The sequence below is a fragment of the Rhodanobacter sp. Root480 genome, assembly GCF_001426645.1.
Taxonomy (GTDB): Bacteria; Pseudomonadota; Gammaproteobacteria; order Xanthomonadales; family Rhodanobacteraceae; genus Rhodanobacter; species Rhodanobacter ginsenosidimutans.
Genome location: NZ_LMEX01000004.1, coordinates 285,864 through 398,866 on the forward strand (window position 1 = coordinate 285,864; position 113,003 = coordinate 398,866).

The window sequence follows — 113,003 nt, forward strand, 5'->3', positions numbered from 1 at the left end:
TGCCGGTAATGGTGATGTTGACGCCCTTGATCTCGATCTCGCCCGAGCTTTTCATCACGATGCTGGACGAACCGGTGACCAGCTCGATCTCGCTGCCCGCGTCCAGCTTGAACTTCTGCCCGATGGTGGTGGTGCCGTTCTGCTTCACGTCCAGCGTGTCGTTGTTGCCCACCGTATGCTTGCGGTCGTTGTCGACCTTCTCCGTCTGGTCGTGCTTTACCGTGAGCGTCTGGTCGTTCTTGATGGTGATGGTTTCGTCGTTGTCGATCGCCACCACGTGGTCGTTCTCCACCTCCTCGTGCATGTCCTTCTGCGCGTGGATGAAGAAGTCCTCGCTACCCTTCTTGTCCTCGAAGCGCAGCTCGTTGGCATCGGCCGCCACGCCGTTGAGGCTGCGGCTCTTGATGCCGCTCTGGGTCTTGTTGTCCGGCAGCGTGTACGGCGGCATGTTGTCGTTGTTGTAGACACTGCCGATGATCAGCGGCCGATCCGGATCGCCCTCGAGAAAACTCACCACCACTTCCTGGCCCACGCGCGGAATGTTCACCGCGCCCCAGGTCTTGCCTGCCCACGGCGACGCCACCCGCACCGGGCAGGAGCTTTGCGCCTTGTCCTTGTCCGGCTTGTTCCAGTGGAACGTCACCTGCACGCGGCCGTACTTGTCGACGGCGATGTCCTCGTCGGTTTCGCTGCCGGTGACGACGGCCGTCTGCAGGCCCACGATGCGCGGCCTTGGTGTGGTCTGAGGGCTGCGGAAGGGTTGGCTGCTGGCGATGGCCTCGAAGCTGCAGCGGAACGGTTCCACCGCGGCGCCATCGTCCGCGGACACGTAGTCGGGGTGTTCCAGCTTTATTTCGGTGGAGGTCAACAGGTATTCGCGATTCAGCTCCGCGCGCGGAAAGTCCTGCATCTCGAACAGCGCGCCGATGCTCATGCCGCAGGCATCGGTGGCGCCCTTTGCCACCGCATGCGGCACGTTCATCGCCTCGGCCCGCATCTGCGCATAGTGCTGGCCCTGGTCGGCCAGGATGTGGCTGCCGGGGTAGTCGAAGACGTCCAGCCCGGAGAGATTGTGATGGTCACCGCTGACCGTGCCGGTGCCCAACAGGGAGGTCTTGGGGTTCAACGGGTCGTAATCGGTGAGCTGGAATTTCAGCGAGTTCACCGTATGCCGCGAGCTCCATGCCGTGATCGAGGCCGGCGCGAACGGCCCCCGCTGTTCCACCGGGCAGTACGGGATTTTTTCGAAACCGGAAGTGCGCTGGTGCGCGCCCAGCGCATCGGCCAGCACCATAGTGTGCGTGCCGGCGGCATGCGTGAAGTAGTAGTAGATGCCTTCCTGCTCCATCAATCGGCTGATGAAGCTGAAGTCGTCCTCGCGGTATTGCACGCAATAGTCGCGCTTGGCGTAATTGCCGCTGAGGCTCTTCTTGATGTCCGCGTAGCCGATCTCGCCCAGCACGGCGCTGATGATCTCGGGCACGCTCATCTTGCTGTAGATGCGGCAGTCGATCTTGCGCGTCAGCAACCAGGGTTTGGGCACCAGGGTGGCGCTGTAGATGGCGTAGCGCACGTCATCGATGGTCTCGAAGCCGGTTTGGCCCGCCTCGCAGACGATGCCGTTGAAATGGCGCGCATAGCCGTCTTCGGCTTTCAGCGTCACCGTCATCGGCGTACCCAGCAGCTTGCGCAGATCCACCTTTTCGTCGCGGCTGATCATCTCCACGCGATAACGGAACAGCTGCCCGAGCTGCTCGGTGGCCGCCATGCGCTTGAACAGCAGCTTGTCGCCGAGATCAGTGGAAAGGGTAATCGCGTGTGCCATGTGTCGCGTCTCCGGGGAAATCTGTGCGCGCCGAACAACGTACGGTGCAGTGGGTCGTCACCGATGCCGATGCGGGAATCCGCATCAGCGCATGTCATTCCCCCCTCGCCGTGCCAGCACCACCCAGCCCGATACGATCTTGCCGTGCTCCTTGCGCAACATGTCCATGCCGATCGTGATGTGCTCGAAGCCCGCGGCCTCGACGACCGCCTGTGTGTGATCGCGTGTGTGCTGGTACCGCCCGCTGGATGACAACTCGTAACGATCCCCCTCGCCCTCCAGCACTTCCAGCGTGAACGTCAGCCAGCCACCGGGCCGCAAGGCGCCGTGAGCCGCTTCCAGCACCGGGGCCAGGTCACCGAAATAGATCAGCGTATCGGCCGAGATCACCACGTCGTAAGCAGCGGGATGCGCCTGCAGATAAGCGGTGAGTTCCGCCACCACCAGCTCATCGTAGCCACCACGGGCGCGCGCTTTTTCGATCATGCCGCCGGAAAGGTCCACGCCAACCAGCGTGCGTGCGCGTGCGCGCAGCAACGGCGCGCACAGGCCCGTACCGCAGCCGGCGTCGAGCACGTCGAGGCTGCCATCGGCCGCGGGCAATACGCTACCCAGGGCGTCGGCCAGCACCTCGGGAGCGCGGTAGTCGAGGTTCTTCAGCAATTGCTCGTCAAAGCTGTCGGCAAAGCCGTCGAACACGTTGCGCACGTAGGCCTCGTCCGCACGCGGCGGGATATCGGCACCGCCCGTGGACGCCAGCATGTGGCGCGGTATCGGGTTGTTCGGCTCGCGCTGAAGCCAGTCGCGGTAGACCTCCCTGGCCTCGTCGTGGCGTCCCAGCGTGTACAGCGAAACACCCAGTCCTTCCAGCGCGCGCACGTTGCGCGCGTCCAGCCGGTACGCCTCGCGGAAACATTCGATCGACTGCTCGATATGTTCCACGTTCTGGGCGAAATTACGCAGGAACAAACCCATCATGTACTGACCGTGGGCGAACGTTGGAGCCTCGCGCAGCAGTTGGGTATACGTCTCGAATGCTTCGTCGGGCCGCTCCTGCACCTCCAGCACGAAGGCCAGGTTGCTGAGCGCGTTGTAATGCGAGGGGCCGCACTCCAGCGCGCGCCGGTAGCAGACTTCGGCCTCGGCCAGGCGACCGCACTCCTTGTGGATGTTGCCCAGGTTGTTGTGCGCATCGGGGTGCTTCGGCGTGATCTTCAGCGCGGTCTGGATCAGCCTGACGGCCTCATCGCTGCGGTCGCGCTGGTGCATCAGCACGCCCAGGTAATGCAGCGCATCAGGTTGCGCCGCGCGCAGCTCGAGCACCTCACCGTACAAACGCTCGGCGGTGTCCAGATCACGCGCCTGGTGTGCCTGCATCGCGCGCTCCAGCACCACTGCATACGCCGGCTGTACCGGCGCCGGCGCACGCCAGCTCACGTTCGCGTTTGCGTTCTTCGCTACCACGCCTTTTCCCCTTGCCATCAGCCTATCAACACCTTCATGCAACCCAACACGATCACGCCGCCGTGCGCCGTGCTGTCACCCATGCGCGCGGCGGGCTTGCCGCCGACCAGAACCTTCGCCGAACCCTTGATGATCGAATCCGGCGGCCCGACGCAGGTCACCACGTCGCCCATGCACGCCGCCGGCAAGCCACCGATGAGTACCGTCGGCGCACCCGGCGCCATGATCGGGCCACCCACGTGAGGCACCGGCCCGGTGGTCATCGGGCAAGTGTGCATGTCGGTGAGGCGGGCGGCAGGTTGCATGGAGTCCTCGCGGAGCTAATGGATTCAAAGATGGAAAATCAATCGCACGCTCAACCGTTCATGCGAAACAGTTCGTTTTCCTTGGCCAGGGTCGGCGCCTTGAACTGATGGGTGCCCTTGATCAAAACGATCGAGTACGCGATATGGCCGGTGCGCTTGTTTCCGTCCGGAAAGCCCTGCACGTGCACGATGCTGGTCATGTAGAACATCGCGATGCTTTCCCACTGGGCGTCCCCGAAGGCAGGCCACGTATTGTCGCCGCATCCGGAGGTCAAACCGAGAATGTGATCCAGCAACACGCTTCCACCGATGGTCGACGGGTACTTGGCCCCCCCCATCAGGTTGATCCGGTAGGGCGCTGCGTCGGGCATGATGCGCTTGTAGATCTTGCGCAGCGGCTGCGTCGTGCGGCCAAGCGCCATGCCCATGGGACCCGGGTGCCCGCCAGTCACGGGGATATATTTCGACAGCAAGTCCCGGGTCGATGCGAGCCCGGCGGTGTAGTTGCCGCAGATCCAGTTCGCCGCCTGATCGATAGCCAGGGCACGCCCGGCCAAGCCGCCGCCTGACGGATTCTTGTAATAGTCGCCCACTGCGCGGAGATTGGCGTTGAGTACCGTCCCCAACGCGCCGCTATTGCACTGCGGCACCAGCGAATCGACGTATTGCTTACGGTTCGTGAAGTTCTCGCGCTCGGTCTTCATGAACATTGCCGTGTCGCTAGCCTTCAACGTGTCGATCTTGAAGTTCTGCGTCCACTTGTCGTAAACCGTCTCCAGGAAACGTTTGGCATTCTCGCGACCGATCAGTCGCTCAAGCTGACCGAACTCCCGGCGACTGTCGACGTGCGCTTGGATTCCACGTCGCCACGTGACTTTCTTGCTCGTAAATATGCTCACACAACCCCCAAGCTTTCAAGTTGAAGTAGATGAAGGTAACGGTAAAGTAACGATGGTAATTAACTGCAAACCGGAATAGGCGACAGAGCGCCCGAGGCCCGTTCGCGGGAACCGATTCCGACCTTCCTCTTCGCCTATCAGATGAAACTCATCCATTTTTCCAAATTGGCCCAGCCATTTTCCCCAGGCTCAAAATGAAAGTGCACCCTAACCCTGTGTTGTTTGTTCTCCATGCCTCACTAAAGATTCTGATCAATGCCAGCAAAGTGGTTGACTCCAACATTCTTTTTTTTCGTTTGATCACTTAAATATTTCAATCCATTGACAAACTGTGTTCCGTTAAGTCGGTTCTTGAAAAAGGCACTTCGAAGCGCCGCTAGCGCGGCAAGGCGAATGGGTTCCTTCTGTTTTGGAAGCCAATCCATTAGGCCCTCGACCATTGCATGATGATCATGCCCCGCTGCAATCTTGAAATCCTCAACACCTGGCGACAAATTTGGTCGTTCATTTAGGTTAACCATCGCAGCCTTAAACAAAGGACTGTTTGTCTTCTCGTGGATGCCATAAACCGCTATCCGCGAGGGAAAGCAATCATCCTTAACCGTGCTATCCACCACCCATTTCTGCAACTCTGGCAGCGATCCAGACGGATCAATTCCACGAAGAGCTAAGAGAGCGCAAATGGACCTAAAACGTATCGATTCCCCTATCGTCATGGCGAAGTAAGCAAATGCTAACTTGGCATTTTCCTTCTGACGCTCCGAACGCGCACCTTCTGCAGTTTGCAAGTAAGTTTTCAAAGAATTCACATGCGTCGAACAATCTCCCAACGAAAACATCTTCGTTTTACTATCAATCGATATGCCAAGCGCTCCGTAACCCGACTCGAAATCCGTTTCTCCAGCAATGCTTGAGCCACAGGCACTAAATTCCTTAGCCTGTCTCATGCAAACCGTCCACTTTTCCGCCTCGGCCATCCTGGCCCCCAATACGTATAAAGTGTCACCCATTAAAATAATATCGATCTCTGATTTTCCGTTCTCATCAAACACTGCAACTGAAACCCTAGACATACCATGATTGCAACGATCCTTAAGTACGAATCCACGACCGTTCCAGCGAGCAAGCCTAATGCGAGCATTAACAATGCTTTTGCAATACGACCCAGGTGTTTGATAGTTGATGAGAATTCCGAAGTCGATCATGTAACCTCCATATTCCGACTAACACTTACACCTGATGCATTCCGAAAAAAACAGGAAAAAAACAGGGGTCAGAGCGCACTTTCCAAGATCGGACCGAATGCGTCCGTTTCGCGACCAGCCCAGAATCACCCAAACCCATACGAAAATTCCCCACCCGTCACCCCCACCTGCACCTTCGCGATCTCCTCCCCCTCAATCATCTTGGTGAGGAACGCCCGCGAAATATCCGGCAGCATCGAGTTGGTCAGAATGGCGTCGATCATGCGTCCGCCTGATTCGGTTTCGGTGCAGCGCTCGACCACCAGCTTCACCACATCTTCGCTGTAATCGAACGGGATCTTGTAGCGGGCTTCGACGCGCTTCTTGATGCGGTTGATCTGCAGTTTGACGATCTTGCCCAGCATTTCCGGGCTGAGCGGGTAGTACGGGATCGTCACCAGGCGGCCCAGCAGCGCCGGCGGGAAGATTTTCAGCAGCGGTTCGCGCAGCGCCTTGGCCATGCCTTCGTGATCGGGCATCAGCTCAGGGTCCTTGCACAGGCCGGCGATCATGTCGGTGCCAGCGTTGGTGGTCAGCAGGATCAGGGTGTTCTTGAAGTCGATCGAGCGGCCTTCGCCGTCTTCCATCACGCCCTTGTCGAACACCTGGAAGAAGATTTCGTGCACGTCGGGATGGGCTTTTTCCACCTCGTCCAGCAGCACCACGGAGTATGGCTTGCGGCGCACGGCTTCGGTGAGCACGCCGCCCTCGCCGTAACCGATGTAGCCGGGGGGCGCACCCTTCAATGTCGAGACGGTATGCGCTTCCTGGAACTCGCTCATGTTGATGGTGATGATGTTCTGCTCACCGCCGTACAGCGCCTCGGCCAGTGCCAGCGCGGTCTCGGTCTTGCCGACGCCGGAGGTGCCGGCGAGCATGAATACGCCGATCGGCTTGTTCGGATCGACCAGGCCGGCGCGCGAGGTCTGGATGCGCTTGGCGATCATCTCCATCGCGTGATCCTGGCCGATGACACGCTGACCCATCAGGCCGGCCAGGTTCATCACGGTTTCCAGCTCGCTCTTGACCATGCGGCCGACCGGGATACCGGTCCAGTCCGACACCACCGAGCCGACCGCCTGATAGTCGACGGAGGCGAGGATCAGCGGGGTTTCGCCCTGCAACTCGGCCAAGCGGGTTTGCAGGCCTTTCAGCTCTTCCAGCGCCGCCGCGCGCTCGGCACCGTCCAGCGCGGCCTCGCTGGCCGGTGGCGCGCCCTTGGCTTCCGCCTCCTGGTTGGCCGACTCCTCAAGCGCGCTGCCCGTGCCTTCCACCGGCGCGTTGGAGCCGCGCAGCTTCGAGCGGATATCGAGGACTTTTTCGACCAGTTCCTTTTCCGCGACCCAGTTCGCCTCCAGTGTTTCCAACCGCGCTTTCTGGGTGGCCAGTTTCTCGTTGGCGGCTTCTTCGCGCGTCGTGACGTTGACACCCACGTTCTTTTCGCGGGCGATGATGGCCAACTCGGTTTCCAGCGCCTGGATGCGTTTGCGCGTATCGTCCACTTCGGCGGGTACCGCATGCTGGCTGATCGCCACGCGGGCGCAGGCGGTGTCGAGCAGGCTGACCGACTTGTCCGGCAACTGGCGCGCGGGGATGTAGCGGTGCGACAGCTTGACGGCGGCTTCCAGCGCCTCGTCGAGAATCTGCACCTTGTGGTGCTTCTCCATCACGCTGGCGACGCCGCGCATCATCAGGATCGCCTTTTCCTCGCTGGGCTCGTCGATCTGCACGGTCTGGAAGCGGCGGGTCAGCGCCGGGTCCTTCTCGATGTGTTTCTTGTACTCGGCCCAGGTGGTGGCGCCGATCGTGCGCAGGTTGCCGCGGGCAAGCGCGGGCTTGAGCAGGTTCGCCGCGTCGCCCGTGCCGGCGGCGCCACCGGCACCCACCAGGGTGTGCGCCTCGTCGATGAACAGGATGATCGGCTTGGTCGAGGACTGAACCTCCTCGATGACCTGCTTGAGGCGGTTTTCGAACTCGCCCTTCATGCTGGCGCCGGCTTGCAACAGACCGACATCGAGTGCACGCAACTGCACGTCTTTCAGCGGCGGCGGCACATCGCCGATGGCGATGCGCATGGCGAAACCTTCGATCACCGCTGTCTTGCCGACGCCGGCTTCGCCGACCAGCATCGGGTTGTTCTGGCGGCGGCGCATCAGGATATCGACAAGCTGGCGGATCTCGTCGTCGCGGCCGACGATCGGATCCATCTTGCCTTCGCGCGCCTGTTCGGTGAGATCGATGGTGAACTGCTTCAGCGCCTCCTGCTTGCCCATCTGCGCCGGCCCCATCGCGCCGCTGGCTTCGCCGGGAACAGCGCCGCCGATGTGGAAGCCGTCGCTGGCGCTCTGGCCATCCTCGGGCGAGCCGGCGACCACTTCGGCGAATTTCTCCACCAGCGCCTCGGGCTTGATCTTGTCGAACTCGGCCGAAATGGCCACCAGCGCATTGCGCAGGTGACGCGTACGCACCACGCCCACGAGGAGATAACCGGTGCGCACCTGGGCCTCACCGAACATCAGCGTGGCGAACACCCAGCCGCGCTCGACGGCCTCCTCCACGTTGCTGGAGAGGTCGGAGATCGATGAGGAGCCGCGCGGCAACCGGTCCAGCGCGTCGGTGACATCGCGCGCCAGGTTGGACGGGTTGAGGTTGAACTGCTTGATGATGCGATGCAGGTCCGAGTCCTGCAGCTGCAGGATCTGATGGATCCAGTGCACCAGCTCGACATAGGGATTGCCGCGCAGCTTGCAGAACACGGTGGCGCTTTCGATGCCCCGGTACGCCAGCTTGTTGAGCTTGCCGAACAGTGCGCTGCGACTGATTTCCGCCATGATTTTTCTATCCCTTCGGTTGAATGGTCATCTGGATTCGCGGCTGATGAACGCTGTCGCGAACCTGTTGTGATCGAGTGGCGCTGGCGCGCCGCATTACCCCGCCGGCCTGAGCACCACCTGGTCGGCGTCGCCGTCGTGCTGGCGCCTGCCCATCCACGTGGTCAGCCCCAGCCGACCGGCCTGCCCCAGGCGCGTCACCGGCACCTCATCCCGGTTCAGCACCAACTGCACATCCCACGCTTTCTCCTCGCCGATGTAGGTCTTGACCGCCGCCAGCAGTTGCCGCAGCGCTTCCCCGCCCGGCAGGAAGTTGTTGAACTGCGCGCGGTTCAACGGCCCAAGCTGCAGCCGAAAGCGCTGCTGCGCACCCCACACGTACTCGCCCATCACTGCGGTCAGGCCGAGCCCCGCCACCTCGCTGGAATGACCCAGCCGCAGGTGTGCCGTCGGCGGCAGCCGCATCCATTCGGCCATGAACTCCACGATGCGCACGGGGATGCGGAAGAACTGTTCCAGCAACGTACTCAGGCCCTCGGCGTTGCGCGTTTGTGCCAGCAGGCGCCCGGCAAAGAAGCGCTTGTACTGGTCGGGCATCGCATCGCGGCCCTCAAGGCCGGGCGTCGACAAGCCCACCAGCGCACCCGTGTACAAACGGAAGCGATCCTCCTGCGGGCGATCGAACTGCACCGTGGGCTGTGCATCAGCCCAGACCCGATAGAACAGGCTGGTCATGCGGTGGTGGAAGATGTTGGCGAACGCGATGAAGGTGGAATCCTTCTCGTTGTGCTGGCGATCGATCGCGTACTCGGTCAGGTGCAGCGGCAGTGGCGCATTGGGGCCGAACAGGCCGAAGAACAGCCCATGCATGCGCGCCGGCGCCCCCGCGCCACCCGGCTCGAAACGATCGATGGTGCGCGGTGCGAACGCCAGGGACGGCGTGTGGCACAGGCGCACCATGTCCTCCGCCGGCTTGGTCGATTCGCCCACACGCGGCTGCTCGGGAAACGCGCACTCCAGCCGACGGATGGCCTCGAAAAATTCGAAGTCCTCCGGTCGGTCGCGCAGCGCGTTCTGCAGCGCTACAGCGTCTGTCGTTTGCCGAGCCGCACGGACCATCGGGCCACCTCGTTGCGTTCAAGGGTGCGTAGCACGGTTTCGGTAAACGAGTTCACCGAAACGTAGCGCGCGAAAAAATGCTGCATGACCGAGCCCAGCAGGAAGGCCCCGGTGCCTTCGAAGGCGCCGTCGTCACAGGTGAGCGTGATCTCCAGGCCGCGGCCGAAGGTGATCGGGCCGGGCACGGGAATGCGCCGCACGATCGACTGCGAGCTGACCGCCTTGATGCCTTCGACCTGGCGTCGGGCGCTGGAGTCGAACTCGTCGCAGTAGAGCGTCAGCATCTCGCGCAGCGCGGCGGCGCCATCCTCGTGGCCGTCGCCCAGCAGCGAGACGTAGTTGAGTTGCAGGTGGCTCAGCAGCCGCCACGCGGTTTCGCCCACCGCCACCGACGCGCGCGGCTTGGTCGGGCCGGCCACGCAGCGGATGGATTCCACCGGCGCACCCACGTCCAGGGTGAAATCGGTATGCGATTTGCCCACCGGCATCTGCAACGGCAGGTCGCGGTTGGTACACAGAAGCTGCATGCCGATCTGGCGCAACTGGGTGGAGTACGGCGCATCGGCCGCGTCCACCAGCGAAACGAACATCTCGTTGCCCACGTAACTGGAGCGCGCGCCGTGCAGTTTCTGTCGCGACGACAGCAAACGCGGCTCGCGACGCACGGTGTAGAACGCCGCGTTGCCGCTGTGCCAGGTGCGCTCGTCGCAACCGTAGAACGGCTGGAAGCGCTGCTCGGGCTCCTGCCGGTCGCCGAAGCCTTCGACCTGGCTGACGCTGTGGATTTCGAAATCCATCGGCCGCGTGCGGTCGGCCAGCACGTGATATTCGGTCTTGCCCTGCTGCAGGTGGATGCGGTCGGCGCGGCGCGGGAACAGGTTGATGGCCGGCGTGCAGAACAGGCGGAAGTTGCCTACGTCCACGGCGTTGTGCAGACGGCTGACGCTGCGGTCGAACAACACCACGATCTCGAACTCGCTGCTGTTCGAGCGCGCCAGCACCTTGCGCAAGCCGGTGAACACGGCAAACAGGAAGCGCTCCGGGCAAGCAAAATATTCCTGCAACAGGCGATAGCCGCTGAAAGACCGGCCGCTGTAGGGAATCAACGCCTCGCTGTCATCGAAGCCCTTGCTGTGGATGCTGCCGGCGTCGAGATGCTCTTCGATCGGACCGCTGGCGCCCTGCGTGCGCACCACCACGCCCACTGCGTTGGCGAGAAGTTGTTCGTACAGCCGTTTGGGCAGTTCGTCGGCGCCGGCGATGAACAGCGGCAGCTCATCCAGCGTCAGCATGTTGGCCTGCGCGCCGGCCGTCACCTGGAATTTCAGTCGCAGACCGGCGCGCACGGTCTTGCTGGAGGGAATGACCACGCCAGCGGCTGCAATGGCGGCGGGTGTTTCGAAATACTTCGCTTCGATGATTTGCAGCGGCCACAAGGTGACATCGTGCGCCGTGCGGTATTCGCAGGCGGTGCGGTCGTCGCGCCCGATCAGGCTGCGCAGGGCGGTGTCGCGCGCCACGGCATGGCCGGTCACCAGCGCCGTGTCCTTCAGGTCCGCCTGCATCTGCACCACGGTCATCGACGGCACCGGCGACAGATAGTGCGGGTAGATCATCTCCATCAGGTGCTGGGTGAACACCGGTTGCTGCGCATCGAGTTTCAACTGCACGCGCGCGGCCAGAAACGCGAAGCCTTCCAGCAGCCGCTCCACGTACGGGTCGGCGCATTCGAAGCCTTCCATGCCCAGCCGGCCGGCGATCTTCGGATACTCGCGCGCGAACTCGCCGCCCATTTCACGGACGTGCTGCAATTCCCGGTTGTAATAACGCAGCAGGCGCGGGTCCATGACGGTCAACCAAAACTTTCAGAGACGTTGAACTTGCCTGTTTCCAGGTCCACTTCGGTTTTCAGGTACAGGTTCAGCGGGATCGGCTGCGCCCACATCTCCGATTCGATGTTGAACACCAGCGACTGGTGATCCATGCGCGCACGGTCGGCCTGCACCGTCACGCGCAGCGTGCTGCTGGTGAGACGGGGCTCGAAGGCCACAATGGCGTCCTTGATCTGCCGCTGCAGCGCGCTGCCGTCGACGCCGGCCAGCACCATGCCGGTCAGGTCCGGAACGCCGAAATTCAGCACCGAGCGGGCCACCTCGGGATACAGCTCCAGGTCGACGTCGTTACCCATGTGCACGCAGTTGAGCAACCAGGAAATGTCGCGCGTGACGCAGTCGCGCAGGCGGGTAGCCGAGATCACCCTTTTCTCGCGGCTCTCCTCGGACTTGCCGGGTTCGTCGTCGGTCAGACGGTCGAGCAGCGAGGGCTGCAATCGTTCCTGGGTAGTGAGTTCGGCCATGGCTCGTGCGCCCTGGTCAAACGCTGTCGAAGGAAATGGTGCGAATGTCCAGCAAGGGGTATTCGCCGGCATCGGTGGCGAACATGCGCTGCCCGGAGCCCACGTAGAAGTCGTCGGCCGGGCTCAGCCAGTCCGTCTTGCGCGCCAGCACCACGTCGCTGTCGGCGGAGCGCTCCGAATCGGGATAGCGGCAAGGGATAAAGCCCACGGCCTGGCCACCGTTGGTCCAAGTGATCTGCACCGGTGCCCACACCTTGTCGCGCAAATCGGTGGGTGATTCGAATTTCAGCATCTGCAAACGCGCAAACGGCACCCATGCGTAACTGCCGTTGACGACGATTTCCAGGCACGGGCCAAACCGCGGATCGGCATCGGCGATCCATTCGAACGGTGTGTCATCGATGCGGCCGGTTACGGCCGGCGCCTGCTCGAACGCCTGCTCGCGCAACGGTGCCGCCTGGTGATGCTTGCCCTGGGCATCCAGCTTGAACGCCTGCAGCAGCAACGCCACCCATTGTTCCGGTTCGCCGATCAACGAGGGCGAACGCTCGCCTTCCACGACCTGCGCACGCATCAGCTCGCCCTGCAGTGCCTGGGTGTAGGCGTTGACCATCAACGTGTTGCCGGGATCGAGCTCGCCGCTGACGTTCAACTGGTTCTGCGCCCGCTCCCACTGGCCCATCAAGGCAAGCAACTGGAACAGGAACACGCGTGACTTGGCATCCGCAGGCTTGCCGCGCACCTGCGCCGTCAATTGCTGCAATGCCTCGTTTACCCGGCCGGCTTGCAGCAGGTTCTGGGGATCTGCATCCACGATCAATCACCACTGGGTAAGGAGAACGAAGTCGGGACAAACGCCCTGCTGACCCGAAACCGGGCCAGCAGGGCGGTGCATCAGGCCGCAGCGACCTTCTGCATGTCGTAGGTGAAGTCCTTGGTACCGCCATCCTTGGAGCCGTCATCCTTCTGCGGCTGGAACATGAACTTGAACTTGCCGAAGTGCAGCGTGATGTTCTCGGTCAGCTTGTCTTCGCCGCCGCTGCCACCGGTGCTCAACGACGTGATCAGCACGCCCTCGCTGAGCTCCAGGGTGAGGAAGTCGGTCTGTTCGCCGGTGGCATTGGTGACGTACAGCCAGGCCTGCTCGACGCGGCCGCCGGTGCAGACGGCGTTCAACAGCGCGTTGGAACTGCCGTCCACGTACTTGGTGAGCGAAATGTCCTGGATGTTGGCCTTGCCACCGCCACCGCCACCACCCTGGTGCAAGTTGCCGGAGTTGGAGGCACCCCACGACCACGCCAGCACCGGGATCTCGTCCTTGTGCTTGGCGTGGGTGGACGTGCCCTTGACCTCGACTTTGCCCTTGCCGAACTTGATGTGCATGTCAAATGCCATGAAACCTCTCCTCTGTTTCCTGATTGATAAAGGAATACCGTCCGACCGAGACCTGCGCTCGACGCGATCGATGCTCCTGTCGCGGGTACATCATTGAAACGCTGCCCGTTGCCGAGGTATCAGGCCTTGGCAGCGGAGGGCAGGCGCGAAACCAGCCGCAGCGACACGGTCAGGCCTTCCAGCTGGTAATGCGGCTTGAGGTAGAACTTCGAGGTGTAGTACCCCGGAGCGCCCTCCACTTCCTCCACCACCACCTCGGCCGCCGACAACGGCTTGCGCGCCTTGGTCTCTTCGCTGGAGTTGGCCGGGTCGCCGTCGACGTAGTTGGTGACCCAGTTGGTCAGCCAGCTCTGCATCTGCTCGCGGCTGCTGAACGAGCCGATCTTGTCGCGCACGATGCACTTCAGGTAATGCGCGAAGCGGCAGCAGGCGAACATGTACGGCAGACGCGCGCCCAGCGCCGCGTTGGCGGTCGCGTCCGGATCGTCGTACTCCTCGGGCTTGTTCAGCGACTGCGCGCTGATGAAAGCCGCCATGTCGGAGTTCTTGCGATGCACCAGCGGCATCAGGCCCATCTTGTCCAGCTCGGCCGAGCGGCGATCGGTGATCGCGATCTCGGTGGGGCACTTCATGTCCACGCCGCCGTCGTCGGTGGGGAACGTATGCGCCGGCAGGCCTTCCACCGCGCCGCCGGACTCGATGCCGCGGATACGCGAGCACCAGCCATAGGCCTTGAACGAGCGGTTGATGTTGACCGCCATCGAGTACGCCGCGTTCTGCCAGGTGTACTTGGAGGAATCGGCACCGGCGGTGTTTTCCTCGAAGTTGAATTCCTCGACCGGGTTGGTGGCCGCGCCGTACGGTAGGCGCGACAGCGTGCGCGGCATGGCCAGGGCCAGGTACTTGGAATCATCCGATTCGCGCAGCGAACGCCAGGCGGCGTAATCGGGCGTGGAGAACACCTTGGCCAGGTCGCGCGGATTGGACAGTTCGTTCCAGCTGTCCATGCCCATCAGCGACGAGTTGGCTGCCGCGATGAACGGCGCATGCGCCGCCGCCGCCACCTGGGCGATGCCGCTCAGCAATTCCACGTCGGGCGGGCTGTGGTCGAAGTAGTAGTCGCCGACCAGGCAGCCGTACGGCTCGCCGCCGAGCTGGCCGTATTCCTCTTCGTACATCTTCTTGAAGATCGGGCTCTGGTCCCACGCGGTGCCCTTGTAGCGCTTCAGCGTCTTGCCCAGCTCCTTCTTGGAGATGTTCATCACGCGGATCTTGAGCTGCTGGTCGGTCTCGGTGTTGTTGACCAGGTGATGCAGGCCACGCCACGCGCTTTCCAGCTTCTGGAAATCGGCGTGGTGCATGATCTCGTTGATCTGCTCGCTGAGCTTGCGGTCGATCTCGGCGATGTAGGCATTGATGGTCTGGGTGACGTCGTCGGAAACGATGTCGGCCTTGCCCAGCACCTGCTCGGCCAGCGTGCGCACGGCGGATTCGACTTCCTCCTTGGCGCGCTCGCTCTTGGGTTTGAATTCCTTGCTCAGCAGCGCGGCGAAGTCGCCCGCTTCGAGGGTTTCGGTGGCGCCGCCCTGTTCGGCCTGTGTTTCGGTTGCCATGTGTTTACTCTCCGTCCGTGTCAGCGGGCTTGGCCGCCGATACCAGCGATTGCAGCAGTGCGGGGTCGTTGATGGCCTGGGCGATCAGCTTCTCCGCGCCGGCCTTGCCGTCCATGTAGGTGCTGAGGTTGGCGAGCTGGGTGCGCGCCTCCAGCAGCTTGGCCACGGGGGCGACCTTGCGGGCCACGGCGGCGGGGGAGAAGTCGTCCATGCTCTCGAACGTGATGTCCACGTTGAGGTTGCCTTCGCCGGTCAAGGTGTTGGGCACGGCAAAGGACACGCGCGGCTTCATCGACTGCAGGCGGTTGTCGAAATTGTCGACGTCGATCTCCAGCGCCTTGCGCTCCTCGATCGACGGCAGCTCGCTGTTGTTGACGCCGGACAGGTCCGACATCACGCCCATCACGAACGGCACCTGGACCTTTTTCTGCGCGCCGTAAACCTCGACGTCGTACTCGATCTGCACGCGCGGCGCCCGATTTCTGGCGATGAATTTCTGACTACTCTGCTTGGCCATGCTTTTTGTCTCCTCGGAGGAAGGGCAACTTGTTCACTGGGCGCAACGTGGCCGGCCCGTCGGGCGCATGAGCTCGCAGCGGTGCCATGCAACCGCCGCGATGCCCTCGAAAAACCAGCACTTGATACCCCTTTTTCAGATGCGTTCACGTCATGCCCGCCCCGCGGGCTGCGCACGAAGACGCGCACAGCGATGGAACGTGCCGCGGAAGCGATTTCAGACAGAAATGTCGCTCCACCTGTTACTGCGTGGTCGCGTCGTGAACTTGCTCAAGGCGCCGAAGTCGATGTTTATCTTTCGTTCATAAACGAAAGACGGCCGCAAAAAAATGTCCGCGTGGGCGCACGCGGTCGACATGCAGACGGGTTGGATCAGGCGTGGCGGCGGAAATAAAGCCAGGCGGCCAGCGCCAGCACCATGGCGGGCAACAGGTTGGCCGGCAAGGCGGGCACGCCGTAAACCGTGCCGAAGTTGACCAGCGCCTGTTGCAGGAAATACCAGCCGATGGCCAGCAACATCCCCACGAACATGCGCTTGCCCAGGCCGCCGGAACGCAGCGTGCCGAACGCGAACGGCATCGCGCACAACACCAGCACCAGCACGTTGAGCGGGTACAGGGCACGGCCCCAGAACGCCACGGCGTAACTGCCGGGGCTTTCGCCGTTGCGCTCCTTGTAGGCCATGTTGCTGAGCAGATCCCGCATCGACAGGTACTGCGGCTGGATCATGTTCTGCGCCAGCACCTGCGGGTCCAGGCTCGACTGCCACGACTGGGTGTCGCTCTTGCGCGTATGCACGCCCTGCGCATCCAGCACGCTGCTGCGCACGTCGTGCAGCATCCACTGGCTGCCTTCGTGCTCGGCCGTGCGCGCCCAGTCGAAGCGGCTGAGCTGGCCGTCGTCGGTCATGGTGAACACGCGTACGTCCGCCAGTTGCACGGTGCCCCGTGCGCTCAGCATGGCGGCCTTGGCGTTGATGATGTTGTTGCCGTCGCGCGCCCACAGGCCGCTGTTGGTGGCCATGCCGAGGTTGCCGGCCTTCAGCCGCAGCTGCATCGCCTGCGCCTGCTGGTCACCCCACGGCGCGGCCGTCTCGCCCAGCACCACCACGCCGACGATCAGCACCCCGATCACCCCGGCGGCCGATGCGGCGATGCGCAAGCGCGACATGCCCGCCGCCCGCAACGCGGTCAGTTCACCCGTCGACGCCAGCCCACCGAGACCCAGCAGCCCGCCGATCAGGGCGGCGTTGCCGAACATCTCGTAGGCGCGGCGGGGAAAGGTCACCAGCACGTAGACGATGGCGTTGTTGAGCGTGTAGCCGTTCTTGCCCACGTTGTGCAGCTGGCGCACCAGCTGGGTCATGGCGTCGAAACCGGTCAACACCAGCCACACCATCAGCAGCGAGCCGAGCACGCTCATGCCCACCAGCCGGTCGACCCGCTTGATCGTGAACGTGCTCATGCGTTCCCCGCTGCGGGCCGCGAGGTGGCGATTTTCCGTGGACTGTATTGCTTCCACAGCAACCATGCGGCGAACAGCACCACCAGCAGATGCAGCCCCCACAGCGGCGCCTGGTTGTGCCAGTGACCCTTGCCGATCTGCGCGCGGCCCATGGCCAGCAACAGGTAGTACAGGTAGAAGATGATCACCGCCAGCAGCAACCGGCCGTAACGTGGTTCGCGCGGATTCTGCCGCGACAGCGGTACCGCCAGCAGCAACAGCACCAGGGTCAGCGCCGGCGCGTTGGAGCGCCAGGCGAATTCGGCACGCGCGTCGGGGGCGTCGGTGCCGGCCAGCGTCCAGCTGTCCAGCGCGTGCACGGGGTCGTCGCCCTCATCGCCCTGCACGTCCGAAAGCGCAGTGTCGTTGCGCGCGTAGTGCATGCTGCGCCAGTCATCCGTGCCCAGCGGGATGTCGTATTGCCAGCCCTTCTCGAAAGCGATGAAGCGATTGCCGCCATCGCTTTCCTGGTAGAGCTGGCCGCTGGCCGCGCTGACCAGCTTGATGTGCGGCTGGCCGTCGCTGTCGCGCTGGGTGGCCACGAACGTGCGTCCCAGCTGGCTGCCGTCGCGGTTCAGGCTCTCGACGAAAATGATGCCGCCCTTGCCCGGCAGATCGGTGAAGCGGCCCGCGTCCAGCCCCACCGCGATCACCGAACGGTTGGCCGCGGCCACCATCATGTCGCTGGTACGCACCGCCCACGGCCCCAGCCACAACGACACCACGGCGGTGATCAATACCAGCACGCCACTCAGCAGCAGCACGGGCTTCAACAAGCCGCTCGCGCCCATGCCTGACGACGCCAGCACGTGCATCTCGCTTTCGCGGTACATCCGGCCCAGGCCCATCAGCACGCCGATGAAGCTGGCCAGCGGCAGCATGTTGGTGAGGCCGTCGAGCGTGCGCAGCCCCAGCACCTGGAACATCACGCTGGCGGGAAAGCTGCCGCCGGCCACTTGCTGCAGCACGCGGGCGAACGCGCTGCCGGCCACGATCACCAGCAGCACCACCACGGTGGCGGCCACGGTTTGCGCCAATTCACGCAGGAAATAGCGGTCGAGGATGCTCAGCATGCGATAAACTAACCCGCTCTCCAGCCGTGCCCAGACCGGCCGGCAAACCGCGAGTTTAGCCTGTCCGGCCCGCGCCGGGCCCACACAGGAATCTTCCGATGACATTGCAGTTCAGCCTGGGCGCCGCCGCGCCCGAAACCGTCGACAGCACCTGCATAGTGGTCGGTGTGTACGAACACGGCGTGCTCAGCAACGCGGCAGCGCAGGTCGATGCCGCTACGGCAGGCGCCATCAAGAGCCAGCTGGAAAGTGGCGACATCAGCGGCAAGGCCGGCAATTGCGTGACGCTTTTCGCGCCGGCGGGCATCACCGCAAAACGCGTCCTGGTGGTCGGCCTGGGTGCACAGAAATCGTTCGACGGCGCGCGCTTCCGCAAGGCCTGCATGGACGCGGCACGTGCGCTGGCGAAGTTGCCGGTGACTGAAGCGGTGTCGTATCTCACCGAGGTGGACGTGCCCGGCCGCGACAGCGCCTGGCGTGTACGCATCGCCGCGTTGGCGGCCGATTACGCCGCCTATCGCTACACCGCCACGTTCAAGCCGCGTGACAAGAACCCGCTGCCGAAGCTGGCCACGCTCACCTTCGCCGCCGGCGACGATGCCCAGCGCGGATTGGAGCAGGCGCGCGCCATCGCTGAAGGCGTGCGCTTCGCCCGCGACCTGGCCAACCTGCCGCCGAACATCTGCAACCCCATCCATATCGCCGAACAGGCGCAGGCCTTCGCCAACGGGCAGGCGCAGGTCAGCTGCACCGTGCTCGATGAAGTCGAGATGGAGAAGCTGGGCTTTGGCTCGCTGCTGGCGGTGGCACGCGGCTCGGTCAACAAGCCGCGATTGATTGCGCTGGAATACAAGGGCGGCAGCGACGGCGACAAGCCCTACGCGCTGGTCGGCAAGGGCGTCACCTTCGACTCCGGCGGCATCAGCCTGAAACCCGGCGCCGGCATGGAGGAAATGAAGTTCGACATGGGCGGCGCCGCCGGCGTGCTGGGCGCGTTCGTGGCCGCGGTGAAGATGGGCCTGAAGCTCAACCTGGTCTGCGTGGTGCCCAGCGTGGAGAACATGCCCGGCGGCGACAGCTATCGTCCCAGCGACGTGCTGACCAGCCTGTCCGGCCTCACCATCGAAGTGCTCAACACCGACGCCGAGGGCCGGCTGATCCTGTGCGACGCGCTGACCTGGACGGCACAGCAATTCAAGCCGCAAGCCATGGTCGACGCAGCCACGCTCACCGGCGCCTGCGTGGTGGCGCTGGGCAAACATGCCAGCGGCCTGATGAGCAAGCACGACGACCTGGCCGCCGAACTGCTGGCCGCCGGCGAGGAAACCCTCGACCGCGCCTGGCGGCTGCCGCTGTGGGATGACTACCAGAGCCAGCTCGACTCGGGCTTCGCCGATGTCGCCAACATCGGCGGCAAGAGCGCCGGCGCCGTCACCGCCGGCTGCTTCCTGTCGCGCTTCACCGAAGGCCAGCGCTGGGCCCATCTGGACATCGCCGGCACCGCCTGGGATGAAGGCCGCAAGGGTCTGGCCACAGGCCGGCCGGTAGCGTTGCTGGCGCAGTGGCTGTTGGATCGGGAATAGGAAATCGGGGATGGAGAAGCCGGCGGTGTCATCGCGCCGGCTTTGCTCCTACCATCCCCTATTCTCCATTCCCCATTCCCTGCTCACCATGCGCGCTGATTTCTACCTGATCGACAAACCCCGCTTCCGCGAGCAACCGTTGTTACTGGTGTGCGAGCTGACCAAGAAGGCGTTTGCCGCGCAGCAGCCGCTGCTGATCCTGACCCGCGATTTCGCCCAGGCCGAGGCGGTCGACGAATTGCTGTGGTCGTTCGACGAGGACAGTTTCATCCCGCACCAGCTGGCCGGCGACGAGGATGACGCGACGACCGCGGTGCTGATCGTGCCGCTGGGTCTGGAAACCGCCGACCGGCCGCTGGTGCTGAACCTGCGTGACGCCTGCGCGCCCGGCAACTACCAGCGCGTGCTGGAGGTGGTGCCCGCCGACCCGTCCGCACGCGAAGGTTCGCGCACGCGCTGGAAGGAATACCAGCGGCGCGGTTTCGAGGTACGCAAGTTCGACATGTAAGCGTCATGCCCTGTGGCAGCGACTTCAGTCGCGATGCTCTTGCTTTGGGGCCCCGGACAAAGGCATCGCGACTGAAGTCGCTCCCACACACCATCCCTCCCGGCGCCGACCGACCGATCCATCAGCCGGGCTCGATTTCCACGTCGACCTTCGCGAAATTGGCCAGTGCATCGGCCAGTTGTTCGCCACTGACCGGCTTGCGCAAGAAGCCGTCCATGCCTGCGGCGCGAGCCAGCGCTTCGTCCCCGCTGCCCGAGCGCGCGGTAACCGCCACGATCGGCACACGCTGACCGGCCGGCTCGCGTTGCCGGATCAGCCGCGCGATCTGGAAACCGTCCACGCCGGGCAGGTCCAGATCCAGCAGCACCACGTCGAACTGCGCATGCGGCAGTTCGGCCAGTGCCGCCAGGCCGTTGGCCACGTGACAGACGTCGTGGCCCTGCTGTTCCAGCAGCCCACGCAGCACGGCAGCGACAATGGCGTCGTCTTCGACCATCAGTATCCGGCGCGCCTGGCCACTGCGGTGGCTGGCAACCGTCGACGGCGCCAGCGGCGGCGGTTCGGGCAGCGGCAGGCGCACGCGGAAGATGCTGCCGTGCGCCACCCGTGATTCCAGCTCGATGCTGCCGCCCATCATGTCGGCCAGTTCGCGGCAGATGGCCAGGCCCAGCCCGCTGCCGGCGCGCCGCTGCGGCCCTGCTTCCTGTTCGAACCGTTCGAACAGGCGCGCCTGGCTGGCTTCGGGGATGCCGGGGCCGGTATCGCTGATGCTGAAAAGCAGGCCATCGGCCGAGCGCTGCGCCCGCACCGTCACGCTGCCGCGCTGGGTGAACTTCAACGCGTTGTTGGCCAGGTTGAGCAGGATCTGCTTGACCCGCACCGCGTCGCCGACCACCCGTTCGGGCAGGTCGTCATCCACCTGCAGCACGAAGCGCAGGCCCTTGGCCTGTGCCAGCCCCTGCTCCAGTTGCGCCACGTCGGTGACCAGCTGGCGCGGGTCGAACGGCGCCAGCTCCAGCTCCAGTCGGCCGGCCTCGATGCGGGCCAGGTCCAGCGCATCATTGAGCAGCTTCAGCAACATGCCGCCGGAGCGCTGCATGGCTTGTGCGTAATCGTGCTGTTGCGCATTGAGAGGCGTACTCAGCAGCAACTCCGCCATGCCCATCACGCCGGTCATCGGCGTGCGTATCTCGTGGCTGAGCGTGGCCAGGAACTGCGTCTTGGCGGCGCTGGCCTGCTCGGCCAGTTCGCGTTGCTGCTCGATGAGCTGCAGGCGGTAGCGCTGCGCCATGCGGTTGCGCCACCCGCGCAAGACCAGGCCACCCACCAGTGCCAGCACCGCCACGTAGATGGCCCATGCCCACCAGCGCGCCCACGGTGGCGCCTGCACGTGGATGCGCAACGGCGTGGCCAGGTGTCCCCATACGCCGCCCGGGCCGGCCGCCATCACCTCGAGCTTGTAATCGCCCGCCGGCAGGCCGGCAAAATCGCGCTCGCCGCGATGGTCCACGTCCACCCAGCTGGTGTCGAAGCCGGTCAGCTTGAAGCGGTAGCGGTTGGCCTCCGGGTTGACGTAGGAGGCCACGCGCACTTCCACGCGCAGATCGCGGTCGCGCCAGTGCAACGGCACCACGGAACCATCGCGTGGCAGCGCGTGGATGGCGCCATCACGCTGCACGTTGAGGCTGGCCAGGGTCACCTGCGGCGGCGAGCCGGCGGGCACCGCCGCGGGGAAAAGCGCCGGCTGGAATGCCACCACGCCACCGCTGTTGGCGGCAAACATCATCCCGTTGGCTGCGACCGCCACGGCGCCGCTGTTGAACTCCACATTCGACAAACCCTGCGCCGGGCCAAACGACCTCAGCTGGCGGCTGTCCTTGCCCATCCGCCACAAACCGGGATTGGCAAACATCCACAGATTCCCGCTCCGGTCGATGCGCAGGTCGGTCAGCACCGACGCGAACGGCTGCGCGCTGATGTCGACACTGTCGTCGCGCCGGGCCTTGCCGTCGGCGTAGCGGTAATGGTCGAGGCTGTGGCGCGTCACCAGCCAGAAGCCGCCGGCATCGCGCGCAAACGTGAGGATTTCATGCCTGGGCACGCCGTCAACCAGCACCATCTGCCGTGACGCCGGATCCCAGCGCCGCAGCCCGTCGGCGCTGGCGTACCAAGGCCCATCGGCGTAGCAGCCGATCTGGTCGACGGCCACCGAATCCTCGGTGGGGTCCTCCATCGGTATTTTCGATATGGCGCGACTGTCGGCGTCGATGGCGAAGACGCCGCCGCCCCAGGCCGCCACGTAGATGCGGCCGTCGGTGGCGGCGCAAAGCATCACCGGCCGCATGATGCCGGCCTTGTGGATATCGATGGGCGACAGCTTGCCGTGATCGAACAGATGCAGTTCGCCCGGGCTGGCGATCCACAGGCGCCCGCGCAAATCCTCGGCCAGCCACACGATCTGCCCGCGCACGCCGCGCACCACGTGCTGGACCTTGCCGGTGGTGGCGTCCAGCTTGTCGACCCAGCCGTTTTCGCCACCCACCCACAACTGGCCGTCGCGCGCCAGCAGGATCGCCGAGGCGGCGATGTTGGACAGGCTGGTCGGGTCGTCCGGCACGTGGGTGAAACGGGCGAAGCCGTTCCAGTCCGGCGGCAGGTAGGCGACGCTCGATTGCTCGAAGGTGATCCACAGGCCGCCTTCATGATCCAGCGCGGTCTGCCAGATCTTGCTGCCCGGCAGCCCGCCCGGCAGCAGCGGCTGGCTGGCGATGGCCTGCAGTTTGCCCTCGCCCGTATCCAGCAGCAGGCCATCCATGGTGCCGATCCACAGCCGGCCCTGTGCATCGCGCGTGCTGCTGGGAATGCGCCGCGCGGCCAGCGCCTTGTTCGCCACGGGGCGCGCCACGCCGTCGCTGCCAATGATCAGCAACCCGCCGGTCATCGACACCCGAACCTCGCCGTGGCCGCCTTCGATATGCCAGGCCATGCCGACGTCGCCCTCGAATGATCGATCGATCGGCACCCGGCTGATGGTGCCGTCGCCATGACGCAGGAACAGGCCGCGCCTGGCGCCTATCCACAGCCGTCCATCCGCATCGGCCAGCAACGCGCGGGTTTCGCCGAACGCCGCGGCGTGTTCGCCCGCCGCGTCCAGCGCGAGATGGTCGAAGCCGTTGCCGTCGGCGCGCAGGCGGTCCAGGCCATGGTCGGTGGCTACCCACAGCGTGCCGTCGCTGGTTTCGGCGATGCTCCACACCTCGTTGCCGGAGAGGCTGTCCGGCTTCGCGTCGTCATGCTCCCAATGGCGAAAGCGGCCACTGCGCTGATCGTAGGAAATCAGCCCGGTGGAAATGCCGCCGGCCCAGATACGGTTCTCGCAATCCACGAACAAGGCGTAGGTGGTATTGGCCGGCAGCGAGCCGGGGTCGGCGTCCGAGTGCCGAAACGTCTTGAAGCTGACGCCGTCGAAACGCACCAGCCCGGCCGACGAGCCAAACCACATGAATCCGTTGCGATCCTGCGCCACCGAATACACCGGCCCGCTGGGCAGGCCATCGGCCACGCCATAGCGACGGAATTGCGGCGTGGGCAGGGGGCCGACAACCGATGCACCGGCGACGGGCGCGGTAGTGGCGGACGCCGACGCGGCGTACGCCATGTTCACGGCAAGCACCAGCAAGGCGGCCGCACGCACTGCGTGTCGCAGGAACATTGCCAACATGGATGTCCTCCCCGGCGCCCATCATGCCAAAAGCGGCCACATGCGGCGAGCGCCGACGCGTCCGGCGTGCGGCCTGACACCGTGCCGCGGCCCCGGCGCTCCGTTACCGGGGCGCATGCACACTAGAATGCCGGCATGCCCCGACGCTTCCGACTTCTGCTCACTGCACTGGCCCTGGCGGCGCTGCTGTGGCTGCTGTTTGCCGCTGCCGAGCGCGCGCTGGCCTTGGCGCAGCGTTTTCTGGCCTTGCCGACGGCGCTGCAATGGACGTTGGGCGGCACGCTGACGATCTTCGCCGTGGCTGGCCTGTCGGTGCTGTGGTGGCTGCTGCGGCCGCGACGCAAGCGCCGACCGGTGGCGGCACCCGATCGCGGCAGCCTGGAGCAACGGATCGACCAATTGCGCAGCCGCGGCGCGGACACCGGCGCGCTGGGCAGCGAGCTGGCCGAACTCGACCGCCGCCGCGCCAGCGAGCGCGTCTACGTGGCGCTGTTCGGCGAAATCTCCACCGGCAAATCCAGCCTGATCCGCGCGCTGGCGCCGCAGGCGATCGCCGCCAGCAACGTGCGCGGCGGCACCACGCGCGAGGTGCGCCACCACGACGGCCAGTTGCCCGACGGACGCACCCTGGTGCTGGCCGATGTGCCCGGCAGCCGCGAAGCCGGCGGCGAGGCGCACGAAACCCTGGCCCGCGAGGAGGCACTGCGGGCGCACGCGGTGATCTACCTGTGCACCGGCGACCTCAACCGCCAGCAGGCCGATGAACTGCGCTGGCTGGCCGACTTCGGCAAGCCGCTGCTGCTGGTGCTGAACAAGGCGGACCAATGGGACGCGACCGAGCGCGAGCAGTTGCTGGCCCACCTGGGCCAGTTGTCGCGTGGCATCGCCAGCGCGGTGCTGGCGATCAGCGCCGGCGGCAGCGAGCGCTTCCAGCGCACGCTGGCCGATGGCCGCACCGAAACCGTCGAACGCCAGCGCCAACCGGCGATCGAACCGTTGCTGGGCGCCCTGGCCCGACTCACCGCCCGCGGCGCCAAAGGCCTGGAAAACCGGCGCGAGAACGCCGTGCTGGCGGGCCTGCATCAACGCACCGGCGCGCTGGAAACGCAAAGCCGCGCCGAGGAGGCCGAGCGCATCGTGCGCAAATACGCCCGCCGCGCCGTAGTCGGCGCGCTGGCCGCGGTGGCGCCGGGCAGCGACCTGGTGATCCAGGGTGTGCTCGCCACCGGCCTCACTCGCGCCCTGGCCCAGTTGCATGAGGTGCCGGTCAGCGATGTGCAGATCGAGGATTTCGTGCGCCAGGCCCGGCTCACCCTGCGCACCGGCAGCTCGATCGTGCTGGCCGTGGCTGGCAATGCGCTGAAGGCATTTCCCGGCCTGGGCACGCTGGGCGGCGGCATCTTGCACGCCTTCGCCTACGCGCTGATTTTCGACGCGATGGGCCGCGCGCTGTCCGCCTCGCTGGCCGAACGCAACACCCTCGACCAGGACGATGCCGGCGCCCGCCTGAAAGCCCTGCTCACCGACGCCGACGGCCCGCGCCTGCGCCAGCTGGCCGCGCTCACCCTCGACGCCGTGCGCGAGCGCGACGCACCACCACCCGCCAAGAACCTGTAGGAGCGACTTCAGTCGCGATGCTTCTGTTTTTTGACCCCCCAGAGCAGAAGCATCGCGGCTGAAGCCGCTCCCACAGGGGGGAACACACCGTTCGTCGATCTGCTACTGGCAGCTTCACTACCCGTCAGCCAGACTTCGGCCATCCATTTCCGCCTGCAGGACATCGCATGACACTGCGCAGCACTACCGATCGATGGGGCGCGATCGCCAAGGCCTTCCACTGGACGATCGCGCTGGCGATCCTGGGCAATGGCGTATTCGGCCTGCTGATGGATCTCTCCCATTCACCGATGCAGAAGATCAACTGGCTGGCGCTGCACAAATCCATCGGCCTCACCGTGCTGGCGCTGGCGTTGCTGCGCCTGTTGTGGCGGTGGTTCGATGGTCGGCCACCTGAGGAGCCGGCACCGCGCTGGCAACAATGGTCAGCGCGGGCGGTGCACGCTTTTTTGTACGCATTGATCGTGGCGATACCGCTCAGCGGCTGGTGGTTCAATTCGGTCACCGGCAAGCCGCTGCAATGGTTCAAGCAGTTCAACCTGCCCGCGCTGGTGCCGAAGGACGACACGCTGCGCCACTTCGCCCACGGTGTGCACGAGTACCTGTTCTGGTTTCTGCTGCTGGTGCTGGTGGCGCATGTGGGCGCCGCGTTGAAACACCACGTGTTCGACAACGACAATGTGTTGCGCAGGATGCTGCCGTTCGGCCGCCCGCGCCCGCTTCCGGATACCGAAGGAGACCGCCGATGAAACGCCCCGTCCTGTCATCTGTCGCCCTGCTGCTGGCGCTGGCCTTTCCCGGCCTTGCCGCCGCCACCGATTACACCGTGCAACCGGCCGCAAGCAAGCTGGGTTTCAGCGGCAGCTTCCAGGGCGAAACCTTCAACGGCAATTTCGACACGTGGACCGCGGCCATACGCTACGACCCTGCCGACCTGGCCCATGCCGCGTTCGACGTCACGGTGACCCTGGCCAGCGTGAAAACCGGCGACAGCGATCGCGACAGCGCCCTGCCCGGCAGCGATTTCTTCGACGTGGCGAAATTCCCCACCGCCCACTTCGTCACCACGGGTTTCCGCCGCAACGGCGCGCAGGTCATCGCCGACGGCAAACTCACGCTGCGCGGCGTCACCAAGCCGGTAAGCCTCGACGTGACGTTCCAGCCGGCCGCCCAAGGCGCCACGCTGGATGTGGATGGCGTGGTGCATCGGCTCGACTTCGGCGTGGGCGGCGGCGAGTACGCCGATACGTCGGTGATCGGTGCCGACGTGAAGGTCACCGCGCATCTGCAACTGACCGCGAAATAACGGCGCGCGGCATTGGCTATCGACAGCTTGTGGCAGCGCCTGCGCGGACTCGTCCGACCAACGCCGCGCGATCCTGAAACAGCGCCGCAAGCCCGCACGTCCAGCGGGTCGTCGCGCGTGGCCGACAGCCTGCGCAGCCTGCTGGACGACCCCACCATCCCCGCTGCGGTACGCAGCGAACTGGCGGCGGATTTCGCTCGCATCGAAAGCATGCTGGCGAAACTGGAGCGCGGCGAATTGCACATCGCCGTGTTCGGCCGCGTGTCGGCGGGCAAGTCGGCGCTGGGCAATGCCTTGCTCGGTCACCAGGCGTTTCCCGTGGGCGTACTGCACGGCACCACTACCGAGGCCGGCCAGGCGCTGCTGGACGAGGCGCAACACGACGGCCTGGTGTTGATCGACACGCCGGGCATCAACGAACTCGATGGCGAAGCGCGCGAGCGGCTGGCTTTCGACGTGGCCGAGATCGCCGACCTGGTGGTGTTCGTCTGCGATGGCGACCTCACCCGGCAGGAACTGGACGCCCTGAAAACCCTCGCCGCCACCCAGCGCCCGCTGCTGCTGGCGTTGAACAAGGCCGATCGCTACGGCGCCGATGAACTGGCCGACCTGCTGGATCATCTGCGCCAGCGCGTGGCCGGCCTGGTACGCCCCGACGACGTGCTGGCCGCGGCCGCGTTACCCGCGGCGCAACGCGTGGTCGACGTCGACGCGCAGGGCAAGGAAACCGTCCACCAACGCGCTCCTGCCCCGGACGTGGCGGCGTTGCGCGAGCGCCTGCTGGCGATCGCCGCGCGTGAGGGCAAGACGCTGTCGGCCATCAACGCCGGCCTGTATGCGGGCCGGCTCACTGACCAGGTCAGCGCCCGCATCGCACAGACGCGGCAGCAAGTCGCCACCCGACTGATCCGCCATTACTGCCTGGCCAAGGGCGTGGCGGTGGCGTTGAACCCGATTCCCGTGGCCGACCTGCTGGCCGCTGCGGGGCTGGATGCGGCGATGGTGGTGCAGCTGTCGCGCATCTACGGCCTGCCGCTGACGCGTGCCGAATCCGGCCGGCTGGTGGCGGTGATCTCGGCGCAGCTGGCCGCCTTGATGGGCGCCATCTGGGGCATGCAACTGGTGGCTTCCGCGCTCAAGGGCATGAGCGCCGGCTTGTCAGTGCTGGTGACGGCCGCGGCGCAGGGCGCGCTGGGCTGGTATGCCACGGTGCTGATCGGCCGCGCCGCCGAACGCTACCTGGTCGGCGGCAAATCCTGGGGCGACGCCGGCGCCAAGCGCGCCGTCGCCGACATCGTGGCCAGCCTGGATCGCGACTCGATCCTGCGCGAGGCGCGCGGGGAAATCCTGAAGCGGCTGAAGTCGCAACGGGGATAACGCGCCCACCTGTAGGAGCGGCTTCAGCCGCGACCACGCACCGCTGCACTTCCCGTCGCGGCTGAAGCCGCTCCTACAGAACCCCCAGCGCCTTGGCCAGGCGCTTCGCCGACACCGGTTCGGCCGTCTTCAGTTCCTGGGCGAACAGCGACACGCGCCACTCCTCGATCAGCCAGCGCAGTTCCGCCAGCGCCTGCGCATCGACGCCGGCGGCGCGGTGTTGCAGGTAGGCGCGCCAGTACGGCATCACCTGCAGCATGCGTTGCTGATCCTTGGCCGGGTCCTGGCGCAGCCGTTCGGCGCGCAACCGCATGCCTTTCAGGTAGCGCGGGTAGTGGGCCAGCCGTTCCAGCGACAGCTCGCGCAGGCATCCAGGCGTGAGCAGCGCATCGAACTGCTCGTGCAGGTCGTCGTAGCTGGCGCGGGCAAAGCCCATCAGCGGAGGCTGCAGCCAGGGCTTCAGATCGGCTTGCGCCTCGATGATCGGCTCGGCCAGTTTCAGGCGATCCACCGCGGCGCCGAACAGTTCGCGCGACAACTGCGTGCGCAGTTTTTCGAAATCGCCGGCGGTGCGCGCATCCAGTGCGTGACGCGACAGCAGGTCGGTGAAGCCGCCTTCCACCAGATCCTCGCGCAGGCTGTCGATGCTGCCCAGCGGCGCGTACTTCAGCGACAGCGGGTTGGCGATCGGCAAGCGGCGGCGCGCCTGCTTCGCCTCACTGGCCAGCGCGTTGCGCAGCAAGCGCACCACGCCTTGCCGGTGGGCTGCGCGCGCCTCGTCGCTGCGCTCGAACACGCGCAGCGCCACGGTCTCACCCAAGTCCACCAGGGCCGGGAACGCGGCCAGGCCACCCTCGGAGCGCACCTGCGCGGGGATCTCCTCGAAATCCCAGCTGGCCACGTCCTCACGAGTCAGCTCGATGTCGGTCTTGCGCGAGAACGCCTCCCGCGCCTGGCCTTCCCAGCGACCGCGCAGCTCGGCCAGGTCACGGCCGCTGGCCATGGTCTTGCCCGGTTTAGCAGCATCGCCCTCGTGCAGGCGATAGCGCATCAGGAAATGCGCAGGCAACTCGACCGCGTCGAAAGCCGCCGCGTCGATGTCGACGCCGGTGGTGCGTTTCAGGAAACCGGCCAGCACCTTCGCCAGCGATGCGTCGCGCGGCGCTTCGGCCTCGACAAAGGCGCGGGCGAAATCCGGCGCGGGCACGAAATTGCGGCGCAGGGTTTTCGGCAGGCCGCGGATCAGCTCGGCCACTTTTTCGCTGAGCAGGCCCGGCACCAGCCACTCGCAACGCGCGGCGGGCAGCGCGTTCAACATCGCCAGCGGCAGGTGCAGGGTAACGCCATCGGCCTCGTCGCCGGGCACGAAGCGGTATTCGAGTTTGTAGCGTTGCGGTGGGATGTCCAACCACGCGGGAAACGCCTTCGCATCCAGCCCCGCGCCGCCGGCCATCACATCATCCAGCGACCAGCGCAGCGCCGCCTGCTCGGCGGGACGCGCCTTGCGGTACCACGCATCCAGCGCGCGGCTGCTGGCGATGTCCTCGGGCAGCTTGCCTTCGAAGAAGGCCACCAGATCATCTTCATGGCGGATCAAGCCTTCGCGTCGCTGCTTTGCCTCAATGCCCAACGCCTCTTCCAGCACGCGTTGGTTGGCCCGCACGAAATCCGATTTGCTGTCGATGTCGCCACGCACCAGCGCCTCGCGCAGGAAGATCGCGTGGGCCAGCGCCGGGTCCTGCCGCTGGAACGTCACCGGCCGCTTCTCCACCAGCACCAGCCCGAACAGGCTCACCTGTTCGTACGCCACCACGCAGCCGCGCTTTTTCGACCAGTGCGCCTCACGGCAACTGGTGCGCAGCAGGTGCGCGGCCTGCTGTTCGATCCACAGCGGTTCGACCCGCGCATTGCTCATGCCCCATACGCGCCCGCCCACGTCCAGGATCTGCGCGCTGAAGATCCAGTTCGGCGGCGTCTTGGACAGCGCCGAGCCGGGGAAGACGTGGAACTTGCGCTCGCGGGTGCTCTGGTAGATGCCCTTCTCGTCCTTGCGACCGACCTGGGTGGGCAGGCCGGCGAGCAGCGAGCGGTGGATGGATTCAAAAAGACGCGCAGCGTCTTTTTCATCAGCAACCTGCTCTTCGCGTTCGCCTCCTCTCCCCTCTGGGGAGAGGATTGAGGAGAGGGGTCGGGGCTTGCGTGGCGCTTCATGGGGGACGTGCTTCTTCTTTCCACTATCTCGCGGAACCGGCCCCTTGCCCGGCGGGATCGCGGAGGAAAGGTGCCAGCCCAACTCGGCCACCACCAGCAACAACTGCCGATGCAACTCACGCCATTCGCGCATGCGTATGAAGCTGAGGAAATGCCGCGAGCACCAGTCGCGCAGTTTCGACTGGGTCAGTTCCTCGTGGGCATCGTGATAGGCGCGCCACAGGTTCAGCACGCCGATGAAATCGGACTTGGGGTCGGCGAACAGCGCATGCGCGGTATCGGCCTGCTGGCGGGCGTCGGCGGGGCGTTCGCGCGGGTCCTGGACGCTGAGGAAGGAGACGATGGTCAGCAGTTCGCGCAGGCTGTGCAGCTTCTCGCCTTCCACCAGCATGCGCGCCAGTTGCACGTCGATCGGCAACCGCGCCAGGGTGTGGCCGATGGCGGTGAGCTTGCGCGCGTCGTCGATCGCGGCGATCTCCGCCAGGCGACGATAGCCGTCGGCCACCACGCGGGGATCGGGGGCGTCGAGGAAGGGGAACTGCTCCACGTCGCCTAGCTTCAGCGCCAGCATGCGCAGGATCACGTTGGCCAGCGATGAGCGCAGCAGTTCCGGATCGGTGAACGCTGCGCGGCCGGCGAAATCCACCTCGTCGTACAGCCGGTAGCAGATGCCCGGCCCCACGCGGCCGCAGCGGCCCTTGCGCTGGTCGGCGGCGGCCCGGGAAACCGGCTCCACGTGCAGCCGTTCGAGCTGGCTGCGCTGGCTGTAGCGCTTCACCCGTGCGGTGCCGGTGTCGATCACGTAGCGGATGCGCGGCACGGTGAGCGAGGTTTCGGCCACGTTGGTGGCCAGCACCACGCGACGTTTGGTGCCGGGCCTGAACACGCGATCCTGGTCGCCGGCGGAAAGCCGTGCGTACAGCGGCATGATTTCCGTTTCGCGGTATTGGCGACGCGACAGCAGCTGGTGCGCGTCGCGGATCTCGCGTTCGCCGGGCAGGAAGACCAGCACGTCGCCGCGCGGGTCGTCGTGGGTGATTTCGTCCAGCACGGCGGCGATGTGCTCGGCGCTGCCTTGCTGCAACGAGGTCTTCTGTATGAGCGGCTTCAGCCGCGACCCGGATTCCCTCTCGCCGCCTGTCGCGACTGAAGTCGCTCCTACAGGGTCCACCGGGCGCCAGCGGGTTTCGACCGGGTACGCGCGCCCTTCCACTTCCACCACCGGTGCGCCATCGAAATGCGCAGCAAAGCGCGCGGTGTCGATGGTGGCCGAGGTGACGATGATCTTCAGTTGCGGCCGCTTTGCCGCCAGCTGTTTCAGGTAGCCCAGCAGGAAATCGATGTTGAGGCTGCGTTCGTGCGCCTCGTCGATGATCAGCGTGTCGTACGCGGAGAGCCACGGATCGCCCTGGGTTTCGGCCAGCAGGATGCCATCGGTCATGAACTTGATCAGGCTGCGTTCGGACACCTGGTCGTTGAAGCGCACCTGGAAACCCACGATGTCGCCTACCGGCGTGCCCAGCTCCTCGGCCACGCGGCGTGCCACTGAACGGGCGGCTAGCCGGCGCGGCTGGGTGCAACCGATCATGCCCGCCTCGCCGCGGCCGGCGGCCAGGCACAGCTTGGGCAGCTGGGTGGTTTTTCCTGAGCCGGTCTCGCCGGCGATCACCACCACCTGGTGCTCGCGGATCAGCTTGACGATGTCGTCGCCGCGGGCGCTGATGGGCAGCGATTCATCCAGCCGGATCGCCGGCTTGGCGGCGACGCGGGCGCGGCGTTTTGCCGCCGAGCGCTCGATATCCGCGCGCAACGCCGCCACCTTGTGTTCATCGGGCTTGCGCGACAGCGTGCGCCAGCGACCCAGCAGGCGGCCGAAGTCGCGGCTGGCCACGGTATCCAGCTGCCGGCGCAGCTTGCGCAGGCCGGGATCGGCGGCGGATTCGGGAGTGGGCGGGTCGGAGGCATTCATCGAACCGCGCATGATAACTGCTGGCGACGGCCTGATAGTCGAAAGCTATCGGCGGCATATAAAGGTTTCATTTCACCAACAACGATCGTCCCGCTACTGTGGGTCCATCGCATCGATCACCAAGAAGGAGCAACACATGGCCATTTCCATCGGTATCGCCAAAAAGGATCGCGAAGCAGTCGCCAAGAACCTGTCCAAGCTGTTGGCCGACACGTATTCGCTCTACCTGAAAACCCACAGCTTCCACTGGAACGTCACCGGGCCGCAGTTCAACAGCCTGCACGCGATGTTCGAGACGCAGTACAACGAATTGTGGCTGGCCGCCGACGAGGTGGCCGAGCGCATCCGCACGCTGGACGTGTTCGCGCCCGGTTCCTACAGCCAGTTCGGCAAGCTCACCTCGATCAAGGAAGAGCCCGGCGTGCCGGAATGGAAGGAGATGGTCGGCCAGTTGGTGGAAGGCCACGAGATCGCCGCTGCCACTGCCCGCGAGACGATCAAGGTCGCCGACAAGGCGGGCGACGAAGGCACCGCCGACATGGTCACCGGCCGCCTGAAGGAGCACGAGAAAACCGCGTGGATGCTGCGCTCGCTGCTGCGTTGAGCTTTACGCGCTTCCACAACAAAAACCCGGCATCGTGCCGGGTTTTTGTTTTTCTAAAGCTGCCGTGTCACGCAACAATCGGGCGTGTTCACCTTGATCGGCACCACCGCTGGTTTGGCCGCGCTGCCGGCGCTGGCCGGCACCGCATGCTGCTCGCTGGTCGGCGGCAACACGTAGCGCTGGTTGAAGTAGGCCCAGCTCGGCCACAACGCGTGCGCCAGCGCCAGCTTGTCCAGCGTCGGGTCGAGCGGCACCGGGGTAAGCGTTTCGGCGCCCACGTCGTAGTGGAATTGCTTCGCGCCCTGGTGCGGCTGCAGCACCACCAGCTGGTCGTATTTCAGGTAACCGTAGTTGTCGCCGTACTGCATGATCGCCCGGTCCGGATAACGCCGGGTGAGGTCGGCGCCCAGCATCGGGTGCACGCTGCTGATGCCGATCAGCGACAGAAGCGTGGGCGCCAGGTCGATCTGGCTGACGATGTGCTCGTCGCGCTGCACCGGCACGCCCGCGCCCAGGATCAGCGCGGGAATGTGGAAATGCCGCACCGGCACCAGGCTGGCGCCGAACACGCGGGCGTCGTGGTCGGCCACGATCAGGAACACGGTGTGATCCCAGTACGGCGATTTCTTCGCCCGCTCGAAGAACTGCCCGATCGCCCAGTCGGCATAACGCACGGTGTTCTGCACGCTGGCCGCAGGCTCCGTGGCCTTGATGCGGCCGGCCGGATATTCCCACGGCGTGTGGTTGGAGACGCTGAAGGCCAGGGTGAAGTTGGGTTTGTCGCCGTCCTGCATCAAGCGGTGATGCAGCTCGTTGAACATGTCCTCGTCGGACGCGCCCCACGACCCCGTGAAACCGGGCTTGATCTCGAACTTCGGCTGGTCGATCACCTCGTCGAAACCGTTGCCCAGGAAGAACGACTTCATGTTGTCGAAATGCGCCTCGCCGCCGTAGATGAAGCGCGAGTGGTAGCCGAATTCGCCCAGCAGGCCGGCGATGGTGAAGAAACCGCGCTGGCTGCGTGGCAGCTTCAGCACCGCCTCGGCCGGCGTCGGCAGGAAGCCCGTGTTGACCGCTTCCAGCCCGCGCACCGAGCGCGTGCCGGTGGCGTAGGTACGCGCCAGCAACCAGCCCTGCTTCGACAGCGCATCGAACTGCGGCGACAGCTGCTGCCCGCCCAGCGTGCCGATGAACTGCGCGCCCAGGCTCTCCTCCATGATGATCACCAGGTTGAAAGGCTTGGCCGGTTTCGCGCTGGCCTGCTGGCGATGCATGCTGGGATATTTCGGGTCGAGCATGGGGCCGCTGAAACCCGCCGCCTCGCGCACGATGTGCTGCATCTCGGGCTCGGGCATCTTGCCGTAGACGGCTGCGGCGGAGCGCTCGTTGCTCATGCCGCGGATCGCGTTGGCCACGTTGTAGAGGGAGTTCAGCGGCAGCGTGTTGACCATGCTGTCGTCGCTGAAGGCCACCATCGACGCGTTGAGCGGGCGATGCTCCAGCGTGCCGCGCGCCACCAGCAACAGCACGGCAAACGCCACGGCCGTCACCACCGGCCGCCACCAGAGTTTCATGCGCGCATCGACCGGCTGCGTGCGCAGCCAGCGGAAGCCCCACCAACCCAGCAGCCCCAGCACGACCAGTCCGCAAAACAGCACGCCCTTGTAGCCGTGCCACAACATCGCCGACACCTCGTGCGGGCTGTTGAGGTATTCGATGTAGAGCCGGTTCGGGCGGGTGTCGTATTCCAGGATGAACTGCGGCGTGGACACTTCCAGCAGCACGAACAGCAGCCACCACACGCGATACCACCACGCGGTGATGCGCGTGGGCCAGGCCAGATGGCCCAGCCATGGCGACAACAGGATGGGAAACGCGCAAACCATCGCCAGGAAACTCAGGTCGATGCGCCAGCCGCCGAACAGGATCGGCCACAGCCCACCCGCCGGCTGCACCCGCGACCAGAGCCACACCGACAGACCGAGCCGACTGAGCGTCAGCAGAACCATGGTGGCCGCAAAAAAGCGCCAGGAAAGCCGTCGCATACGAAGTCTCCGGTGAAGCCGTGCAGTTTAGCGCAGCGCTACGAATGCGCCGCGGGATGCGATCGTTGCGGCGCTGCCGCACAATGACCGCCTAGTCGAACAGGGATGCCACGCATGCTTCAACTCAGCCAGGCCACGCCGATCGCCACCGGCAAGCACCGGCAGGTGTACCAGCACCCGGAACAACCGGGGCAACTGGTGAAGGTGATCCGCGCCGACCTGATCGAAAACGCCGCGGCGACGGCCCGGTGGCCGCGCACCGGCCCGTATCGCGGCTACGTGCGCGAGTTCAAGGAATACCTGGCCTCGCGCCACGCCGACCCGGGCCCGACCCCGCTGGCGGCGGTCATCGGCCTGGCCGACACCGACCTTGGCGTGGGGCTGTTGGTGGAAAAGATCCTCGGCGCCGATGGCGCGCTGGCACCCACGCTGGCAACCTGGCTGGGCCGCGACGGCTTCACCGACGCGATGCGGCAGGCGCTGGACGACCTGCTCGCCGCACTGCTGCGGCACAACGTGATCGCCACCGACCTGCACGCGTTCAACATGGTTTACGGCAGCAACGACGGCACCGCGCCGCGGCTGATGATGATCGATGGCTTCGGCGAGAAAAACATCATCCCGCACCGCTCCATGAGCCGCCGCCACAACGCCACCGTCAACCGCCGGAAATTCGAGCGGCTGGTGCGCCGTTGCCAGGCCGGCGTGACCTGAACGCCACCGGCGTTGCGCGAGGCGCTGCCGACTCATTGCGGCGCCATCGAACAACCCGGCTTCACCGCCGCCGCGTCGAACAGCCACCAGGCATTGCGGTTGGCCACGCCCAGCCGAACCACCCGCGCCGGATCCACGCAGGGGCCGAGCGCCTCGCTGTTGACCAGGATCCAGCGCCGCTGCGGCGCCTGCGCCTGCCATGCCAGCGCATCGTGCATCTGCGCCGCCGGGGGCCGCGAGAAGCCGAATTCCACCGGTGGCCGTCGCGCCTGCAGCAGCAGCTCCTCGCGCCACTGCACCAGCGCCAGCTCACCGTCGGGGCCGATCCGCTCATCCGCGCTGCGCATCAGCGAGCGCACCGACTGGTTGTCATTGAGCAGCGGGTACGTGCTGACCGGCCAGGCCACCCATGCCGCGCCCAACCCCACCAGCAGCGCCAACACGCCACGGCGGGGGCGGAACCACGCCGCCGCCAGCACAAACAGCACGCCCACGCCGATCGCGCACCACCACAGCGTGGCGCCACCATCGGGCAGTTCGTAGCCGGCGGCGATACGCTGCGCGGCACGCGGGTGAGCCGATAACGCCCAGGCACCTGCGGCCAGGAAAACCACGCCCATCAGCACGCCCAGCGCAAACGCGGCCCGCGAAAACCAGCGCTTGACCAGCAAACCATCCACGAACGGCGCCATCGCCAGCACCACCATCGGCAACGCGGGCAATAGATAGATCTCGCGCTTGCCCGAGGGGATGCTGAAAAACAGCAAGGCCAGCAACCACCACGCCAACGGCAGCAATACGCGTGCCTCGCGGCCGCGCAACGCGTCGCGCCACGCCGGCAACAGCAGCGGGATCAGCAGGCAAACCGGAAACCAGTCGCGCGCCATCACCAGGAGGAAGAACCAGGCCGGCTCCGCATGCGCCCATGAATTGGCGTAACGCTGGGCGGTCTGGCGAAACAGCAGATCCTGCACGTAGGCGATATATTCGGGGGTATTGAAGCCGTAGGCCGCCACCAGCATCGGCACCAGCCACAAGCCGATCGGCAGCAGGAACGCCAGCGCACCCGCGGCCCAGCGCCAGCCATCGCCACGGGTTTGCGTCACCCCCGGCCAGTGCCGCAGCCGCGCAAACAGATACGGCAGCAGCATCAGCAGAACCAGCACGCCGACACCCTTGGTGATCACGCCCAGCCCCGCCGCGAAGCAGCCCAGCCAATACGCGCGCCAGTCCGGGCCGCGCAGGCAGTGCACCAGCAGGCCGGCATTGCCAATGGTTACCCAGAACAGCAGCAGCGGGTCGATCTGCGCGTGCTTGATCACATCCACAAACTGGATCGCCGCCAGTAGCAGCACCGCCGCCAGCAAACCGATGCGCGCATTCCACAGCCGCCGCCCTGTGCGATAGACCACCAGCAGGCTGCCCAGCCCGGCCAGCAGCGAGGGCAACAGGAAGGCACCGCGCCAGCCGCCGGTGAGCCAGAAGGTGATCGCCTCGCACCACATCAACAGCGGCGGCTTGTCCGAATACAGCTCGATCCCGCGATGCGGGAACAGCCACTGCCCGGATGTCAGCATCTGGTGCGCGACCAGCGCGAAGCGCGGCTCATCCGGCGGCCACGGGTCGCGCAGCCCGATGCCCGCGGCCAGCACCACCAGCGCCACCGCCATGAACCACCAGAACATGCGCCGGGCACGCGTATCGTCGTCGATCGTTGTCATTCTTCAGTCCGTTGTCTGCGCCGGGACTCTAGCAAAAAGCCGGCGCGTACCTGGCCGGGACGTCCAGGCGTGGGAAGCAGCAGTGTGCAACGGCGACGTTAGGATCGGCTTAGGCCGCCACCGGCGGTGCGGCAGGCTTTCCAATCCCGCCCGCACGCGCAACCATAGGCATCCTCCTCCCGAGACGTGCCCCCATGAGTGTTTCCGACGACGACTACGATGCGGACGACGCGTTCGACGACATCGAGGATGCCTCCGTGGAAACGCTGGTGTGGCAGCTGCTGCAGCTGATCAACCCGGGCGACGAGGACACCGCGTTGCAGCAGTTCGACGATTACCGCGAGACAGTGGCGTCGATGGCCGAGGACAGCTACGAGCCGGTCCACATGGTCGCCCACGTGATCGACTGGCGCTCCGGCTTCCACATCGACGTCGGCGATTCGCGGGCGCTGGTGCAGGTGATCGACGAGTTGTGCGCCCGCTGGAACCTGTCGATCGACTGGAACGGCGACCCGGCCGATGACGACTTCTTCGAGGACATGGATGGCGCCTCGCTGCTGGGCACCGCCTACGACTGCCTTGCCGAACATGGCTACACGCTGTGGGCGTGGGAGGCCGACAACGACAGCCACGCCGGCTGGATCACGCTGACCCGCGACGCGGAGCCGATGCGCGAACTGGCCACCGCGCTGGGCATCAACCTGCGCCTGGGCAGCGAAGTCAGCTGACCCGATCGGCGGCGTCCGCAGGCGGTGCGCGATCGATCGCGCGCCGCTGGTAAAGCCGCCGATCCGCCTCGCCCAGCCCGTCGGACAGCGACACGCCGTGGCCGAAACTGGCCGCGCCCAGGGTGAATCCGATCGGTGCGGAGGCACGGTCCGCTTCGAGCTCGCGCGCCACCCGCGCGGTTGCCTCGTCATCCGCGCCGCGCAGCAACAGCAGGAATTCATCGCCGCCCAGCCGTACCACCGGGTCGTCGCGCCGGGCATGGCGAAACAGGAACCGGGCCATCGCCACCAGCACCTCGTCGCCGCGCTGATGCCCGTACTGGTCATTGACCTGCTTGAAGTGATCCAGGTCGATGGTGATGCAGCCCCACGCCTCGGACGCGAACGCAGCGGACAGGTTGTCCAGGTGACGGCGGTTGAAGCACTTGGTGAGCGGGTCGCGGGTGGCCTCGTCCCACAGCCGCAACTCCTGCTGGTAGCGCTCGGTGATGTCCAGTGCATGCCCCAGCACATAGGGCTCGTCGCTCTGGTCGTCCAGCACGCTCTGGTATTGCCACACGCGCCGGCCGCCGTCCTTGGCAACCAGTTCCAGCATGCCTGCGTGGCGATCCTTGGTCATCAACTGCAACAGGTAGCTGTGGAAGGCGGCATGCCTTTCGACGGGGATGAAATCGGTCAACGGCCGCCCCAGCAGTTCGCCCACGGAATAGCCCAGCGACGCCGCCGCGGCGGGGTTCACCGACAGCAGCACGCCTTCGTAGTCGTGCGTGCAGATCAGGCCCAGGCTGAACTCGAACAGCTTGCGGAAGCGGCGGTCGCTGGCTTCCAGCGCCGCCACGACACGCCGACGGATGGAAATGTCCTGGACCACGCCCACCAGCCGCGCGGGTGCCGGCTGCATCTGTGCAAAACCGATGGTACGCACCCATATATTGCGGCCCTTGGCGGTAAGCATGGGCAACTCCATGTCCCAGCTTCCATGTGACCCGATCATGGCCGCCTTTACGGCCAATTCGATCTTTGGCCGGGCTTCTGGCGTGTAATAGTTGAACGCCTCGATCAAGGTCGGGCGATGGCCCGGCGGCATGTCGTGGACGGCGCAGGTTTCATCGGACCAATGGATCTGTTTCGTGTCCAGATCAAGCGACCACCGCCCCGATCCCATCAGCTTGTCGGTGCGGGCGACCAGTACGGCCGCCGCTTTCGCCGCCTCCAGGCGCGAAACGGCGTCCTCGCGTTGGCGTTGTTGCGCGGCCTGCTGCTGCAGCGTCCGCATGCGCAACTCCAGCGCCTCGGTCACCGCCGCGGCCAGCGCTGCCAGTATCCGACGCTGCCCGTCATCCAACTTGCGCGGCGTGCGATCAAGAATGCACAGCGCACCGACACGAACACCGTCGTGCAGCGTCAATGGCATCCCCGCATAAAAACGGATACCCGGATACCCCGTCACCAGCGGGTTCTCGGCCCAGCGCGGATCGCTGCTGGCATCAGTGACTTCCATGAGCTCGGGACCGAGGATGGTCTGCGCACAGAACGCCACGTCACGCGGCGTCTCGCGCGTGCCGGCGAAACCGATGTTGGCCTTGAACCACTGGCGCTCATTGTCGATCAGGGTGATCAGCGCGATCGGTGCGCCAGTCGCAATGGCGGTGCTGCGGGCCAGCGCGTCGAACAGCGGATCGGCCTCGGTATCCAGTGCCGACAAGGCCACAAGCCGCTCCGCGCGATCGTCTTCTGCCGCAGGTTGGGGAGCGTCGGTCATGCACGGATCCTTGGAAACTGCCCAGCTCACCATGCCACATCGTGGCCTTACGGAGCGTGACCGGTGCGTCAACCCGTGCCGGTGTTTCGCGTCTCGACACGACCACCCGGGTGAAAACGGGTTCACCCGGCTCGTGATGCAGTCAGCCACGAACCGGAGCCCCGGCCAACAATGGAATAATGGCGCTCCCCCGTACCCGCTTCGACCATGCACGACACGCCCTACTTCCTGCCCTGCCACGCCATCGCCCATGCGCGGTCACCGTATACGCAGCGCATCGACGCGCCCCACCAGTCCACCGTAGTGGCGGGCACGGCCACGGCGGTGGCGGCCGAGGCGGTGATCGAATTCGTCGAGGGTTTTCCGGCAGCCGCGTTTCGCGACCTGGCCGGGTTCGAGCGCATCTGGCTGGTGTTTGCCTTCCATCGCAGCGAGGGCTGGAAGGCCGAAGTGAAACCACCGCGCGGCGGTGGCAAGCGCAGCGTGCTGGCCACCCGTTCACCGCACCGGCCCAACGCGATCGGGCTATCGGCCGTGGAATTGGTAGCGGTGGAAGAAACGCGGCTGCGCGTGCGCGGCATGGATCTGCTCGACGGCACGCCGATCCTCGACATCAAACCTTACGTGCCCTACGCCGACGCCTTCCCCACGGCGCGCGCGGGATGGATCGACGCCATCGACGCGGCCCAGGGCCGGCAATCCGCGCCCGGACCGCGGCGTCCGCGCAAGACGCCGCCGCCCGCCTCGTAGCTCGCGCCGCCGCGGGTTACGGTTGGTAAGCGCTCATCGACGCGGGCCGCGCCGAAATAGCGGTGCCCCAACGTTTGTCGGGCTGTGCCTGCATGCTGAAATGCAACTCGCCGCCGGCAACAATCTCCGCATGACGCAGGAACGTGCGCGTCAGCGGTTTGCCGTTGAGCGTCACTGCGCCCACGTAGGGGTGGGCATCATCCAGCGGCGAGGCGCTGACCGTGAACGTGCGGCCGTTGCCGACATGCAGGCTGGCACGCGCCACGAAGGGACGGCCAATCGCGTATTCATCGCTACCAGGCGTCACCGGATAAAAGCCCAGCGCGGTGAACACGTACCAGGCCGACATCTGGCCCAGGTCGTCGTTGCCGCTGAGGCCGTCGGGCCGCGCCGCGTACTGGCTGTCCATGATCTGCTTCAGCCGCGCCTGCGTCTTCCACGCTGCGCCGGCGTAATCGTAGAGATAGGCGATGTGGTGGCTGGGCTCGTTGCCGTGGGCGTACCAGCCGATCAGGCCGGTGATGTCCTCCACGTGCTTGAAATGCGCGGGGTCGACCTTGGCGTCGAACAGGGCATCGAGCTTGGCCACGAATTTTTCATCGCCGCCCATCGCACCGATCAGGCCGGCCACGTCCTGCGGCACGTACCACGAGTATTGCCAGGCATTGCCCTCGGTGAAATCGCTGCCGTAGCCCGCCGCGGTGGGATCGAACGGCTCGCGGAACGTGCCGTCGGCGAGCCGGGCGCGCATGAAGCCGGTCTGCGGGTCCCACGCGTTCTTCCAGTTGCCGGCGCGCTTTTCGAAGGTGGCGGCGATGTCGGTCTTGCCCATCGCCTTCGCCATCTGCGCCAGCGACCAGTCGTCGTAGGCGTATTCCAGCGTCTTCGAGGCGCCTTCGGGCTCCTTGTCGATCGGTACGTAGCCCAGCTTCATGTAATCGGCCAGGTCGCCGTAGGGGCCGTAGCTGGCGCTGGCCACCATCGCGTCCAACGCCCTGGCCGCATCGAAGCCACGCACGCCCTTGATGTAGGCGTCGGCGATCACCGGCACCGCGTGGTAACCGATCATGCACCACGTCTCCAGCCCCTGGTACGCCCACACCGGCAGGATGCCGAACGGGCTGGCCTCGCGCGCAGCGATCAACGAGCGGATGAAATCGGTGCTGCGCGCGGGATGCAGCAGCACCATCAACGGCTGCTGCGCGCGATATACGTCCCACAGCGACCAGGTGGAATAGAACTCGAAATCCCTGGCGCGGTGCACCGCGTGATCCGGTCCGCGGTAATCGCCATTGACGTCCATGCTCAGCGTCGGCGACAGCATCGCGTGGTACAGCGCGGTGTAGAACTGCGTTCTGGCGGTCTTCGGCGCATCGATGTCGACCACCGCCAATGCCTTGGCCCAGGCGGCTTTCGCCTCCGCGCGGCGGGCGTCGAAATCCCAACCGGCGCCATCCTTGTCCAGATTGGCGACCGCGTTGGCTTCGCTCACCGGCGAGATCGCCACCTTCACCTCCAGCGGCTTCTTCAACGCGCCGAAATCGAACACACCGACCAGCGCGCGGCCGTTCTGCGCATCGCGGTCCACGGGTTGGTTGCCCGGCCCCTTGAAGCCCTTGTAGACGACATCGGTTTCGCGATCGAGCAACTGGCGTGAGGTCATCGGCTGCGAGAAACGCATGGCAAAACACAGCTCCCGCCCCGGTGCCCAGCCGCGCGTGGTGCGGCAGCCGGTGACCGTGCCGTCGTCGTGCACGCGCAGGTTGGCCCACAACACCTTGCCGTCGTAGTCGTAGATGCTCGGGCGCAGGTCCAGCAACACGTGCGCCGGCTTGCTCACCGGGAAGGTGTAGCGATGCCAGCCGACCCGGCGCCCGGCGGTGAGCTCGGCGCGCACGCCGTAATCGCTCAGCGTCACCGCGTAATAGCCGGCCTGCGCCACCTCGCTGTCATGCGAGAAGCGCGAGCGATAGCCGCTGCCCGGTTTGGCCGGGTCGCCCGGCTCCAACCGCACCTCACCGGCGATCGGCATCAGCAACACGTCGCCCAGATCCGAATGGCCGGAACCGGAAAAATGCGTATGCGAAAAACCCATGATGCTGCTGTCGCCGTACTGGTAACCGGCGGCCCATCTGTACGCATGCTTGAAATCCGGCATCGCCGTGTCCGGGCTTAGCTGGATCATGCCGAACGGCACCGTGGCGCCGGGAAATGTGTGGCCGTCGCCGCCGGTGCCGATGCGTGGATCGACTGACGACCAGGCGTCGGTGCCCACATCCGCGGCATGCGCGGCGCACATGCCGGACAGGGTCAGCAGGGCGATGGCGATCCGGCGCCCATGGCGGCGGATGAAGATTCTGGTTGACGACATGGCAGCCTCACCGTGGGTTAGTGATGGTCGGCTTTCGGATTGCCACCGACCTCGCCGCTCGCCGTTCGGGTCGGTCGAACCTGCGGCCAGTGTCGACCGAGTGTAATACGCCACTTCGAACAGCTCGGAACGATGAGAACGCGGCGAATGTGCACTGCCGCGTCCCTTCAGCATGGCCACGCCGGGAAGTCGCTTGCGGCAACTGCCCGGCGCACCACGCGCTCACTTCGCTCAGAAGTGGGCGCGAACACCCAGCATCACGCGACGCTCGAACTGCGTCGTGTTGGCTACCTGATCAGGCCACACCAGGTAGTAGCGCTCATGCTCGTTGGTGAGGTTGGAGCCTTGCGCGTAGACCTCCACGTTCGGCGTCACCTTGTAGCTGACCGAGGCATCGACGTAGAACGTGGGCGCCTGGTACTCCTCCATGCCCTGGATGCCGCCGAAGTTCTGCGACACGGCGCGCTTGGAGCGGTAGTTGCCCGCCACGCGTGCCTCGAACTTGTCATCCTGATACCAGACGACCAGGTTGGCCTGCTTCTTGGAGTTGTCCTGGAACGGGATGTCGTTGCCGGCCAGGTCGGTGCCCGTGTTGCTGGGCGAGAAGGTGAAGTTGGCGCCGAGGCCGAAGTTCGACCAGATGCCGGGCAGGAACTTGAAGTCCTGCTTCAGGCCGAACTCGAAGCCGTGCAGCCAGTTGCCACCGCCCTGCACCGGCCCGTTGATCGATACGCAGTGGTTGCGCACCACGCCATCCTGGTCGGGCAAGGCGCAGTTCTGCACGCTGCCGTTGTTGATGAAGCTGTCCACGTCGATGTAGAACGCGGCCACGCTGACCATGGTCGACGGGCTCATGTAGTACTCGAGCGAGGCGTCGTAGTTCGACGAGCGCCACGGGTCGAGGTCGGGGTTGCCGGAGGAGTTGCCCCCCAGCACGCGGAACAGCGTGGAACCGGGCGTCGAGGTGTCGATGCCGTAGTTGAGGGTCAGGCCACCGCCCCACTGGTCGAGGTTCAACGGCATCATGTTCTTCGAGTACGCCAGGCGCAGCTTGAGTTCCGGCGTGAAGTCGAACGCCAGGTTCAATGCCGGCAGGTAGTCGGTATACGTGCGCGAGCTGCGGATGGTGCCGTTGTCCGCGGCCAGCAGGCCGTACGGCGCGGCATCGCCCACCGCATGCTGGGTGACATCCAGCGTGGTGCGCACCATGCGCAGGCCCAGGTTGCCGCTGATCGGCACTTCGCCGTCGCTGTCGAAATCGGCCTGCAGATAAGCGGTGCGCTCCTTCAGGCGCACGGCCCAGGTGCCGCCCGGATCGACGTTGCGCTGCTCACCCGGGTACAGGGCTTCCTGGAACGCGAGCGGGTTGTCCATCGCCTTGGGATCGAGGTTGTAGATGCTCACGCCGCTGACGCCGGCCAGGCCGTTGTCGTGGCGCATGTTGTTGCCGATGATCCCGGGCAGCTGGCTGGGGTTCTGCGCGGAAATGACGCCGGCGCGGTAGAAGCCCTGCGCGTTGCCCGCAGTGCAGGCGCCGTCGATGCCGCCGCCATTCAACACCACGTCGGCGGCCTTCCAGCGCACCAGGCAACCATTCGGGTCGCTGGCGCCGTTGCCGGCATAGACCGGTGCCACCATGTTGAAGTTGATGTTCGACGCCGAACGGATGCTGCTGCGTATGCCGAAGTCGAGCTTGAAGCCGGAGTCATTGAAGCGATAGTGACCGTCGGCGCGCAGGATGTTCATGTTGCTTTCGCGCTCATGGTTGCCTTCGCTGGACACCGTCTTCAACGCGTAGTTGTTCGGATCGGACAGGTAGGTCTGCAGTGCCTGCGGCAGCGTGATCGCGAGATGGTCGCCGCGCATGTCGACGGTGACCGGCACCACGTTGGGCGCGAAGCCGTTCGGGTTGAATACCCGGTTGCTGCCCGGATAGATGAAGGTGCCCGGCGGCGCCGCATCGACCGGATCGTTGGGCCACGCCGTGCCATCGGCGTCGGCGAACTGCACGTAGCTTTGCATCAGCGTTTCATGCGCGCTGGCCGTGATGCCGCGGACGCTGCCGGTGAAATTGCCGCCGTTGTCGTAATCCAGCTGCAGGTTGAAGTTGCGCGAGATGGTGTTGGTGACATCGTTCTCTGAATAGGTCTCCAGGTCGCCGAGCCACTTCTGGTACACCTGCGTGGTGTACAGCTGCTGGTTCCAGCCTTCGTCGCCGTTGTACGCGCCCTGGATCGTTTTGCCGGTATCGCGCGCGACCACGGGCACGAACGTGCCGCCCATCCAGCTGGCCGAGTTGAGCTGGTAGCCGGTCTGCCGGTTGAACTGCTTCTGGCGGGTGAAGAACGCATCGCTGGTGAGGGTGAAACCCGCACCCAGGTCGGCCTGTGCCGACGCGTTGATGCCCAGCCGCTTGCGCTCGAGCTGGCGGTCGATGGCGGTGAAGTTCTGGCTGCCGTAGAACGCATCGCCGGCGTTGCCGTTGCCGTTGACGTCGACATTGCCGCCACCCAGCTGATGGATGGCCGAGGGGATCGGCGCGGTATTGAAGCCACCGAGGAAGCCGCTGCCATCGGTCGCGCTGGCCGCATTCTCGCCGTAGAACTTGCCGCCGTACTGGTCCATGCCGTCGGTGGAATTCTCCAGGGTGTCATCGGAATAGGCGGCCGAAACCAGCACGCCCCACTTGCCTTCGTCATTGAAGCCGATCAGGCCGTTGGCCTCCGGGTTCCACTTGTCCACCTTGGAGCCATGCGAGCCGTCCGCGGCACCGGCGACTGTCCAGCCCGATTCCAGATCCCACGGGCGGCGCGTGCGCAGATTGATCGTGCCGGTGATGCCACTGCTCAGCAGGCTGGCGGTGGGCGACTTGATCACGTCGGCACCGGAAAACAGCTGCGAGGGAATGTCGGTGAAGTTGGGTTGCACCGACACAATGGAGCCGGCGGTGAGGAACGACTCGCCGTTCAGCGTGGTGCCCACCTGCGGCAGGCCGCGCACGTTGACCGAGCTGCCTTCGCCGCCGGAACGGTTGATCTGCACGCCGGTGATGCGTTGCAGCGAGTCGGCGATCGTCACGTCGGGCAGCTTGCCGATGTCCACGGCGGAAATGCTGTCCTGGATCGAGGTGGCGTTGCGCTTCAATTCCACCGAGCGCTGCTCCGAGGCGCGGATGCCCGCGCTCACCACCACGGCCTGGAGTCGCGTGGCGCGGCGTTCGTCGCCGCTTTTGGCAGTGGTATCACTGCTCTGATCCGGTGTGCTCTGATCCGGTGTGGATTGCTGCGCTGGCGTGGATGCTGCAACGCCATTGGCGGGCGCCGCCCACACCGCTGCCGAGCATCCAAGGGAAAGGCTGGCGGCAACCGCCACCACCAGGGGTTTCATCGGGAAATTGCGGTAATTGAAACGGGTCATTTCTCTCTCCTCCGCGGTTTGAGCCGCATCCTGTTGTCGGGCCTTGTTATTGTGGTAACGCTACCTAATCAAGTGCTGACTTCCCCATCGGCGCAGCGAAGGTCGCTCACGCCTTCACGCACCGCCGCCCGGTCGGGCGACGGCATGCATGGCTCATGGGCCGCTGGCTTGCGGCGCGTGTGGTGCCGGGATGGTGGGCTTTCGTGCTTGCAGTGGCACCGATTGCTCGTGCACGTTCCATCCGCGCACTTCCACCTTGGCCGCGCCATCCAGCGCGGGCGGGTCATCGCCGGTTATGGTGATCTCACGGGTCTCGCCGGGCGCGAGGTTGAGATAGTTGCCGCTGTAGTAAGCCGGCAGTACGCGCTGGCCGTGTGCATCGACCAGGGTCAACCTGGTGCTGAGCGCTGCTTGCGGCGACGGGTTGTGAACCGCCACACGGATGCCGCCCGCGTCGCGCTGCGCCCGGACGTCCAGACCCACCTGGGGCAAATCGCCAAGCTTCTGCAGGTCGGCCGGCTCGTGCGCCACCCAGTAGAAATTGCGCGACACCAGCTTGCCGCCGGCGTCATGCAGTTGCAGTTGCACGAACACCAGGTCGTGCTCGCTCGACAAGCGGCCGATGTCGGCCGTCGCCATCGTCACCGGCGTGACCGCGACGGCCGGGGCATCCAGCGTGGCGGTGCCGGTGGCCAGCTCGCGATGCCCTTCCCCACCGGGCGCAAAGACGTGCGCGGACACGGTCAGGCCGTGCAGCGGCGCGGCGGTGTTGTTGACCACCACGATGCGGTGATCGGGCAGGTTCATCTGCACGTGCACCGGCTCGGACGCTTCCTTGACGCCGTAGTAGGACGCCTGGGTGTCGTAGTCGCTGCTGTAGATCTGCCAGGTGGTGCTGGGCCAGGCCGGGTGGCTCATCCACAACAGCCGGCCGCTGTTCTGCGTCCACAGGCCCGCGTTCAGGCCCTCGAAGATCGCCCGGTAGCTGACGTAGTTCATCATCTGCGCCTTGCGCTCGAAGTCCGCCAGGCTGGTGGCCTCGCCAAACTCGGTGCGCATGGCGGCCATGAAGCTGCCCACGTCGCCGTTACCGGATTGATGCCAGTCGTGATACGCCCAGCTGTCGCTGATCGGCCAGCGATCGGCCGCGGGCATCATCGCCTCGAACGACTCCAGCGTGGGAAACGACGGCGTGCCCACCTCGACCGCAAAGCCCTTGGCCAGCGTGGTGAAGTACGCCGCCGGCGGCTGGTAGCTGTACGGGCCGCTGTTCCACAGATTGATGCGATTGGAGCTGGGCATGTACAGCCGGGTGCCGTCGAGGTCCGCGATCAACTTGTCCAGCCGTTGATTCAGCAACGGCTGCGGCACACCCTCGTTGCGGCCAAACCACAGCGCGACGCTGGGGTGGTTGCGGTAGCGCTTGATGGTGTCGGCGGCGTTGCGCAGGAACAGCGCATCGTCCTGCGGCTCCAGGTTGTAGTCCTGGGTGGACTGCCAGAAATCGTTGAACACCAGCAGGCCGTACTTGTCGGCCAACTCGTAGAACACCGGCTCGGTGCTCTGCCCCACCCAGTTGCGCACCACGTTGATGTGGGCGTCGCGTTGCAGCTTGAAGTACGGCTCCAACCGTTCGCGCGAGATGCGCTTGAGGAAATCGTCGGTGCCCCAGCTGCCGCCTTTCACCGCGATGCGCACGCCGTTGACGCGGAGAATCAGGTACGGCGCCAGCCGCTTGTCGGTCAGTTCGGTCACCGCCGGCGAATGTTCCGCTGCCGGCAACAGGGAATAGGCCCACGCGTCCGGCGTCTCGCGGATGCCCTTGTGGGTGACGTCGACCAGGCGTTCGCCCGGAGCGCTCGTCATGTCCGGCGTCACCAGCACCCGACGCAAACTGCCTTGCCGGTCGAACAGAGAAAGCTCGTAGCTGATCTGACGGATGCCGAACTGGAACTGCGATTGATCGGACGTCTTTCCGTCCGTCGCGAAACTGACCTTCATGTCGTACAGGTACGGCTCACCGTAGCCGTTCGGCCACCACAGGTGTGGGTGCTGCACCCGCAGCGCCGGGAACTCGGCGGGGCGCAGTTTTACCGTCGTGCCGCCGGGCGCCACCGTCACCGCCTTGTCCACGCTGACGTCGCCGAAGGCGATCCGCAGTTGCCCCTGAATGGGCGTGGCGCCGGCATTTTCCAGCGGCACGTCTACGTCGATTTCCGCCTGGTGATGGTCCGCATCCGGCAAGCGGGTAACGACGTGGGTATCGCCTATCCGCACCGGGCCGGCTGCGCTCAGCACCACTTTCTGCCACAGGCCGGTATCGCGATCGCGGATCGCCGGGATCCAGTCCCAACCTTCGTTGGCGATGAAGGTGGGGCCATCCAGCGCCTCCATGCCGCCGTTGGGGCCGGCGCCGGCGCTGATTGATTGTTCGTGCGCCACGCCGGGATTCGGCGGCGGCGACACACGCACCGCGATCGCATTGTCCTGACCGGGCTTCAGCAAGCCCGTGACATCGAACTGCCCGCGGATGAAGGCGCCCACGACCTGCCCCGCGCGCTGCCCGTTGACCCACACTTCGGCGGCGTAATTGATGCCGTCGAACGTCAGTCGCAACGGCTGGCCGGCAAGCCCGGCCGGCAAGGCGAACGTGGTGCGATACCACCAGTCGTGCTGATGCAGCGACTCGGGGATGGCCATGTTGTTGAGGCCGTACGCCGGGTCGGGATAGACGCCGCGGTCGATCAGGGTAGTCAGCACGGTGCCCGGCACCGTCGCCTTCATCCACGGCTTGCCGGCCGCGTAACCCGGCAGCGAAATGGCGGTGCCTTTTGCGCCGTCGAGTTCCGTGGCGGAAGCGAGCTGCCAGCGTCCCAGCTCCCACTGCCGCGCGCCGTCGGGCTTCAGGGCCATGCGATCGCCTGGCGCTTTTTCGGAAGGCGCGGAAAACGGCGCGCGACTCACCGGCAAGGTTGCCGGCGGCTGCGGCTCCACCTGCCCGGCCATCTGTTTGACCTGCACCGGCCAGTGCGGCGAGGCGTCGGCATACCGGGTCAGCTGCGGATCGGGCGGCCGCTTGGCCATGGCCGCCAGCTGGCGGCTGTCGAGAGCGCCATCCTGCACGGTGAAACCGGCCACCTTGCCACCGAAGTGGTCCGCATCGGGCCATGGCGCGACGGGCGCGATGACCATCTTCGCGGCAACCGCGACCCGCGGTGCCGTCGTGGACGCCACCCGTTTGCCGTCCAGGTACAACGAGAAACCGTCGGCGTTGGAGACGGCCGCGATGAAATGCCAGTGCCCCGCACTCAAGGCAGCCGGCGATGACACGGTCGACGCGTTTCCCCACCAGAATCCCAGCCGACCGTGATCGATCAGGAAGTAGCGCGCCGCCCCGGCGGGATCGCCGAAACCGGCCAGCAATACTTTTTCTTGCGACACCTGCGCCGGATACACCCAGGAATGGGCGCTCCAGTCGGCCTTCGCGTCGAGCACCGTGGCGTGATCGGGCATCGGCGCATCGAGCCCGACGCCACCTTGCAGGACCTGCGCATTCCAGGGGCCGTGGACGGCAGCGGAAACCACCGGCACGACCATCCACAAGACGGCGGCCATGACGATGGCGCGTGCAACGCGAAATGCGTTCCCGGTCTCTCTGTTCAGCATTCCAGATCCTCCCCGGATCCTCGGCGTGTTGACGAGCTGCGTGACGCATTCGGCTGACGCTTCCCCATCGACCTCACGCGTTCCGCGGAAGGGAACGCGATGGAAGCGGCTCCTACATTCGAGTCACGAATCGCGGGAGCTTGGTAACGTTACCCGCCCGATATAGTGAAGTCAACTCGCTGAAGCGCAGTGGTCGGGAAGTCGGAAATCAGGCGGTTCCGCCACGGCTGACGGCGAGGAAAATCAGCGGGGCACGCCGCCTTGACGATTCAGACGGCCAAATCCTTAACGGGCACTCCTGGAGAGCAGGACGCCAGTCCGTTTTGTCGGGATTCGGGCAAGAACGCCCTCTTCCGCCCCGCGGGCACCTTGCCCCCAAACGGGGAGGAAGCTGGCACGCGCGGAACCGTTGGGAATCCTGGCGAGCCGTCATCCCGCGGGCCGCTTCCAGCAACGAAGCGGGTCAGGCGGGAATCACGACCAGAGCCACATCGCGCGGCCTTGCCTCAGAGCGCGCCGGGCTGGCTGGCATAGAACTGCTGCAGGAATGCCTGTCGCGCCGCACCGTTGTCCGCGGCGCTGTGCGGATGCGCATCGATGGTCTGGCGCAGCAGTCCACCGGCGGATTCGGTCGCTGCGGGCCACTCCGGCAGGCCCTCGCCGTTCGGGTTGCCGTGCTTGATGAACTGCGCGAAATAGCCTTGCAGCATGCGCGACGTCTCGCGGTCATCCGTCGTCCACGCATAGACGGGATTGCCGTCGAGGTTGCCCAGCGCGTACTCGATCTCGGCGCTGTGCACCGCACCGGCATCGGCGGTTTCGCCCGCCGCGGGATGCCGCTTGGCCGGTCGCGGCTGGTCGTAATAATAGAAATACACCGGTGCATCGCCGGTGTGGCGGGCCAGATCCATCCAGCGCCAGGTGCTGTGCGCGATGAACATGTCGCCCGCCAGCGCGATGCCCGAGCGCTTCACTGCCTCCTCGTCATTGCCCGGATACAGCGCCAGCGCACGCGGCGCCTGCGCGCCGAACAGGCGCTCGAGCGCGGCGCGATAGTTGGCGGGCGTGGGGGCCTTTCCATCGAGCAGGCCGACATACGAACCTTCCTGCGAATTGCTGCCCAGCAGCAGCGGCACGGCGGCCTGTGCGCCGCGCGCGAAGGTGACCGCTGGCGACTCGGTGAGGAAATAGCCGTCCACATCGGGTGCGAACCGGGGCGTGGACTTGTCCGCCGTGGCCTGCAGCAAGGCATCGGCAGGCATGGCGCGCAACGCCGCCAGCGAACCGGCGCCGACCTGCGCCATGAACTTCTCGCCGCGCTGTTGCGCCACGGCCCGCGACAGCGGCGCCAGCGGTGCGATCAGCGCGCCACTCTCGCCGATGGCACCGGCGATCACCTCCCTGGACAAGGGCGAGGCCATCAATGCGCTCACCGACATGGAGCCGGCCGACTCGCCACCGATGGTGATCTTCGCGGGATCGCCGCCGAAGCGGGCGATGTTCTGCCGCACCCAGTGCAGCGCCGCGTTCTGATCCAGCAAACCGTAGTTGCCGGCCGCGTGCTGCGGCGATTCGGCGGCGAGCGCCGGCAAGGCCAGGAAGCCGAACACGCCCAACCGGTAATTCACCGTCACCGTGACGATGCCCTGCGCCGCCATGCTGGCACCGTCGTAGCGCGGCTCCGACGCATCGCCCGCCACGTAGCCGCCGCCGTAGAAATACACCAGCACCGGCAGCTTGTTCCCGGTCGCTTGCGCCGGCGTCCACACGTTGAGGTAAAGGCAATCCTCGCTGACGCCGTCGCTGCGAAACACCATGTCGCTGAAGATGGGACGCTGCATGCAGCGCGGCCCGAAGCGCTTCGCCTCACGCACGCCCGACCACGGCGCCACCGGTTGTGGCGGCTTCCAGCGCAACGCGCCCACCGGCGGCGCGGCGTAGGGAATGCCGTGAAACTCGCGCAGGGCGACGTCGCCCTCGGTGCTGCTGTTGCCGGCAATAGTGCCCGCCGTCAACGACACGGTGGGTGCCGTCGCGCCGGCGGAGAGCGCCGTGCAGGCCAGCATCATCATCGCCACGGCAGCGGCGCCACGGTGCAGCGGGTGGCGCCATACGGGAGAGAGTTTCATCGGCGGGGATCCTGATGGAGAGTCCCGGCAGCGTAAAACATTCTGGTGTGGACGGTAGCGTTTTCCATGGAAATGCGCGGCGAACGCCACTACGGGAGGGACGTCAGCGGCGGTGTTTACGATCTTCATCGCGGCATGAAAGGCATCGCGACTGAAGTCGCTCCCACAGGGCCAACGCGCGAGCCTAAAGCTGTTCGGCCGCTTGCGACGACAGCCAGTCGAACACGCGCTGGCGCCAGGGCCGTTCACGCCATTGCGCCAGGGTGAGTTCGCGCGAGCGGGCGATGTCGCGGTCGATCACCCCGGTCATGTGCGCGGCGAAGGCGTGGTCGTAGATGTTGATATTGGATTCGTCGTTGAGCTGGAACGAGCGGTTGTCGAAATTGGCCGAGCCGCCGATGGTGAGGTAGCCGTCCACGATCATCAGCTTGTTGTGGAACAAGGCGGGCTGGTAACGGTAGATGCGCGCGCCGGCCTGCAGCATCGCGCCCCATTGCGCCTGCGAGGCGTTGCGCACCATCGTGCTGTCCACATGCGGGCCGGGCACCACCAGCCGCACGCGCACGCCACGCTTCAGCGCATCGCGCAGTGCGGTGAGGGTAAGTTCGTCGGGCACGAAATAGGCCGCCTCCAGATCGATGCGGCGGCGGGCACCGTTGATCGCCATCAGGTACATCAGCTGCATGTTCTCGCTGCCGCCCTCGGGCGAACTGGCGAACGCCTGCACCGCCAGGTCGCCCCGGGCCGGTGTCTCGGGGTAGTAGTCCGGACCCAGCAACGCTTCACCGGTGGTGGCCAGCCAGTTGTCCCCGAAGATGGCCTGCATCTGCGCCGCGGCCGGCCCATCCACCCGGAACTGCATGTCGCGCCAGCGATCCGGTTGCAGGCCGTTGCCCTCCCACGCATCGGCGATGCCCACGCCGCCGTTGAACGCCACTTCGCCATCCACGATCAGCAGCTTGCGGTGGGTGCGGTTGTTGATGCGGTCGAGCGAGTACCAGTGCAGCGGATGGAAATACTCGAAGCGCACGCCACCGTCGCGCAGTGCATCGATGGCGTCCTGTTTCATGCGGGTGGAGCCGAGCCAGTCGGCCAGCACATGCACTTTCACGCCGGCCCGCGCGCGTTCGGTCAAGGCCTCGATGAACCGTTTCGAGACCTCGCCCGACCAGTAGATATAGGTTTCCATGTTGATGCTGTGGCGGGCACCGCGGATCGCCGCCAGCATCGCGGGAAAGATTTCCTCGCCGTTCTGGAAATCCGCCACCGCGTTGCCCACGCTGACGCTTGGCCCCAGCAGCGTGCCGAGCTCGCGCCGAAACTGCGCGCTTTCCACCGCACTTACATGGCCCAGCCGCTGCTGCAGTTGCCTTTCCTGCGGCCACAGGTTCAGCAGGACAATACCGATCAGCGCCGCCGCTACCGCACCGATCAGCAGCCAGAGCAGGTGTCGTCGCCACCGTACCGCCATTGCCATCGCGCCCGTCCTCGGTGTCGTTCATCGCCGGTGAACGGCGCGCCATTCCCTGCCCGTCCGCGGCGACTGCGCCGCCGCAAACGTGTAGCTCTAGCAGGAGCCAACCAACTCGTGGGCGAACGATTGCGCCGCTTCCATGGCCTCATCCTCGCTTGCGAAATGTTCCGCCGGCACCGTGCGAAGCGAGCCATCGGGGAGCCGTACGGTAGCGCTGAACAGCCCGTCGTCCTGCCTGTTCAAAATCGCGGCGAAGGATTTGCCGCTGTCCTCGAAGGTGCGTTCCTGGTGGGCCTGGCTCATGGTGCGACCTCGCAGCTTGGATGGTGGAAACGCATCAATGCCACAAGGCCATGGCAGGCAATGTGAAGAAAAGGCCTGCAGGTACGACGGTTTTTGTTCACACCGCTGCAGCCGATTCAAGACTGCGCGTTAACCCCGCGGGCGGTACGTTGCACACCTACCCGTCAACGGAGCGCCGTCATGTCCCAAGGTGACAAATCGTCCTACACCAACAAGCAGAAACGCGAGGCCGCGCACATCGAGAAGAGCGAGAAGAAGGAAGGCAAGTCGGAGAAGACCGCCGAGCGGATAGCCTGGGCGACCGTGAACAAGCAGGACGGCGGCGGCAAGAAATCCTGATCGCCCACGCCGCCATCGCCGATGGATCGTCGCCCTAGCAGGCGTGTTGCAACGCGTAATCGATCGCCGCGCATACGGCCGCCACCTGCGCGTCGTTGCATTGTTCGGGCGTCGCGCGCGGGCTGTCGGGGTAGACCTCGGTGGTGGTCTTGTAAGGCGCATCGGTGATGCCGGCGCACAGGCCCAGCGCCTTCAACGCATAGGCGATCACGCCCGGCCCCACCACGGGCGAGCCGATGATTTCGCCGCGGGCATCGGCCGGTGCGATGTGGGTCACCTTGGCCACGGCGTCGATGATGGCCTGCTGGAACGCCGGCTGCGGATGCTCGCTGTCGTCCACCAGATAGAAGCCATCGGGGATTTCGCCGGGCACGTACGCCACGCCATCGCGGGCGGCCAGCGCGGGGCGGAATTCCGATTCGTCCGTGTCCGTGGTTTCGTGCAGGTCGACGTGCACCAGCACGCGATCGCGGAACGGCGCCACCAGCCGCATCAGCGCCGCCGATTCCTGCGCCGGGCTGTTGTCGCGAAACGAGCGGTTGGGATCGAGCGCCCGCATGTTCCATCGATGAATCCGCTCGTAGCCCCAGGGGCTGACGCAGGGCACCACCATCAGGTTGGCCTTGCCCGCGTAATCCGCCGCGTGCCGGTCGGCGAACTGCAGCGCGCCGTGCACACCACTGGTCTCGTAGCCGTGCACGCCGCCGGTCACCAGCACGCAGGGCAGCGCCTCGCGCCAGTCGCGGCTGCGGATGGCCAGCAGCGGGTAGCTGTCCGGCGGGTAATCCAGCTGGCCGTAGGGGATCACGTCGAAACGCGAACGCAGCGCGTCGACGGCATCGAGCACATCGGCCCGGTAGCTGCGCTGGACGCGCTGGCGCGATTGCCAGGCCGCCACTTCCGCCTCGCCCCACGGACGGCCGGGCGTGCCGATGGGATAGGTTGACTGGCTTGTCGTCATGCGCATGCTCCCGGCGTGGAAAGCCACGCACTGTAGCACCGGGTGCGGAACCGCCGGGTCAACGTGGCGGCGCGGCACCATGCTCTTCGCGTCGCCGGATGGGCTAGATTGTTCGACGGGAATCGCCGCGCGGCGCGGGTGATGGAACCGGCATGAACGAACAACTGCTTTTCAACGTGGTGGATCTGGCCGGCACGTTCGCCTTCGCGATCAGCGGCGCCACCGCGGCGCGACGCTGCCAGCTCGACCTGTTCGGCATCCTCGCCATCGCCTACATCACCGCCTGCGGTGGCGGTATTGCGCGCGACGTGATGATCGGCGCGATCCCGCCGGCCGGCCTGTCCGACTGGCGCTACCTGCTCACCGCGGTGATCGCCGCCCTGTTCACCATCGCCGCGTATCCGTGGGTGGAACGGCTGACCTACCCCGTGCGCCTGTTCGACGCGATGGGCCTGGGCCTGTTCGCGGTGTACGGCGCGCACAAGGCCCTGCTGTTCGGCCATAACGCGGAGGTGGCGGTGCTGCTGGGCATGGTCACCGCGATCGGTGGGGGCATGGCGCGCGACGTGCTGCTGACCCGCGTGTCGATCGTGTTGCAGAAGGAGATCTACGCACTGGCGGCGCTGGCCGGCGCCGCCATGACGGTCATCGGCGAGCGCCTGGGGTGGCCGCCGGTGTGGGCGACATGGTTGCCGATCCTGCTCTGTTTTTCGCTGCGTTTCCTGTCCCTGCACCGCCACTGGAACCTGCCGCGGTTCGGGCGCGATCCGGACGCCTGACGATACCTCAGAGCTTGTCGGGGCCCTGGCGCAGCCAGCGGTCGATCATCGGCCTTTCGTAGCGCAGCGAGTCGTTGTCGCTGATGCCGGCGTGGTCCATGAAGGACATGTCGCGCAGAATGCGGCTGCCCTGGCGCAGCACCTTGCCGTCGGCGCCATACAGCGTGAAATCCAGATCGATCCGCGGCGGATAGCGGCTCTTGATGATGCGGATGGTGCTCAGGTGCGGCCCGTGCCAGGGCTCGTATTCGCCGGCCAGGTCCACGTCCGTCACCGTGATGTCCAGCCGTTGGCCCGGCGCCAGGATGCGCGACGCGCGCTGGGCGATGTAATCCTTGAGCGGGTTCAGATAACCATTGGCATCGATCGGATGCGCGAACGCGCTGCGCTTCGTCTCGGTGAACAGCTTCGGGTCGGTGTAGTGGACGGTGACGTTGGTCGGTGGCGGCGCCGCATGCACGCTGGCGCAGGCAAGCGCCAGCACGGCCAGGCAACCGAGCAGTGGCGTGGAGGAAAGTTTCATCGCAAGTCTCCCGAAGCGGGTCAGGGCAGCGTCAGCGCCTGGCGGGGGAAAGCCCTGCTGGGCAGCCGGTTCCGGCCCAGTATACGTCCGCGATTCCACGCGTTCGGTGAACCGCAGCCATCGCCGGATCCGCCCCGCCGCAGGTTTGCGGAAACCTTGTCGCAGCTTGCACGCGCGGAGGTCCACACTCGCCCGCGATCCGGTTGCCGGCCCGCGCGTCGACCTCATCGGACCACCCCGCCGGGCGCACCGGCATCCCGACCGAGAGGATTCCACCATGCAGAAGTCGCCATGCACATTGCTGCCACTTGCCGTGGCCGCCATGCTCGCTTTCTCCACCGCCGCCATCGCCAAGGACGTTTCCCTCAGCGGCGATTTCGCCGGTGAGCACGGCGCCGCCAGCCAGCCCTCGGGGCATGTGGCGGCCACCCTCGACACCACCACGCATCAGCTCAAATACACCATCGATTACGAGGGTCTCAGCGGCCCGGTCACCATCGCGCACTTCCACGGGCCGGCCAAACCGGGCGTGGAAGCCGGCGTGATGAAACTCATCCCCGGCCCGTACAAGACCGGCATGAGCCATACGGTGACCATCGACGCCGAGACCCAGTCGGCCATGCTCGACGGCGCGACCTATGTGAACCTGCACACCAAGGCGCACCCGAAGGGCGAGGCACGCGCGCAGATGAAGGTCGACGAATCAGCGGGGATGTAACGCCAGCCCACGCACTACGGCAGATTGAGAGGCCGGAAGAATCCAGTGCGTTGCCTCAGGGAAACTCTGATTTTGCCCATCATCCCAGCGAGGCGCTTTTCAACGGCCGAACGGCCGGTCAAGCGGGGATCCAGCGCCTCCAGGCCATGCAAAGAAAAGACGCTGGATTCCTGCTCCCGCGGAATGACGAGGAAAAGCCGATTGATCAGACCTTTCCTCAGGAGGCGAGTCGCTTGCCGACTCGCCTCGATTCACCGACCGCCCCGCGACTGATGGACCAGGAAGCTGAAATAAATCAGGTAGAGGGCCGTCGCGCCCAGCGGCAGCGCATACCACGCGTACGACTGCGCGCCAGCGCCTTGCCAGTGCCGAACCAGCACGATTGCCGCGCTCCACAAACACGTGCCGGGCAGCACCAGCGCCGACAGATCCAGCACCCTCACCTGAGCCGGCCGAAAGTCACCGCCGTTGACCAGGCCGCCCGCTGAGAAGGCGACCAGCATGAACAGGCAAACGGCCAGCATCAGCTGCCCGAACGTACCCAGCAAAGTCCAGACGATCGACATCCCATTCCCCTTTGGTTCGATACCGGCCTCCGACGAGCCGGACGGCTTTTCATATCCTGTTGCGTCGCCCGCCGCGCGCTCGCCCGATCAAGCCGGCGCCGCACTCTCCGCCCGATTTCGTCCTTGTTGCTTGGCGGCGTACAGCGCGGCATCGGCGCGATGGAACAGGCTTTCGGCCGTATCGGCCGGTGTGACGCTGGCCACGCCGCAACTGATGGTGATGGACAGGTCGTCGATCAGCGGCGCGCGTGCCACGTGCGCGCACAGCGCGTGGGCCTTGCGCAGCGCGTCGTCGAGCCCCGCCTCGGGCAGCACGATCACGAACTCCTCGCCACCCCAACGGCCCAGCGTGTCGCCATCGCGCAAGGCCTGCCGTGCGCGCAACGCCAGCGCCTTCAGTGCCCGATCGCCCACCGGATGGCCGAAACGGTCATTCACGTCCTTGAAGTGGTCGATGTCGATCATGATCAGCGCGAAGCCGCTGCCGTAGCGCTCGAAGCGGGCGAGTTCGTAGCCAACCACCTGCGAGATCCGTCGCCGGTTGGGCAATCGGGTCAGTTCGTCGGTGTGCGACAGCGTCGCCAGTTCGTCCATCGTCAACTGCGCCACCTGCAGGCGCTGCTGGTAGCTGGAGAAGAAATACAGCGCCGCCACCAGCACCGCCGAAACCATGTGCAACTGGATGGTGAAGTTGGCGAACCGCGGCGACGGCGACTGCAGCAGGTAAGGCAGGCTGATCACCAGGAACAGCGCCATGATCCCCAGCGAAATGCGCAGGCTGGATTTGTGCCCGGCCACGATGAAGGCGAACACATAGATCACCGGAATCCACAGATACAGCGGTTCGAGGTCAATGCGGCCGCCGTAGGAGGGGAAGTACAGCCGCAGCACCATGCAGGCCGCGCAGATGCCGGCGGCAAACAGCAGGCACATCATCTCGACCACCCGCTCGGGCAGCATCCGCCCGCTGACCGCCGCAAACATCAACGGGTGAAAGACGAGGTTCGCCACAAACACGTCGCGCAGCGCCGGTGAGGAGATGCCGCCCAACGCCATCAGCGTCCAGGCCAGCACCGTGCTGATCCAGGCCAGGCTGAAAATCGCCAGCATCACGACGCGCTTGCGCTCCCGGCCGGCGTAAGGTTCCGGCCGGCGCTCGCCGTTCGGGGGCGGCGCGGCAGCGTCGATATTCAGTGGCATCGGGATACGTTCGCACGGCATGCGGAAGGGCCATGCGTCGTCGATCGCCGACAGTCGCGGGGGGCTGACAAGTGCGGCGCGACTTCGGTCATCCTGGTGTCCCCCGTTGCCAGTCGATGGCGACGCCGCCCGATGGCGACGACAGCCACGGGCGAAGCATGCCTTCCGGCCGCGAAAAAAAACAGCTTGCGCGCCGCGCATCCCTGCCTGGCGCGCGGCGGAACGGTGCAGCGTGGGCCTGCGCCACATCGACCGCGCAAGGCGGGAAATCAGGGCGCGCGCGGGTCCAGCGCGGTCGGCGTGGTGTTCACCAGCGGCACGAAATTGTCGTCCGCTGTCACCTCGCGCTTGCGGCGGGTGAAGCGATACAGCGCGTAGGCGGCCAGTGCGCCGTCGAGTACCGCGAACCACACGAACAGCAGCTCCGGCCGCAGCAGATACATCAGCGCGCCGGCCAGCAGCGGCCCCACCGCCGAGCCGACGCCGTTGACCAGCAGCACGGTGCTGGAGGCCGACAGCAATTCGTCGCGGTGCAGGTAATCGACCAGGTGCGCCACGGCGATCGGATACAGGGTGAAACTCATGCCGCCGAAGACGAAGATCACCACCATCGCCACCGCCCCGCCGGCCGCCGGCAGCAACAGGTTGACCACCGCCGCCAGCGCCGCGACGACGCTGATCAGCGACAGCGCGAGGCGGCGGTCGATGCGGTCGGAAAAGCGCCCCAGCGGCCATTGCAGCACCACGCCGCCGGCAATCGCCGCGCTCATGTAAGTGCCGATGTCACCCGCCCCCAGCCCACGCGCAGCGGCGTACAACGGCAGCAAACCCCAGAACGCGCCGAGCACCAGTCCGGAAATGAATGCACTGACCAGCGCCGTGGGCGCCAGCCGGAACAGGCGCCTGACCTGCACCTTGGGCATCGAACGCAGCTGGGGTTGCGGCTGGGTGGTCAGCACCACCGGCAGGCTGGCGGCACAGAACAGGATGGCGACGACACAGAACAGCACGAAGCCCTCGCCCGGGATGCGCAAAAGCTGCTGCGCGGTGGCGCTGGCCGCCAGGTTCACCATCATGTAGACCGCGAACACCGAGCCGCGATGTGCCGGCTCGGCCACCGCGTTGAGCCAGCTTTCGATGATCGCGTACAAGCCGACCAGCAGCAGGCCCTGCAGCACGCGCAGCACCAGCCACACGCCGTAGACCGGATCGAGCGCCTGCACCAGCACCACCACCGCCACCAGCGCCGTGCAGAACGCAAACGTGCGGATGTGGCCGATGCGATGCGTCAGCCGCGGGATGGTGTAGGTGCCAAGCAGGAACCCGGCGTAATAGGCGGACGTCAGCACGCCGATCATGGCCACGGAAAACCCCAGCGCACGCCCCTCCAGCGCAATATGCGTGTGCAGCAGGCCGACTCCCATCAGCAGGAAGACGGTACTCAGCAGCAGCGGTGTCGCGGTGCGGATGGTGGACAGCATGAGGTAGGCAGGCGATGGGCAGTGCGCGCTGTACCGCCCATGGCAGGCTTTCGACGGCGACGCGGAAAAGGGAGCAGAGGCAAGCCGGATGATCCGGCCCGCCCCTACCTTACAGGACAGGCCGCAACGGCCCGGGCGGCGTCGGCATACGGGTTTCGTCCGCACAGCTTAGGCCGCCGCGCGGCAACCGGGACTGAACTTTTGGCGGGTGCCCCGGGCGCCACCGGAGCCTAGTTGCCCGCCGTGCTGCGGCCGAGCGTGGCGGCGCGATTCAGAGCCGATTCGGCCGCGCGCTCCTTGCCCAGCTGCCGATAGGCGTGGGCCAACCCGGTGAAGAAGCGGGGCTCCTTGTCGTACAGGCGGATGGCCTGGCGATAGTGCTGCGCGGCCGCCTCGTAATCCCCCTCCCTTGCCGCGCCCTCGGCCTGCACGAACGCGAAGTAGGGGTCCTTCGCCTGGATCTTCTCCAGCCGCCGTGCGTAGGTGACGCGTTTTGCCTCCTCGCCGCCGTCCCGGTAAAGCGTCACCAGGTTGACCAGTGCGCTCGAGTTTTCCGGATCCAGTGCCAGCGCCTTCAGGTAGTCGCGTTCGGCGGTTGCGCGGTCGCCCTTGCGCAGGCTCAACACGCCCGCGTTGGCCCAGGCGCTGGGATAATGCGGGGCCAGCTGCAACGCCATCGCCATGTACGGATCGGCCACGGCGGGCGAGGCGCCCACCAGCAGCTCGGCGGCACGGTTGTTGTAGTACAGCGCCAGCAGGTGCGCGTCGGTAATCCGCTGGGGCGGGCTGCGCGCCACAAGCAGGTCCCGCGCCACATCGATCGTGTAGTGCGACTGACCGATCAGGATTCCCGCGTTTACGTGGTTGAAGCCGTAGACGATGTCCCGCTCCGCGCGCCACGACACGACGTCGACAAGCTCCTGCCCATAGGCATCGAGGCCCGCTTCGCGCGCCAGCGCCACGGTCAGCAGGGTGAAGGTGAGGCAGTTGGCCTTGCGCGCGCGATACGCCTGTTCGACGGTATACGTGGCGTCGACCGCGTACTCCATGCCCAGGCCGGTCTTCTTGAACAGGAAACCCGCCAGCCGCTCCAGTCGCGATCGCCGCGAGCCGCCCCCGTCAATCACCTGCGCCTGCAACTGCGTGCGCAACTCGGGCGGCAGCGCCATGACCTGTTCGGGGCGCGGCATGGGGGGCAACACCGGCGTCACCGGTGCAGACGGGGCAACAGTCGAGGCAACAGCAAGCAACGCTGCGTACGCCAGAATGACCATGTCGAAACCTCCACGCCTGGGGAGGGGCGGGAATGGTTACTGGGGTCAGTCTAACCTTTTCGAGGGCCTTGGCTAGTGCTGCCACGAACGGGCCGGCAGCCGCCGAAAACCGGGCCATCCAGCCCGCCGGACCAGCAGATCGACACGCCAGCGCAACATGACCTGGGCGGCAAAAAAACAGGGGCGGCGCGCGACTTCCGGAAAAGCGCGCCCCGCCCCTGTCGGGATGTCACAGATGACCTGCCTGCAATCAGCCAGCGCTGGCCTGCGCGTTATTGGCGCTGCCGGCAAAATCCACCACCAGGGTGACACGGCGATTGGACGCGCCCGCATCGCGCGACTGGCCGCGATCCACCTGGCGGTTGCTGTCCTCGCCATAGCTCACCGCGCGCAACTGATCGGCTGACAGGCCGGTGCCTACCAGGTAGTCACGCACCGCCTTCGCGCGTTGCTCGCCCAGCCGATGGTTGTAGCTTTTGGAGCCAGCGGGGTCGGCAAAGCCTTCGACGGTGACGGTCGCGCCGGGATAGTGGCTGCTGATGACCTTGGCGAAATCGTCCAGCAAGGGTTTGTCCTGATCGCGCACGGTGGCGTCGTTGAACGCAAAGTGCGCCGCGGTATCGACCCGTACCCGGCCGCCCATCTGGGCGATCTGGGCATCGTATTTGGCGAACCGCTGCTGCATTTCCTGGGTCAGCGAATCGAGCTGTTGCTGTTGCTTCTGATCGTTGGCTCGCAACTCGGCGATTGCCGAATCGAAGTCCGCCTGTTTCACGTAGTGGGTGCAGCCACCCAGCGCCACGGCCGCAATAAACAGCGGAACGGACACCTTTCGCATCGTCGAGTTGATCATGGCTTCTCCTCGGGTAAGGAGCCGGTGACTTCAGCTACAGACGCAGCCATCGGCTCGGGCGTCGTCCAACCTAGCATCGCCACGCCGCGGAAATATTTACATTGCCTGACTCGGGGAGCCGCGCCCGGAAAATCCTGAACCGGGCCCGAAAATGCGCATCGGCCGTGCCGGATCGGCAAAAACACCGCTCCACCCCCGCCTTGTCCGAGGTGCAGGCCGGGCTGATGGCCCATCCAGCGCAACCGCTGGAGACGTCTAGGTGGCCGGGGGAAGAAGCCCCGGCACCGTCACCTCGGCGGCGGCCGCGTATTTGATCACCATCAAGATCATCAACAGCATCGCCAGCAGAACCCCGATGGCACCGATACCGAGGAACGGCTCAAGCGCCGCCTCGGGCGCCGCATTGCCATAGAGCAGCAGCAGACCGGCAAGCAAGACCACCGTGGCGGCCTGGTGCAGCACGAACTGCGTCTGGGCAATGGCCCTGCGCGGCTGGTGCAGCCAAAGCCGGTGGATCAGCCCGTACACCAGCGACACCACGAAACCCACCAACAGGATGTGCGCGTGCGCCACGTACTCCGCATGATTCTTCGACGCGGCCATGTAGATGCCCACGCCCATGCCGACCACGGCATAACCCAGTGCCCAGACCAGATACTTTCTGTCGAAACCCATGACGCTCCCCCAACCCGGATGCACGCCGGCCAACACGGGCCGACCGCGGTCGTCCATCAGACTCGTCGCTTGCAAACGGCAGCGGGCAGGACGCCCGGCAAGTGTACGCACTTCAAAATGCGGCAGCGTTCATGGCGTTGGCGGCTTTCCACTGCCGCTTCACGCCGGGACGAAGCCGGCATGCTCGGTGTGCATCTCGATGCGGTTTCGGCCGCGGTGCTTGGCCTGGTACAGGGCCGCATCGGCCTTGGCCATCAGGGCCGGCAACACGTAGCCGTTGCCGTCGCTGGAGGCCAGCCCGAAGCTGGCCGATATGGCGCCTTCGACAATCTGTTCGTCGAACAGGGTGGTGGCGATGGCCGCGCGTATCCGCTCGACGATCGCCATCGCATCGCCCAGCGAGCACTCCGGCAGCACCAGCCCAAACTCCTCGCCGCCCAGCCGTCCAAACACGTCGATGGAGCGCAGATGGGTCTGGCACAGGGCCACGATCCGGATCAGCACGGCATCGCCCGCCGCGTGCCCGTAGGTGTCGTTGATGCGCTTGAAGTGATCCAGGTCGATGACCACCACGCAGACGTGGCGCGAGGATTTTTCCGCGTAGTGCAATGCCTGTTCGGCCTCCCACACGAAATGCTGGTGGTTGAGGATGCCGGTGAGGCTGTCGCGGCGCGCCAGCCTCTTGAAGCGCAGCTGCGAGCGCTTGAGCCGGATCAGCCAGAAGCCGATCGAGGCGAGCACGACCAGCAGCAAGGCCAGGTAGAGCCGGCTGGCCTCCATCGCCTTGCGGTCCAGCGCCTGCTGCAACTCCAGCAGGCTGTTCTGCTTGCCCAGCTCGGCCACCTGCAACTTGTGGATGGCCAGTTGCTGGTGAACGGCGTGGTAGGCCAGCGCGATGGCCTGGGTGTTGTTGACCGAGCGGAACTCCACCTCCTTGTAGTGCCGGTAATAGTCCAGCGCAGCGCGGTAATCGCCGGCCTTGTTCTCCACTTCGTAAAGCACCCGATAGACGTTTTCCGACAGCCCGTCGAAATCGCCCTTGGCATCCATCGCCAGCGCCGCCAACGCCCACCGTTTCGCCGACACCACATCGCCGCTGACCCAGTACGCGTAACCGAGCGTGCTGTGAAGCACATAGACATGCGCGCGGTAATTCTGCGCAATGACACCCGGCGTTATGCGCTTGAGCAAGGCCAGCGCCGCGCCGGCATCGCCCACGTCCGCCTGCCGCCGGGCAAGATCCAGCTGCACCGTATTGGCGTAGATCGGCTCGCCGGCCGCGACACAGGTGTCGATCGTCTTGCGGTAGACCGGATCGGTGGGCGGCAGGTCGCCCTTGGCGTTCAAGGCGCCGAACAGGTAGACATAGGGACGGCAGAGCGATTCGCCCGGCGGCGTGAATTGCTCCATCTGCCGGGCATACTCGGCCGCCGGCTCCGGCTGTTCGGCCGAGGCCATCAGCTGGGACAGTTGCGACAGCACCACGTAAGTCGCGTGGCGGTCGTGCAGCCGCGGCAACACGGCCGACAACTGCTCGGCCAGCGCAAAAGCCTCGTCATAGCGGTGCTGGATCGCCAGCATGTTGAGCAACATGCCGTTGGCCAGACTTTGCTGATCCAGGCCACCGTGGGCAACGACCTCGCGAAGCAACGGCTCGGCCTTCGCATACTGGCCCTCGAACAGCGCCTCCCACGCATCCAGCAGGCGCAGTTGCCCTTGCTGGTCGGACGACAGCATCGCCTGGCGGCGGTGGAGCTGATCCAGCATCTGCAGAAAGCGCGGGTGATCCTTCGCGCGTATCGCCTTGGCCTGCGCCAGCAAGGTTGCCGGATCCACCGCCGGCGCATCGGCCAGGCTCGCGGTGCCGCAAAGAAGCAGAGCGATGGCCAGGCCGAACACGCCCAGGCGTCGCCGCCACGCGATGGCTGGTGGATTACGCGCCATGGGGCGTCTGCTGTGTGGCGGAATCCCCGCGCCCTGCCCGCGGACCGCCCACCGGCGACGTCGCACCGGCCACGACCCTCCGACGTCTCCTTGCGCTGGTCCGATTCGATGACCTCATGCGGCCCCTGCCCCGATGCATCCCCGCACCCCGGGTTGTGTCGCCCATCTTACCCAGCCGTCGCCATAAAGCGCAGCACGCCGCATCGCCGCAGGGCCGGAGGCGGCGGGAACTGGCCCTGACACCGTGTTTTGTTTCATGCTCAGCCGTTCGGGCGGCCGCCGGTGCGGATAGGGAAATCGTCGCTACACCCTGACCCGCGATCAGCACTCCCGTCCTTGCTCACCCGACCATCCACCGACTACCCAAGGGGACATCCCATGCGTCATCTCATGACCGTCGGCCTGTGCGCGCTGGCCACCGCCTTCGCCGCCGCGGCGCCAGCGAACGCCGCCGACCGGGCGATCCGGCTCACCGTCGATGCCGGCAAGCCCGGCGCCACCATCGATCGCCACCTTTTCGGCCAGTTCGCCGAACAGCTCGGCCATGGCATCTACGGCGGCATCTGGGTGGGCAAGGACTCCGCCATCCCCAACACGCGCGGCATCCGCAATGACGTCGTGGCCGCGCTGAAGGCGATCAAGGTGCCCAACGTGCGCTGGCCTGGCGGCTGCTATGCCGACAGCTACCACTGGCGTGACGGCATCGGCCCCGAGCGCACCACGCGCGTCAATACGGCCTGGGGCAACGTGGTCGACTCCAACGCCTTCGGCACCGACGAGTTCATGGACTTCGCCAAGCAGGTCGGCGCCGAGGCCTATATCTCGCTCAATGTCGGCTCCGGCAGCGTGGCCGAGGCGCAGGACTGGATGGAGTACATGACCGCCGACCAGCCCACCACGCTGGCCAAGCTGCGCGCCGCCAATGGCCACCCCGCGCCCTACCGCGTCGCCATGATGGGCATCGGCAATGAGAGTTGGGACTGCGGCGGCCTGATGACGCCGGACGAATACACCGCCGAGCTGCGCCGCTACGCCCGCTTCGTGGGCAGCTACAACGCGAAGGAGCCGTCGCTGAAGATCGCCGTCGGCCCCGGCACCGACGACACTGCCTGGACCGAGGCGGTGATGAAGACCTGGAAGGAACGCCACGGCTGGTCGTTCGACATCCAGGGCCTGTCGCTGCACTCGTACACGATCTACGACGGCTGGCCGCCGCACATGCCGTCCACGAATTTCGACGAATCGGCCTATGCGCACGTGATCAAGGAAACCCTGAAAATGGGTCCGCTGATCGACAAGCAGTCCGCCGTGATGGACAAGTACGATCCGCAGAAGAAGATCGCGCTGGTGGTCGACGAATGGGGCGCATGGCTGGCGCCGACGCCAGGCACCAACCCCGCCTTCCTGATGCAGCAGAACAGCCAGCGCGACGCCATCCTGGCGGCCCTCAACATCAACATCTTCGCCCGCCACGCCGACCGCGTGCGCATGGCCAACATCGCCCAGATGATCAACGTGCTGCAGGCGATGATCCTCACCGACGGCCCGAAGATGGTGCTGACGCCCACCTACGACGTGTTCAAGATGTACGTGCCGTTCCAGGACGCCACCTTCATCCCCGTCAGCTATGACGCCGGCTCCTACGTGCACGGCGACACCACGTTGCCGCGCCTCGACGCCATCGCCGCCAGGGGCAAGGACGGCAGGATCTGGCTGTCGCTGACCAACCTCGATCCGAACCGGCCGCTGGACGTCGACACTGCCGCGCTTGGCTTCAAGGCGACATCGGCGGACGGCCAGACCCTCAGCGCGCCGAAGGTCGACAGCGTCAACACCTTCGATCATCCGCGCACCGTGGCGCCCAGGTCGATCAGCGGCACGCTGAAGAACGGCGCCATCGTGCTGACCTTGCCACCCGCGTCGGTGACCGTGGTGTCGCTGCAGCCGTGACCGTGCGGGGCCGCTCCATCGCGGAGCGGCCCCGTTCGGATGCATCATGCGATCTTTACCGCCGGTGTCGGCAACTACCTATCGTGCAAACTCACAGGAAGGGACAGCGATGAAAAGACGGGACTTCTTGCGGACGGGCCTGGTGCTTGGCACCGGCGCCGCCACCTCCACCCTGGCACTCGGAAAAGGCCTGGCCGCGGCATCGGCCGCCAAGGCCATGGAAGCCACATCGGCGCGACCGCGCATCCATCCAATCCATTACAGCTTCCCCAAGGACTTTCGCTGGGGCTGTGCCACGGCGGCCTACCAGATCGAGGGCGCCGTCGACGAGGACGGGCGCGGCAAGACCAACTGGGACATCTTCTCCCACACGCCCGGGCAGGTGGCCAACAACGACAACGGCGACGTCGCCTGCGACAGCTACCACCGCTACGCGGAAGACATCGAGCTGCTGAAGAACCTGGGCGTGCGCAACTACCGCCTGTCGATTGCCTGGTCACGCATCTTCCCCGAGGGGCGCGGCAAGCCGAACCAGAAGGGTGTGGATCACTACAACAAGGTGATCGACGCGCTGCTGGCGGCGGGCATCGAGCCCCACGTCACGATGTTCCACTGGGATCTTCCCGCCGCACTGCCCGGCGGCTGGCAGAACCGCGACACCGCCTATGCGCTGGCCGACTATTCGGGCTACGTCGCCAGCCAGTTGTCCGACCGCGTGCACCACTTCATGACGGTGAACGAGCTGCGCTGCTTCACCGATCAGGGTTACGGCTCCGGCATCAAGGCGCCGGGCCTGAAGCTGCCCCAGGCCGAGGTCAACCAGGTGCGCCACCACGGCATCCTTGGTCATGGTTTGGCCGTCCAGGCGATCCGCGCGCACAGCAAGCCCGGCACGCAGGTGGGGCTGGCGGACAACACCGTCTTCTTCCTGCCCGCGTTCGACACGCCCGAGCACATCGCCGCCGCGAAAAAGGCCACGCGCGAGAACAACGCGATGTTCATGACGGCAATCATGGAAGGGCGCTACATCGACGAATACCTGAAACAGGAAGGCGACGCCGCACCGAAGGTAGAGCCCGGCGACATGAAGATCATCAGCAGCCCGCTCGATTTCGTGGGGCTCAACATCTACGCGCCGGAATGGGTGCGCGCCGATGACGGCCCCACCGGCTACAAATACATCCCGCACATCCCCTCGTCGCCGCGCATGGCCTCGCCGTGGCTCGTCGTGGGGCCCGAAGTCGCCTACTGGGGCGTGCGGCTGACCAGCGAGCTGTGGAACCCCAAGGCGATCTACATCACCGAAAACGGCGCCTCCGCCGACGACCCGGTCGTCGACGGCCATATCGACGATACCGACCGCATCATGTACCTGCGCAACTACGTGGGCCAGTTCCAGCACGCCGTCGCCGAAGGCTATCCGCTGAAGGGCTATTTCCTGTGGAGCCTGCTGGACAACTTCGAATGGGCAGACGGCTACACCAAACGCTTCGGCCTGCACTACGTCGATTTCGCCACGCAAAAGCGCACCCCGAAACTCAGCGCCGCCTGGTACAAGGAAGTGATCCGGCAAAACCGGGTGGTGTGACAGCCACGCGGCGAGGCGCTCGCCGGGCGCACTCCAGAAGCTTTCGTCCACCAAAGGAGGACGAAAGCTTCTGGCTTTACCCCAAAAATGCCCGATCAGTCATTGCGGCACGCCACTCCAGCACAGCCCATGGTGTTGAAGTCATAAATGGTGGAGTGGCCTCGTTCACCAGTGGGCCGCGGCACGCCCTTGGGCACGAAGAAAGTGGCGGCATTCGCTCCATACAAACCCGAAGGGAATGTGTACGCCTTGAGCACCACATAGGCGCGGAACATCCCCGGCGGCCGCGCCGGCGGCGTCCCTCCGGCGATCGGTGGAGCGTCCCGTACCACGTCAGGTCGGGCGCGCTCCGCGGCCTGCCATGCGGCGGCATCGGCGCTGTCAGCGTGGCGCAGGAATCCATCGCGAACGGCCTGCTCCAGGCCGGCCGGCCCGGCCAACTGCGAGTTCGGCAAACGGAACGCCGACGCCGGCTTGGCGCCAGCGTCGGTCAGCAACTCCACGCCAACTGCCAGCGGGGCGCCCACCACTACCTGGCCGTTGTGGGCGGGATAGAGCATGTCCACCGGGCGGCCGAACACCCGTCGTGCGATCGGGTTGAGCATGGCGGCCTTCTTCGGCGCGACATAGAAATAACCGCAAGCGCCGCGGTTCTCATGCGTGCTTACCAATACCGGTACACGGGACGGCAGCCCGGTGATCACCTGCCGGTGGTAACCGCCAACCAGCACGGCGAGAATTTGCGTCCCCTGCGTCCAGCCGATATTCCAGACCGTGGGCTCGTAGCTGCCAAGCATCAGTATGACCGGCGCATCCGGCTGATTCACCGCCACGTCCATCCGGGTCGCGGTGTGGCCACTCTGGTCGATCTGGAAGTCCTGCTTGCTGCCGCCATAACTGCCAGCGGCGTAGACCTTGACCGATGCCGGGATGCGCAGGCCACCAAATTCGCAGGCTGTTGCCGAGCTCTCCGTCGATGGAGTGTGCGCAAATTCAAAGGGCTTCGTCCGCAACTCTGCGGCGGGCTCGGCGGCAGGTTCGACTGGCGCGCGCACGGGTGCTGCGGGCACCGATCCCGCGGCTGAGTTGTCGCTCTTTGCCGATGGCGAGGGCGGCATGTCACATCCAGCCATGACAACGAATGCCACTATCGGTAACGCGCGGAACGACGTCCTCATGATCGAAATCCTTCTCGTGGTTTTCCCTGCTTCAAAGAAATATCCGGCAGCGAACCATCACACCGCGCCGGCCTCCACCGCCCCTTCCGGTTATCTCCCCATCGCCTCGGTCTCTGCCGCCTTCCGCGCAAGTTCCTTGATCCTGAGCGCGCGCAGCTGCTCGGACTTCTTGAGCCCTTCGCGCGCTTCCTTGATCACTTCGTGGGCCAGATTCTGGCTGGTGTGATGCCGCTTCGCATCGATGGCGGCATCCAGCCGCTGCTGGGCGGCCCGGATCCCCTTGTCGACGCGGTAGAGAGGAGCGTGCGGGTTCGTGGCCAGCGGTGGGGCGTAGCTTTTCGTCATGGTGTTTCGTCGTGTAAAACGCGAGCCTGACACATCGACGCGAAGCAAAACGCCTTCATCGTGTCGGACTCTCGGCAGTGAACGGAGAACAGCAAGGCTTGGCCACGGGCTGGAATTCCATCAGTTCCACGCGGGTGCCATCCGGGTCGTAGAGGTTTGCCTGCCACTTGCCATCCCTGCCCATTTGCGGGCCGTCGTGGCGTGGGCTCAACCGGTCCTGGTCGATCAGCGTCGTCACCGCCGCCTCCATGTTCGGCACGCCCAGCGAGAGGTGATTGAGCACGCCCAGTTGATGGGCGTCGACATGGTCGAGCGGTACCGTCGAGCCCGGGCCCACCATCATGTATTCCAGCCAGTCCGTTCCATCGGGTACTTGCTGGGATATCCAGTCGACCGCGCCCTCCTTCATCGCGCCGTGCCAGTAAGGGCGAAAGCCCAGGATGTCGCGGTAGAAAGCATCTTCTTTGGCGCGGTCGTGGACCAGGTAACCGACATGGATGATGCGCCCGCTGATCGCACCGGCCACGGCGGTGGTGTCGCTGGTGGCCGGTTGCACGAATTGCACTTCGTTGCCTTCCGGGTCGTTCACCGAGAACCACTTGCCGTCTTCGCCATGATGCAGCTCACTCGTCCCGGTCACGCCACGCGCCAGCAGATAGGCGCGCAGGCCTGCCACATCGGCGGTGTTGTACGCCACGTGCGCCAGCATGCTCTTGCCGTGATGCGCCGGTGCGGGCAGCACTTCGACGAACTGCTGCGGGCTGAAGTAATAGCGCACGCCTGCGGTCGTCTCCGGGTCCGCACCTTTTTTCGCCCCCAGGATCACCGTGTAGAAATGCTCGCTGGCCGCGCGGTCGGTCGAATAGACGGCCAGATGCGACACGCCCGTAATCGCCGGGCGCACATCCTTCGCCAAGGCTGGGCTTGTCGCTCCACCCAGAAGCATCGCCCCTGCCATCGCCACGGCTCCAAACGTGAATTTCCTGCCCATCATGGCGCTTCCCCGTTGGTGGCTTGATTACAGCGATTGCAGATAGTCGCGGCACGCCGCCAGCGATTCCATGATCGGCTGCACATGCGGCGGTTCCTGTTCGACGAACGCGTGCACCACGCCGGCCTTGCGTGCGGCGGCGAAGATCGGCGGCCAGTCGATCACGTCGCCGGTGCCGATCACTCCACTCGCGAAATCGTTGCCATAGGTGCCCGGCGCAGGCCGTGCCTTGAGACCCTTGATGTGCAGCAGGCGGATCCGGTCGGCATGCTTCCTCAGCAGCGCGATCGGATCGACGCCACCGGCCACCGCCCAGGCGACATCCAGTTCCAGCTTCACCAGCGCCGGGTCGGTGTGTTCCAGGATCACGTCGTAGCCGCGCTGTCCGTCGTACTCGGCGAACTCGATCGGGTGGTTGTGGTATCCGAGCTTCAACCCCGCCGCCTTCGCCAGCGCACCGATCCGGTTGAGCTCGGCCGCGTTCTTCTTCCACGCGTCGAGCGTCATGGCGTCGCGGATCGCCGGGATCCAGTCGCCCTCCCCCAGTGGTTTGTCCGGCCGCGGTGAGGACGCCACGATCCACTGCACGCCCATCGCCCGCGCATCCGCGATGCGGGCAGCGGCATCGCCGAACAGGTCGCCCATCGAGAAATGCGCGCTCACCGGCTTCAACCCGGCCTGCACGATCGCCTGGCGAAACGCCTGCGGCGTGCGTCCGTGCAGGCCCGCCGTTTCGATTTCGCGGTAACCCAGCGTCGCAAGCTGCGCCAGGGTGCCCTCGAAATCCTGATCCAGCTCGGCCTTTACCGACCACAGCTGCACGCCCAGCGGCCACGGATAACCGCCGCCGGCCGCCCACGCAAAACGCGGCAACACACTTGCCACCGCACCGGCGCCCAATACACCCATTACACCCAGCATCTCGCGCCTCGTCATCGTCATGCCGTTCTCTCCTTGCTGCCGGCCGCCGTTGCGACAGCCGCGCGCGAAACCATCGCCTCCGGCAACGCAAGCCCGTGCCGACGGCGTCCGATGTGGCGCCCACATGCGCCGTGTCGCCCGTGCCCTCCGCGTAGGTATAACGCATCGCGGCCGGCCTTCCCATCCCGACTCCACGCCCCCGGCGACAAGCGCGGGAAAACCCTCGACTGGTTGTATCCCCCGGTGTGGAGAAGCCCCGACCAAAAAGTACCCGCGGCGGGCCGGGTGTGCGACCGATGGCCGTGATGTTCGGCAAGCAGCGACTGTGATAACAAAACCGGCGAAATATAGATGGCTAAACGAATATGGCACTTCGAAAAGAATGTACAAAACCGCTGTCGATTGATGGATTGCAAACGCACACGCGCAATTTTTTACGTAAGATCAAACGGACCATCGACCATGAAGGAGAGATCGCGTGAAGCAAGTGGAAAGCATGACGAAAGTGCGCCGTTCCAGCCGTAACGCCTGCCTGACCCTGGGCCTGGCACTTGCGTTCGCCCTCGCCGCCCCGGCCCAGGCGCAGAACGACAAGATGACCCCGATCCCCACGCCCGCGCAGGCCAACGCCATCGAGCTGGGAACGGGCGCGCTGCCGAATGCCACGGCGAGCGAGTCGTGGCACAGCCAGTACGGCAGCACCTTCGCGCGCAACGTCACCGTCGCCACGCTCACGCCTTACCTGCCCGATGCGGGCAAGGCCACTGGTGCAGCGGTCATCGTCGCGCCGGGTGGCGGCTTCAGGACGCTGTCGATGGAGAACGAAGGCTCGGACGTGGCCAAGGCGCTTGCCGCCCAGGGCGTCGCCGCCTTCGTGCTGAAGTATCGGCTGAAGCAGACGCCCAAGGACATGGCCGGCTTCGAGGAGTCGATGAAGAAGATGTTCTCGTCGACCGCCAAGCGACCGGAGCCGAAGGCAAGCGACGTCATCTCCGATCTCGCCCCGCAGCTCGCCGACTCGCGCGCGGCCTTCGAACTGGTGCGCAAGAACGCCGCCAAATGGCACGTCAATCCCAATGAGGTCGGCATGGTCGGCTTCTCCGCCGGCGCCATGCTGACGCTGGCCACCGAACTGAACGACAAGACCGCCAAACCCGCCTTCATCGGCATCATCTACGGCCCGCTCGCCGCGGTGAAAGTACCGGCCGACGCGCCGCCGATGTTCGTGGCGCTGGCCGCTGACGATCCGTTCTTCGGCAACGCCGGCTTCGGCCTCATCCAGAGCTGGCGCGACGCCAAGCGGCCGGTGGAATTCCACCTGTATGAGCAAGGCGGCCACGGCTTCGGCATGTACCAGAAAACAACCACCAGCACCGGTTGGTTCGGCGACTTCTCCCGCTGGCTGACGATGCACGGCTGGATCAAGCCGGCGCACTGAGCTTCATACCGGGCGCGGGCGGCAAAATTTCGCGCACATCGAGGCGGCGGGCACCAGCCGCCGCCCGGACCTTTGCCAGGGTGAATCGTGCGATCACGAACGCGCCCGGCTCGATGCCTGTCCCCGGGGGCGGCACGTTCTTTCAAAGATAATGGAGACGCCTGTGCCCCCATTGCGATTCATCACGCTGGTTTGCTCGCTCGCGCTCATGACTGGTGTGCAAGCCCATGCGGACACTGTCAAGGCGAGGCTCGACTCGAACACGGGGCTGGCGCTTTCCACCGAAAAAGGCGTCCTGCATCTCGCGCCGTGGACGAGCCGGATCGTGCACGTCGAATTTGGTACGCCGGGCTATGCGGGCAACTACAACCCCGCCGTCATCGCCACGGCGTCCAAGGTTCAATTCAAGATCAGCGAAACCCGCGCCGCATATGTACTGAAGACCAGCGACCTGAACGTCGAGGTCGACAAGGCGACTGCGCGCGTCAGCTTTTTCGACAAGGCGCACCATCTTTTGTTGCAGGAGGGTGATCGTGATATCGGCGTGGGGACAAGGCAGGATTTCCTGACGCACACGCCCATCTATGGCCTCGGCCAGCACCAGAATGGCCTGCTCGACTACAGCGGGGCCAGGGTTCATCTGCAACAGGCCAATACCGATGTCGCCGTACCGATGATGGTGTCACCGCAGGGGTTTGGCCTGTTGTGGAACAACGCCTCGGTGATGGACGTCGATGTCGGCGTGGCGGGCAAGCCCCCGCTGGTCGTTCATAACGAAGCGGGCCCGGGCATCGATTACGACTTTATCGCCGGGCCGGAAATCCACGACGTCATCGCCGGGTATCGCTGGCTGACCGGCGATGTGCCGATGATGGCCCGCTGGACCTGGGGCATGTGGCAATCCAAGGAGCACTACGCCACGCAGGATGAGCTGGAATCGATTCCGGCGCGCTACCGCAAGATGGGTGTGCCGATCGATGCCGTCGTGCAGGACTGGCAGTACTGGCGGGACGGGCAATGGGGCAGCCATCGCATGGATCCGGCTCGCTACCCCGATCCGGCCGCGATGGTGGAGGCCATCCACGCCATGCACGTCCACACCATCATCTCCGTGTGGCCACGCTTTGATCCGGGCACCGACAATCTGGCCGCGTTGAGCAAGGCCGGCGCGGTGCTTCCCGGCGTCTATCCGAACGTTTATCCGCCCGGCTGGGGGCGCTGGTACGACGCGTGGAATCCGCAAGGGCGCGCCCTTTACTGGCAGCAGGTCATGGCGCGTCTTGGTGTCTACGGGTTCGATGGCTGGTGGCTCGATGGCGATGAGGCCGAACTGGGTGGCGCAACCGGCGAGATGCGCGAAATCGCTACGGCAGCCGGTCCGGGCATCGTCGTCAACAACTCGTTTCCGCTGCTGCATACCTCGGCCGTGCATGACGGCATGCTGCGTGACCAGCCGGGCAAGCGCGTTTTCATTCTGTCGCGCTCGGCCTATGCCGGCCAGCAGCGCAACGGCGTGATCACCTGGTCGGGCGACACCCATGCCAGCTGGGAAACGCTGCGGCGTCAGATTCCGGCAGCGCTGAATTTCTCGATGAGCGGCATCCCTTACTGGTCGGCGGACATCGGCGGCTTCTTCAGCCCCGACCAGGCGAAGGACCCCGGCTATACCGAGTTGTTTGTGCGTTGGCACCAGTTCGGTGTGTTCAATCCGATGTTCCGTATTCACGGCGCCGGCAACGGCAAGGAGATATGGACGTTCGACCCCGCCACGCAAAAGATCCTGATCGACGATGTGAAACTGCGCTACCGCTTGCTGCCCTATATCTATGCCACCTCATGGGACGTCACCGCCCATCAAGGCACGATGATGCGCGCGCTGGCATTCGATTTCCGCACCGACCCCAAGGCGTTGGCGGTGACGGACCAGTACATGTTCGGCAAGGAGGTTCTCGTCGCACCGGTGCTGCAAGCGGGCGCCACCGCGCGCAACGTCTACCTGCCTGGCCCGGATGGCTGGTACGACTTCTGGACTGGCGCGCGACAAGCAGGCGGGCGCACCGTGTCGGCAGCGACACCGCTGGCGCATATTCCGCTGTTCATCCGTGCGGGTTCCATTCTGCCCCTGGGCCCGGTCAAACCCTATGCCGACGCACCGAGTGATGAGCCGACGGAACTGCGCGTTTTCCCCGGCAAGGATGGCGATCTCACCTATTACGATGATGCAGGCGACGGTTACGGTTATCAGAAGGGCCAGTACGCCACCATCGCCATGCGCTGGAACGACACCTCGCACACGCTGAAGCTTGCTGCGCGTCAGGGGCACTATCGGGACATGGCAGCGAAACTCGCCTTTCGCATCACCTGCAAGCAGGGCAGTGCAGGCCGCGTCCTGAGCTATGACGGCGGGGCGCAAACCGTGTCGCTGCCCGACTGTCGGTGATGGGCCCTGCCTCAAACCCGTAAAGGATTTTCGGTGAAGCCGCTCTGTTTTCATTCGCCGAACCAACGCCAGGAGTTTGGCAACCTTAAGGTTGCATGTCGGGCATGACTCGTGCATCATGCAACCTCCCGGTTGCCATCGAGGATCGCCCATGGGTTCGTCTACTGATCGCATCGAACAACACATCCTGCTGCGCGCACCGCTGGAACGGGTGTGGCACGCACTGACCGATGCCCGCGCGTTCGGCGCCTGGTTCGGCATGGCGCTGGACGGCCCCTTCGTTGCCGGCCAGGCGATCACCGGCACGATCCAGCCCACCCAGGTCGACGCCGAAGTCGCGAAGTTGCAGGCGCCGCATGCCGGCACGCCATTCACGCTGTACATCGAACGCATCGAGCCGATGCGCATGTTCGCCTGGCGCTGGCATCCCTACGCGATCGAGCCGGGCATGGATTACGAGAAGGAGCCGACCACCCTGGTCACCTTCGAACTCGAAGCGGTGACGGAGGGCATCATGCTGCGGCTTGCCGAGTCGGGCTTCGATCAGCTGCCGGCCGCGCGCCGCGACGACGCGCTGCGCGCCAATGCCGGTGGCTGGGCCATGCAGATGGGCAACATCGAGAAATATGTCGCCGCGCACTGAACGCCCACGGCGCAAGGCCGGCGCGTTGTCCGCCAGCGCGCCGGTATTCGCCGCGCTGGGCGATGCCACCCGGCTGCGGCTGGTCGTCGCGCTGTGTGCCGGCGGCGCGCTGTCGATTGCCCAGCTCACCGCAGGCACCAACATCACCCGCCAAGCCGTCACCAAGCATCTGCAGGTACTTGCCGACGCCGGCCTGGTCCAGGACCTGCGCCAGGGCCGCGAGCGGTTGTGGGAGTTCACGCCGGCCCGGCTGGACGAGGCACGCCAGGCGCTGGACACGATCAGCGCACAGTGGGGCGCGGCGCTGACGCGGCTGCAGCGTTTTGTTGAATCGTGATGGCGACAAGGCGGCCACGGTTTCGGCATGCACCCGAGAGAAACGCCACGGCGGTGGGCACCGCCCGCCGCCGAATTTTTGTGCGGTGAGCGCGAGTCATCGACTTGCTGCTTCACTGCACTCCCTGTACAGAACATCCCTGCCCCTGTTCTGGCGGATGACCGGCCTGACATGAACATGCCCGCTGCAGCGCCCGACCATCCTTCCCGACCCGCCTTGCATCGCCGCCTGGCCGCATGGCTGGCCGCAGCGTTGCTGGCGGGCTGCGCCTCCCAGCCAACCCAGCCGCCACGCAGCCCGGCACAGGTGCGGGCGCAGATCGTGCGGTTGATGCCCGCCGGCGTGACCGATCGCGAGGGTTGGGCCACCGACATCCAGGTGGCTTTCGCGGCGCAAGATATCGAACCGCAGGCGTCCAACCTGTGTGCAGTGCTGGCGGTGGCCGAGCAGGAATCGGGTTTCAAGGTCGACCCGGTGGTGCCGGGGCTGGCGAAGATCGCGCGGCAGGAGATCGACCGCCGTGCCGGGGCGAAACACGTGCCCGGTTTCCTGGTGGATGCGGCGCTGTGGTTGAAGTCGCCCGATGGCCGCCGCTACAGCGAACGGCTGGCGGCGGCGCGCACCGAAAAGCAGCTGAGCGGGATCTTCCAGGATTTCATCGGCATGGTGCCGCTGGGCAAGCGCCTGTTCGGCGACTTCAACCCGGTGCACACCGGCGGGCCGATGCAGGTGAGCATCGCGTTCGCCGAGGCGCACGCGCAGGACTATCCGTATCCGGTGCAAGGTTCGATCCGTGATGAGGTGTTCAGCCGGCGCGGTGGCATGTACTTCGGCATCGCGCACCTGCTCGGCTACCCCGTGGATTACCCGCAGCCGCTCTATCGCTTCGCCGATTTCAACGCCGGCTGGTACGCCAGCCGCAACGCCGCGTTCCAGCAGGCGGTGAGCGTCGCTTCCGGCATTCCGCTGGCGCTGGATGGCGACCTGCTGCCGCCGGGCGCCGGTTTCGGCGATCGCCCCGGTGCCACGGAACGGGCCGTGCGCAGCTTGTCCGCGCCGTTGGACATGAGTGATCGGGCCATCCATCGCGCGCTGGAACAGGGCGAGAGTCACGACTTTGCAGACAGCAAACTCTACGCCCGCGTGTATGCGCTGGCCGACGCCATCGAACACAAACCGCTGCCGCGCGCGCAGTTGCCGGGCATCACCCTGAAGAGCCCCAAGATCACCCGCAAGCTCACCACCGCATGGTTTGCCGGGCGCGTGGACCAGCGCTGGCAGCGCTGCATGGCACGGGCGAAATAGCGGGCTCGACGAATCACCTGTCGCCGAACGTGACGATGGAATGCGGACTTGTATGACGCATGGCAGTTGTGGCGCCCGTGACCGCCGTAACAGCATCGGCGCAACTGCCGGATTGTGGAAGGTAGCTCGAAAGCCCGGCCACTCCGGATCCCCGTTCTCGCAAAACAGGGAAAAACCATGTGGCTTGTATCACCTGCGGTGAATGCGCTGATGGCGGTCCTGTTGCTGGCGGGCGTGCCGTTCCTGGGTTATTTCTTCTGGCATAAATGGCGACATCGGCGGCGCCTCGCCGACATCGCACGTCGCACAGGCCTGCAGGGATCGAGCGCCCGCTATCTGCTGATCAGTGCGGCGACAGCGCTGGTCGTGGCATGCGTGCTGCTGCTGTGGCAACCGCCGATGGCGCCGTTCCTGCGGGAAGGATCGCCGCAGCGGGTCTTTGCCGGGCTGGGGCTGGGCGTGCAGGCTGTCGTGATGGCGCTGCTTTACGGTGTGGTGCAGACCGGTTTCGTGGAGGAGCTGGTATTCCGCGGCCTGATCGCCGGGAGCCTGGCGCGACGGTTGCCGCTGGCGTGGGCGAACCTGCTGCAGGCGCTGATCTTCCTGCTGCCCCATCTGCTGATCCTGCAGACGATGCCGCAGATGTGGATGCTGCTGCCGTTGGTCTTCCTGCTGGCGTTGGCGATGGGCTGGGTGCGCATCAGGTCGGGCTCCATCCTGGGGCCATGGCTGGTGCATGCCACCTTGAACGTCACGATGTGCCTGATGGTGGCCGTACGCACGGCGGCCTGAGCTTCGGCAACGAGGTGTGATCCGCCTTTGCTGATGGCCGCTGACCTTCACTCCTTGGTGAGGCGGTGAATCGTCAATTTCCGCCCAGATCCGGGAGCTCTCATCGCACCCATCTCAGGTGACAGCCTGCTTGACGACATCGACATCACAGCAAAGAGGCCACCGCATGAAGCCTTCATCGCTCCCTTCGACGGCAACGTCAGCCGACGCGACACAACGCCGATGGATCGCGGGCATCGTCATCGTGACGCTGCTGACCGTGGCCGCCATGATCGTCGTCCTGGCCGTCGGCGGCCGCCCCGATCCGGCGCCGCTGCGCGCCGCTTCCACCCTGCTCGACGGCAGCTGGCGATTTCACACCGGCGACGATCCGCGCTGGGCGGCCGCCGACATCGACGACAGCGGCTGGGAGACGATGGACCTGACCGCCCCGCCCGGCCAGCACGACGGCGACGTGGGCCTGCCCGATTACGTGGGCGGATGGAGCGCACACGGCCACCCGGACTATCACGGCTACGCCTGGTATCGACGCAGGGTGACGGTGCCGGGCACCAGCGCGTCATGGGACATCCTGGGGCCGACCCTGGTCGAAGACGGGTATGCGCTGTACTGGAATGGCCAACTGCTGGGTGGCTCCGGCCGACTCGGCCCCCGCCCGCGCCTGGTCGGCACGCGGCCACTGCGGTTCGCCCTGCCCGCCGACGCGGCAGGCACCACCGGCGTGCTCGCCGTCCGCACCTACATGCTGGCCCGTTCCGGCTCCAGCGCGGAGGCCGGCGGCATGCATACCGCGCCGATCCTGGCACCGCGACGCACCAGCGACGCGCTGCACCGCGCGCAGTGGTGGCGGACCATCGCCGGCTACATCGTCGACGCGGTCGAACCGGCCGCCATGCTGGCGGTCATCGCCCTGGCGCTGGCGTTCAGCTCACGCAGCGACCGCAAGGGCTTCCTGCTGTTCGCCTGCATCGCGCTGGCGCTGACGGCCGCCCGGCGACTCAACAACGCGATCGTGTCATGGACCGACCTGCAGGATCTGCGCACCTACACGTGGCTGGCCTCGGTGATGTGGGTACCGACGATGACCGCCTGGCTGCTGGCCTGGAACCGTTGGCGCCTGCCCGCATGGCGAAGCATCGATGCACTCGCCGTCGCGCTGGGCATTGCCGGCATCGTCGGCGCGCTGGCCGACCTGCCGATCTGGACGAACATCAGTCGACTGGGTTCGCTCGCGCTGTTCGTCGTGCTCATCGCGCGCATCGTCCGCGGCAGCCCGCCCCGCATCCTGGCACTCGTCACCCTGGCCACGGTGCTGGCCGCCCTGTTCGGCAGCGAACTGCTCGATCCGATCGGCGTGCCGGGCATCTGGTTCCCATTCAACATCGGCGTATCGCGCACGCAATACATCTACGCGATCAGCATTCCGTTGCTGGCTGTCCTGATGGTGCGGACGTTGCTGCCGAGAAACGGGCAGCGGTGACGGAGGATGCAGGTGCAGATGGCTCTGCCGATCTGCTCAGGAACGCAGCAACTTCCCGACCCATGGCCACGCAAAGGCCAGCAACGCCAGAACAACAACCACGCCAGCCACCCACTTGGCTTTCGCCAACTCGCGCCTGCTTTCGCCGGCGATCAGTGCCATGTCCTGGTCCAGTTGTGCCATGTCCCGCGATAGCCGCTCCGGATCCGCCAGCGACGCCTCGACGGCGTCGGGCTTCTGCATCCGGGCCGTGATGGCGTCCATCCGCTGCAAGGCCTCGTTGTACTGGTCGGACATCAAGGGGTTCCAGTCGTGGTCGTGGCCGGTCGCCTGCTTCCACAACAACCGAGCCAGCGCATAAACCACTTTCGGCTGCTCTTTCGACTTCGGCAGACCCACGTCCACGACGCCACGGGCAAGCGCACCAAGGTGAAACATCGCCAGCAGCCGATCGGTCCAGTGGATGGTGGTGGCCACTCGCGCGAACTGCTTTACGCGAAACATCAGCCGAAAGCTCTCGGCACCGTTGCGCTGATTGACCACACACAGGAAGACACCAGACACATCGCGCCAGGCAATCCGGCCATTCAGCGGCGTGGCGAAACCCGCCGAAGTCAGCTCGAGCGCGGGGTGCCCGATTGCGGGCAAGGTACGCGCCAAGATCAGGCCACCGCTCACGAGAAAGACCGCGCCAACGAGGACGGGAATCCAGTCCTGCCGTACCGTCGTGACCCCCAAATGCCAGACCCCTGCCCCGGCCGCGACCAGCAGCAAGCCAAATGGCACCACCCAGATCGAGCGAGGAACCCGCAGCGAATCGCCGGGACCCCAGGTCCTTCCGGTGAGCTCGTCGAGGCGACGCTGACCCTCGGCGCGCTTGCGCTCCTCCAGTCGCCGCTCGCGGCGACGGTCGCTGAAATACGCCAGCGCTATCACGGCGATACCGATGATCAACACAATCAAGGATGCGGGATGGCTGCGCAGCCCAGCCAGGCCTGCCCCGACAGCGATCACGCCGAAAATCACCAGAAAAAGATTGACGAGCTGAGGCATGTTCGACCCACCTTCCATTGGCAAGACCGCGATTGTGACCATCCCGCTGGCTTCATCGCAATGCCGCGCCCGAAAAAATTTTCCGGACATGAAATGCACTCACTCAAGCGTGTCTGCATCCGGCCAAACTCTTGCCCAGCACGCCATGAAAATCACCCGCAGCGACACGATAAAGCCCATCCACGCCCCGCAGCACATCGCTGTCATGACCATGAACCCAGACAAGCCCATGCTGTATCGGGACGTGCATGAGTGTCGAAGGGCTCGATCCAGTTTGGAAATTGTCCAGCCAGAACCGTCCCAAAAGATGCTCCAGACCATCAGTGGGAAAAGTACCAATCCGAAAAGGATGAGCACGGCCAGGCACGCCAGGATCGCGCCCTCCCTGGTCGTCCCGCGCTTCAATCTGACGGGAGTCGCCAACCCAAACAGGACAAGCATGAGCGGGGACCCCACGATCATCCAATGCCAGTAGAAATAGGTTCGTGCGGGATACGCAGAACATGCCATCAGCTTCCTGATGAGCGGGATCGAGCCGAAATCAACGATCGTGGGGAAGTGATTGAGCGGGAAGAAGGCCAGGAGAAACGAGAGCGCCGCATACGCGGCCATGACCGCGTAGGTCCATTTCCACGGAGAGTCGGAGCGCGCGAGTTTCATCGGTGACATCCAAGTACGAAGACAGATCCATCTACAGAAGCTGCGCGACCAGCCGGGTGGCGCCCTTCTGCCTCCCTGATCTGATTCAAGCTTCAGCAATCGGCCGAATGACGCGGCATGGATTCCCGGCAGCGACGACGCCAGCCGGGACGTCGCGCGTGACCACGGAGCCCGCGCCGATGATGCTGTTGTCGCCGATCGTGACGCCGGGCGTGATCGTGACCGAGCCGCCTATCCACACGTTGTTGCCGATGGTTACCGGCCTGGGGAGCTCCCAGCCTTCGAGGCGGCGTGCGATGTCTTCCGCGTGATTGGGGGTGTAGATACCGCAGCGCGGCCCGATGAGGCAGTCCGCCCCGATGGTGACCGCACCGCCGCCGATGACCATGAAATCGGCATTGATAAACGTACGGTCGCCGATGACCAGGCGCCCGCCATAGTCGATCCGGATCGGCGGCCGGAAATCGATCCCCGCGCCCGCGGCGGGAACGAGACCGTGAAAAAGGCGCATCGCCTCGTCGGCATCGTCGTAGTAGATGCGATTGATCACCGCACACACCGCGTTCGCCTCCCGCGTCAGCTCCTGCAGCGCAGGCGACGCTCGATACCGCATCCAGTCACCCGCCACCATCCGCCGCAGGTCCTCGTCCGTATCGAGTAGCGCGGCCATCCTGTCGTCAATGAACTGCGCTTGCTGCGTCACGTGGAATCTCCTGCCTACCTATCCAACAACCAAACCAAACCGCGACACTTCGCGAAGCAACTATATCGGACCAATTTACTCGGCCCGAGGCGCACCCGGCAGCGGACCAACTGGGTGCACGCCGTTAGCGGGTAGGCACTTCGAGAAATTTTGACTCCGCCTGGGGAGGCAGCCCAGGCAAGCCGACGTTCACCGTCATACTGACGCCGAACTTACCGCCCTCATGCGCGGCGCGCACAGTACAGCTGCTGTGAGCGTCCCCGCCCAGAAAGGCAACCTCGAAAAGCCCGGCCGCGGCTCACGGACTTGCCGGGCGCAGCCCGGCAAGCGCCGAGGAGGGTGGCCTTCTCTTTGGTGACTTTCTCTTGGCCATTCAAGAGAAAGTTACTCGCGCGCCGAAGGCGCACGAAAGCTCTTGCCTTTGATCCTGTGTCAGAAAATTGTCCCCAACACCTTTTCCCTGCCACCCCAAAAATGAGACACCCCATCGTGCTTAACCGTCAACGATGGATAGAGGCGTCACCGCTGATCTAACCACGCTGGTTGGAGTTGGTCGCTCATTTTTCTCCAGCCATTCGCGGTACTCATCCAAATTATAATTAGCAACTTCAAGCAGCTTCAGCGTAGCAGCAAGCGCTCCCTCTGCGAGGTCAGGCTGCTCCGCGAGCTCCCGATCTAGATCAACGAGCTTAACCACTTTATTTGCAACCCTTGCCGCTAAAACAGGCTCCAGAAGCGGAAGGTTGAGCACACCGCCACCAATAGTTGGCTGAGCAATACGTTTAGCCGTCGGCGTAATACGGAATGCCAATGCCAACATATCTGCACTTCCTTCGTGGACTCGATAACAGTAGCAACTTGCTAACTCAACTTTTGCGGGATCGCCGTAATGACCGTGTGCCAACTGAAGTAGATATTTCCCCAAGCCGATGCTAAACAACTTCAGAAGTCGGTCATCATGTATAGCCCATCCGTCCGAAACTACATCCTCAACGTCATCCGCGCTCACCCCCATCGCCTCCGCGAACGCATTGCGAAATACATCCGTTGGAAGATCAAGATTTCGCTTGATTGCATCGACAAACTCTTCCTTCGGCCCCCCCAATCTATCTGGCGAAACTCGAGTTGTGACGTAAAGTAACCAAGGAGAGTGCCGCCCCCTCTGATGAGAAAAAACTTCCTTGACAGCGGAAAAAAGACCCGGCCTTTCACCAACCGGCTCAACCGCCAAGTGATCGCAAGCATCAATATTGACAATATCAAAGTGGCCAAAATTTCTCAAAATCGCACAAGCCTGCGACCCCGAAACAGCAATGTCCTCGAGAAAGTCATTGAGCGTAATCGAGCTATCGGTAACCAAACCAGTTTGGCGAAGTACAGACTCCGCCGTATCACGCTGCGCGGCATTGGCGGTAGCGGCTGCCAACTGATCTACCCCTCTCTCTCCTGATCGCGAACTATCGAAACCTAAGTATTCGACTTTGCAACCCTCCTGAGCGCAGGTCTCCGCGATTACGCGCACATCGAACATGTCGGCGCCAGGAAGAGTTAAGTAACGCAACTTACTGAGTTTTGAATCCTTAACCAGTCTCACCGCAAGCGCAGCCCATTGCTCCTTTCTCACAAGTTGCTTCACTGGACGATGCCATGGCAAAAAATCATTCTTAAGCCGAAGGCCCTCATCATGGGGCCGCACATCCTCCGTACCGAAAACACTCGTAAGATCGTCGCTCCCGAGTTCGTCTTGAGTTTTCTCCATCTCCGTATCGGTAGCCATGCGTCAATTACCGAGAAAGAGTTCAAGAATTGCGCTCACAAGATCTTCCTGTTCGCGATAGGATCGATCATCCAAGACATTAAATGCAGCAAGCACACGAACCAACGCCACAGTCTTTGCTTGCCTAATGCCCTGATCGAACGTGGCAACCTTATTTGACGAATAGATAATTTCGCTAGACAGAGCCAAAGCTCCTTCACTTCTGGCTTGCGAAAGAGGCCCAGTCTCACTAGTAATCACCACCTTTGGTGATGACTCATCTCCTTGGCGATGCCGCCAGACAGCGTCCGCATAATCATTAATTGCCGATTGTTGTTCGTTCCCGGCTATTTCTCGACGCTCAAGTCGAGCTTTCTTGGCCAAATCCTTATGCTTGTTTGTAAGCTGCCGTACCCCCCGCTGAAGCCACTGTGCAACTAGCTGGACATGAGGGTGCGAGTAATTGAAAGACTCTCTGTCGATATTAAGGGCAGCATCAAGTCCTCGACGAACATAGATCTCCGACGTGATTTGCTTTAGCCGGGTGAGCTCTGATACCTGATAGCCAAAAAAAGTAGGATCAAAGAGCGCGCCACTTGCACCGCGTATTCGAACCAGCACCCCATTATTTTCCTTAGGGACAATTCTCCCGTTCCAATATATATACGCTTCAAGTTCGAGGCCACCGCCACGACGCTCATTGGAGACCCTTGATAAATTTGGGTTGTATCGCCCCACGAAGAGCAGCGCTCGCGAAAGATTTCGTTCGCCGGCCGACCTAAATCTATAGCGGATTGGCTTTTTTAACTCTACGCCGTCGATAAACGCCGAAAATGGCCCAGCCGTATGCGGCAACCCATCCTCCAAATTTACTTCATGTTCCCTTGCTATCGCCTCTCGAACGCTTTCCCCCGCGCGCATGTCAACAAGAATCGCCTGCCCCCTTGCATCATTCGATATCCAGTAAAGATCAAATGCGGACGATCGCTTCAAATCGAATGGATGGGAGTCAATATAGTCCACAGGGCTTGAGAGGCCCAGAGTCCATAACATCTCTAAATACGCGTCAAGCACGTTATTCAGAGCAGGACGTTGTGTCGACTCCGTTTCTTTTTCTACCGCATCCATTAGACACGCCATGCGCTCATTGGCAGGCGTCTCAGCATCCCACGGTAGCATCGATGGAACTGTTTGAACGACTGGACTCGTGTCGTTCGAACGCATTTCTTCAATCCACCCCGAATGAACCCGAGGCTCCTCCACCTTTATCGCGAGCGCTGCATCCATATCACCATTGGAGAGCGCATTCCTTCGCTCCGCAATCAAGCGCCAGCGTGCGTTATCTCGAAGTAAATCGCGAATATTCGGCTTTACGTCTTCAAGGACGATATCGGTACCTTGGGACTCTATATCCTGTGCAGCCTGCCGCACCAAGAGAACTTCGCCGCTAATGAACTCATCGTCCGCTTCAACTTCAGGATGATCATTAGGATCCTCCGAATATGTGCGCAGCCGCACGTCAGCGACGAGCCTATAGCTGGCTCCCTTTACCTTCGTAATGATTCGAAATCGGCGCGAAATCTGGCTAACGGAAAACAAACCAATGCCGATTTTTCCTATAAGAGGTCGTCCACCCGGCGACTTAGTCGGATCGTTAGACGCAGTAATACCTAAAGTTTGTCCGTCTATGTGGCGCTTAGCACTCCCTCCGATATTGAGAAGAATACGTGACAGGACCTCGTGCGACATACCGTTCCCATTGTCGCGGATATGGATCCTTTCAAAACGAGGAGCGTCGGTCAGAATGGTTATGGTGTTCGCATCAGCATCCCACGCATTCGATATCAACTCTCTAAATGCTGATGCAGGTCGCCGATAAATCCCGTCGGTCACACGTGCGATCACCCTCCCACTGGCTTTCAGCTGCGTGCGTACAATATTTCCGGAGTTGGCCTCATCACCTAGAAATTGGGCGAGCTCAACCTGATCGGGTAGAAAAGGGAGCTCACTTGCGTCCCCGGCCCCAGCGCCATTCAAAGTCTCTTCCATGCTCGCTCCTGATGTCTTGCCGTAAAACTCTAGAGCCCAAGTTGCGACCGTATAGATTCTGCTACTGCTTTTGCCATTGGAGGCGGCACTGCCTCACTAACCTGCGTAATTTGCTCGGAAAGGTTTCCTCGCAATACGTATTCGATCGGAAACCCTTGAAGCAGCATAGCTTCGTGCACACTAAGGCGGCGCTCACAGTTGGGATGCACATGAACCTCCCTGTTTCCATAAGCAACAGTCGGGCTAGGCTGGTCCCAGGCCAGGGTTTTAAAGCTTCGTCGATTCTTCATGTCGCCTGTCGTCAGTCGGCGCGCTGAGAAACGAATGCTCTTTGGCTGCATGCACCAATGATTCGGATGATGATTGATCTGCTCGGGCTCGATCCCTTTCCTGAAAAAAGTAGGGGCCGGCAAATGACCGATCGCAGCCCTAACAGAGCGCCACTCGGAGGGCTGTACAGTTGCGATTGGCGGTACCCAATTCAGATTGCCGTAGATGGCACGATTAAAACCAACAACGATAAGTCGTCGCCGCTTCTGTGGTACACCGTAGTTGGCAGAATTTAGGACGGAATGACTGACGTTAAAGCCAGCAGAATGTAGAAGTTTCGTTACCTGATCAAAAACTTCGCGATGTTTGGCTCCAATCAGGCCCACTACGTTCTCGAACACGAAGAAATGCATACGCGATCTCGCGTTCAAGGCGCGAACTAAGCGTGCGTATTCAAGGGGTAGAGAATGTCGGGGATCATCTGGCGTATCGGACGTGTTCGCCCCACTAAAACTCTGACAAGGGGGCCCCCCAATTATTCCAATAGGAGCAAACCCACCGCCATAATGCTGATCAAGCATCTTCAATGAAAGTTCGCGTATATCCTGAATTCGGCCCCGGCCGTCGGCACGATTACCGTTATACGAAGAAATACTATGGGGCCGAATATCGTACGCGAGGGACGAATTGAGGCCCGCCCCTTCGAAACCTAGGTCGAGACCACCTGCGCCACAAAAGAGGCTGAGAAGCAAAGGAACCCCCAATTGTCGCGCATCCAAGCCATTGAAATGCACGACCTTGGCAAACTTGCATCTTATAGGTGATGCAAGTCGACGTCACTATCTGCAACGCATCGGTGGCCGACCAACTCCTAGCCGCACTTGCTATAACCGCAATTCAAACAAGTTTGGCACCCGTCCATCAGCACCAACGCCTGCGTGTTGCACTTCACGCACATCGTGGCGCCAGGCGGGAAACCGGAGGATTCAGTGTCGGCGGAGGCTCCAGAAGCGTCACGCGCAGGGTGCGCTCCTACATCAGCGTTCTTTTTTGCGCCAGCCTGCTCAAACGCCGCCCTCTTCTCGGCGATGAGCTTCCGCGTAGCCTCATCCATCTCCGGATCATGGATCAGCCCAATATTCTTCATGTGCTGCTCTATCACCGCGCCGATCTCGGCCACGATGGAGGGCATGTACACGCCACCTGCCTTGAAGTAGCCGCCGCGCGGGTCGAACACCGCCTTCATTTCCTCGGCGATGAAGGTGACGTCGCCGCCCTTGCGGAACACGGCGGAGAGGATGCGGGTGAGCGCCACGATCCACTGGAAGTGGTCCATGTTTTTCGAGTTGATGAAGATCTCGAACGGGCGGCGCTGTTCGTGCGGGGTGCCTGCGTTGAGGATGATGTCGTTGATGGTGACGTACAGCGCGTGCTCGAACAGCGGCGACTTGATCTTGAAGGTGGAGCCGACCAGGGACTCGGGGCGCTGGACGCTCTCGTGCATCTGGATCACTTCGGCCATCGGCGCGGCCTTGGGCGTGGCGGCGGCCGCGGGCGCGGCGACGGCCTTGTCTTCGGGTTTCACGACGTTGTAGCCGGTGATCTTCTTGTTGATCTTGATTGCCATGGTTTCGCTTCTTTGAATGGGTGGCGTGCCGCCGGCATGGGCCGGACTGTTGCACAGATATTGCGTGTCACGCGCCAGCGCGTGGAGAAGTGCCCGGCCCGGCGCGAGGCCGGACCGGGCGGTGCGGCTATTTCCCTCGACCGGCGACTTTTCTGGCGGCGGTCTTGCGTGCCGTCGTGGCGCTCGGTTTGCTGCTGGCAGTGGACCTCTTGGCCGTCTTGGCGACGGCCTTCTTGCTGGCGGACTTTGCCGCCTTCGCTGGCGCGGCCTTTTTGGCCGTCTGTTTGCTGCTGACTTTCGCTGTGTTGTCGATGGGCGGTTTGCCGGCCACTTTCCTGGCGATGGCGGCTTTCTTCGCTGCGGGTTTCTTGCTGGCGGTTTTCACGATGTACGGCGGCACGAGCTTGCCCGCGGTTTTCGTGGCCGGTTTCGCGGCCGCCTTTTTCGCGGCCGCGCGCCTGGCTGGCGCCGCTTTCGGTGCCACTTTTTTCGCGGCGGCCTTCGGCGATGCGGCCTTTCTCGCGACGGCTTTCTTCACCGGCGCCTTGCGTTTCGGCGCCGCGTAAGCCCTGGCGTCCAGCGGCGCGGCGCCCATCGATTCGATCGTGGGCAGCACGGGCAATACCAAGGGCCCGGTGCGCTCGTCGGCGCTGAATGCGTCGCCTTTGTTGGCCGGTGTATCGATAGGGGTTGGCATGCCGTGCTCCGTCGATGAGGGTGCGACGCGGACGCGCGCCCGGCTGGGCGCGCGTGCCTAGAACTTGCCGTAATAGCCTTCTTTCAGGGCGTCGAACAGGTTGGCGGCGGAGTGCATTTCGCCGTCGTATTCCACCTGCTCGTTGCCCTTCAATTCCATCACGCTACCGTCTTCCAGTTCGAAGCGGTAGAGCGTGTTTTCAAGGTCGGATTCCTTCACCAATACGCCCTGGAACGCGGCCGGATTGAAGCGGAACGTGGTGCACCCCTTCAGGCCCTGCTTGTAGGCGTAGAAGTAGATGTCCTTGAAGTCCTCGTAGGGGTAATCAGTGGGCACGTTGGCGGTCTTGGAGATGGACGAGTCGATCCATTTCTGCGAGGCGGCCTGGATGTCCACGTGTTCCTTCGGGCTGATGTCGTCGGCGGCCACGAAGTAGGCGGGCAGCTTGTTCTCGACCTCTTCGGCGAACGGCTTGGCGTCGGCGTTGATCAGCGCGCGATAGGCCAGCAGTTCGTAGCTGAGCACCTCGACGCGCTCCTTCGACTTCTTGCCCTCGCGGATCACGTTGCGCGAATAGCTGTGCGCGAAGCTGGGCTCGATGCCGTTGCTGGCATTGTTGGCCAGCGACAGCGAGATGGTGCCAGTGGGCGCGATCGAGCTGTGGTGGGTGAAGCGCGCGCCGGTTTCGGCCAGCGCGTCCACCAGCTCCGGCGCCACGGTGGCGATGCGCTGCATGTAGCGGCTGTACTTGGCGTGCAGCACGCGGCCGGGGATGGTGTCGCCCACCTTGTAGCCGTCGGTGACCATTTCCGGGCGCTTGCGCAGCATGTCGCCGGTGACGGTGAACTCCTGCGTCAGCACCGGTGCGGGGCCTTTCTCTTTCGCCAGCTCCAGCGCCACTTCCCAGCCGGCCACGGCCAGCTCGCGCGACACGTCCTCGGTGAAGGCTACCGCCTCGGCGGTGCCGTAGCGGTGCTTGAGCATGGTCAGCGTACTGCCCAGGCCCAGGAAACCCATGCCGTGGCGACGCTTGCCCATGATCTCGTTGCGCTGCTGCTCCAGCGGCAGGCCGTTGATCTCCACCACGTTGTCGAGCATGCGGGTGAACACCTTCACCACCTCGCGGTACTCGTCCCAGTCGAAGCGCGCCTTGGGGCCGAACGGGTCGCGCACGAAGGTGGTGAGGTTGATCGAGCCGAGCAGGCAGGAGCCGTACGGCGGCAGCGGCTGCTCGCCGCAGGGGTTGGTGGCGCGGATGTGCTCGCACCACCAGTTGTTGTTCATCTCGTTGACCTTGTCGATCAGGATGAAACCCGGCTCGGCATAGTCGTAGGTGGACACCATGATCATGTCCCACAGGTGCCGCGCGCGGATGGTGCCGTAGATCTTGCAGGCGACCAGGCCGTCTTCGCGGTCCACGTAGTTCTCATGGATGGGCCACTCGCGCCACACCACCTTGGTGGGGTCGGCGAGGTCGACCTCGTCCTTTTCCTTGACGTGCACGGGGAACACCAGCGGCCAGTCCTGGTCGTGCTCCACCGCCTGCATGAAGCCGTCGGTGATCAGCAGGCTGAGGTTGAACTGGCGCAGGCGGCCGTCCTCGCGCTTGGCGCGGATGAACTCCTTGGCGTCGGGATGGCTGATGTCGAACGTGCCCATCTGCGCGCCGCGGCGGCCGCCGGCGGAGGACACGGTGAAGCACATCTTGTCGTAGATATCCATGAACGACAGCGGGCCGCTGGTGTACGCGCCGGCACCCGACACGTACGCGCCGCGCGGGCGCAGCGTGGAGAATTCGTAGCCGATGCCGCAGCCGGCCTTCAGCGTGAGGCCGGCCTGGTGCACCTTCTCCAGGATGTCGTCCATCGAGTCGCGGATGGTGCCCGACACCGTGCAGTTGATGGTGGAGGTGGCCGGCTTGTGCGCCAGCGCGCCCGCGTTGGAGGTGATGCGGCCGGCGGGGATCGCCCCGCGGCGCAGCGCCCACACGAAGCGCTCATACCAGTGCGCGCGCAACTCGGGCGTGGTTTCCACGTCGGACAAGGCGCGCGCCACGCGCTGCCAGGTGGCGTCGACGTTGGCATCGACCGGTTCGCCCGCCTTGTTCTTGAGGCGGTATTTCTTGTCCCAGATATCCTGCGATGCGGGTTGCAGCGGGATGTCCACGGCGTCACGACTCACGGCGGTACCTGCGGCTGGTGCACGGACTGTGCTCATTGGATTTCCTGACCTCCCGGTACCTTGCGGCCCCGTTGGTGTTGATGCGGTGTTTTTGGATGATCGACACGGCCGAAAGTGGTGTTTCGGCGGGGTTTTCTGCGGTATTTGATGGCTGCTGGCAGCGGCCTTGCCCTCCCCCGAGGATAGCGCAACCGGCACCAGCACTTGTTTGATTACCGTAAGGCAGACACAAGATGTTGTGGTTGCGAACGGAGAAGGAAGGTAACCCCGACAACCGCCGATGTAAAGTGGCTGAGCAGCATGGGTGCAGGAAACTGCGACGCCGGAACCGTGCGGCGCGCCTGCAGTCGAAACTGCGCCGATCACGTCAAGGAGAACCCGATGTCCCGCCACCTTTTTCGCGTCCATCGCTGGCTGGCAACCCTGCTGATTGCGCTGGCCAGCACGGCCTTGCCGGCGCCGGGGCGTGCCGCGCTGCCGGCGGCTGTCGATGGTCAGCCGATGCCGTCGCTGGCGCCGATGCTGCAGCGGGTGACGCCGGCCGTGGTGAATATTTCCACCCGCACCCGGGTGCAGGTGCGCAATGCGTATTTCGACGACCCGATGGTGCGCCAGTTCTTCGGCCTGCCTGCCTCGCCGCGCGAGCGGGTGGAACAGAGCCTGGGTTCGGGCGTGATCGTGGATGCGGCCAAGGGCTACGTGCTGACCAACAACCACGTGGTGGGCGGCGCCGACGACATCAGCGTGACGTTGCAGGACGGGCGCACGATGAAGGGCAAGCTGATCGGCACCGACCCGGATACCGACGTGGCCGTGGTGCAGATTCCCGCGGTGAAATTGCAGGCGCTGCCGCTGGCCGATTCATCGCAGCTGCGGGTGGGCGATTACGTGGTGGCGGTGGGCGACCCGTTCGGGCTGGGGCAGACGGTGACCTCGGGCATCGTCTCCGCGCTGGGCCGCTCGGGGCTGGGCCAGGACGCGCCCGGGATGGGCGGCTACCAGAACTTCATCCAGACCGATGCCTCGATCAACCCGGGCAATTCCGGCGGCGCGCTGGTGAACCTGCGCGGTGAGCTGGTGGGCATCAACACGATGATTTTCTCGCCCTCGGGCGGCAATGTGGGCATCGGCTTTGCCATCCCCAGCAACCTCACCAGCTCGGTGATGAGCCAGTTGCTGGCGCACGGCAAGGTGGAGCGCGGCAGCCTGGGGCTGCAGACGCAGACGATCACCCCGCGCATTGCGCAATCGCTGGGCTTGAAGGACAGCAAGGGCGTGGTGGTCACCAGCGTCACCGCGGACGGCGCCGCCGAACGCGCGGGGCTGCAACCGGGCGATGTGCTGACCGCGTTGAACGGCGAACCGCTCCGCAGCGTGCAACAGCTGCGAAATGCCGAAGGCCTGCTGCCGCTGGGCAGCAGCGTGCGGCTGGGCCTGCTGCGCGACGGCAAACAGCGCGAGGTGAACGCCACGCTGAGTCCGGAGAAACTGGCCACGCTGGATGGCGGCCAGCTCGACCCGCGCCTGGCCGGCGTGCGCTTCAGCGAATTGAGCCAGCGCCAGCGCGACCAGGGCATCCACGGCGTGGCGATCAGTGCGGTGCAGCCGGGCAGCCGCGCGGCGCGGGCCGGGCTGGAATCCGGCGACATGCTGATCGGCATCGGCAACCAGCGCATCGTCAGCCTGCGCATGCTGCGCGGACTGGCCGGCGTGCACCTGCGGCAACTGGTACTGGTGGTGGCCGATGCCGACGGCAGCCATTACGTGCTGATCCAGTAAGCGCCGGCTGTTCAGCTTTCCGCGGGAGCGCCTGCGGAAAGGGTTGGCGGTGCCATGGAGGCCATCGGGATCGTGCCAGCCGCGGGAAAAACTTGATGTTTCCCCGGCGGACCGCTGAAATGCCGGGTCTGCTTCACCAATTTCGCGATGGTGAAGCGACATACTCGCGCTTTCTCGTCCACCCACGCCGGGGCTCTCCATCGTCATGTCTGTCCGTCTTGCCTGTTTGTTGTCCGTCGCCCTGATCGGCGCCAGCGTCGCCAGCCCGTCCTTCGCCAAGAAAAGCCATGCCCACAAGGCCAGCGCCAGCAAGAGCGCCGGCCCCACCCTGATCTGGCGCGGCGACGTGGCCACGGCGCAGGGCGTGGTCAGCGAAGTGGCCGCCGCCTGGAAAAAGGCCGGCCACGGCAATATCGAGCTGCAGCCGTTCAACACCGCTTCGGGCATCGACGCGGTGGCCAGCGGCACGGCCGACCTGGCCGGCAGCGCCCGCGGCAGCGACGGCAGCGCGCAGAACGCCAACCTGGTGTTCACCCCGGTGGCGTGGGACGGGCTGGTGGTGATTACCCAGGCCTCCAACCCGGTCAACAACCTCAGCCTGAAACAGGTGCACGACATCTACTACGGCAGGATCCACAACTGGAGCGAGGTGGGCGGCCGCAATGCGCCGATCGACGTGTACGCCGTGGCCAGCCCCGGCGACGGCGTGGAATACAGCCTGCGCAGCCTGCTGTTCGGCCGCGGCAACCAGCCGGTGGCGGCGCCGCGCCTGTACGTCAACACGCACAAGCTGGAAGAAGGTGTGGCGCTGAACCCGAACGGGCTGGGCGCCGCCACGCTGTCGGACATCCAGGGCAACCGCAAGCTGAAGGCGCTGTCGATCGACGGCGTGCCGGCCACCGTGGCCAACGTCGCCGACGGCAGCTACGTGCTGTTTACCCCGCTCTACCTGGTGACCAACCCGCGCAGCCCCAAAGCCGCGCAGGTGCAGGCGTTCGTCGATTTCATGCACACCGACCCGGCCAAGGAAGCGCTGCGCAAGCACGCCGTGCTGCCGTTCGAGGATGGCAGCGCGCTGACCGCGCTGGACAGTTCGCGACGCGACAAGATCCTGGCCGCCGTGGGTGCGCGCCGCCGCACCCCGGTGGCCGCGCCGGGTGCCACCTATGCCGCGGGCGCGGCGATCGCCCCCACCTCGCCCAAGACGCTGGCCGCCAGGACGGCGATGGAGGAGCGCAAGGCCCCGACCCCGCCGCCCGTGGCGCCGGCGCCGAGCAAGCTCTACACCGTGAGCAAGGGCGACACGCTGTCGGTGATCGCCAAGAAGCACGACCTCACCGTGGCGCAGCTGCGCGACTGGAACCACCTGAAGAACGACAACCTGAAGATCGGCCAGGTGCTCCACCTCGGCAACAAATAGACGGCTGAACGCAGGTGCATATCCTGGCGCTCACGCTGGACCTGGATGACACCTTGTGGCCGGTGCTGCCGGCGCTGCAACGCGCCGACGAGGCAGTCGACGCGTGGTTGCGCCAGCATCACCCGGACGTGGCGCTGAAGTGGCCGATCGACGCGATGCGCGCGCTGCGCCTGCAGGTGGCGGCCGAGCGCACCGACCTGGCGCACGACTTCACCACCCAGCGCCAGCTCACCCTGCAGCAGGCCTTCGACGCCTGCGGCGTGATCGAGGCGCCGGTCGACGCGCTGTGGGAAATCTACTTCGCCGCCCGCAACGCGGTGGAGCTGTACGCCGACAGCCTGCCCGCGCTGCAACGCATCGCCGCCCGCGTGCCGCTGGCCAGCCTCACCAACGGCAATGCCGACCTGCACCGCGTGGGCATCCATACCCATTTCGCGCACCACGTCTGCGCCCGCGACACCGGCTTCGCCAAACCCGACCCGCGCATTTTTCAGGCCGCTGCCGATTGCCTTGGCGTGGCACCGGCCAACATCCTGCACGTGGGCGACGACCCGGCGATGGACGTGGCCGGCGCCCGCGATGCCGGCCTGCGCACGGCCTGGATCAACCGCCACAGCGAACCCTGGCCCGAGGCATTGGGCGCAAGGCCTGACCTCGATCTGCCCGACATGGCCGCGCTGGCCGACTGGCTTGACGCGCAAGCTTGAGCAAGCCCGGCGCAATGCGCGCAAAATGGGCGATTCACCGCGCGCGTGGGCACGCGCCGGCATCACCGAAACACGAGGAGACCGCATGTCCGCCCTGATCGAACGCCAGCCCGGCGACCGTCGCAGCATTGCCATCGAAACCACCGACGCGGCCCATCTGGCCGCCACCCGGCGCCGGCTGGACGCGAGCCAGCGCCGCTGGCTGGCCGACACCGGTTTCGATGCCGCGCCGGGCAGTTTCGCCCTGCTGGCGGATGCGTCCGGCAAGCTGGTGCGGGTGCTGGCCGGCGTCGATCCGCGCGACAGCCTGGCTGCGCTGGCCGCCCTGCCCTGCACGCTGCCCGAGGCCACCTATCACCTGGCCGCCGAAGGCGTGCTGGCCGACCCCGCGCAGGCCGCGCTGGGCTGGGCGCTGGGCGCGTACCAGTTCAGCCGCTACCGCCAACCGCGCCGAGCGCCTGCGAAGCTGGCAGTGGCGGCGGACGCGCTGAAGCAATTGGCGCCGCTGGTCGACGCCACCTGCCTGGTACGCGACCTGGTCAACACGCCCACCGAGGACATGAGCCCGCAGCAGCTGGCCGACGCCGTGCGCCGGCTGGGCAAGACGCATCGCGCGAAGCTGCGCGAATGGGTGGGCGACGAACTGCTGGCCGCCAACTTCCCCACCATCCACGCGGTGGGCCGCGCCAGCCACCGTGCGCCACGGCTGGTCGAACTCAGCTGGGGCAAGGCCAGCGACCCGAAGCTGGTGATCGTGGGCAAGGGCGTGTGTTTCGACACCGGCGGGCTGGATCTGAAATCGGCCGACGGCATGCGCTGGATGAAGAAGGACATGGGCGGCGCGGCACACGCGATCGCGCTGGCCGCTCTGGTGATGCAGGCGAAACTGCCGGTGCGGCTGACCTTGCTGATCCCCGCCGTGGAGAACGCGGTGGCAGGCAATGCAATGCGTCCCGGCGAGGTCATCACCACGCGCGCCGGCCACACCGTCGAGGTGGACAACACCGACGCCGAGGGCCGGTTGATCTTGTGCGACGCGCTGGCCTACGGCGCCGAGCAGAAGCCTGTCTTGATGATCGATTTCGCCACCCTGACCGGCGCCGCGCGCGTGGCGCTGGGGCCGGACCTGCCGGCACTGTTCGGCAATCGCGATGCATCGGCCGACGAGGTGGTCGCCGCCGGCCACGCCGTGGCCGATCCGTTGTGGCGACTGCCGTTGTGGCGGCCGTACCGCAAGCTGCTGGATTCGCACCTGGCCGACTTCGCCAACGCCGGGCCGTCGCGCCACGCGGGCGCGATCACCGCGGCGCTGTACCTGGAGCGCTTCGTGCCCGACGACATCGACTGGCTGCACCTGGACACCTACGCCTGGAACGACGCCGACCGCCCCGGCCGCCCGCGCGGCGGCGAGGCGATGGGGCTGCGGGCGGTGTTCGCCGTGTTGCAGCAGCGCTTCGGCTGAACCCACCCGGCTGTTGCAGGAGCGACTTCAGTCGCGATGCTCTTTGTCGAAAGCTGAAAAGCATCGCGGCTGAAGCCGCTCCTACAGGATTTGCGGCTCGGCGGACAAAAAAAGGCAGCGCAAGCGCTGCCTTTTTCTTTGGCGATGCCTACGCGCTCAGTGCACTGGCGCGCTTGCGGCAGACGCGGGCAGCGAGGTGCTGGCCACGGTGTTCAGGCTGAACTTGCCGCCGTAGGGCAGGACTTCGGCGGCGAGTTTCGGGTCGGCCTTGATCAGGCCGACCGCGTCGAACAACACGTGCGCGCTTTCGTCCAGCTGCACGTCCTTCGCTTCCTTCGCCTCCTTCTCCTGCTTCAGCTCGCTCTTCAGGCTGCGCTCGTTCGGATTGAGGCCGTCGTCCAGCCGGCTGCTGACGTCGTCTTCTTCATCGAGCAGGTTGGTGGTGCCGTCGATGGCCTTGTGCCGCGCGCGGAAGCTGGCCTGGATGGCGTCCTGCTGCTTGCGCTCGGCCTCGCGCGTGGCCAGGTTCAGCGAGATCGACTTCTTGCCGCGCATGATCTTGTACTGGGCCAGTTCGTCCAGCATCAGCTGCCAGCCCGGCGACTTCACCACGCGCGCATCGTGCATCTGCTCAAGCTTCGGCAGGTACGCCTTCATGTCGGCAATCGGCTGGTACTGCGCCGGGGGGATGTGCGTCCACTCCAGTGCGTTGTCGTAGGTGGATTCGCCGAAGTCTTTCTCGTCGCCATTCTTCGGGAAGGCGATGTCCGGGGTGACACCCTTCAGCTGGGTGGAGCCACCGTTGATGCGGAAGAACTCGGCGATGGTCATCTTCAGCTCGCCGTATTGCGGCTTGTCGCTCTCGCTGCGGCTGAAGCGGTCCAGGTCGACCAGGTTCTGCACCGTGCCCTTGCCGAAGGTGGGCTCACCGATGATCAGGCCGCGGCCGTAATCCTGGATAGCGGCGGCGAAGATCTCCGAGGCGGAAGCAGTGCCGCGGTTGACCAGCACCGCCAGCGGGCCGCTCCAGGCCATGCCCGGGTCGTCGTCGCCCTGCGCTTCGGCATGACCCTTGGCGTCGCGCACCTGCACCACCGGGCCGGTGTCGATGAACAGGCCGGTCATGGCATTGGCCTCGGCCAACGAGCCGCCGCCGTTGTTGCGCAGATCCATCACCACGCCCTGCACGCCAGCCGTCTTGAGCTCGCCCAGCAGCTTGGCCACGTCGCGGGTGGCGCTCTTGAAGTTCTTGTCGCCCTCGCTGCGCGCGCCGAAATCGGAATAGAAGGTGGGCAGCTCGATCACGCCGATCTTGCGGGTGACGTCGCCATCCTTGATCTCCACGATCTTCTTCTTGGCCGCCTGCTCCTCGATGCTGACCTTCTTGCGCACCAGGGTGACGAACACGTGCTTGCCATCGAGGCCGGTGTCCGCCGGCAGGATCTCCAGCCGCACGGTGGTGTCCTTCTTGCCGCGGATCTGGTTGACCACGTCGTCCAGGCGCCAGCCGATCACGTCGGTGACCGGGCCTTCGGCGCCCTGGCCGATGCCCACGATGCGGTCGCCCACGTGGATCTTGCCGGATTTCATCGCGGGCGCACCCGGCACCAGCTCGCGGATCTGGGTGTAGTCGTCGCGCGCCTGCAGCACCGCGCCGATGCCTTCCAGCGACAGCTTCATCGCGATGTCGAAGTTCTCCGCCGCGCGCGGCCCCAGATAATCGGTGTGCGGGTCGGTGGTTTCCGCGTAGGCGGTCATGAAGGTCTGGAACGCATCTTCGCTGTCCAGCTGCTTTACCCGCTCGATGTAGCCGGTGTAACGCTTGGTCAGCGTCTTGCGGATTTCGTCATCGGGCTTGCCGGCCAGCTTCAGGCGCAACCAGTCGTTCATGGTGCGCTTGCGCCACAGGTCGTCCAGTTCGGCCTTGTCTTTCGCCCAGGTGGCGTCCTTGCGATCGAAGGTGTAGCTCTCGTCGGCGTTGAAGTCGAAACCCTTGGCCAGCAGGCCGCGCGCAAAGGTCATGCGATCGACGGCGCGGTGCAGGTAAAGATTGAAGATGGTGAACGGCGCGGACAGGTCCTGGTTCCAGATCGCGTCGTCGAGCTTGGTTTCCAGCGGCGCGAACGTGGCCATGTCGGCCTGGGTGAAGAACACCTTTTCGCCGTCCAGCATCTTCAGGTAGGCCTTGAAGATGCGGGCCGACATCGCGTCGTCCAAAGGCTGCGCGTCGTAGTGGAAGCGCGTCAGGAAGCGCGCCGACAACTGCGCCGCTTCGGCCTCGGTGGTGCTGGGCACCAACGGCCATACCGAAGCCTTGCGATTTTTCTGCCCGGCGCCGAGATCGGCGGCGGACTGCGCGCAAACGCAGGTGGTGGTGATGGCGAGCAGCAGGGCCAGCAGGGGGCGAAATTTCATGGATTCTCTCAGGCGTGCTCGGTGACGCCGGCTGCATGGGCCTGCAGGTCGGCGTGATAGGACGACCGCACCAGCGGGCCGGAGGCGACGTGATGGAAACCCATCGCCTCACCGGCTTCGCGCAACGCGTCGAATTCCTCGGGAGTCCAGTACCGCACCACCGGGTGATGGTGCGGCGTGGGCTGCAGGTACTGGCCAATGGTGATCATCTCGACGTCATGGGCGCGTAGATCGCGCAGCGTCTCGATCACCTGATCGTACGTTTCTCCCAGGCCCAGCATGATGCCGGACTTGGTCGGCACGTCGGGGTGCTGCGCCTTGAAGCGCTTGAGCAGGTCCAGCGACCACTGGTAATCGGCGCCCGGGCGCACTTCGCGATACAGGTGCGGCACGGTTTCCAGGTTGTGGTTGAACACGTCCGGCGGGAAATCCTTCAACACTTCCAGCGCCCGCTCCATGCGGCCCTTGCCGCGAAAATCGGGGGTGAGGATCTCGATCTTGATGTTGGGGCTGGCGTGGCGTGTGGCGCGGATGCACGAGGCGAAATGGCTGGCGCCGCCGTCGCGCAGATCGTCGCGGTCGACCGAGGTGATCACCACGTATTTCAGCCGCATGTCGGCGATGGTCTGCGCCAACCGCGCCGGCTCCATGGTATCCGGCGGCTGCGGCCGGCCATGCGCCACGTCGCAGAACGAGCAGCGCCGGGTGCACACCTCGCCCAGGATCATGAAGGTGGCGGTGCCCTTGCTGAAGCATTCGTGGATGTTCGGGCAGGACGCTTCCTCGCATACGGTGACCAGCGCGTTCTCGCGCAGGCGCGCCTTCAACTGCTGCACCGCGTTGCCTTGCGGCAGCCGCACGCGAATCCAGGATGGCTTGCGCAGCGTCGGCACGGCGGTGTCGAAACCGGCGCGGTTCAACGCGATCTTGTCGCTGCCCAGTTGCTTCTCGGGCGCGCCGGCGACAACGCTGATCGGGATGGTCTTGGAGGGGGAAAGGTTGCTCATGAAAACGCCTGGATCGATCAAGCCTGGGCCGCTGCGCGGGCGGGGAGTTCGGGTAGCACGGGGGCGGTCGGTACGGCGGAGAAACCGAACTGGCGGCAGAATTCGCCGATCAGCACATCCTCGACGTCTGCCAGCCGTGTGGGGCCGGCCAAGTCTAGCATTTGCGTGACCGCCAAACCCTTGTAACCGCAAGGATTGATGCGCTGGAACGGCTCCAGATCCATGGCCACGTTGAAGGCCAGCCCGTGGAAGCTGCAACCGCGCCTCACGCGCAGGCCCAGCGCCGCGATTTTGGCCTCGCCCACGTAGACGCCCGGCGCGCCGTCGCGGCGCACGGCGGTGATCTGCCAATGCGCCAGCGTGTCGATGATGGCCTGCTCGATCCGATGCACCAGCTCGCGCACGCTGACGCCCACGCGGCGAAGGTCGATAAGCGGATAGGCCACGATCTGCCCGGGGCCGTGATACGTCACCTGGCCGCCGCGATCCACCGGCACCACCGGGATGTCGCCGGGCGCCAGCACGTGCTCCATCTTGCCGGCCTGGCCCAGGGTGAATACCGGGTCGTGCTCCAGCAACCACAATTCGTCGGCGGTATCGGCCACCCGGTTGTCGGTGAACGCACCCATCGCCTTCCACGTCACCGCGTAGGGCTGGCGGCCGAGGCGGCGAATTTTCAAAGGCCGGGAATCGGGAATGGGGAATGGGGAATCGTGGGTCACGGCAAAATTGAAAACTTATGGAGCCTCATGCACAAATGAAAATGGGGAGCCTGGAATGGCTTTTCCATTCCCCATTCCCGATTCCCGGCCTCACAACGTATACCGGATATCCGGACACTCGCGCAGCGCCACATGCGCTGCGTCGTATTGCTCGCGGTTCTCGCAGCGGAAGCTGACCGTGACCGAGACGAAATTGCCGCCGCCGGAATGCCGGTGGCGCACGCTTTCGTGCAGCACTTTCAGCCCCGCCTGCTCCAGCAGCTGCGGCACCTTGGCGGGCAGGTCGGCGCTGGCGCTGCCCACCGCGGTGATCTCGAAATCACCGGGGAACTGGAATCCCTTGCCTTCCTGCTTCGCCTTGGTGAAGTCGATCGGTTGCATTATTTCGCGTCCGCGGCCTGTTCGGTCTTGTCCTTGCTGCCGTGGAACCACAACAGGATGGTGTCCCACAGGCGCGAGAAGAAACCGCCCTTCGGCGCATCGGCCAGCGCCACCAGCGGCACGTTCTGCACCGGCTGGCCGGCCAGGGTGACACGCAGGGTGCCGACCTGCTGGCCCTTCTTGAACGGCGCGATCAGGGTGGCGGGAATGTCCATGGTGGCCTTGAGCTTGTCGTAGTCACCGCGCTTGACCGTCACCCGCACGTCCTCGGCGGCGCCCAGCGGCAGCTGGTTGCTTTCGCCCTTCCACAGCCGCGGCGTCACCAGCGCCTTGCCGGCCTCGTACAGCTTGTGCGTTTCATAGAAGCGGAAGCCGTAGTTGAGCAGCGCCATCGCCGAATCGGCACGCGCCTTCTCGCTGCTGGCGCCCATCACGATGGCGATCATCCGCGACTCGCCCTGCTTGGCCGATGCGGCCAGGCAGTAGCCGGCGGCCGCGGTGTGACCGGTCTTGATGCCGTCCACGCTGGGGTCGCGCCACAGCAAGGTGTTGCGGTTGTGCTGCTTGATACCGTTCCACTCGAACTCCTTCACCGCGGAGATCGCATAGTCCTCGGGGAAGTCGTGGATCAGCGCGCGCGACAGGATCGCCACGTCGTGCGCGGTGGTGTAGTGATCCTCGATCGGGTAGCCCGACGCGTTGCGGAAGTTGGAATTGACCATGCCCAACTGCTTGGCATAGGCGTTCATCAGCGCCGCAAACGAGGACTCGGAACCGGCCGTGTGCTCGGCCAGCGCGATCGCCGCGTCGTTGCCGGACTGGATGATCATGCCGTACAGCAGGTCTTTCAGCGGCACCTGGCTGTTGAGCTTGAGGAAGCTGGTGGAGCCGTCGGTGCCGGCGCCGCCGCCGCGCCAGGCGTTCTCGCTGATGGTGACCGGGTCGCTCATGTGGACCTTGCCGTTGGCGACCTCGGCCGAGACCACGTAGTCGGTCATGATTTTGGTGATCGACGCGGGCTCCACGCGCAGGTCCGGCTCCTTGCTGGCCAGGATCTGCCCCGTGGCGTAATCCATCAACACCCAGCTCTTGCCGTCGACATCCGGCGGCGGCGGCACCGGCGCGTCGGGCACCACCGGGCGCGGCACGGGCGACGGGCGCGGTGGCGTCTGGGCGAGCGCAACGCCGAACAACAGGCTGGCGGCGGCAAACGGGATCAGGGTGCGGCGAAGAAAATTCATCGTGTGATTCAGTCCGGTCTTGAGGTCGGCGGCGCGATCGCCGGCGTCGGTGAAAAGGTGCTGCAAATTTGCTCAGTCTACCGCGACCTGCGGTCGTGGCAGGCCCATGCCCTCGATCCGGGCACTGACCGCATCGGCGCGATCGACATCCACCAGCGGCCCGACCCGCACGCGGCGCACGCGCTGCCCGTTGACGTCGACATCGCTGACTTGCACCGCGCCCACGTTGGCCTCGCGCAAACGCTGCGCCAGGCGATTGGCGTTGTCGGTATTGGCGAACGCGCCCACTTGCAGATACAGCCCGGGGTGCCGGCGTGTGACCACGGGCGGCGGCGGCAGTTCCTGACCCGGCTGTCGCGGGTCGATGCCGCGCACCTCGACCAGGCCGGTGCCCTTGGGCCAGATGCCGATCCGCACCGCCGCGGCGTAGGACAGGTCGATCAGCCGGTTGGCGTGGAACGGGCCGCGGTCGTTGACCCGCACGATCACGCTCTTGCCGTTTTCCAGATTGGTCACCCGCGCGTAGCTGGGCAGCGGCAGCGTGGGGCTGGCGGCGCTGAACGCGTACATGTCGTAGGTTTCCAGGCTGGACGTCTTGTAGCCGTGGAACTTGTTGCCATAGAACGAGGCGATGCCGCGCTCGTCGTAGCCGCGTGCCGTGGGCAGTACCTTGTAGCTGCGGCCGAGCACGGTATAGGGCGACTTGTTGCCATATAGCGAACGCGGCTCGACCTTCGGCACCGGCTCGATCAGCTTGCCGATGTCGGGAATCGGGCCGTCCGGAATGCTGTCGCTGCGATCCCGGTAGCGGCTGCTCTGCGGCCGGCTGAGGTCGTCATGAAAGCGGTCGCCGGACGACGACGACGCGCCCGCACGAGAGCTTCCCTGTTGCTGGGTGGCATGGCTGCCGCGCGAGGGTTTCGTCTTGTGCCCGCCGCAGCCGGCCAGCAGCGACAACGCGGCCAGCGCCAGCGACGCGTGCCACCACTTCATCGCGCGCTATCCACCTGGCCGACGCCGGCGGCGATCGCCTGCGCCAGCTGGTGCACCGACATCGCATACAGCGGGCTGCGGTTGTAGCGGGTGATGACGTAGAAATTCTGGAACGTGAACCAGTATTCGGGCCCGTTGACGCCATCGAGCGTCTGCAAGGTGGTCATCTGCGCGGGCGGCAGCGACTGCAGCGGCGCGTAGCCCCAGGCTTCCAGTTGTTCCAGCGGCCATTGCGGGCGGCTGTCCTTGATGGTGATCGGCCGCGCGCTGGCATCGGGCTGCGCGCGCGCCGCCACCGGCTCGCCGCTGACCCAGCCGTGGCCGGCGAAGTAATTGGCCACGCTGGCGAAGATATCCGGCAGCGAACCCTGCAGGTCGATGCGGCCATCGTGGTCGGCATCCACCGCGAAGTCGCGGATGCTGGTGGGCATGAACTGGCCCCAGCCCTGCGCACCGGCGTACGAGCCGGTGAGCGTGTCGAGCGGGCCGGCCAGGTGATTGGCCGGCATTTCCAGCAGCTCCTTCAATTGCTCGCGAAAGAACTTCGCCCGTGGCGGGTAATACAGGCCCAGCGTGACCAGCGCATCGAGCACCTTGTAGCTGCCGGTATTGCGGCCGTAGCTGGTTTCCACACCCACGATCGCCACGATGTACGAAGGGTCCACGCCGTATTGCGTGCCGATGCGCTGCAACAGGTCGCGGTGTTCGCGGTAGAACGCGATGCCGTCGTTGATGCGCTTGTCGGTGACGAAGATGGGGCGGTAATCGCGCCACGGCTTGGCTTCGGCCGGGCGGCTGATCGCATCGAGAATGCTCTGCTGCCGCTTGGCGCCGTCGAGCAGCGCGTTCAAGGTGGCGGCATCCTTGCCGGTATCGCGCACCACCTCCTGCACCAGCGCCGCCTGACCCGGATGCGTCTGCGCCGATACCGGCGCGACACACAACAGCAAGGGCGCGATGAGGGCGGCCAGGAAACCGGCAGGGCGCGAGGCGCGGATAACAGTCATGGAAGCTTCGCTTGCGAAATGACGGAGGTCGCTCGAAAGCCTAACACGCACGCCGCAGCAACTTGGGGCAGCCTTGGGCGCGTGGCATGACCGCGTTCATGCATGCCGCTTGCGGTTGGCGTGGATCGACATCAACACGCCGAACGCCACCAGCAACGACACCGCCGACGTGCCGCCGTAACTGATCAGCGGCAACGGCACGCCGACCACCGGCAGCATGCCCGCGATCATGCCGCCGTTGACGAACACGTAGACGAAAAAGCTCATGCCGATGGCGCCGGCCAGCAGTCGCGAATAGGTCTCGCGCGCCTCCATCGCGATCCACAGGCAGCGGCCGATGATGAAGGCGTAAAGCGTGATCAGCGCGATGACGCCGACCAGGCCGAACTCCTCGGAAAACACCGCGAAGATGAAATCGGTGGTGTGCTCGGGCAGGAAATCCAGCCGCGACTGCGTACTGTGCTGCCAGCCCTTGCCGAAGATGCCGCCCGAGCCCACCGCGATCTGCGACTGGATGATGTGCCAGCCATTGCCCAGCGGGTCGGATTCCGGATTGAGCAAGGTCAGCACGCGGTCGCGCTGGTACTGGTGCAGGAAATGCCACGCCACCGGAATCATGCCGCCCACCGCCGCCAGCAGCACGCCGATGCGCCACCACGCCATGCCGGAAAGGAACAACGCGAACGTGCCGGCAGCGGTCACCAGCAGCGCCGTGCCCAGGTCCGGCTGCTCCGCGATCAATCCGGCGGGAATCGCGATCAGCAGGCCGACCATGGCGATGTCGCCCCAACCCGGCGGCAACCGCCGCGGGTGCAGGTACCAGGCCACCATCATCGGCATCGTCAGCTTCAACAGTTCGGACGGCTGAAAGCGCATCACGCCCAGGTCCAGCCAGCGGATCGAACCACGACCCTCGCCCAGCACCGCCACCACCACCAGCAATGCGGTGCTGCCGGCGTACAGCCACGGCGTCCAGCTGCGCAGTACTTGCGGCGGGATGCGCGAAATCAGCAGCAACAACGCACCACCCAGTACGAAGCGTCCGGCCTGCCCGCCCACCAGTGCCAGGTTGCCGTCGCCCGCGCTGTAAAGCGTCACCAGGCCGATAAAGGCCAGCAGCAGCAAGCCCGTGGCCAGCGGCAGGTCGATGCGCGGGCGGGTCATGATCCGGCGCAGGAAGCGCCGCCCGCGCACGTACAGCACCTCGATCATGGCGTGTCTCCCTGCGGCAGCGGCGCGACGGGATCTTCCTCATCGTCGGTCGGCGTGGTGGCGGGCAGTGGCGGGCGAGCGGTGGCTGCCGTGGGTGCGGGAAGACGCGTCGCCCCCGCCAGCACGCCACCCTGCTCGGCCAGCCATACGTCCAGGATCTTGCGCACGATCGGGCCGGACGCGGAGGCGCCCCACGCGCCCGATTCCAGCAGCACCGCCACCGCGATCTGCGGGTTGTCAGCCGGCGCATAGGCAACGAACCACGCGCGATGGCGACTGGCGAGGTAGGCGGTATTGCGGTTGGTGTCGTAGGCACTGGTGGTACGCGAGAAACGCTCGGCGGTGCCACTCTTGCCGGCCATCAGGTACGGAAAGCCCGCCGACAGCGCACGGCCAGTGCCCTTGGCCCCGTAGATCACCATCTGCATGCCCTGGTTCACCGCGTCCCAGTCGGCAGGGTTGGCGATCACCGAGGGCCCGGAGGGTGGGTTGGGCAGCGGCTTGCGGGGCGCATCCATGCCTTGCTGGGTGGCCATCACCAGGCGCGGTTCGTACGGTATGCCATGGCCGGCGAAGGTGGCGATGGCGTGCGCCAGCTGCAGCGGTGTCACCGCCCAATAACCCTGCCCGATGCCGGCGATCACCGTTTCGCCGGGATACCAGGGCTCCCTGGAATGCGCCGCCTTCCATGCGCGCGAAGGCAGCACGCCGGACGCCTCGCCGATCAGGTCGATCCCGGTGGGGCGGCCAAAACTGAACTTGGCCATGTAGCTGCTGAGCCGGTCGATGCCCATGTCCAGCGCCAGCTTGTAGAAGTAGGTGTTGACCGATTGCTCGATCGCCTGCATCAGGTTGACCCGCCCGCTGCCACCGCGCACGTCATCGCGATAACCGCGCGACTGACCGGGGATGTAGAACACGCCGTTGGAGAAAACGGTGTCCTGCGGCTTGCGAAAGCCGGTTTCCAGGCCGGCCAATCCCACCAGCGGTTTCACCGTCGAGCCGGGCGGATAGACGCCGCGCAGCGCGCGGTTGTACAGCGGCTTGTCGGGGTTGTGGGTCAACGCGTTGTAGTCGACCTGGCTGATGCCGTTGACGAACAGGTTCGGGTCAAACGTGGGCACGCTGACCATGGCCAGCACTTGGCCGTTGCGCGGGTCGATCGCCACTGCCGCCCCGGGACGCCCCTCGAACGCCGCCTCGGCCGCCCGCTGCAACCGGGAATCGATGCTGAGGTAGAGATTGCTGCCCGGCGTGGGCGCATGCGTTTCCAGCACGCGCTGGGTGCGGCCGTCGGCATTGACCTCGACCAGCTCGTACCCGGGCTGGCCGTGGAGCGTGTTTTCGTAAGACCGCTCGACCCCGCTGCGGCCGACGTGGCTGGTGCCCTTGTAGCGCACCGGGTCGAGGCGATCGACATCGTCGGCGTCGATGCGGCCCACATAACCCACGACATGCGCAAAGGCCTCGCCCAGCGGGTAGCGCCGGGTCAGGTAAGGCACCACGTCGACGCCGGGAAACCGCCAGCGATTGACCGCGAAGCGATCGATTTCGTCTTCGGTGAGGTGCATTTTCAGCGGCACGCTCTCGAAGCGGCGGTTCTGCTTGAGCTGCTTGGCGAACGCGTCCAGGTCATCGTGGTCCAGCGGAACCACTCGGCCCAGTTGTGCCAGCAACGCGGGCATGTCCTTGACCTGCTCGGGCACCACCTCAAGCCGGAACGCCGGCACGTTGTCGGCCAGCAGCACGCCGTTGCGATCGTAGATGAGGCCGCGCGCGGGCGGGATCGCGCGCGGCTTGACCCGGTTGTTCTGCGAGCGGGTGACAAACTCGTCGTGGCGCACCACCTGCAGATAGGCGAAGCGGGCCATCAGCAGGCCCAGGCTCACCACGATCAGGGCGAAACCGACCAGGGCCCGGCGCCGGAACAACGCCCCCTCACCGCGGGCGTCCTTGATCGACCGACGCTTCATGTCACGGGATCGCGCTTCATTGGATCCGCCAGCGCGCGCGCAGGTCGTCGAGCAGCAGGAACAGGAAAGGCCACAGCGCCGCGCCTACGAACGGCGCGATCCACCAGCTGGCCGGTGGCAACGACGCGCCGCCCAGAAAGCGCACCAGCAGCAGCAGCACGCGGTCGTTCAGCAACAGCACCAACACCGCAAGCGATTGCTGCCACATCGGGAAAAAGCGCAGCCGCGAACGGAAGCGCAGGGCGATGAACACCAGCGCGCACAGCCGCAGGGCCTGTTCGCCCAAGACCACGCCGTTGACCACGTCGGCGCCCAGACCCACCGCAAACGCCAGGCCCAGCGTGACCCGATCCTCGGATTCCAGCGACCAGTACAACAGGACCAAGGCCGGCCAGTACGGCTTGAACGGCGCCAACGGGCCGGGCAACGGCACCAGCATCAGCAGCAGCGCAACCACCAGCGTGGCGGTGAACCACCAGCGCATCAGACTCTGGCGATTCATCGCGATACTCCCGGTGGGGCTGGCGGAGTCGCTGGTGCGTCGGCCGCGTTCGCCGGGGCGAGCTCGCTTGGCGGCCCCATCGGTTTGGCCGGCGCCGGCGGACCATCCGGCTCAGCCTGGTCATGCAGCAGCAGGACGTCTTCGCTGCGACCGATATCGGCCGCCGGCTGCACCTGGGCAACCAGGAACATGCCGGTGGCGGCAGGCGCCACCTCGGTGACACGTCCTACCGGAAACCCGGGCGGGAAGCGCCCACCAAGTCCGGACGTCAGCAATTGATCGCCCGGCTGCACGTCGGCCGCCAGCGGGATCGTGGGCAGCACGAGCTGATCGCCCCCGCGCGAGCCGTAGGCCACCGTGCGCAAACCCGTACGTTCGACCACCACCGGAATGGCGTGGGCGGGGTCGGTCACCAGCATCACCACCGAGGTGGTGGGCAAACTCTCGATCACCTGCCCCATCACGCCGTGCGCGTCGATCACCGGTTGCCCGGGCTTCACGCCGTCGCGTGCACCCACGTTGAGCATCAGCCGATGACTGTAGGCGCCCAGGTCCACGCCGATGACACGCGCCAGTTGCACGTTGAGTTCAAGGCTGTGCCGGGTGTCGAGCAATTCCTTCAGATGCTGGTTCTGCTGCGCCACCGCGGCCATGCGGTTCAACTTGGCGTTGGCCAGCAGCAGGTCCTCTCGCAGGCGCTGGTTCTGCTCGGTCAGGTGCTGGCGATCGCCGAATGCCACGCTGAGCGTACGCATGCCGGCAACCGGCAGCCCCGCCAGTCGATAAACCGGCTCGACCACCGCCGCCGCCGCATCACGCACGCGCCACATCCAGCCATTGCGCTGGTCGAGCACCATCAGCACCACGGCCAGTGCCAGGTAGAAAATCAGTCGCAGCGTGCCGGCAGCATTGCCAGCGAACAGCGGCGAGGATTCGTCGCGCGCATGCGCCATGGCGGCCCTTGGTCCCCCGGATGCCGTGAATTATTCGGGAGCGAAGAAATCGCTGCCGTGCTGGTCGATCAGCTCCAGCGCCTTGCCGCCGCCACGCGCCACGCAGGTCAGCGGGTCGTCGGCCACCTGTACGTGCAGGCCGGTCTCTTCCGAAATCAGGCGATCGAGATCACGCAGCAGCGCGCCACCGCCGGTCAATACGATGCCGCGCTCAGCCACGTCGGAGCAGAGCTCCGGCGGGGTCTGCTCCAGCGCCGACTTCACTGCCGCCACGATGCCGGCCAGCGGCTCGTGCAGCGCTTCGAGGATCTCGTTGGAGTTGACCGTGAACATGCGCGGCACGCCCTCGGCCAGGTTGCGGCCGGAGATCTCGATCTCGCGCACTTCACTTTGCGGGAACGCACAGCCGATCTGCAGCTTGATCTTCTCGGCCGTGGATTCGCCGATCAGGGTGCCGTGGTTGCGCCGCACGTAGTTGATGATCGCCTCGTCGAAACGATCGCCACCCACGCGCACCGACTGCGAGTAGACGATGCCGTTGAGGGAGATCACCGCCACCTCGGACGTGCCACCGCCAATATCCAGCACCATCGCGCCGCGCGCCTCGTGTACCGGGATACCGGCGCCGATCGCCGCCGCCATCGGTTCCTCGATCAGGAATACGTCGCGGGCGCCGGCGCCTTCGGCCGATTCCTTGATGGCGCGACGCTCGACCTGGGTGGAACCGCAGGGCACGCACACCAGCACGCGCGGGCTGGGCCGCAGCAGGCGCGACTTGTGCACCTGCTTGATGAAATGCTGCAGCATCGCCTCGGTCATGGTGAAGTCGGCGATCACGCCGTCCTTCATCGGACGCACCGTGGCGATGTTGCCCGGCGTGCGGCCGAGCATGCGCTTGGCGTCGCTGCCCACCGCGGCAATCGTGCGCGGACCGCCGGGACCGCGGTCCTGGCGGATCGCCACCACCGATGGCTCGTTCAGCACGATGCCCTGGCTGCGCACATAGATCAGCGTGTTCGCCGTGCCGAGATCGATGGAGATGTCGTTGGAAAAGATCCCGCGAAACTTCTTGAACATGGGTCCGCCGTGCGCCGATATTGAGCAAAAATCAAGCTCGCCAGTCTAGTCAGCGTTACCCGTCCACGCAAGGACAATAACGTTAAGAAAGCCTTGTACAACACGATGATAAGTACGTTTTCTGTATCGGCGGACGAACTTTGCACGAAGGAACCAAGTCGCGAATTGCGCGTATTCGCGGTAGCATTCGAGCCTTTGGCCTGGGCCGTCCATCGGCCCCATCCTGCTGCCCTGCGCGGCATCCCACACAATCGGGGACCCTTCACCCACCATGCCTGCCGTCATCTGCGGATCGCTGGCCTACGACACCATCATGGTGTTCCAGGACCAGTTCAAGAATCACATCCTGCCCGAGCAGGTACACATCCTCAACGTGTCGTTCCTGGTGCCGGCCATGCGGCGTGAGTTCGGCGGCTGTGCTGGCAATATCGCGTACAACCTGAAGCTGCTGGGCGGCGATCCACTGCCGGTCGCCACGGTGGGTCAGGATTTCGCGCCCTACCGCAAGCACCTGGAACAGTGCGGGATTCGCCTGAGCAGCGTGCGCGAGTTCGACGACCAGTTCACTCCGCAGTGCTTCATCACCACGGATCTGGACAACAACCAGATCACCGCCTTCCACCCCGGCGCGATGTCCAGCGCGCACGAAAACCACGTCCGCGACATCCCGCAGATCGACTTCGCCATCGTGGCGCCGGATGGCCGCGAGGCCATGCTGCAGCATGTGGATGAGTTCGCCGCCCGCGGCGTGCCCTTCATCTTCGACCCGGGCCAGGCCATGCCGTTGTTCAATGGCGACGAGTTCCGCGCGATGATCGGGAAGTCGACCTACGTCATCGTCAACGACTACGAGTCCCAGTTGCTGCAGGCCCGTACGGGCTGGAGCGCCGAGGAAATCGCCTCGCATGTGAGCGCCTACATCGTGACCCAGGGGCCGCGGGGCTCGGTCATCCACGCGGGCGCCGAAACCCACCAGATCCCGCCGGCACGCGAGCGCGCGGTGGTGGACCCGACCGGTTGCGGCGATGCTTATCGCGCCGGCCTGATCTTCGGCATCATGCGCGGCAAGGACTGGCCCACCGTGGGGCGCATGGCCTCGCTGATGGGCGCGCTGAAGGTTGAACACCCCGGCACGCAGAACCAGCATTTCAGCTACGGCGAGTTCGCCGCGGAGTTCCTCAGCCAGTTCGGTTACGCGCTGGACTGATCACCGCATCGCATCCTGATGCTACCTGCCGCGAATACCGCGCATGACCTGCGGGGATTCGCGCGCAGGTTTCAGTGCGTGGGCGCGTGCTTGCCCGCTGGCAGCGTCAGTCGGTCGATATACGCAAGCGCGACCGCAGACACCACGAAAGTCAGGTGCAGCAGGATCTGCCACATGATCGTTTCGCCATCCATGCTGCGCGCCTTGATGAACGTGGCCAGCAGGTGGATCGAGGAGATGCCGATGATCGCCATTGCCAGCTTCACTTTCAGCACGGTGGCATTGACGTGTGACAGCCATTCCGGCTGATCCGGATGCCCCTCCAGGCGCAGGCGCGAGACGAACGTCTCGTAACCGCCCACGATCACCATCACCAGCAGATTGGAAATCATCACCACGTCGATCAGGCCGAGCACGGTCAGCATGATGGTCGCCTCGGCACTGTCGCCTCCCCCGGCGGCATCGATGCCACCGTGGAACAAGGTGGTTTCCACCAGGTGCCAAAGCTCCCGCAGGAATTGCACGACATAAATGCCCTGGGCAACGATCAGCCCCAGGTACAAAGGCAGTTGCAGCCAACGCGAGGAAAAGATCAGATACGACAGGGGACCCAGGCGGCTTTGGTTGAAAGTCGTCATTCGTGTTCGCTATGGGGAAAGGCGCTCGATTCTACCGATCCAAGCGGAACTATCGTCACGAAATAAGCAGGCGCGACAATTTGTCCGGTGCGTTCCCCGAGATACGTGATCGGTCAAAGATCGCTCGGTCGGACGGCTCATTCGTCGGGATCGAAAACCCGCGCATTCGCCAGCAGGTCGTTAGCTGACTGGCACGTTCACCCATACGACCACGGGCCGACCACATCGCACGCGTTCCAGCAGGACGCCGTGGCGATGGTCACCGCATCGATCAATGCATAGGTCCACCCATCAGTTCGACGGAAGCCGTCCTCAACAGCCCCATCCAGTGCCTGGACGGTGCGCTTCGTCAGCCGGATAAAAAGAAGCCGTGCAAAAGAAAAACCCCCACCGTTTCCGGTGAGGGTTGATCAGGATAAAGCCCCTGGCGGTGACCTACTCTTGCATGGGCGAGCCACACTACCATCGGCG

At 65.1% G+C, this 113,003-nt stretch carries 87 protein-coding genes and 1 pseudogene (1 of these 88 only partly in view); 28 read left to right on the plus strand and 60 right to left on the minus strand.

Annotated features, from left to right (window positions below; translation table 11 throughout):
- The 15 genes from tssI to lptF form a co-directional block, all read right to left on the minus strand.
- Window positions 1-1,825, minus strand: the 5' portion of a protein-coding gene (gene tssI / locus ASD22_RS15795; RefSeq protein WP_056085502.1) for a type VI secretion system tip protein TssI/VgrG. Its footprint begins 209 nt before the window's first position; only the first 1,825 of its 2,034 coding nucleotides appear in the window; it begins with the start codon at window positions 1,823-1,825; its stop codon lies beyond the left edge, outside the window.
- An 84-nt stretch (window positions 1,826-1,909) separates the two neighbouring features.
- Complete coding sequence (locus ASD22_RS15800) at window positions 1,910-3,202, minus strand: tetratricopeptide repeat protein (protein WP_056085611.1); 1,293 nt, start codon at window positions 3,200-3,202, stop codon at window positions 1,910-1,912.
- 104 nt (window positions 3,203-3,306) lie between these two features.
- Window positions 3,307-3,594, minus strand: a complete 288-nt coding sequence (locus tag ASD22_RS15805; RefSeq protein WP_056085503.1) for a PAAR domain-containing protein — start codon at window positions 3,592-3,594, stop codon at window positions 3,307-3,309.
- A gap of 50 nt (window positions 3,595-3,644) precedes the next feature.
- Window positions 3,645-4,493 (minus strand): hypothetical protein, encoded by an 849-nt coding sequence (locus tag ASD22_RS15810; RefSeq protein ID WP_056085504.1) that lies wholly within the window; start codon window positions 4,491-4,493, stop codon window positions 3,645-3,647.
- 239 nt (window positions 4,494-4,732) lie between these two features.
- Window positions 4,733-5,698 carry a ribosome-inactivating family protein gene (locus ASD22_RS16835; protein ID WP_156459041.1) on the minus strand — a complete coding sequence of 322 codons (966 nt, stop codon included), beginning with the start codon at window positions 5,696-5,698 and terminating at the stop codon, window positions 4,733-4,735.
- Window positions 5,699-5,823: 125 nt separating this feature from the next.
- Complete coding sequence (gene tssH / locus ASD22_RS15815) at window positions 5,824-8,568, minus strand: type VI secretion system ATPase TssH (RefSeq protein ID WP_056085505.1); 2,745 nt, start codon at window positions 8,566-8,568, stop codon at window positions 5,824-5,826.
- A 96-nt stretch (window positions 8,569-8,664) separates the two neighbouring features.
- Window positions 8,665-9,687, minus strand: coding sequence for a type VI secretion system baseplate subunit TssG (gene tssG, locus ASD22_RS15820; RefSeq protein ID WP_056085506.1), 1,023 nt, complete (start codon window positions 9,685-9,687; stop codon window positions 8,665-8,667).
- Window positions 9,651-11,534 (minus strand): type VI secretion system baseplate subunit TssF, encoded by a 1,884-nt coding sequence (tssF, locus tag ASD22_RS15825; RefSeq protein ID WP_056085507.1) that lies wholly within the window; start codon window positions 11,532-11,534, stop codon window positions 9,651-9,653. Before tssF ends, tssG begins: the two co-directional genes overlap by 37 nt.
- A gap of 5 nt (window positions 11,535-11,539) precedes the next feature.
- On the minus strand, window positions 11,540-12,043 hold the full coding sequence (gene tssE / locus ASD22_RS15830; RefSeq protein ID WP_056085508.1) for a type VI secretion system baseplate subunit TssE: 504 nt from the start codon (window positions 12,041-12,043) through the stop codon (window positions 11,540-11,542).
- Window positions 12,044-12,059: 16 nt separating this feature from the next.
- A complete protein-coding gene (locus ASD22_RS15835; protein WP_235577670.1) occupies window positions 12,060-12,857 on the minus strand; it encodes a type VI secretion system accessory protein TagJ in 798 nt (265 codons plus the stop codon).
- Between the two features lie 80 nt (window positions 12,858-12,937).
- Window positions 12,938-13,438: a type VI secretion system tube protein Hcp gene (locus tag ASD22_RS15840; RefSeq protein ID WP_056085510.1), complete on the minus strand. Its 501-nt coding sequence runs from the start codon at window positions 13,436-13,438 to the stop codon at window positions 12,938-12,940.
- Window positions 13,439-13,557: 119 nt separating this feature from the next.
- A complete protein-coding gene (gene tssC / locus ASD22_RS15845) occupies window positions 13,558-15,051 on the minus strand; it encodes a type VI secretion system contractile sheath large subunit (RefSeq protein ID WP_056085511.1) in 1,494 nt (497 codons plus the stop codon).
- A gap of 4 nt (window positions 15,052-15,055) precedes the next feature.
- Window positions 15,056-15,568 carry a type VI secretion system contractile sheath small subunit gene (gene tssB / locus ASD22_RS15850; protein ID WP_007080353.1) on the minus strand — a complete coding sequence of 171 codons (513 nt, stop codon included), beginning with the start codon at window positions 15,566-15,568 and terminating at the stop codon, window positions 15,056-15,058.
- A 371-nt stretch (window positions 15,569-15,939) separates the two neighbouring features.
- Window positions 15,940-17,031, minus strand: coding sequence for an LPS export ABC transporter permease LptG (gene lptG / locus ASD22_RS15855; RefSeq protein ID WP_056085512.1), 1,092 nt, complete (start codon window positions 17,029-17,031; stop codon window positions 15,940-15,942).
- Window positions 17,028-18,143 carry an LPS export ABC transporter permease LptF gene (lptF, locus tag ASD22_RS15860; protein WP_056085513.1) on the minus strand — a complete coding sequence of 372 codons (1,116 nt, stop codon included), beginning with the start codon at window positions 18,141-18,143 and terminating at the stop codon, window positions 17,028-17,030. The genes lptG and lptF overlap by 4 nt, the downstream gene beginning before the upstream one ends.
- A gap of 98 nt (window positions 18,144-18,241) precedes the next feature.
- On the opposite strand from lptF, the gene ASD22_RS15865 reads away from it, so the two are divergent.
- The gene (locus ASD22_RS15865) at window positions 18,242-19,726 is read left to right on the plus strand and encodes a leucyl aminopeptidase (RefSeq protein ID WP_056085514.1); all 1,485 of its coding nucleotides are present in this window, start codon (window positions 18,242-18,244) and stop codon (window positions 19,724-19,726) included.
- Window positions 19,727-19,814: 88 nt separating this feature from the next.
- Window positions 19,815-20,234 (plus strand): DNA polymerase III subunit chi, encoded by a 420-nt coding sequence (locus ASD22_RS15870; RefSeq protein ID WP_056085515.1) that lies wholly within the window; start codon window positions 19,815-19,817, stop codon window positions 20,232-20,234.
- A 121-nt stretch (window positions 20,235-20,355) separates the two neighbouring features.
- Here ASD22_RS15870 and ASD22_RS15875 read toward each other — a convergent pair whose 3' ends face one another.
- Complete coding sequence (locus ASD22_RS15875) at window positions 20,356-23,955, minus strand: hybrid sensor histidine kinase/response regulator (RefSeq protein ID WP_056085516.1); 3,600 nt, start codon at window positions 23,953-23,955, stop codon at window positions 20,356-20,358.
- A 135-nt stretch (window positions 23,956-24,090) separates the two neighbouring features.
- Here ASD22_RS15875 and ASD22_RS15880 point away from each other — a divergent pair, with 135 nt between their 5' ends.
- The 4 genes from ASD22_RS15880 to ASD22_RS15895 all read left to right on the plus strand — a co-directional run bounded on the left by ASD22_RS15880 (window position 24,091) and on the right by ASD22_RS15895 (window position 28,255).
- Entirely contained in the window at window positions 24,091-25,572 is a 1,482-nt protein-coding gene (locus tag ASD22_RS15880; protein ID WP_056085517.1) for a GTPase, read from the plus strand.
- Window positions 25,573-25,739: 167 nt separating this feature from the next.
- Window positions 25,740-26,321 carry a cytochrome b gene (locus ASD22_RS15885; protein ID WP_056085518.1) on the plus strand — a complete coding sequence of 194 codons (582 nt, stop codon included), beginning with the start codon at window positions 25,740-25,742 and terminating at the stop codon, window positions 26,319-26,321.
- Entirely contained in the window at window positions 26,318-26,878 is a 561-nt protein-coding gene (locus ASD22_RS15890) for a YceI family protein (RefSeq protein ID WP_056085519.1), read from the plus strand. The genes ASD22_RS15885 and ASD22_RS15890 overlap by 4 nt, the downstream gene beginning before the upstream one ends.
- A 12-nt stretch (window positions 26,879-26,890) precedes the next feature.
- Entirely contained in the window at window positions 26,891-28,255 is a 1,365-nt protein-coding gene (locus ASD22_RS15895) for a GTP-binding protein (protein WP_056085520.1), read from the plus strand.
- A gap of 73 nt (window positions 28,256-28,328) precedes the next feature.
- On the opposite strand, the gene hrpA is transcribed toward ASD22_RS15895, so the two are convergent.
- The gene (hrpA, locus tag ASD22_RS15900) at window positions 28,329-32,435 is read right to left on the minus strand and encodes an ATP-dependent RNA helicase HrpA (RefSeq protein WP_056085612.1); all 4,107 of its coding nucleotides are present in this window, start codon (window positions 32,433-32,435) and stop codon (window positions 28,329-28,331) included.
- 136 nt (window positions 32,436-32,571) lie between these two features.
- On the opposite strand from hrpA, the gene ASD22_RS15905 reads away from it, so the two are divergent.
- On the plus strand, window positions 32,572-33,039 hold the full coding sequence (locus ASD22_RS15905; RefSeq protein ID WP_056085521.1) for a Dps family protein: 468 nt from the start codon (window positions 32,572-32,574) through the stop codon (window positions 33,037-33,039).
- 53 nt (window positions 33,040-33,092) lie between these two features.
- On the opposite strand, the gene ASD22_RS15910 is transcribed toward ASD22_RS15905, so the two are convergent.
- Entirely contained in the window at window positions 33,093-35,084 is a 1,992-nt protein-coding gene (locus tag ASD22_RS15910) for an LTA synthase family protein (protein ID WP_056085522.1), read from the minus strand.
- A gap of 114 nt (window positions 35,085-35,198) precedes the next feature.
- Between ASD22_RS15910 and ASD22_RS15915 the strand changes: the two genes are divergently transcribed.
- Window positions 35,199-35,798 carry a YrbL family protein gene (locus tag ASD22_RS15915; protein WP_162245082.1) on the plus strand — a complete coding sequence of 200 codons (600 nt, stop codon included), beginning with the start codon at window positions 35,199-35,201 and terminating at the stop codon, window positions 35,796-35,798.
- Between the two features lie 32 nt (window positions 35,799-35,830).
- Here ASD22_RS15915 and ASD22_RS15920 read toward each other — a convergent pair whose 3' ends face one another.
- On the minus strand, window positions 35,831-37,519 hold the full coding sequence (locus ASD22_RS15920) for a glycosyltransferase family 39 protein (RefSeq protein ID WP_082520309.1): 1,689 nt from the start codon (window positions 37,517-37,519) through the stop codon (window positions 35,831-35,833).
- A 194-nt stretch (window positions 37,520-37,713) separates the two neighbouring features.
- Here ASD22_RS15920 and ASD22_RS15925 point away from each other — a divergent pair, with 194 nt between their 5' ends.
- Entirely contained in the window at window positions 37,714-38,247 is a 534-nt protein-coding gene (locus ASD22_RS15925; RefSeq protein WP_056085524.1) for a hypothetical protein, read from the plus strand.
- Here ASD22_RS15925 and ASD22_RS15930 read toward each other — a convergent pair.
- Window positions 38,240-40,009 carry a diguanylate cyclase gene (locus ASD22_RS15930; RefSeq protein WP_056085525.1) on the minus strand — a complete coding sequence of 590 codons (1,770 nt, stop codon included), beginning with the start codon at window positions 40,007-40,009 and terminating at the stop codon, window positions 38,240-38,242. The genes ASD22_RS15925 and ASD22_RS15930 overlap by 8 nt on opposite strands.
- A 207-nt stretch (window positions 40,010-40,216) precedes the next feature.
- Between ASD22_RS15930 and tsaA the strand changes: the two genes are divergently transcribed.
- A complete protein-coding gene (gene tsaA, locus ASD22_RS15935; RefSeq protein ID WP_056085526.1) occupies window positions 40,217-40,759 on the plus strand; it encodes a tRNA (N6-threonylcarbamoyladenosine(37)-N6)-methyltransferase TrmO in 543 nt (180 codons plus the stop codon).
- Between the two features lie 16 nt (window positions 40,760-40,775).
- Here the strand turns inward: tsaA and ASD22_RS15940 are convergent, their stop codons facing one another.
- The 6 genes from ASD22_RS15940 to ASD22_RS15965 all read right to left on the minus strand — a co-directional run bounded on the left by ASD22_RS15940 (window position 40,776) and on the right by ASD22_RS15965 (window position 54,119).
- On the minus strand, window positions 40,776-43,130 hold the full coding sequence (locus ASD22_RS15940) for a GH92 family glycosyl hydrolase (protein WP_056085527.1): 2,355 nt from the start codon (window positions 43,128-43,130) through the stop codon (window positions 40,776-40,778).
- 231 nt (window positions 43,131-43,361) lie between these two features.
- A complete protein-coding gene (locus ASD22_RS15945; protein WP_056085528.1) occupies window positions 43,362-46,547 on the minus strand; it encodes a TonB-dependent receptor in 3,186 nt (1,061 codons plus the stop codon).
- A 153-nt stretch (window positions 46,548-46,700) separates the two neighbouring features.
- Window positions 46,701-50,162 (minus strand): LamG-like jellyroll fold domain-containing protein, encoded by a 3,462-nt coding sequence (locus tag ASD22_RS15950; protein WP_235577671.1) that lies wholly within the window; start codon window positions 50,160-50,162, stop codon window positions 46,701-46,703.
- A 557-nt stretch (window positions 50,163-50,719) separates the two neighbouring features.
- Window positions 50,720-52,342 (minus strand): carboxylesterase family protein, encoded by a 1,623-nt coding sequence (locus ASD22_RS15955; RefSeq protein WP_056085529.1) that lies wholly within the window; start codon window positions 52,340-52,342, stop codon window positions 50,720-50,722.
- 184 nt (window positions 52,343-52,526) lie between these two features.
- Entirely contained in the window at window positions 52,527-53,789 is a 1,263-nt protein-coding gene (locus ASD22_RS15960; RefSeq protein WP_056085615.1) for a phospholipase D-like domain-containing protein, read from the minus strand.
- Window positions 53,790-53,909: 120 nt separating this feature from the next.
- Window positions 53,910-54,119, minus strand: coding sequence for a hypothetical protein (locus ASD22_RS15965; RefSeq protein ID WP_056085530.1), 210 nt, complete (start codon window positions 54,117-54,119; stop codon window positions 53,910-53,912).
- Between the two features lie 180 nt (window positions 54,120-54,299).
- Here ASD22_RS15965 and ASD22_RS16945 point away from each other — a divergent pair.
- Window positions 54,300-54,455 (plus strand): annotated as a pseudogene (locus tag ASD22_RS16945) (HupB); the annotation flags it as partial.
- Between the two features lie 37 nt (window positions 54,456-54,492).
- Here the strand turns inward: ASD22_RS16945 and ASD22_RS15975 are convergent.
- Complete coding sequence (locus ASD22_RS15975) at window positions 54,493-55,419, minus strand: M14 family metallocarboxypeptidase (protein WP_056085616.1); 927 nt, start codon at window positions 55,417-55,419, stop codon at window positions 54,493-54,495.
- 152 nt (window positions 55,420-55,571) lie between these two features.
- Here ASD22_RS15975 and ASD22_RS15980 point away from each other — a divergent pair, with 152 nt between their 5' ends.
- Window positions 55,572-56,198: a trimeric intracellular cation channel family protein gene (locus tag ASD22_RS15980; protein ID WP_056085532.1), complete on the plus strand. Its 627-nt coding sequence runs from the start codon at window positions 55,572-55,574 to the stop codon at window positions 56,196-56,198.
- 7 nt (window positions 56,199-56,205) lie between these two features.
- On the opposite strand, the gene ASD22_RS15985 is transcribed toward ASD22_RS15980, so the two are convergent.
- Window positions 56,206-56,721 (minus strand): DUF3016 domain-containing protein, encoded by a 516-nt coding sequence (locus ASD22_RS15985; RefSeq protein WP_056085533.1) that lies wholly within the window; start codon window positions 56,719-56,721, stop codon window positions 56,206-56,208.
- A gap of 277 nt (window positions 56,722-56,998) precedes the next feature.
- Here ASD22_RS15985 and ASD22_RS15990 point away from each other — a divergent pair, with 277 nt between their 5' ends.
- Window positions 56,999-57,439, plus strand: a complete 441-nt coding sequence (locus tag ASD22_RS15990) for a CHRD domain-containing protein (protein ID WP_056085534.1) — start codon at window positions 56,999-57,001, stop codon at window positions 57,437-57,439.
- 251 nt (window positions 57,440-57,690) lie between these two features.
- Here the strand turns inward: ASD22_RS15990 and ASD22_RS15995 are convergent, their stop codons facing one another.
- From ASD22_RS15995 to ASD22_RS16025, 7 genes are all read right to left on the minus strand, one after another.
- Window positions 57,691-58,005: a hypothetical protein gene (locus tag ASD22_RS15995; protein WP_056085535.1), complete on the minus strand. Its 315-nt coding sequence runs from the start codon at window positions 58,003-58,005 to the stop codon at window positions 57,691-57,693.
- An 87-nt stretch (window positions 58,006-58,092) separates the two neighbouring features.
- On the minus strand, window positions 58,093-59,205 hold the full coding sequence (locus tag ASD22_RS16000) for a GGDEF domain-containing protein (protein WP_056085536.1): 1,113 nt from the start codon (window positions 59,203-59,205) through the stop codon (window positions 58,093-58,095).
- Between the two features lie 269 nt (window positions 59,206-59,474).
- The gene (locus ASD22_RS16005) at window positions 59,475-60,686 is read right to left on the minus strand and encodes an MFS transporter (RefSeq protein ID WP_056085537.1); all 1,212 of its coding nucleotides are present in this window, start codon (window positions 60,684-60,686) and stop codon (window positions 59,475-59,477) included.
- Window positions 60,687-60,916: 230 nt separating this feature from the next.
- Window positions 60,917-61,876 (minus strand): transglutaminase domain-containing protein, encoded by a 960-nt coding sequence (locus ASD22_RS16010; RefSeq protein WP_082520313.1) that lies wholly within the window; start codon window positions 61,874-61,876, stop codon window positions 60,917-60,919.
- Between the two features lie 334 nt (window positions 61,877-62,210).
- A complete protein-coding gene (locus ASD22_RS16015; protein ID WP_007080388.1) occupies window positions 62,211-62,813 on the minus strand; it encodes an OmpA family protein in 603 nt (200 codons plus the stop codon).
- 255 nt (window positions 62,814-63,068) lie between these two features.
- Complete coding sequence (locus ASD22_RS16020; protein ID WP_056085539.1) at window positions 63,069-63,488, minus strand: hypothetical protein; 420 nt, start codon at window positions 63,486-63,488, stop codon at window positions 63,069-63,071.
- Window positions 63,489-63,647: 159 nt separating this feature from the next.
- A complete protein-coding gene (locus tag ASD22_RS16025) occupies window positions 63,648-65,432 on the minus strand; it encodes a GGDEF domain-containing protein (protein WP_056085540.1) in 1,785 nt (594 codons plus the stop codon).
- A 378-nt stretch (window positions 65,433-65,810) separates the two neighbouring features.
- On the opposite strand from ASD22_RS16025, the gene ASD22_RS16030 reads away from it, so the two are divergent.
- Both ASD22_RS16030 and ASD22_RS16035 read left to right on the plus strand, forming a co-directional pair.
- Window positions 65,811-67,382, plus strand: coding sequence for an alpha-L-arabinofuranosidase C-terminal domain-containing protein (locus ASD22_RS16030; RefSeq protein ID WP_056085541.1), 1,572 nt, complete (start codon window positions 65,811-65,813; stop codon window positions 67,380-67,382).
- A 109-nt stretch (window positions 67,383-67,491) separates the two neighbouring features.
- Window positions 67,492-68,970, plus strand: a complete 1,479-nt coding sequence (locus ASD22_RS16035; RefSeq protein ID WP_056085542.1) for a GH1 family beta-glucosidase — start codon at window positions 67,492-67,494, stop codon at window positions 68,968-68,970.
- A gap of 95 nt (window positions 68,971-69,065) precedes the next feature.
- On the opposite strand, the gene ASD22_RS16040 is transcribed toward ASD22_RS16035, so the two are convergent.
- From ASD22_RS16040 to ASD22_RS16055, 4 genes are all read right to left on the minus strand, one after another.
- Window positions 69,066-70,088, minus strand: coding sequence for a hypothetical protein (locus ASD22_RS16040; RefSeq protein WP_156459042.1), 1,023 nt, complete (start codon window positions 70,086-70,088; stop codon window positions 69,066-69,068).
- A gap of 150 nt (window positions 70,089-70,238) precedes the next feature.
- Complete coding sequence (locus ASD22_RS16045) at window positions 70,239-70,493, minus strand: hypothetical protein (RefSeq protein ID WP_056085544.1); 255 nt, start codon at window positions 70,491-70,493, stop codon at window positions 70,239-70,241.
- Between the two features lie 55 nt (window positions 70,494-70,548).
- Window positions 70,549-71,376, minus strand: a complete 828-nt coding sequence (locus ASD22_RS16050) for a VOC family protein (RefSeq protein WP_235577672.1) — start codon at window positions 71,374-71,376, stop codon at window positions 70,549-70,551.
- 135 nt (window positions 71,377-71,511) lie between these two features.
- Window positions 71,512-72,426: a sugar phosphate isomerase/epimerase gene (locus ASD22_RS16055; protein WP_162245083.1), complete on the minus strand. Its 915-nt coding sequence runs from the start codon at window positions 72,424-72,426 to the stop codon at window positions 71,512-71,514.
- A 457-nt stretch (window positions 72,427-72,883) separates the two neighbouring features.
- On the opposite strand from ASD22_RS16055, the gene ASD22_RS16060 reads away from it, so the two are divergent.
- The 7 genes from ASD22_RS16060 (at window position 72,884) to ASD22_RS16090 (ending at window position 80,840) form a co-directional block, all read left to right on the plus strand.
- The gene (locus tag ASD22_RS16060) at window positions 72,884-73,843 is read left to right on the plus strand and encodes an alpha/beta hydrolase (RefSeq protein WP_156459043.1); all 960 of its coding nucleotides are present in this window, start codon (window positions 72,884-72,886) and stop codon (window positions 73,841-73,843) included.
- Window positions 73,844-74,168: 325 nt separating this feature from the next.
- Window positions 74,169-76,283: a TIM-barrel domain-containing protein gene (locus tag ASD22_RS16065; RefSeq protein WP_343123429.1), complete on the plus strand. Its 2,115-nt coding sequence runs from the start codon at window positions 74,169-74,171 to the stop codon at window positions 76,281-76,283.
- 151 nt (window positions 76,284-76,434) lie between these two features.
- The gene (locus tag ASD22_RS16070) at window positions 76,435-76,926 is read left to right on the plus strand and encodes an SRPBCC family protein (RefSeq protein ID WP_056085547.1); all 492 of its coding nucleotides are present in this window, start codon (window positions 76,435-76,437) and stop codon (window positions 76,924-76,926) included.
- Entirely contained in the window at window positions 76,910-77,263 is a 354-nt protein-coding gene (locus ASD22_RS16075; RefSeq protein ID WP_056085548.1) for a metalloregulator ArsR/SmtB family transcription factor, read from the plus strand. The genes ASD22_RS16070 and ASD22_RS16075 overlap by 17 nt, the downstream gene beginning before the upstream one ends.
- 171 nt (window positions 77,264-77,434) lie before the next feature.
- Window positions 77,435-78,568 carry a DUF1615 domain-containing protein gene (locus tag ASD22_RS16080; RefSeq protein ID WP_056085549.1) on the plus strand — a complete coding sequence of 378 codons (1,134 nt, stop codon included), beginning with the start codon at window positions 77,435-77,437 and terminating at the stop codon, window positions 78,566-78,568.
- A gap of 177 nt (window positions 78,569-78,745) precedes the next feature.
- Window positions 78,746-79,360, plus strand: coding sequence for a CPBP family intramembrane glutamic endopeptidase (locus ASD22_RS16085; RefSeq protein ID WP_056085550.1), 615 nt, complete (start codon window positions 78,746-78,748; stop codon window positions 79,358-79,360).
- Window positions 79,361-79,526: 166 nt separating this feature from the next.
- Complete coding sequence (locus ASD22_RS16090) at window positions 79,527-80,840, plus strand: hypothetical protein (RefSeq protein ID WP_056085551.1); 1,314 nt, start codon at window positions 79,527-79,529, stop codon at window positions 80,838-80,840.
- 36 nt (window positions 80,841-80,876) lie between these two features.
- Here the strand turns inward: ASD22_RS16090 and ASD22_RS16095 are convergent, their stop codons facing one another.
- The 7 genes from ASD22_RS16095 to ASD22_RS16120 all read right to left on the minus strand — a co-directional run bounded on the left by ASD22_RS16095 (window position 80,877) and on the right by ASD22_RS16120 (window position 88,958).
- Window positions 80,877-81,893, minus strand: a complete 1,017-nt coding sequence (locus ASD22_RS16095) for a hypothetical protein (protein WP_235577673.1) — start codon at window positions 81,891-81,893, stop codon at window positions 80,877-80,879.
- A 99-nt stretch (window positions 81,894-81,992) separates the two neighbouring features.
- A complete protein-coding gene (locus ASD22_RS16100; RefSeq protein ID WP_056085552.1) occupies window positions 81,993-82,553 on the minus strand; it encodes a hypothetical protein in 561 nt (186 codons plus the stop codon).
- An 85-nt stretch (window positions 82,554-82,638) separates the two neighbouring features.
- Window positions 82,639-83,256, minus strand: a complete 618-nt coding sequence (locus ASD22_RS17115; protein WP_304437646.1) for a sugar O-acetyltransferase — start codon at window positions 83,254-83,256, stop codon at window positions 82,639-82,641.
- A gap of 493 nt (window positions 83,257-83,749) precedes the next feature.
- Window positions 83,750-85,033 (minus strand): hypothetical protein, encoded by a 1,284-nt coding sequence (locus tag ASD22_RS16840; RefSeq protein ID WP_156459044.1) that lies wholly within the window; start codon window positions 85,031-85,033, stop codon window positions 83,750-83,752.
- Between the two features lie 3 nt (window positions 85,034-85,036).
- Window positions 85,037-87,061, minus strand: a complete 2,025-nt coding sequence (locus ASD22_RS16525) for an ATP-binding protein (RefSeq protein ID WP_162245084.1) — start codon at window positions 87,059-87,061, stop codon at window positions 85,037-85,039.
- 29 nt (window positions 87,062-87,090) lie between these two features.
- Window positions 87,091-88,125 carry a DNA cytosine methyltransferase gene (locus ASD22_RS16530; protein WP_235577674.1) on the minus strand — a complete coding sequence of 345 codons (1,035 nt, stop codon included), beginning with the start codon at window positions 88,123-88,125 and terminating at the stop codon, window positions 87,091-87,093.
- 77 nt (window positions 88,126-88,202) lie between these two features.
- On the minus strand, window positions 88,203-88,958 hold the full coding sequence (locus tag ASD22_RS16120) for an NrdJb (protein WP_056085555.1): 756 nt from the start codon (window positions 88,956-88,958) through the stop codon (window positions 88,203-88,205).
- A 164-nt stretch (window positions 88,959-89,122) separates the two neighbouring features.
- Here ASD22_RS16120 and ASD22_RS16845 point away from each other — a divergent pair, with 164 nt between their 5' ends.
- On the plus strand, window positions 89,123-89,524 hold the full coding sequence (locus ASD22_RS16845) for a hypothetical protein (protein ID WP_056085556.1): 402 nt from the start codon (window positions 89,123-89,125) through the stop codon (window positions 89,522-89,524).
- Window positions 89,525-89,712: 188 nt separating this feature from the next.
- Here ASD22_RS16845 and ASD22_RS16130 read toward each other — a convergent pair whose 3' ends face one another.
- Window positions 89,713-91,872 (minus strand): adenosylcobalamin-dependent ribonucleoside-diphosphate reductase, encoded by a 2,160-nt coding sequence (locus ASD22_RS16130; RefSeq protein ID WP_056085557.1) that lies wholly within the window; start codon window positions 91,870-91,872, stop codon window positions 89,713-89,715.
- A 345-nt stretch (window positions 91,873-92,217) separates the two neighbouring features.
- Between ASD22_RS16130 and ASD22_RS16135 the strand changes: the two genes are divergently transcribed.
- The 4 genes from ASD22_RS16135 to ASD22_RS16150 all read left to right on the plus strand — a co-directional run bounded on the left by ASD22_RS16135 (window position 92,218) and on the right by ASD22_RS16150 (window position 97,204).
- Window positions 92,218-93,615, plus strand: coding sequence for a DegQ family serine endoprotease (locus ASD22_RS16135; protein ID WP_056085558.1), 1,398 nt, complete (start codon window positions 92,218-92,220; stop codon window positions 93,613-93,615).
- Between the two features lie 205 nt (window positions 93,616-93,820).
- Entirely contained in the window at window positions 93,821-95,035 is a 1,215-nt protein-coding gene (locus ASD22_RS16140; protein ID WP_056085559.1) for a substrate-binding domain-containing protein, read from the plus strand.
- A 14-nt stretch (window positions 95,036-95,049) separates the two neighbouring features.
- Window positions 95,050-95,742, plus strand: coding sequence for an HAD family hydrolase (locus ASD22_RS16145; RefSeq protein WP_056085560.1), 693 nt, complete (start codon window positions 95,050-95,052; stop codon window positions 95,740-95,742).
- Window positions 95,743-95,827: 85 nt separating this feature from the next.
- Window positions 95,828-97,204, plus strand: a complete 1,377-nt coding sequence (locus ASD22_RS16150) for a leucyl aminopeptidase family protein (protein WP_056085561.1) — start codon at window positions 95,828-95,830, stop codon at window positions 97,202-97,204.
- 156 nt (window positions 97,205-97,360) lie between these two features.
- Here the strand turns inward: ASD22_RS16150 and ASD22_RS16155 are convergent, their stop codons facing one another.
- The 12 genes from ASD22_RS16155 to ASD22_RS16210 all read right to left on the minus strand — a co-directional run bounded on the left by ASD22_RS16155 (window position 97,361) and on the right by ASD22_RS16210 (window position 110,687).
- Window positions 97,361-99,619, minus strand: a complete 2,259-nt coding sequence (locus tag ASD22_RS16155; protein ID WP_056085562.1) for a carboxy terminal-processing peptidase — start codon at window positions 99,617-99,619, stop codon at window positions 97,361-97,363.
- An 8-nt stretch (window positions 99,620-99,627) separates the two neighbouring features.
- Complete coding sequence (gene lipA / locus ASD22_RS16160) at window positions 99,628-100,626, minus strand: lipoyl synthase (protein WP_056085563.1); 999 nt, start codon at window positions 100,624-100,626, stop codon at window positions 99,628-99,630.
- Window positions 100,627-100,643: 17 nt separating this feature from the next.
- Complete coding sequence (gene lipB / locus ASD22_RS16165) at window positions 100,644-101,306, minus strand: lipoyl(octanoyl) transferase LipB (protein ID WP_082520318.1); 663 nt, start codon at window positions 101,304-101,306, stop codon at window positions 100,644-100,646.
- Between the two features lie 132 nt (window positions 101,307-101,438).
- The gene (locus ASD22_RS16170) at window positions 101,439-101,729 is read right to left on the minus strand and encodes a DUF493 family protein (protein ID WP_056085565.1); all 291 of its coding nucleotides are present in this window, start codon (window positions 101,727-101,729) and stop codon (window positions 101,439-101,441) included.
- Window positions 101,729-102,970, minus strand: a complete 1,242-nt coding sequence (locus tag ASD22_RS16175; RefSeq protein WP_056085621.1) for a D-alanyl-D-alanine carboxypeptidase family protein — start codon at window positions 102,968-102,970, stop codon at window positions 101,729-101,731. The genes ASD22_RS16170 and ASD22_RS16175 overlap by 1 nt, the downstream gene beginning before the upstream one ends.
- A gap of 72 nt (window positions 102,971-103,042) precedes the next feature.
- Complete coding sequence (locus ASD22_RS16180; protein ID WP_056085566.1) at window positions 103,043-103,963, minus strand: septal ring lytic transglycosylase RlpA family protein; 921 nt, start codon at window positions 103,961-103,963, stop codon at window positions 103,043-103,045.
- Entirely contained in the window at window positions 103,960-104,970 is a 1,011-nt protein-coding gene (mltB, locus tag ASD22_RS16185) for a lytic murein transglycosylase B (RefSeq protein ID WP_056085567.1), read from the minus strand. The genes ASD22_RS16180 and mltB overlap by 4 nt, the downstream gene beginning before the upstream one ends.
- A gap of 96 nt (window positions 104,971-105,066) precedes the next feature.
- On the minus strand, window positions 105,067-106,182 hold the full coding sequence (gene rodA / locus ASD22_RS16190) for a rod shape-determining protein RodA (protein WP_056085568.1): 1,116 nt from the start codon (window positions 106,180-106,182) through the stop codon (window positions 105,067-105,069).
- Window positions 106,179-108,155, minus strand: a complete 1,977-nt coding sequence (mrdA, locus tag ASD22_RS16195) for a penicillin-binding protein 2 (protein ID WP_056085569.1) — start codon at window positions 108,153-108,155, stop codon at window positions 106,179-106,181. Before mrdA ends, rodA begins: the two co-directional genes overlap by 4 nt.
- 16 nt (window positions 108,156-108,171) lie before the next feature.
- Window positions 108,172-108,657: a rod shape-determining protein MreD gene (gene mreD, locus ASD22_RS16200; protein ID WP_056085570.1), complete on the minus strand. Its 486-nt coding sequence runs from the start codon at window positions 108,655-108,657 to the stop codon at window positions 108,172-108,174.
- Entirely contained in the window at window positions 108,654-109,610 is a 957-nt protein-coding gene (gene mreC / locus ASD22_RS16205; protein ID WP_056085571.1) for a rod shape-determining protein MreC, read from the minus strand. The genes mreD and mreC overlap by 4 nt, the downstream gene beginning before the upstream one ends.
- Before the next feature lie 30 nt (window positions 109,611-109,640).
- Window positions 109,641-110,687, minus strand: a complete 1,047-nt coding sequence (locus ASD22_RS16210) for a rod shape-determining protein (protein WP_056085572.1) — start codon at window positions 110,685-110,687, stop codon at window positions 109,641-109,643.
- A 271-nt stretch (window positions 110,688-110,958) separates the two neighbouring features.
- Here ASD22_RS16210 and ASD22_RS16215 point away from each other — a divergent pair, with 271 nt between their 5' ends.
- The gene (locus ASD22_RS16215; protein ID WP_056085573.1) at window positions 110,959-111,894 is read left to right on the plus strand and encodes a carbohydrate kinase family protein; all 936 of its coding nucleotides are present in this window, start codon (window positions 110,959-110,961) and stop codon (window positions 111,892-111,894) included.
- Window positions 111,895-111,965: 71 nt separating this feature from the next.
- Here the strand turns inward: ASD22_RS16215 and ASD22_RS16220 are convergent, their stop codons facing one another.
- Window positions 111,966-112,532, minus strand: coding sequence for a TIGR00645 family protein (locus tag ASD22_RS16220; RefSeq protein ID WP_056085574.1), 567 nt, complete (start codon window positions 112,530-112,532; stop codon window positions 111,966-111,968).
- Window positions 112,533-113,003: the final 471 nt, after the last annotated feature.

Bases quoted from the DNA above. Each gene is read 5' to 3' on its own strand.
- ASD22_RS15865 (WP_056085514.1), top strand. From the start codon at position 18,242: ATGACATTGCAGTTCAGCCTGGGCGCCGCCGCGCCCGAAACCGTCGAC.
- tssH (WP_056085505.1), bottom strand. From the start codon at position 8,568: ATGGCGGAAATCAGTCGCAGCGCACTGTTCGGCAAGCTCAACAAGCTG.
- ASD22_RS16075 (WP_056085548.1), top strand. From the start codon at position 76,910: ATGTCGCCGCGCACTGAACGCCCACGGCGCAAGGCCGGCGCGTTGTCC.
- ASD22_RS16040 (WP_156459042.1), bottom strand. From the start codon at position 70,088: ATGCCGCCCTCGCCATCGGCAAAGAGCGACAACTCAGCCGCGGGATCG.
- ASD22_RS15920 (WP_082520309.1), bottom strand. From the start codon at position 37,519: ATGACAACGATCGACGACGATACGCGTGCCCGGCGCATGTTCTGGTGG.
- ASD22_RS16085 (WP_056085550.1), top strand. From the start codon at position 78,746: ATGTGGCTTGTATCACCTGCGGTGAATGCGCTGATGGCGGTCCTGTTG.
- ASD22_RS16525 (WP_162245084.1), bottom strand. From the start codon at position 87,061: ATGGAAGAGACTTTGAATGGCGCTGGGGCCGGGGACGCAAGTGAGCTC.
- ASD22_RS16015 (WP_007080388.1), bottom strand. From the start codon at position 62,813: ATGATCAACTCGACGATGCGAAAGGTGTCCGTTCCGCTGTTTATTGCG.
- ASD22_RS16000 (WP_056085536.1), bottom strand. From the start codon at position 59,205: ATGCCACTGAATATCGACGCTGCCGCGCCGCCCCCGAACGGCGAGCGC.
- ASD22_RS15905 (WP_056085521.1), top strand. From the start codon at position 32,572: ATGGCCATTTCCATCGGTATCGCCAAAAAGGATCGCGAAGCAGTCGCC.
- ASD22_RS15885 (WP_056085518.1), top strand. From the start codon at position 25,740: ATGACACTGCGCAGCACTACCGATCGATGGGGCGCGATCGCCAAGGCC.
- rodA (WP_056085568.1), bottom strand. From the start codon at position 106,182: ATGATCGAGGTGCTGTACGTGCGCGGGCGGCGCTTCCTGCGCCGGATC.
- ASD22_RS16100 (WP_056085552.1), bottom strand. From the start codon at position 82,553: ATGAAACTCGCGCGCTCCGACTCTCCGTGGAAATGGACCTACGCGGTC.
- ASD22_RS16220 (WP_056085574.1), bottom strand. From the start codon at position 112,532: ATGACGACTTTCAACCAAAGCCGCCTGGGTCCCCTGTCGTATCTGATC.
- mltB (WP_056085567.1), bottom strand. From the start codon at position 104,970: ATGACTGTTATCCGCGCCTCGCGCCCTGCCGGTTTCCTGGCCGCCCTC.
- ASD22_RS15985 (WP_056085533.1), bottom strand. From the start codon at position 56,721: ATGAAACTTTCCTCCACGCCACTGCTCGGTTGCCTGGCCGTGCTGGCG.
- ASD22_RS16155 (WP_056085562.1), bottom strand. From the start codon at position 99,619: ATGAAATTTCGCCCCCTGCTGGCCCTGCTGCTCGCCATCACCACCACC.
- ASD22_RS16150 (WP_056085561.1), top strand. From the start codon at position 95,828: ATGTCCGCCCTGATCGAACGCCAGCCCGGCGACCGTCGCAGCATTGCC.
- ASD22_RS16095 (WP_235577673.1), bottom strand. From the start codon at position 81,893: ATGCCTCAGCTCGTCAATCTTTTTCTGGTGATTTTCGGCGTGATCGCT.
- ASD22_RS16120 (WP_056085555.1), bottom strand. From the start codon at position 88,958: ATGGCAATCAAGATCAACAAGAAGATCACCGGCTACAACGTCGTGAAA.
- tssC (WP_056085511.1), bottom strand. From the start codon at position 15,051: ATGGCAACCGAAACACAGGCCGAACAGGGCGGCGCCACCGAAACCCTC.
- tssE (WP_056085508.1), bottom strand. From the start codon at position 12,043: ATGGCCGAACTCACTACCCAGGAACGATTGCAGCCCTCGCTGCTCGAC.
- ASD22_RS16025 (WP_056085540.1), bottom strand. From the start codon at position 65,432: ATGGCGCGTAATCCACCAGCCATCGCGTGGCGGCGACGCCTGGGCGTG.
- ASD22_RS16175 (WP_056085621.1), bottom strand. From the start codon at position 102,970: ATGAATTTTCTTCGCCGCACCCTGATCCCGTTTGCCGCCGCCAGCCTG.
- ASD22_RS15975 (WP_056085616.1), bottom strand. From the start codon at position 55,419: ATGACGACAAGCCAGTCAACCTATCCCATCGGCACGCCCGGCCGTCCG.
- tssF (WP_056085507.1), bottom strand. From the start codon at position 11,534: ATGGACCCGCGCCTGCTGCGTTATTACAACCGGGAATTGCAGCACGTC.
- ASD22_RS15890 (WP_056085519.1), top strand. From the start codon at position 26,318: ATGAAACGCCCCGTCCTGTCATCTGTCGCCCTGCTGCTGGCGCTGGCC.
- lptF (WP_056085513.1), bottom strand. From the start codon at position 18,143: ATGCTGAGCATCCTCGACCGCTATTTCCTGCGTGAATTGGCGCAAACC.
- ASD22_RS16045 (WP_056085544.1), bottom strand. From the start codon at position 70,493: ATGACGAAAAGCTACGCCCCACCGCTGGCCACGAACCCGCACGCTCCT.
- ASD22_RS16140 (WP_056085559.1), top strand. From the start codon at position 93,821: ATGTCTGTCCGTCTTGCCTGTTTGTTGTCCGTCGCCCTGATCGGCGCC.
- ASD22_RS16080 (WP_056085549.1), top strand. From the start codon at position 77,435: ATGAACATGCCCGCTGCAGCGCCCGACCATCCTTCCCGACCCGCCTTG.
- ASD22_RS16180 (WP_056085566.1), bottom strand. From the start codon at position 103,963: ATGAAGTGGTGGCACGCGTCGCTGGCGCTGGCCGCGTTGTCGCTGCTG.
- ASD22_RS16030 (WP_056085541.1), top strand. From the start codon at position 65,811: ATGCGTCATCTCATGACCGTCGGCCTGTGCGCGCTGGCCACCGCCTTC.
- ASD22_RS15930 (WP_056085525.1), bottom strand. From the start codon at position 40,009: ATGACCGACGCTCCCCAACCTGCGGCAGAAGACGATCGCGCGGAGCGG.
- ASD22_RS15880 (WP_056085517.1), top strand. From the start codon at position 24,091: ATGCCCCGACGCTTCCGACTTCTGCTCACTGCACTGGCCCTGGCGGCG.
- ASD22_RS16215 (WP_056085573.1), top strand. From the start codon at position 110,959: ATGCCTGCCGTCATCTGCGGATCGCTGGCCTACGACACCATCATGGTG.
- ASD22_RS15800 (WP_056085611.1), bottom strand. From the start codon at position 3,202: ATGCAGGCACACCAGGCGCGTGATCTGGACACCGCCGAGCGTTTGTAC.
- ASD22_RS15955 (WP_056085529.1), bottom strand. From the start codon at position 52,342: ATGAAACTCTCTCCCGTATGGCGCCACCCGCTGCACCGTGGCGCCGCT.
- ASD22_RS16130 (WP_056085557.1), bottom strand. From the start codon at position 91,872: ATGAGCACAGTCCGTGCACCAGCCGCAGGTACCGCCGTGAGTCGTGAC.
- lipA (WP_056085563.1), bottom strand. From the start codon at position 100,626: ATGAGCAACCTTTCCCCCTCCAAGACCATCCCGATCAGCGTTGTCGCC.
- mrdA (WP_056085569.1), bottom strand. From the start codon at position 108,155: ATGAAGCGTCGGTCGATCAAGGACGCCCGCGGTGAGGGGGCGTTGTTC.
- ASD22_RS15965 (WP_056085530.1), bottom strand. From the start codon at position 54,119: ATGAGCCAGGCCCACCAGGAACGCACCTTCGAGGACAGCGGCAAATCC.
- ASD22_RS16020 (WP_056085539.1), bottom strand. From the start codon at position 63,488: ATGGGTTTCGACAGAAAGTATCTGGTCTGGGCACTGGGTTATGCCGTG.
- ASD22_RS15870 (WP_056085515.1), top strand. From the start codon at position 19,815: ATGCGCGCTGATTTCTACCTGATCGACAAACCCCGCTTCCGCGAGCAA.
- ASD22_RS15805 (WP_056085503.1), bottom strand. From the start codon at position 3,594: ATGCAACCTGCCGCCCGCCTCACCGACATGCACACTTGCCCGATGACC.
- ASD22_RS15945 (WP_056085528.1), bottom strand. From the start codon at position 46,547: ATGACCCGTTTCAATTACCGCAATTTCCCGATGAAACCCCTGGTGGTG.
- ASD22_RS15840 (WP_056085510.1), bottom strand. From the start codon at position 13,438: ATGGCATTTGACATGCACATCAAGTTCGGCAAGGGCAAAGTCGAGGTC.
- ASD22_RS16090 (WP_056085551.1), top strand. From the start codon at position 79,527: ATGAAGCCTTCATCGCTCCCTTCGACGGCAACGTCAGCCGACGCGACA.
- ASD22_RS15875 (WP_056085516.1), bottom strand. From the start codon at position 23,955: ATGTTGGCAATGTTCCTGCGACACGCAGTGCGTGCGGCCGCCTTGCTG.
- mreC (WP_056085571.1), bottom strand. From the start codon at position 109,610: ATGGCGCATGCGCGCGACGAATCCTCGCCGCTGTTCGCTGGCAATGCT.
- ASD22_RS15910 (WP_056085522.1), bottom strand. From the start codon at position 35,084: ATGCGACGGCTTTCCTGGCGCTTTTTTGCGGCCACCATGGTTCTGCTG.
- ASD22_RS16210 (WP_056085572.1), bottom strand. From the start codon at position 110,687: ATGTTCAAGAAGTTTCGCGGGATCTTTTCCAACGACATCTCCATCGAT.
- ASD22_RS16035 (WP_056085542.1), top strand. From the start codon at position 67,492: ATGAAAAGACGGGACTTCTTGCGGACGGGCCTGGTGCTTGGCACCGGC.
- ASD22_RS16835 (WP_156459041.1), bottom strand. From the start codon at position 5,698: ATGATCGACTTCGGAATTCTCATCAACTATCAAACACCTGGGTCGTAT.
- ASD22_RS16055 (WP_162245083.1), bottom strand. From the start codon at position 72,426: ATGACGATGACGAGGCGCGAGATGCTGGGTGTAATGGGTGTATTGGGC.
- tssG (WP_056085506.1), bottom strand. From the start codon at position 9,687: ATGGTCCGTGCGGCTCGGCAAACGACAGACGCTGTAGCGCTGCAGAAC.
- ASD22_RS16840 (WP_156459044.1), bottom strand. From the start codon at position 85,033: ATGGCTACCGATACGGAGATGGAGAAAACTCAAGACGAACTCGGGAGC.
- tsaA (WP_056085526.1), top strand. From the start codon at position 40,217: ATGCACGACACGCCCTACTTCCTGCCCTGCCACGCCATCGCCCATGCG.
- ASD22_RS15950 (WP_235577671.1), bottom strand. From the start codon at position 50,162: ATGGCCGCCGTCTTGTGGATGGTCGTGCCGGTGGTTTCCGCTGCCGTC.
- tssB (WP_007080353.1), bottom strand. From the start codon at position 15,568: ATGGCCAAGCAGAGTAGTCAGAAATTCATCGCCAGAAATCGGGCGCCG.
- mreD (WP_056085570.1), bottom strand. From the start codon at position 108,657: ATGAATCGCCAGAGTCTGATGCGCTGGTGGTTCACCGCCACGCTGGTG.
- ASD22_RS16170 (WP_056085565.1), bottom strand. From the start codon at position 101,729: ATGCAACCGATCGACTTCACCAAGGCGAAGCAGGAAGGCAAGGGATTC.
- ASD22_RS15990 (WP_056085534.1), top strand. From the start codon at position 56,999: ATGCAGAAGTCGCCATGCACATTGCTGCCACTTGCCGTGGCCGCCATG.
- ASD22_RS16010 (WP_082520313.1), bottom strand. From the start codon at position 61,876: ATGCCGCGCCCCGAACAGGTCATGGCGCTGCCGCCCGAGTTGCGCACG.
- ASD22_RS15995 (WP_056085535.1), bottom strand. From the start codon at position 58,005: ATGTCGATCGTCTGGACTTTGCTGGGTACGTTCGGGCAGCTGATGCTG.
- ASD22_RS15915 (WP_162245082.1), top strand. From the start codon at position 35,199: ATGCTTCAACTCAGCCAGGCCACGCCGATCGCCACCGGCAAGCACCGG.
- ASD22_RS16005 (WP_056085537.1), bottom strand. From the start codon at position 60,686: ATGCTGTCCACCATCCGCACCGCGACACCGCTGCTGCTGAGTACCGTC.
- ASD22_RS16070 (WP_056085547.1), top strand. From the start codon at position 76,435: ATGGGTTCGTCTACTGATCGCATCGAACAACACATCCTGCTGCGCGCA.
- ASD22_RS15925 (WP_056085524.1), top strand. From the start codon at position 37,714: ATGAGTGTTTCCGACGACGACTACGATGCGGACGACGCGTTCGACGAC.
- ASD22_RS15980 (WP_056085532.1), top strand. From the start codon at position 55,572: ATGAACGAACAACTGCTTTTCAACGTGGTGGATCTGGCCGGCACGTTC.
- ASD22_RS15940 (WP_056085527.1), bottom strand. From the start codon at position 43,130: ATGTCGTCAACCAGAATCTTCATCCGCCGCCATGGGCGCCGGATCGCC.
- lptG (WP_056085512.1), bottom strand. From the start codon at position 17,031: ATGAGCACGTTCACGATCAAGCGGGTCGACCGGCTGGTGGGCATGAGC.
- ASD22_RS16135 (WP_056085558.1), top strand. From the start codon at position 92,218: ATGTCCCGCCACCTTTTTCGCGTCCATCGCTGGCTGGCAACCCTGCTG.
- hrpA (WP_056085612.1), bottom strand. From the start codon at position 32,435: ATGAATGCCTCCGACCCGCCCACTCCCGAATCCGCCGCCGATCCCGGC.